Annotated in this window: 97 protein-coding genes, 1 tRNA gene and 1 pseudogene (2 of these 99 cut by a window edge); 47 read left to right on the top strand and 52 right to left on the bottom strand. The window is 69.3% G+C overall.

Going from position 1 to position 114480, the window contains the following annotated elements:
- The 4 genes and pseudogenes from ACO073_RS17285 to ACO073_RS17300 form a co-directional block, all read left to right on the top strand.
- Positions 1 to 344, top strand: the 3' portion of a protein-coding gene (locus ACO073_RS17285) for a LysR family transcriptional regulator (protein WP_421998921.1). Its footprint begins 541 nt before the window's first position; the window shows 344 of its 885 coding nt (coding positions 542–885); its start codon lies off the left edge, out of view; its stop codon occupies positions 342 to 344.
- A gap of 114 nt (positions 345 to 458) precedes the next feature.
- Positions 459 to 665, top strand: coding sequence for a hypothetical protein (locus tag ACO073_RS17290; RefSeq protein WP_421998922.1), 207 nt, complete (start codon positions 459 to 461; stop codon positions 663 to 665).
- 635 nt (positions 666 to 1300) lie between these two features.
- A complete protein-coding gene (locus tag ACO073_RS17295; RefSeq protein ID WP_421998923.1) occupies positions 1301 to 2689 on the top strand; it encodes a hypothetical protein in 1389 nt (462 codons plus the stop codon).
- Positions 2690 to 2751: 62 nt separating this feature from the next.
- Positions 2752 to 3081: pseudogene (locus ACO073_RS17300) on the top strand (transposase); the annotation flags it as partial.
- Here the strand turns inward: ACO073_RS17300 and ACO073_RS17305 are convergent.
- Positions 3073 to 3165 (bottom strand) — tRNA-Ser (locus tag ACO073_RS17305). The pseudogene ACO073_RS17300 and the gene ACO073_RS17305 overlap by 9 nt on opposite strands.
- A 148-nt stretch (positions 3166 to 3313) precedes the next feature.
- On the opposite strand from ACO073_RS17305, the gene argE reads away from it, so the two are divergent.
- On the top strand, positions 3314 to 4480 hold the full coding sequence (gene argE / locus ACO073_RS17310) for an acetylornithine deacetylase (RefSeq protein ID WP_421998924.1): 1167 nt from the start codon (positions 3314 to 3316) through the stop codon (positions 4478 to 4480).
- Positions 4481 to 4528: 48 nt separating this feature from the next.
- Positions 4529 to 5821 (top strand): hemolysin family protein, encoded by a 1293-nt coding sequence (locus tag ACO073_RS17315; protein ID WP_421998925.1) that lies wholly within the window; start codon positions 4529 to 4531, stop codon positions 5819 to 5821.
- A 12-nt stretch (positions 5822 to 5833) separates the two neighbouring features.
- Here the strand turns inward: ACO073_RS17315 and ACO073_RS17320 are convergent, their stop codons facing one another.
- From ACO073_RS17320 to ACO073_RS17340, 5 genes are all read right to left on the bottom strand, one after another.
- A complete protein-coding gene (locus ACO073_RS17320; protein WP_421998926.1) occupies positions 5834 to 6352 on the bottom strand; it encodes a Dps family protein in 519 nt (172 codons plus the stop codon).
- Between the two features lie 421 nt (positions 6353 to 6773).
- On the bottom strand, positions 6774 to 7187 hold the full coding sequence (locus ACO073_RS17325; RefSeq protein ID WP_421998927.1) for a DUF3574 domain-containing protein: 414 nt from the start codon (positions 7185 to 7187) through the stop codon (positions 6774 to 6776).
- Positions 7184 to 7810, bottom strand: coding sequence for a glutathione binding-like protein (locus tag ACO073_RS17330; protein ID WP_421998928.1), 627 nt, complete (start codon positions 7808 to 7810; stop codon positions 7184 to 7186). Before ACO073_RS17330 ends, ACO073_RS17325 begins: the two co-directional genes overlap by 4 nt.
- A gap of 35 nt (positions 7811 to 7845) precedes the next feature.
- The gene (locus ACO073_RS17335) at positions 7846 to 8529 is read right to left on the bottom strand and encodes a DUF2076 domain-containing protein (protein ID WP_421998929.1); all 684 of its coding nucleotides are present in this window, start codon (positions 8527 to 8529) and stop codon (positions 7846 to 7848) included.
- 294 nt (positions 8530 to 8823) lie between these two features.
- Positions 8824 to 9540, bottom strand: a complete 717-nt coding sequence (locus ACO073_RS17340; RefSeq protein ID WP_421998930.1) for a glutathione S-transferase N-terminal domain-containing protein — start codon at positions 9538 to 9540, stop codon at positions 8824 to 8826.
- Between the two features lie 132 nt (positions 9541 to 9672).
- Between ACO073_RS17340 and ACO073_RS17345 the strand changes: the two genes are divergently transcribed.
- Complete coding sequence (locus ACO073_RS17345) at positions 9673 to 10197, top strand: DUF1993 domain-containing protein (protein WP_421998931.1); 525 nt, start codon at positions 9673 to 9675, stop codon at positions 10195 to 10197.
- A gap of 4 nt (positions 10198 to 10201) precedes the next feature.
- Positions 10202 to 10909 (top strand): aspartate/glutamate racemase family protein, encoded by a 708-nt coding sequence (locus tag ACO073_RS17350; protein WP_421998932.1) that lies wholly within the window; start codon positions 10202 to 10204, stop codon positions 10907 to 10909.
- Positions 10910 to 10999: 90 nt separating this feature from the next.
- Here the strand turns inward: ACO073_RS17350 and lon are convergent, their stop codons facing one another.
- The 4 genes from lon to ACO073_RS17370 all read right to left on the bottom strand — a co-directional run bounded on the left by lon (position 11000) and on the right by ACO073_RS17370 (position 16658).
- On the bottom strand, positions 11000 to 13399 hold the full coding sequence (gene lon / locus ACO073_RS17355; protein ID WP_421998933.1) for an endopeptidase La: 2400 nt from the start codon (positions 13397 to 13399) through the stop codon (positions 11000 to 11002).
- The gene (locus ACO073_RS17360; protein WP_421998934.1) at positions 13396 to 13821 is read right to left on the bottom strand and encodes an Hsp20/alpha crystallin family protein; all 426 of its coding nucleotides are present in this window, start codon (positions 13819 to 13821) and stop codon (positions 13396 to 13398) included. Before ACO073_RS17360 ends, lon begins: the two co-directional genes overlap by 4 nt.
- A 75-nt stretch (positions 13822 to 13896) precedes the next feature.
- A complete protein-coding gene (locus ACO073_RS17365; RefSeq protein ID WP_421998935.1) occupies positions 13897 to 15192 on the bottom strand; it encodes a serine hydrolase domain-containing protein in 1296 nt (431 codons plus the stop codon).
- 407 nt (positions 15193 to 15599) lie between these two features.
- Positions 15600 to 16658 (bottom strand): HupE/UreJ family protein, encoded by a 1059-nt coding sequence (locus ACO073_RS17370; RefSeq protein ID WP_422002164.1) that lies wholly within the window; start codon positions 16656 to 16658, stop codon positions 15600 to 15602.
- A 209-nt stretch (positions 16659 to 16867) separates the two neighbouring features.
- Here ACO073_RS17370 and ACO073_RS17375 point away from each other — a divergent pair, with 209 nt between their 5' ends.
- The 3 genes from ACO073_RS17375 to ACO073_RS17385 are packed head-to-tail and all read left to right on the top strand — an operon-like array spanning position 16868 to position 20160.
- Positions 16868 to 18403 carry an ABC transporter substrate-binding protein gene (locus ACO073_RS17375; protein WP_421998936.1) on the top strand — a complete coding sequence of 512 codons (1536 nt, stop codon included), beginning with the start codon at positions 16868 to 16870 and terminating at the stop codon, positions 18401 to 18403.
- A 7-nt stretch (positions 18404 to 18410) separates the two neighbouring features.
- Positions 18411 to 19385: an ABC transporter permease gene (locus ACO073_RS17380; protein ID WP_421998937.1), complete on the top strand. Its 975-nt coding sequence runs from the start codon at positions 18411 to 18413 to the stop codon at positions 19383 to 19385.
- Complete coding sequence (locus ACO073_RS17385) at positions 19375 to 20160, top strand: ABC transporter permease (RefSeq protein WP_421998938.1); 786 nt, start codon at positions 19375 to 19377, stop codon at positions 20158 to 20160. The genes ACO073_RS17380 and ACO073_RS17385 overlap by 11 nt, the downstream gene beginning before the upstream one ends.
- A gap of 114 nt (positions 20161 to 20274) precedes the next feature.
- Here ACO073_RS17385 and ACO073_RS17390 read toward each other — a convergent pair whose 3' ends face one another.
- Entirely contained in the window at positions 20275 to 21351 is a 1077-nt protein-coding gene (locus tag ACO073_RS17390) for a cyclase family protein (protein WP_421998939.1), read from the bottom strand.
- A gap of 162 nt (positions 21352 to 21513) precedes the next feature.
- Here ACO073_RS17390 and ACO073_RS17395 point away from each other — a divergent pair, with 162 nt between their 5' ends.
- Positions 21514 to 22536 carry a CobW family GTP-binding protein gene (locus tag ACO073_RS17395; RefSeq protein WP_421998940.1) on the top strand — a complete coding sequence of 341 codons (1023 nt, stop codon included), beginning with the start codon at positions 21514 to 21516 and terminating at the stop codon, positions 22534 to 22536.
- A gap of 103 nt (positions 22537 to 22639) precedes the next feature.
- Positions 22640 to 23392, top strand: coding sequence for a hypothetical protein (locus tag ACO073_RS17400; protein ID WP_421998941.1), 753 nt, complete (start codon positions 22640 to 22642; stop codon positions 23390 to 23392).
- A gap of 164 nt (positions 23393 to 23556) precedes the next feature.
- On the opposite strand, the gene ACO073_RS17405 is transcribed toward ACO073_RS17400, so the two are convergent.
- Complete coding sequence (locus ACO073_RS17405) at positions 23557 to 24609, bottom strand: AraC family transcriptional regulator (protein WP_421998942.1); 1053 nt, start codon at positions 24607 to 24609, stop codon at positions 23557 to 23559.
- 113 nt (positions 24610 to 24722) lie between these two features.
- Between ACO073_RS17405 and ACO073_RS17410 the strand changes: the two genes are divergently transcribed.
- Positions 24723 to 25802, top strand: a complete 1080-nt coding sequence (locus tag ACO073_RS17410; RefSeq protein ID WP_422002166.1) for an acyl-CoA dehydrogenase family protein — start codon at positions 24723 to 24725, stop codon at positions 25800 to 25802.
- Between the two features lie 23 nt (positions 25803 to 25825).
- Here the strand turns inward: ACO073_RS17410 and ACO073_RS17415 are convergent, their stop codons facing one another.
- A complete protein-coding gene (locus ACO073_RS17415) occupies positions 25826 to 26593 on the bottom strand; it encodes an N-acyl homoserine lactonase family protein (RefSeq protein WP_421998943.1) in 768 nt (255 codons plus the stop codon).
- Positions 26594 to 26640: 47 nt separating this feature from the next.
- Between ACO073_RS17415 and ACO073_RS17420 the strand changes: the two genes are divergently transcribed.
- Complete coding sequence (locus ACO073_RS17420; protein ID WP_421998944.1) at positions 26641 to 27840, top strand: hypothetical protein; 1200 nt, start codon at positions 26641 to 26643, stop codon at positions 27838 to 27840.
- 118 nt (positions 27841 to 27958) lie between these two features.
- On the top strand, positions 27959 to 29878 hold the full coding sequence (locus ACO073_RS17425) for a glycoside hydrolase family 15 protein (RefSeq protein WP_421998945.1): 1920 nt from the start codon (positions 27959 to 27961) through the stop codon (positions 29876 to 29878).
- Here ACO073_RS17425 and gatB read toward each other — a convergent pair.
- Positions 29844 to 31292, bottom strand: a complete 1449-nt coding sequence (gene gatB, locus ACO073_RS17430) for an Asp-tRNA(Asn)/Glu-tRNA(Gln) amidotransferase subunit GatB (RefSeq protein ID WP_421998946.1) — start codon at positions 31290 to 31292, stop codon at positions 29844 to 29846. The genes ACO073_RS17425 and gatB overlap by 35 nt on opposite strands.
- A gap of 139 nt (positions 31293 to 31431) precedes the next feature.
- Between gatB and ACO073_RS17435 the strand changes: the two genes are divergently transcribed.
- Positions 31432 to 32415 carry a Bug family tripartite tricarboxylate transporter substrate binding protein gene (locus tag ACO073_RS17435; RefSeq protein ID WP_421998947.1) on the top strand — a complete coding sequence of 328 codons (984 nt, stop codon included), beginning with the start codon at positions 31432 to 31434 and terminating at the stop codon, positions 32413 to 32415.
- Between the two features lie 73 nt (positions 32416 to 32488).
- Here ACO073_RS17435 and ACO073_RS17440 read toward each other — a convergent pair whose 3' ends face one another.
- The 5 genes from ACO073_RS17440 to ACO073_RS17460 form a co-directional block, all read right to left on the bottom strand.
- Positions 32489 to 34210: an N-acyl-D-amino-acid deacylase family protein gene (locus ACO073_RS17440; protein ID WP_421998948.1), complete on the bottom strand. Its 1722-nt coding sequence runs from the start codon at positions 34208 to 34210 to the stop codon at positions 32489 to 32491.
- A 38-nt stretch (positions 34211 to 34248) separates the two neighbouring features.
- Positions 34249 to 34407, bottom strand: coding sequence for a hypothetical protein (locus ACO073_RS17445; protein ID WP_421998949.1), 159 nt, complete (start codon positions 34405 to 34407; stop codon positions 34249 to 34251).
- Between the two features lie 9 nt (positions 34408 to 34416).
- Complete coding sequence (gene gatA, locus ACO073_RS17450; protein ID WP_421998950.1) at positions 34417 to 35889, bottom strand: Asp-tRNA(Asn)/Glu-tRNA(Gln) amidotransferase subunit GatA; 1473 nt, start codon at positions 35887 to 35889, stop codon at positions 34417 to 34419.
- Between the two features lie 3 nt (positions 35890 to 35892).
- Positions 35893 to 36210, bottom strand: a complete 318-nt coding sequence (gene gatC / locus ACO073_RS17455; RefSeq protein ID WP_421998951.1) for an Asp-tRNA(Asn)/Glu-tRNA(Gln) amidotransferase subunit GatC — start codon at positions 36208 to 36210, stop codon at positions 35893 to 35895.
- A gap of 122 nt (positions 36211 to 36332) precedes the next feature.
- Positions 36333 to 38846, bottom strand: coding sequence for a cation:proton antiporter (locus tag ACO073_RS17460; RefSeq protein ID WP_421998952.1), 2514 nt, complete (start codon positions 38844 to 38846; stop codon positions 36333 to 36335).
- A gap of 78 nt (positions 38847 to 38924) precedes the next feature.
- Between ACO073_RS17460 and ACO073_RS17465 the strand changes: the two genes are divergently transcribed.
- Together ACO073_RS17465 and ruvX are read left to right on the top strand one after the other, a co-directional pair.
- Positions 38925 to 39689 carry an alpha/beta hydrolase gene (locus ACO073_RS17465; protein ID WP_421998953.1) on the top strand — a complete coding sequence of 255 codons (765 nt, stop codon included), beginning with the start codon at positions 38925 to 38927 and terminating at the stop codon, positions 39687 to 39689.
- Position 39690: 1 nt separating this feature from the next.
- Positions 39691 to 40173: a Holliday junction resolvase RuvX gene (gene ruvX / locus ACO073_RS17470; RefSeq protein WP_421998954.1), complete on the top strand. Its 483-nt coding sequence runs from the start codon at positions 39691 to 39693 to the stop codon at positions 40171 to 40173.
- Positions 40174 to 40291: 118 nt separating this feature from the next.
- On the opposite strand, the gene ACO073_RS17475 is transcribed toward ruvX, so the two are convergent.
- From ACO073_RS17475 to ACO073_RS17490, 4 genes are read right to left on the bottom strand one after another with little or no spacing between them, the layout of a single operon-like run.
- Positions 40292 to 41455, bottom strand: a complete 1164-nt coding sequence (locus ACO073_RS17475; RefSeq protein WP_421998955.1) for a cytochrome-c peroxidase — start codon at positions 41453 to 41455, stop codon at positions 40292 to 40294.
- Positions 41452 to 41853, bottom strand: a complete 402-nt coding sequence (locus tag ACO073_RS17480; protein WP_421998956.1) for a hypothetical protein — start codon at positions 41851 to 41853, stop codon at positions 41452 to 41454. The genes ACO073_RS17475 and ACO073_RS17480 overlap by 4 nt, the downstream gene beginning before the upstream one ends.
- On the bottom strand, positions 41850 to 42662 hold the full coding sequence (locus ACO073_RS17485; protein WP_421998957.1) for an amidohydrolase family protein: 813 nt from the start codon (positions 42660 to 42662) through the stop codon (positions 41850 to 41852). The genes ACO073_RS17480 and ACO073_RS17485 overlap by 4 nt, the downstream gene beginning before the upstream one ends.
- Before the next feature lie 10 nt (positions 42663 to 42672).
- A complete protein-coding gene (locus ACO073_RS17490) occupies positions 42673 to 43305 on the bottom strand; it encodes a TIGR02466 family protein (RefSeq protein ID WP_421998958.1) in 633 nt (210 codons plus the stop codon).
- Between the two features lie 43 nt (positions 43306 to 43348).
- Between ACO073_RS17490 and ACO073_RS17495 the strand changes: the two genes are divergently transcribed.
- Positions 43349 to 44230 carry a phytanoyl-CoA dioxygenase family protein gene (locus tag ACO073_RS17495; RefSeq protein ID WP_421998959.1) on the top strand — a complete coding sequence of 294 codons (882 nt, stop codon included), beginning with the start codon at positions 43349 to 43351 and terminating at the stop codon, positions 44228 to 44230.
- Here ACO073_RS17495 and ACO073_RS17500 read toward each other — a convergent pair.
- Positions 44209 to 44673, bottom strand: a complete 465-nt coding sequence (locus ACO073_RS17500) for a hypothetical protein (RefSeq protein ID WP_421998960.1) — start codon at positions 44671 to 44673, stop codon at positions 44209 to 44211. The genes ACO073_RS17495 and ACO073_RS17500 overlap by 22 nt on opposite strands.
- Positions 44674 to 44839: 166 nt before the next feature.
- The gene (locus ACO073_RS17505) at positions 44840 to 45925 is read right to left on the bottom strand and encodes a citrate synthase/methylcitrate synthase (RefSeq protein WP_421998961.1); all 1086 of its coding nucleotides are present in this window, start codon (positions 45923 to 45925) and stop codon (positions 44840 to 44842) included.
- Positions 45926 to 46006: 81 nt separating this feature from the next.
- On the opposite strand from ACO073_RS17505, the gene ACO073_RS17510 reads away from it, so the two are divergent.
- The 17 genes from ACO073_RS17510 (at position 46007) to ACO073_RS17590 (ending at position 65845) form a co-directional block, all read left to right on the top strand.
- Complete coding sequence (locus ACO073_RS17510; protein ID WP_421998962.1) at positions 46007 to 47212, top strand: citrate/2-methylcitrate synthase; 1206 nt, start codon at positions 46007 to 46009, stop codon at positions 47210 to 47212.
- Between the two features lies 1 nt (position 47213).
- Complete coding sequence (locus tag ACO073_RS17515; protein ID WP_421998963.1) at positions 47214 to 47594, top strand: GFA family protein; 381 nt, start codon at positions 47214 to 47216, stop codon at positions 47592 to 47594.
- The gene (locus tag ACO073_RS17520) at positions 47591 to 48163 is read left to right on the top strand and encodes a cysteine hydrolase family protein (RefSeq protein ID WP_421998964.1); all 573 of its coding nucleotides are present in this window, start codon (positions 47591 to 47593) and stop codon (positions 48161 to 48163) included. The genes ACO073_RS17515 and ACO073_RS17520 overlap by 4 nt, the downstream gene beginning before the upstream one ends.
- A gap of 12 nt (positions 48164 to 48175) precedes the next feature.
- Positions 48176 to 49144, top strand: coding sequence for an aspartate carbamoyltransferase catalytic subunit (locus ACO073_RS17525; protein WP_421998965.1), 969 nt, complete (start codon positions 48176 to 48178; stop codon positions 49142 to 49144).
- Between the two features lie 49 nt (positions 49145 to 49193).
- Complete coding sequence (pyrC, locus tag ACO073_RS17530; protein WP_421998966.1) at positions 49194 to 50543, top strand: dihydroorotase; 1350 nt, start codon at positions 49194 to 49196, stop codon at positions 50541 to 50543.
- 77 nt (positions 50544 to 50620) lie between these two features.
- On the top strand, positions 50621 to 51415 hold the full coding sequence (locus ACO073_RS17535) for a hypothetical protein (protein ID WP_421998967.1): 795 nt from the start codon (positions 50621 to 50623) through the stop codon (positions 51413 to 51415).
- Between the two features lie 7 nt (positions 51416 to 51422).
- Positions 51423 to 52040 (top strand): glycerol-3-phosphate 1-O-acyltransferase PlsY, encoded by a 618-nt coding sequence (gene plsY, locus ACO073_RS17540; RefSeq protein WP_421998968.1) that lies wholly within the window; start codon positions 51423 to 51425, stop codon positions 52038 to 52040.
- Positions 52041 to 52246: 206 nt separating this feature from the next.
- A complete protein-coding gene (locus tag ACO073_RS17545; protein WP_421998969.1) occupies positions 52247 to 53437 on the top strand; it encodes an MFS transporter in 1191 nt (396 codons plus the stop codon).
- A gap of 70 nt (positions 53438 to 53507) precedes the next feature.
- Complete coding sequence (gene dprA / locus ACO073_RS17550) at positions 53508 to 54563, top strand: DNA-processing protein DprA (protein WP_421998970.1); 1056 nt, start codon at positions 53508 to 53510, stop codon at positions 54561 to 54563.
- Positions 54564 to 54614: 51 nt separating this feature from the next.
- On the top strand, positions 54615 to 57326 hold the full coding sequence (topA, locus tag ACO073_RS17555; RefSeq protein ID WP_421998971.1) for a type I DNA topoisomerase: 2712 nt from the start codon (positions 54615 to 54617) through the stop codon (positions 57324 to 57326).
- Entirely contained in the window at positions 57319 to 59580 is a 2262-nt protein-coding gene (rnr, locus tag ACO073_RS17560) for a ribonuclease R (RefSeq protein ID WP_421998972.1), read from the top strand. The genes topA and rnr overlap by 8 nt, the downstream gene beginning before the upstream one ends.
- Before the next feature lie 22 nt (positions 59581 to 59602).
- Entirely contained in the window at positions 59603 to 60007 is a 405-nt protein-coding gene (locus ACO073_RS17565; protein ID WP_421998973.1) for a DUF983 domain-containing protein, read from the top strand.
- 191 nt (positions 60008 to 60198) lie between these two features.
- Entirely contained in the window at positions 60199 to 61641 is a 1443-nt protein-coding gene (locus tag ACO073_RS17570) for a S41 family peptidase (RefSeq protein WP_421998974.1), read from the top strand.
- Between the two features lie 97 nt (positions 61642 to 61738).
- Positions 61739 to 61906: a 50S ribosomal protein L33 gene (gene rpmG / locus ACO073_RS17575; protein ID WP_421998975.1), complete on the top strand. Its 168-nt coding sequence runs from the start codon at positions 61739 to 61741 to the stop codon at positions 61904 to 61906.
- Between the two features lie 155 nt (positions 61907 to 62061).
- On the top strand, positions 62062 to 63561 hold the full coding sequence (locus tag ACO073_RS17580) for an aldehyde dehydrogenase (RefSeq protein WP_421998976.1): 1500 nt from the start codon (positions 62062 to 62064) through the stop codon (positions 63559 to 63561).
- Positions 63562 to 63750: 189 nt separating this feature from the next.
- Positions 63751 to 64554, top strand: a complete 804-nt coding sequence (locus ACO073_RS17585; protein WP_421998977.1) for a transglutaminase-like domain-containing protein — start codon at positions 63751 to 63753, stop codon at positions 64552 to 64554.
- 61 nt (positions 64555 to 64615) lie between these two features.
- On the top strand, positions 64616 to 65845 hold the full coding sequence (locus ACO073_RS17590; protein WP_421998978.1) for a tetratricopeptide repeat protein: 1230 nt from the start codon (positions 64616 to 64618) through the stop codon (positions 65843 to 65845).
- A 16-nt stretch (positions 65846 to 65861) separates the two neighbouring features.
- Here ACO073_RS17590 and ACO073_RS17595 read toward each other — a convergent pair whose 3' ends face one another.
- Positions 65862 to 66413 (bottom strand): cysteine hydrolase family protein, encoded by a 552-nt coding sequence (locus ACO073_RS17595; RefSeq protein ID WP_421998979.1) that lies wholly within the window; start codon positions 66411 to 66413, stop codon positions 65862 to 65864.
- A 7-nt stretch (positions 66414 to 66420) separates the two neighbouring features.
- The gene (locus ACO073_RS17600; RefSeq protein ID WP_421998980.1) at positions 66421 to 67689 is read right to left on the bottom strand and encodes an alkaline phosphatase family protein; all 1269 of its coding nucleotides are present in this window, start codon (positions 67687 to 67689) and stop codon (positions 66421 to 66423) included.
- Between the two features lie 66 nt (positions 67690 to 67755).
- On the opposite strand from ACO073_RS17600, the gene ACO073_RS17605 reads away from it, so the two are divergent.
- Complete coding sequence (locus ACO073_RS17605) at positions 67756 to 68865, top strand: LLM class flavin-dependent oxidoreductase (RefSeq protein WP_421998981.1); 1110 nt, start codon at positions 67756 to 67758, stop codon at positions 68863 to 68865.
- An 18-nt stretch (positions 68866 to 68883) separates the two neighbouring features.
- On the opposite strand, the gene ACO073_RS17610 is transcribed toward ACO073_RS17605, so the two are convergent.
- On the bottom strand, positions 68884 to 69615 hold the full coding sequence (locus ACO073_RS17610) for a tellurite resistance TerB family protein (RefSeq protein ID WP_421998982.1): 732 nt from the start codon (positions 69613 to 69615) through the stop codon (positions 68884 to 68886).
- A gap of 63 nt (positions 69616 to 69678) precedes the next feature.
- Positions 69679 to 70854, bottom strand: a complete 1176-nt coding sequence (locus ACO073_RS17615) for an MFS transporter (protein ID WP_421998983.1) — start codon at positions 70852 to 70854, stop codon at positions 69679 to 69681.
- Positions 70855 to 70983: 129 nt separating this feature from the next.
- On the opposite strand from ACO073_RS17615, the gene ACO073_RS17620 reads away from it, so the two are divergent.
- Together ACO073_RS17620 and ACO073_RS17625 are read left to right on the top strand one after the other, a co-directional pair.
- Positions 70984 to 72009, top strand: coding sequence for a patatin-like phospholipase family protein (locus ACO073_RS17620; RefSeq protein WP_421998984.1), 1026 nt, complete (start codon positions 70984 to 70986; stop codon positions 72007 to 72009).
- Between the two features lie 9 nt (positions 72010 to 72018).
- Entirely contained in the window at positions 72019 to 72921 is a 903-nt protein-coding gene (locus ACO073_RS17625; RefSeq protein WP_421998985.1) for an ROK family protein, read from the top strand.
- A gap of 6 nt (positions 72922 to 72927) precedes the next feature.
- Here the strand turns inward: ACO073_RS17625 and ACO073_RS17630 are convergent, their stop codons facing one another.
- The 3 genes from ACO073_RS17630 to ACO073_RS17640 are packed head-to-tail and all read right to left on the bottom strand — an operon-like array spanning position 72928 to position 76046.
- Positions 72928 to 74385, bottom strand: a complete 1458-nt coding sequence (locus ACO073_RS17630; RefSeq protein WP_421998986.1) for an AMP nucleosidase — start codon at positions 74383 to 74385, stop codon at positions 72928 to 72930.
- A 3-nt stretch (positions 74386 to 74388) separates the two neighbouring features.
- Positions 74389 to 75192 carry an EipB family protein gene (locus ACO073_RS17635; RefSeq protein WP_421998987.1) on the bottom strand — a complete coding sequence of 268 codons (804 nt, stop codon included), beginning with the start codon at positions 75190 to 75192 and terminating at the stop codon, positions 74389 to 74391.
- Positions 75186 to 76046: a cell envelope integrity EipB family protein gene (locus tag ACO073_RS17640; RefSeq protein WP_421998988.1), complete on the bottom strand. Its 861-nt coding sequence runs from the start codon at positions 76044 to 76046 to the stop codon at positions 75186 to 75188. Before ACO073_RS17640 ends, ACO073_RS17635 begins: the two co-directional genes overlap by 7 nt.
- Before the next feature lie 113 nt (positions 76047 to 76159).
- On the opposite strand from ACO073_RS17640, the gene ACO073_RS17645 reads away from it, so the two are divergent.
- Positions 76160 to 77137, top strand: a complete 978-nt coding sequence (locus ACO073_RS17645) for a 2-hydroxyacid dehydrogenase (protein WP_421998989.1) — start codon at positions 76160 to 76162, stop codon at positions 77135 to 77137.
- On the opposite strand, the gene ACO073_RS17650 is transcribed toward ACO073_RS17645, so the two are convergent.
- On the bottom strand, positions 77097 to 77681 hold the full coding sequence (locus tag ACO073_RS17650; RefSeq protein ID WP_421998990.1) for a hypothetical protein: 585 nt from the start codon (positions 77679 to 77681) through the stop codon (positions 77097 to 77099). The genes ACO073_RS17645 and ACO073_RS17650 overlap by 41 nt on opposite strands.
- 155 nt (positions 77682 to 77836) lie before the next feature.
- On the opposite strand from ACO073_RS17650, the gene ACO073_RS17655 reads away from it, so the two are divergent.
- Positions 77837 to 79186: a sulfotransferase domain-containing protein gene (locus tag ACO073_RS17655; protein ID WP_421998991.1), complete on the top strand. Its 1350-nt coding sequence runs from the start codon at positions 77837 to 77839 to the stop codon at positions 79184 to 79186.
- Between the two features lie 39 nt (positions 79187 to 79225).
- Here ACO073_RS17655 and ACO073_RS17660 read toward each other — a convergent pair whose 3' ends face one another.
- Together ACO073_RS17660 and ACO073_RS17665 are read right to left on the bottom strand one after the other, a co-directional pair.
- Positions 79226 to 80590, bottom strand: a complete 1365-nt coding sequence (locus ACO073_RS17660) for a nucleotide sugar dehydrogenase (RefSeq protein WP_421998992.1) — start codon at positions 80588 to 80590, stop codon at positions 79226 to 79228.
- 184 nt (positions 80591 to 80774) lie between these two features.
- Positions 80775 to 81728, bottom strand: a complete 954-nt coding sequence (locus tag ACO073_RS17665; RefSeq protein WP_422002168.1) for an OmpA family protein — start codon at positions 81726 to 81728, stop codon at positions 80775 to 80777.
- A gap of 548 nt (positions 81729 to 82276) precedes the next feature.
- Between ACO073_RS17665 and ACO073_RS17670 the strand changes: the two genes are divergently transcribed.
- The 4 genes from ACO073_RS17670 to ACO073_RS17685 are packed head-to-tail and all read left to right on the top strand — an operon-like array spanning position 82277 to position 92564.
- Positions 82277 to 89686 (top strand): SDR family NAD(P)-dependent oxidoreductase, encoded by a 7410-nt coding sequence (locus ACO073_RS17670; protein WP_421998993.1) that lies wholly within the window; start codon positions 82277 to 82279, stop codon positions 89684 to 89686.
- A complete protein-coding gene (locus tag ACO073_RS17675) occupies positions 89683 to 91041 on the top strand; it encodes an aminotransferase class I/II-fold pyridoxal phosphate-dependent enzyme (protein WP_421998994.1) in 1359 nt (452 codons plus the stop codon). Before ACO073_RS17670 ends, ACO073_RS17675 begins: the two co-directional genes overlap by 4 nt.
- 1 nt (position 91042) lies before the next feature.
- A complete protein-coding gene (locus ACO073_RS17680) occupies positions 91043 to 91876 on the top strand; it encodes an SDR family NAD(P)-dependent oxidoreductase (protein ID WP_421998995.1) in 834 nt (277 codons plus the stop codon).
- On the top strand, positions 91860 to 92564 hold the full coding sequence (locus tag ACO073_RS17685; RefSeq protein WP_421998996.1) for a CDP-alcohol phosphatidyltransferase family protein: 705 nt from the start codon (positions 91860 to 91862) through the stop codon (positions 92562 to 92564). Before ACO073_RS17680 ends, ACO073_RS17685 begins: the two co-directional genes overlap by 17 nt.
- Positions 92565 to 92586: 22 nt before the next feature.
- Here the strand turns inward: ACO073_RS17685 and ACO073_RS17690 are convergent, their stop codons facing one another.
- The 7 genes from ACO073_RS17690 to ACO073_RS17720 all read right to left on the bottom strand — a co-directional run bounded on the left by ACO073_RS17690 (position 92587) and on the right by ACO073_RS17720 (position 101501).
- Positions 92587 to 93231, bottom strand: coding sequence for a class I SAM-dependent methyltransferase (locus tag ACO073_RS17690; protein WP_421998997.1), 645 nt, complete (start codon positions 93229 to 93231; stop codon positions 92587 to 92589).
- A gap of 41 nt (positions 93232 to 93272) precedes the next feature.
- Entirely contained in the window at positions 93273 to 95546 is a 2274-nt protein-coding gene (locus ACO073_RS17695) for a GumC family protein (protein WP_421998998.1), read from the bottom strand.
- 267 nt (positions 95547 to 95813) lie between these two features.
- The gene (locus tag ACO073_RS17700; RefSeq protein WP_421998999.1) at positions 95814 to 96422 is read right to left on the bottom strand and encodes a polysaccharide biosynthesis/export family protein; all 609 of its coding nucleotides are present in this window, start codon (positions 96420 to 96422) and stop codon (positions 95814 to 95816) included.
- A complete protein-coding gene (locus ACO073_RS17705) occupies positions 96419 to 97768 on the bottom strand; it encodes an outer membrane beta-barrel protein (RefSeq protein WP_421999000.1) in 1350 nt (449 codons plus the stop codon). The genes ACO073_RS17700 and ACO073_RS17705 overlap by 4 nt, the downstream gene beginning before the upstream one ends.
- A 73-nt stretch (positions 97769 to 97841) precedes the next feature.
- Positions 97842 to 98810 carry a hypothetical protein gene (locus ACO073_RS17710; protein WP_421999001.1) on the bottom strand — a complete coding sequence of 323 codons (969 nt, stop codon included), beginning with the start codon at positions 98808 to 98810 and terminating at the stop codon, positions 97842 to 97844.
- Between the two features lie 358 nt (positions 98811 to 99168).
- Positions 99169 to 100332: a hypothetical protein gene (locus ACO073_RS17715; RefSeq protein WP_421999002.1), complete on the bottom strand. Its 1164-nt coding sequence runs from the start codon at positions 100330 to 100332 to the stop codon at positions 99169 to 99171.
- Positions 100332 to 101501 carry a glycosyltransferase gene (locus tag ACO073_RS17720; RefSeq protein ID WP_421999003.1) on the bottom strand — a complete coding sequence of 390 codons (1170 nt, stop codon included), beginning with the start codon at positions 101499 to 101501 and terminating at the stop codon, positions 100332 to 100334. The genes ACO073_RS17715 and ACO073_RS17720 overlap by 1 nt, the downstream gene beginning before the upstream one ends.
- A gap of 250 nt (positions 101502 to 101751) precedes the next feature.
- Between ACO073_RS17720 and ACO073_RS17725 the strand changes: the two genes are divergently transcribed.
- Entirely contained in the window at positions 101752 to 103038 is a 1287-nt protein-coding gene (locus tag ACO073_RS17725) for an ABC transporter ATP-binding protein (protein WP_421999004.1), read from the top strand.
- A 7-nt stretch (positions 103039 to 103045) separates the two neighbouring features.
- Here the strand turns inward: ACO073_RS17725 and ACO073_RS17730 are convergent, their stop codons facing one another.
- From ACO073_RS17730 to ACO073_RS17775, 10 genes are all read right to left on the bottom strand, one after another.
- On the bottom strand, positions 103046 to 104431 hold the full coding sequence (locus tag ACO073_RS17730) for a glycosyltransferase (RefSeq protein WP_421999005.1): 1386 nt from the start codon (positions 104429 to 104431) through the stop codon (positions 103046 to 103048).
- A complete protein-coding gene (locus ACO073_RS17735; RefSeq protein WP_421999006.1) occupies positions 104428 to 105351 on the bottom strand; it encodes a glycosyltransferase family 2 protein in 924 nt (307 codons plus the stop codon). The genes ACO073_RS17730 and ACO073_RS17735 overlap by 4 nt, the downstream gene beginning before the upstream one ends.
- Entirely contained in the window at positions 105348 to 106805 is a 1458-nt protein-coding gene (locus ACO073_RS17740) for a hypothetical protein (RefSeq protein ID WP_421999007.1), read from the bottom strand. Before ACO073_RS17740 ends, ACO073_RS17735 begins: the two co-directional genes overlap by 4 nt.
- Before the next feature lie 95 nt (positions 106806 to 106900).
- Entirely contained in the window at positions 106901 to 108187 is a 1287-nt protein-coding gene (locus ACO073_RS17745) for an SGNH/GDSL hydrolase family protein (RefSeq protein ID WP_421999008.1), read from the bottom strand.
- A 10-nt stretch (positions 108188 to 108197) separates the two neighbouring features.
- Positions 108198 to 109364, bottom strand: coding sequence for a glycosyltransferase family 4 protein (locus ACO073_RS17750; protein WP_421999009.1), 1167 nt, complete (start codon positions 109362 to 109364; stop codon positions 108198 to 108200).
- Between the two features lies 1 nt (position 109365).
- Positions 109366 to 110661: a hypothetical protein gene (locus tag ACO073_RS17755; RefSeq protein ID WP_421999010.1), complete on the bottom strand. Its 1296-nt coding sequence runs from the start codon at positions 110659 to 110661 to the stop codon at positions 109366 to 109368.
- The gene (locus tag ACO073_RS17760; RefSeq protein ID WP_421999011.1) at positions 110658 to 111707 is read right to left on the bottom strand and encodes a glycosyltransferase; all 1050 of its coding nucleotides are present in this window, start codon (positions 111705 to 111707) and stop codon (positions 110658 to 110660) included. Before ACO073_RS17760 ends, ACO073_RS17755 begins: the two co-directional genes overlap by 4 nt.
- Positions 111707 to 112423: a class I SAM-dependent methyltransferase gene (locus tag ACO073_RS17765; protein WP_421999012.1), complete on the bottom strand. Its 717-nt coding sequence runs from the start codon at positions 112421 to 112423 to the stop codon at positions 111707 to 111709. Before ACO073_RS17765 ends, ACO073_RS17760 begins: the two co-directional genes overlap by 1 nt.
- Positions 112420 to 113643: a hypothetical protein gene (locus tag ACO073_RS17770; RefSeq protein WP_421999013.1), complete on the bottom strand. Its 1224-nt coding sequence runs from the start codon at positions 113641 to 113643 to the stop codon at positions 112420 to 112422. The genes ACO073_RS17765 and ACO073_RS17770 overlap by 4 nt, the downstream gene beginning before the upstream one ends.
- 10 nt (positions 113644 to 113653) lie before the next feature.
- Positions 113654 to 114480, bottom strand: partial view of an ABC transporter permease gene (locus ACO073_RS17775; protein WP_421999014.1) — the 3' portion only. 19 nt of this gene lie beyond the right edge of the window; 827 of the gene's 846 nt are visible here — the last part of the coding sequence; its start codon lies off the right edge, out of view; its stop codon occupies positions 113654 to 113656.

Genomic DNA, 114480 nt, shown 5'->3' on the forward strand with positions numbered 1-114480 from the left:
AGCTGCCGCACCATCCGCTGATCGGCTTCGACAAGTCCGTGATCGGGCACCGGCTCTCGATCTGGCTGGACCGCGTTGCCCCCGGCGCCCGCTACGCCGCCTTGGGCAGCAGCGTGCTCGGGCTCGTGTCGGCCGCGAAGGCCGGAGTCGGCGTCGCGGCGCTTCCCGTCGCGCTGGGCGGTTCCGAGCCCGACCTGGTCCGCCTCTTCGGTCCCGTCCGCGATCTGACCCGCGCCTGGCGGCTGCTGGCGCACCGCGATGCCAGGCGCCAGCCCCGGGTGAAAGCCTTCTTCGATTTCGTCGCGTCCGAGCGGGCCGCCCTGAAGCCGATCCTCACGGGGTGACGGGCACACCGGACCGGAGACAATTGTATCAATTGCATGCGCGGGCCCGGAGCGACGTCCCGCCCGCCGCCGGCGCTGCTATGCTGGCCGCCCGACACGAGGGCGCCCCCGGCCATGCGCAGAGACGACCGACAGCTTGCCGAGATGGAGAAGACGCTCACGCAGTTGCGTGACGACCTCAACGCGCTGTCGACCCGCGTGAACGCCGACCCGCGCAACATCAGCCTGGTCATCCGGCGGGTGAACCTGATGGGCCGCATCATGGCGACGCAGAAGAGCGCGGAGCAGTTGCGGGAGCGGACGAAATCCAGACCGGCATAAGCATTACCATGATTCTCTCCCTGCTGCGCGTCATTGCCGTCGGCAGTCTCGCCGTCAGCGCAGAAGCGGAGAAGGCTGGGCAACGGCACGTCTGCTGAATCTAGACTAGACAGCTTCTGCAACGTCACCCCGCGCAGAGTGGACGCGCGTCATCCACGATAGCTTCGATAACGCCATCGATGTTCCGGGCGCCAGGTCACGCCAACGTCGCAATTGGCTGGAGACAAGTCTGACCCTGACCATGTCCTTAGAGCGAGCGTGACCTATTCGTGACTTAACCTACGTTGTATCTATGTATGTATTGCAACCTTACCGATTGGCCCATACTTAGAAAGCTTAAGAAGATTTGGCGACAAAGAATCGTATCCGTGTCGTTGCTGCAATCTTAACGATACTCGCGTCAGGACTTTCTAGTTCGCATTCTGCAACTGATAGGCGCGAAGGTCATCGACCATGGCCGTTGTGTCACGTTCCGGATGGCCGAGGTCGCGGTGACCTGCCGGATGTTCGCCGAAGTCCTGCCGTTGATCGCTCGGGTTCGAGCACCGCCCGCGCCGGCATAAGGGTTGAGTTCACAGTCCAGAAGCGTCCCCGAGGAAGGGTGCGATTCCTATTGGCGGCTAGGGGGAATTTCGATGACTACCCAGACAGCCAAGCTCGTCTATGTCATACAGAACGGACCGCTCAAGAATACCATACAGTCAGTCGATATTCAGGTTGAACTGCCGTCGAGCGACGGTGTGGAACGTGGATTGGACGGCTTGATTGAGGGCGCCGGGGTTCTCGGCAATGCAATTGCGCTCGGGCTCTACATCAAGAGTGTGCGTGGATCGCGGGAAGCTTTCGCCGAGGTCGGCCACCGCCTGGCTGCTCTGGAAATGCCCGATGTGGTTGGTCCTATTGGAGATGTGGGCGAGCAAGAGGTTGCCCCAGTAGAGGTCCAGTTCGATGAATTAGCAGTAGACCTCGGCGGTGCCGAGGCCGCAGTTGAAGCGGGCGCTATTGATGCCGCTGCGGCGGCCAGCTTGGTCCCGGCGATCGGCTGGGCGGTTTCTGCCGGATTGTTCACCGTGATCGCTATCGCCAATTTGGCTGCCTACATCCACCGGAACACCGCCAAGGGGCACCTTGCCTCAGTGGTCTTCATTAACGCGGTGCCGAACACGAACCTCAAGATTACATCGGCGTCCTGGGACGACAGCCTGGAAATTCAGGGAGGCGAGAGCGCAGAGGCCATAATGACGGAGCATGCGCACTCCACCATGGAAGAGGCTGGCGCGCTTGCCTACACGTGGCGAGCCTCTGGGTTGGGACAGGCCGGTGGCAAGTTAGGGATCGAGATGACGTACGACATGAGTTCGGACTCATTCGCCGGCGACCTCGAGTGGTGGATCCACCCGGGCGCCAACCCAGACCACGAATGCACTCTCAAGCCAACGCCAACAACCCAGGGTGGTAACTTGATCTCAGTCCAGTGTTACAAGCAGCCGGTAGTCCACGGGGATCAAAATCACTATGTGTTGCTCTACACTATATTTCCGACTCCGGAAGGCGCACGAAGAGTGGCGCGGACCATCGATCCGAGCAGGCCGCTGGTCTGGGACTCGATGTGGTCTACAACCACAGGCTATTACTCCATCGGTCTATACGGAGACGGGCCAGGCTATGCTGAAGGGCAGGGTGCATTTCGAACTGGGGACGTCGCCAGCATTCTCCGCGACCTGACCTTGGGGTATGCGTTTGGCACAGGGAACCCCGAGGTCCAGATTCGGCTCTGTAGCGACGACGGTGGAAAGCCCGGTGCGGCGATTGAGTCCTGGACGACCGTAGCCTCGGCGGCGGCCCCACTTGTCGTGGTCTCGCGCGCGCATCCGAGACTGGAGCCGAATTCACTCTACTGGGTCACGGCCGATCCGGACCGCCAATCGACTCACTGGTGGGAAGGTTGCGATTGGGTGGAGCGACCAAAAGGGGCGGAAAACCGCGGCACCGTGCGCCTGCGTGTCTGTAGCGACCCGGTGTGACGTTACCTCCGGCGCTCAGTCCAGGTTGAAGTTGAGTCTGGCCCTTTTGAGGGAACCAGACGATGAAGCGCAAGAGGTTCAGCGAAGACCAAATTATCGGCGTGCTGAAGGAGCACGACTCCGGGGTGAAAAGCGGCGATCTGTGTCGCAAGCGCGGGGTCAGCAAGGCGACGTTCTACAACTTGAGGAGCAAATGCGGCGGCCCGGATGTAACGGAATCCAAGCGCGTACGGCGCTCGACGGGGAGAATACCTAGCTGAAGCGGCTGCTGGCGGACACTATGCTGGACAACGCGGCGCTGAAGGACCTGCTGACAAGAAATGGTGGCGCCCGCGGCCGAGCGGGACACCGTGGCTCATCTGCGGGGTAAGCACCGGAGAGAATGGCGGAGAGGAAGGGATTCGAACCCTCGATAGGGATTATCTCCCTATAACGGTTTAGCAAACCGCCGCCTTCGACCGCTCGGCCACCTCTCCGCAGCCCGTTAAGACCCCGGCGATCGATATCCACGACGGATGCGGGGCGGTTCTAGCGGCGGGGCCGCCCCAAGTCAAACGGCGGTTGGATTTCCTCAAGGATTTCAGGCCCTTGGCCTCCAACCCTCAACCGTGCGACGGTGCCGGGATGCGTACTTCCCCCTCCTCCCTCGACATGCTGCAGCGCCTGGTGGCCTTCGACACCACCTCGCGCAATTCCAACCTCGAGTTGATCCACTATATCCGCGACTACCTGGCCGACCTCGGCGTCGCCAGCACCCTGGTGCCGAACGACGAGGGCACCAAGGCCAACCTGTTCGCCACGATCGGCCCCGAGCGCGAGGGCGGCATCGTGCTGTCGGGCCACACCGACGTGGTGCCGGTCGACGGCCAGCCCTGGGAGACCGATCCCTGGACCCTGACCGAGAAGCCCGACGGCAACCTCTACGGCCGCGGCACCTGCGACATGAAGGGGTTCGTCGCCGCCTGCCTCGCCCATGTGCCGGCCTTCCAGCGCGCCAAGCTCACGGTGCCGATGCACCTCGCCTTCTCCTACGACGAGGAGATCGGCTGCCTCGGCGCCCATTCGCTGGCCGAGCGGCTGGTCGGCGCCGTGCCGCGGCCGCAGGCGGTGATCGTGGGCGAGCCCACCATGATGGGCGTGGTCAACGCCCAGAACGCCGGCGGCGGCATCATCGCCACCTTCACCGGCGTCGAGGCCCATTCGTCGATGACCCATCTCGGCGTCAGCGCCGTGCATTTCGCCGGCACCTTCATCCACTGGCTGAACGAGCTGCAGGTCGAGCTGGCCCAGCGCAAGCGCACCGACATCGACACGGTGCCCGGGCACACGACCATCAACGTCGGCATCGTGACCGGCGGCACGGCGGCCAACATCCTGGCCCGCGAATGCACGCTGAACTGGGGCTACCGCACCCTGCCCGGCGACGATCCCTGGGAGGTCCAGCGCCGCGCCGAGGCCTATATCGCCGAGCTGCTGCTGCCGAAGATGAAGGCCCGGCATCCCGACGCCTCCATCACGCTGAAGCGCCGCTCCTTCGTGCCCGGCCTGCTGCCGCAGGAGAACGAGGAGGCGGCCAAGCTCGCGCTGCAATGGACCGGCGGCAACCGCACCTATGCGGTGCCCTACGGCACAGAGGCCGGGATCTTCCGCGGCCACGGCATCCCGACGGTGATCTGCGGCCCGGGCGACATCTCCCAGGCCCACCAGCCCAACGAGTTCGTCGCCAGGTCCCAGATGGACGCCTGCGACGCCTTCCTGGGCAGGATGATCGGCTGGGCGGAGCGGCAGTAGCGGGCGGGCCCGGTCCGCCACACGGCCCCACTTGCAGACGGAGCGACCATGCTCGTCGTCGAACTCGCGATCGTGGCGATCCTGATCGTCCTCAACGGCTTCCTGGCCATGTCGGAGCTCGCCCTGGTCTCCGCCAAGCGGCCCCTGCTCGAAAGGATGGAGCGCTCGGGATCGCGCGGCGCGGCGGTCGCGCTCGACCTGACACGCGAGCCCGGCCGCATGCTGTCGGCGGTCCAGATCGGCATCACCCTGGTCGGGATCGTCGCCGGCGCCTTCAGCGGCGCCACCATCGCCGGCCGCCTGGATACCTGGCTGGAAAGCCACGGCATGCCCACGCGCGTCGCCGAGCCGGCGGCCTTCGCCGCGGTGATCGTCACGATCACCTACCTGTCGGTGGTGCTGGGCGAGCTGGTGCCCAAGCAGTTCGGCCTGCGTAACGCGGAGCGCGTGGCGGTGATCGTGGCCCGGCCGATGAAGATCCTGGCGACCATCGCCGCCCCCGTTGTCGACCTGCTCGACGGGTCGTCGCGCCTGGGCCTGCGGCTGCTCGGCCAGTCGCGGCACCAGGACGCTCCGGTGACCGACGAGGAGATCCACTCGCTGATCGCCGAGGCCCAGCGGACCGGCGTCGTCGAGCCCGAGGAGCATTCCATGATCACCCGCGTCATGCGGCTCGGCGACCGCTCCGTCCGCGCCGTCATGACGCCGCGGCAGGACGTCGAGACGATCGACCGGCACGCTCCCGAGACGGAAGTGCGCGACGCCCTGCGCACCGCCGGGCACGGCCGGCTCCTGGTCGTCGACGGCACCATCGACAATGTCGAGGGCGTGCTGCCGGTGCGGCCGGCGCTGAACGCCCTGCTCGACGGCAAGATCGCCGGCCTGTGGTCGCTCGTCGAGGAGGTGCCGGTCGTCAGCGACCGGCTGCCGGCGATCGACGTCGTCGAGCGCCTCCGCCGGTCGCCCCTGTCCATGGTGGTGGTGATGGACGAGCATGGCAGCCTGGAGGGCGTCGTCACCGAAGGCGACATCCTGAAGACCATCGTCGCCGACATCGAGGAGGATGACGGCCCGCGCATCGTCCAGCGCGACGACGGATCGCTGCTGATCGACGGCGCCCTGCCGATCGACGAGCTGGGCGAGCGTCTGGCCATGGCGCTGCCGCCCGCCTACGGCTACCACACGGTCGCGGGTTTCGTGCTCCAGCGCATGCAACGCCTGCCCGGCATCGGCGAGGCCTTCCAGTACGGCGCCTGGCGCTTCGAGATCGTCGACGTGGACGGGCGACGGATCGACAAGATTCTGGCGACGCCGCAACCGCCACTGCACCGCAGCGTCTAGAGCGGCTTGCCGTCAGCCCTCGGTGCGGCGGCCCGTCTCGAACAGGAACCACACGCGCTTCTCGCTCTCGTCGACCCAGTTCTCGATCAGGCTGGCGGTGGCGATGTCGCCCGCCTCGTCGCAGACCTCGTGGAGGATGCGCATGTGCTTCACGAGCTGCTGGTTGTCCTCGCGCAGCTCGGCCAGCATGTCGAGCGGCGTCACGTAGTCGGCGTCGTTGTCGAGCACGCGCTGCAGCTTCTTGATCTGGCCCACCGACTTGATGGTCGAGCAGCCGAGCTTGCGCACGCGCTCGGCGATCACGTCGGTCATGGCGTCGATCTCGGTCGCCTGCTCGTCGAGCATCAGGTGGTAGTCGCGGAAATGCGGTCCCGAGACGTGCCAGTGGAAGTTCTTGGTCTTGAAGTACAGCGCGACGACGTCGGCCAGCAGGATGTTGAGCCCGCCCGCCACCTCCCTGGCGGCGTTCGCGCCGAGATCGGTCGGCGTGGCGAGGTTGGCGGTGCGGCGGGATTTGGCGTCCTTGGCCATGGTCGTGAACTCCTGGTGGCTGAATGCGAGGCCAATCTAGCCCGCCCCGCGGGGCGCTGAACAGTTGCCTGTAGGTATGATCGGCTGACCGAAAGTATGGTCCGGCCGGGATGCAGGCCCCTTTGTCATCCCGAGCGTAGCGAGGGACCTTTCCTGCAACCCAAAGGCCCCTCGCTGCGCTCGGGGTGACAGTCTCATCGCCTGATGAAGTGCCCCGGTGTCATCCCGAGCGCAGCGAGGGACCTTTCCCGAGGCTTCAAGGCCCCTCGCTTCGCTCGGGGTGACAGTAATGTCTTGCCGGAAGCAGTCGTCGCTCGATGCAGCCCTCGCTGTCATCCCGAGCGCAGCGAGGGACCTTTCCCGAGGCTTCAAAGGCCCCTCGCTTCGCTCGGGGTGACAGCGGGTGCGTCGTCCGCAGCCCCTACGCCCCGGCGCAGACCGCCTTCTCGACGCGGAACACCGCTTCCTGGCCGAAGCGCTGGCGGTAGGCGGCAGCGATCTCGTCGAGCCGGGCGCGCTGGCCGGCCGCGTCGAACACGACGAGGACCAGCAGCTTCGAGCGCTCGCGCACGATCGGGCCGCCGGCCTGCGGCCGGTGCTGGCCCTGGACGTCGAGCACGCTCAGCCCGTCGGGGAAGCGCGGCGTCACCACCTCGGCCAGGAAGGCGGCCCACTCGCTCTCCGTCACCTCGCGCCCGTCGGCCCGGTCGCGGCCGAAGTAGAGATCGTAGGCGATAGCCGGACGAAGCGGCGGCGTGCAGGCCGGCGGCGCCGGCTGGGCGCAGCCGGCCAGAAGCAGAGCCGCCGCGCCGGCCGCGATCCCGCGTGCCCTCAATTGAGGTACGGGACGGACATGCCCTTGGTCACGGCCGGACGCGCGTTCACGATGTCGTACCAGCGCTTGACGTTGGGGAAGTCGGCGAGGTTCACCGTGTGCCACTCGTGGCGCGCCGCCCACGGGAAGATCGCCATGTCGGCGATCGTGTACTCCTCGCCGGCGGCGAAGGCATTGCCCGCGAGCTGCTTGTCGAGCACGCCGTAGAGGCGCTTGGCCTCGTCGACGTAGCGCTTGATGCCGTACTCGATCTTGGTCGGCGCGGCGCGCAGGAAGTGATGGGCCTGACCGAACATCGGGCCGACGCCGCCCATCTGCCACATCAGCCATTCCAGCGTCTTGTACTTCTTCGCCGGGTCCTTGGGCAGGAACTGGCCGGTCTTCTCGGCCAGGTAGATCAGGATCGCGCCCGATTCGAACAGGCTGATCGGCTTGCCGCCCGGCCCGTCGGGATCGAGGATCGCCGGGATGCGGTTGTTCGGGCTGATCTTCAGGAATTCCGGCTTGAACTGCTCACCCTTCGAGATGTCGACCTTGTGCACGCTGTAGGGCAGCCCGCATTCCTCCAGCATGATGGACACCTTGCGCCCGTTGGGCGTGCCCCAGGTATGCAGTTCGATCATTCGTTCTTCTCCCCTTTTCACAAGTCGCGGCGGCGTCATGCCCAGTCGTCGGAACCGCCGCCGTCGCCGCTGTCGTAGTCGGCGCTGTCGTAACCCGACGCATCGTCGCGGAAGTCCGCCGGCAGCGGATTGTCGTCTGCCATGGCCTGCTGTTGATAGTCCCCTCCCGAGGCATCGCTGCCCTGGCCGTCGCCCTGCGAATCGGGCAGCAGCGGCGCCGGCTGCGCCGAGGCCTGCTGCCACGGGCCCGCGCCGCCGCCCATCAGGCCGCGGATGCCCTCGAACAGCAGCGCGCCGCCCGCGACGCCCGCGGCCGTCGCCATGGCGCTGCGCAGGAAGCCGCCGCCGGCCGGCCCGCCGGATACCGCCGCCTGCAAGGGCGAGCGCGTCGTCGGGAAGGGTTGCGGCGCCGCTGCCGGCGCGGGCGCGGCAGCCGAGGGCGCCGAGCCCCACGGGCCGATCTTCGGCGCGCTGGAGAGGAAGCCGCCGCCCGGCGCGGGGGCCGCCGCCTTCGCCTCGAGCTCGGCGATGCGCTCCTGCGCGGCCTTCAGCGCCTGTTCCTGGACCAGCACGGTCTGCACCAGCAGGTAGGCGGTCGACGGCTGGCGCGCGGCGAGGTCGCGGATCAGCGCGTCCGCCTCGGGATCGCGCGGCTGGGCGTCGAATGGCTGGAGACGGCCGAACAGGCCGGTGATGAGCTCGCGTTCCTGCGCTTGCATGACTGTCCCTCCTGCCCTCCGCGGGAGGGCTGGGGGAACGTGGTTGTCCCGCCCGCGAGCGTCAAGCCCGCCCGGGCGATCACCGCATTCTTCATGCAGTCGTCATCGATGGGGCGGACGTTGCGCACGACGCCAGTCGATCCTCTCCTCCCCAGCGACGCTGGGGAGGTGGCCCGCAGGGCCGGAGGGGTCATGGGCGACGTCGCCTCCGCTTCCGACCCCTCCGCCTGCTGCGCAGGCACCTCCCCACGCGGAGCGTGGGGAGGAAGGAAATGCACGACGCGAGTCGATCTTCTACCGCACCACCGATGCCGTCTGCCCGAACAGGATCTTGCGCTGCTCGTCGGTGCTGATGCCCGGCGTCTTGCGCAGCTCGGCGCCGACCGCTTTGCCCTTCACCACCGCGGGTCGCTGGCCCACCGTCTCCTCGAACCAGGTCTTGAGATTCGGGAAATCCTCCAGCTTCTGGCCGAAGTTCTTGAAGCCGACGACCCAGGGCCAGATTGCCATGTCGGCGATGGAATAGTCGCCCGCGACGTACTTGCGGTCGGCGAGCCGCTTGTTCAGCACGCCGAACAGGCGGTTGACCTCGTTGCTGTAGCGCGCCTGGCCGTAGGTGAGCTGCTCGACCGGGTTAAACTGCGGCGCGTACATGTTGAAGTGATTGGCCTGCCCCGCCATCGGCCCCAGCCCGCCCATCTGCCAGTTCAGCCACTGCAGGACCTCGTACTTCCCGCGCAGGTCCTTGGGCAGGAACTTGCCGGCCTTCTCGGCCAGGTACTGAAGGATGGCCCCCGATTCGAACACCGAGACCGGCGCGCCGCCGCCCGGCGGCTCGTGGTCGACGATGGCGGGCATGCGGTTGTTGGGGCTGATCTTCAGGAACTCGGGCTTGAACTGGGCGCCCGTGCCGATGTCCACCGGGACCAGCGTGTAGGGCAGCCCGCACTCCTCGAGCATGATGGTGATCTTGAAGCCGTTGGGCGTCGGCCAGTAGTGGAGGTCGATCATGGGCGTCTCCTCGAACGAAGGGGGCGGGAGATTAGGCCATTCCGCGCCGCCCGGGCGCGCGGAAGCCTCATGGGCCTATGAGGAAATGACCGTTTCCGGTAAGCAGGGCCACCTACCCGGAGGACACGCACGATGGCCATCTCGCTTTTCGATCTCAGCGTCGCGAACTACCTGCAGACCCTGGGAGCCGTGGAAGGCTTTCTCGCCAAGGGGCTCGCCCATTTCCAGGAGGCCAAGGCCGATCCCGATGCCGTCCTCGGCGAGCGGCTTCATGCCGACATGCTGCCGTTCAAGTTCCAGGTCTGGGCGACGGCCCACCACTCGCTGGGCGCGATCAATGGCGTCAAGGAAGGCGTGTTCGGGCCGCCGGCGCCGATCCCCGCGACCATCGACTATGCCGGCCTGCAGAAGACGGTGACCGAGGCGCGCGAGGCGCTGCAGAAGGTGAAGCCCGAGGAGGTCGACGCGGTGCAGGGCAAGGACATGACCTTCCAGCTCCCGACCATGAAGATCCCGTTCACGGCCGAGAACTTCCTCCTGTCCTTCTCGCTGCCGAACTTCTACTTCCACGCCACCACGGCCTACGACATCCTGCGCAACAAGGGCGTGCCGCTGGGCAAGCGCGACTTCATGGGCCGGCTCCGGCTGAAGAAGTAGCGACATGGCCGGGCATATCGGCATCGTCGCCTGCTCGGCCGAGGGCGCCGCCCTCTGCTACCGCACGATCTGCGTCGAGGGCGCGGCGCTGCTGGGCCCGCATGCCCATCCCGAAGTATCGATGCACACCCACTCGCTCGCCGACTACATGGCGGCGATCTACCGCGGCGACTGGGCGGCGGTGGGCGAGATCATGCTCGACTCGGCGGGCAAGCTCGCCCGCATCGGCGCCGATTTCGTGATCTGCCCGGACAACACGATCCACCAGGCGCTGCCGCACGTGCAGGCGCGGTCGCCGCTGCCCTGGCTGCACATCGCCGAGGTCGCGGCCGGCCACGCCGCCGAACGCGGGTTCCACCGCATCGGCCTCACCGGCACGAAGTGGCTGGTCGAGAGCGACGTCTATCCCGACAAGCTCGCCGCCCGCGGCCTCGCCTTCGAGCGGCCGACGGCGGCCGAGCGCGAGGAATGCAACCGCATCATCATGGACGAGCTGGTGCAGAGCCGCTTCGAGCCGCCGTCCGTCGCCTACTTCCAGCAGGTGATCGGCGGGCTGAAGGAGCGCGGCTGCGACGCCGTCGTGCTGGGTTGCACCGAGATCCCGCTGATCATCGGCGATGGCAACTCGCCCCTGCCGACCCTCGATTCCACCCGCCTCCTCGCCCGCGCCGCGCTCCGTCGCGCCGTCGGCGACGAGGCGCTGGCCGCGTAGCGCTTCTCGACAAGAAGATGAGCGAGCCGGAGGCTCGCGGTCCAGAAGATCATGAGTCAGTCTCTTCCGGACCGCGAGCCTCCGGCTCGCTCAGGATGATGCTTGCTGGTGCAATCCCGCCGACACGGCGTCGTCGACCTTCTCCAGCCAGACGAACTCCAGGCGCTTGCGGACTTCCTCGGGGATGTCGTCGAAGTCGCGGCGGTTGCGGGCCGGCAGCATGACGCGCTTGATGCCGGCGGCGTCGGCGGCCACGACCTTCTCCTTGATGCCGCCCACCGGCAGGACCAGGCCGCGCAGGCTGATCTCGCCGGTCATGGCCGTGTCGCTGCGGATGACGCGGCCGGTGAACAGCGAAGTCAGCGCCATGAACATGGCCACGCCCGCGCTCGGCCCGTCCTTGGGCGTGGCGCCGGCCGGCACGTGGACGTGGATGTCGCTCTTGTCGAACAGCGCGGCCTCGATGCCGAGCGTCGCCGCCATGCTCTTCACCAGGCTGAGCGCGGCCTGCACGCTCTCGCGCATCACCTCACCCAGCTGCCCGGTCAGCACCAGCTTGCCGTTGCCCGGTGTGCGCGTGGCCTCGATGAACAGGATGTCGCCGCCGACCGGCGTCCAGGCGAGGCCGGTCGCCACGCCCGGCACGCTGGAGCGCATGGCGACTTCGTTCTCGAAGCGCACCGGCCCCAGGATCGTCTCGATCTCGTCGGCGCCCACGGTCCTCTGGCCGCTCCGGCCTTCGGCGAACTCCACGGCGACGTGGCGCAGCACGCGGCCGATCTCGCGCTCGAGGTTGCGGACGCCGGCCTCGCGCGTATAGCTCTCGATGATGCGGCGGAGCGCGGCATCCTCGATCGTCACCTGCTCGGCCGTGAGCCCGTTGGCCTCGAGCTGGCGGCGCACCAGGTAGCGCCGGGCGATCTCCAGCTTCTCGCCGGCCGTGTAGCCGGAGAGCGAGATGATCTCCATGCGGTCGCGCAGCGGCCCCTGGATCGTCTCCAGCATGTTGGCCGTGGTGATGAACACGACGCGGCTGAGGTCGAACGGCACGTCGAGATAGTTGTCGCGGAAGGTCCCGTTCTGCTCGGGATCGAGGACCTCGAGCAGCGCCGCCGACGGGTCGCCGTGGATGCCCGAGCCCATCTTGTCGATCTCGTCCAGCATCATGACGCAGTCGCGCGCGCCGACCTTGCGGATCGCCTGGATGATGTTGCCCGGCATGGCGCCGATATAGGTCCGGCGATGGCCGCGGATCTCGGCCTCGTCGTGGACGCCGCCCAGGCTGACGCGGGTGAACTTGCGGCCCATGGCGCGGGCGATCGACTGGCCGAGCGAGGTCTTGCCGACGCCCGGCGGGCCGACCAGGCAGAGGATCGGCGCCTTGCCCTCCGGCGCCAGCTTGCGCACGGCCAGGAACTCGACGATCCGCTTCTTGATCTTCTCCAGGCCGAAATGGTCGGCATCGAGCACGCGGCGCGCCTCGGCGATGTCGATGTCCTTGGGCTCCGGCGGCGCCCAGGGCAGCTCGATCAGCGTGTCGAGGTAGGTGCGGATCATGCTGTACTCGCCCGCCGCCTCCGGCGTGCGCTGCAGCCGCCGCAGCTCCTTGCGGGCCACCTGCTCGACCTCGGGCGGCATCTTCGCCTCGCCGATCGCCTTCTCGAGATCGGCCAGCTCCTGCTTGTTGGAGCCCTCGTCGCCCAGTTCCTTCTGGATCGCCGCCATCTGCTCGCGCAGCAGCGCCTCGCGCTGCCGGCCCTCGAGCGACGCCTTGGTCTTGCTGCCGATCTCGGCCGACAGGCGCAGCACCTCCAGCCGGTGGGCCAGCAGGCCGGACACCTTGTCCAGCCGCGGCACCAGCTCGATCGTCTCCAGCGCCCCCTGCTTCTCGGCCGGGGCGGCGTCGAGATAGGTCATCGCGAGGTCGGCCAGCAGGCCCGGCGAGGTCGTCGCCTCGACGGTCTGGCGCAGTTCCGGCGGCACGCGCGGCAGCAGCTCCAGCACCTCGCCGACCTGCTGCCGCAGCACCAGGAAGCGCGCCTCGACCTCGGACCCGCTCGGCTCCGGCTCGGCCACGTGCAGGCCGCGCGCCAGCAGGAAGGGATGGCCCTCGACGAAGTCGGTGATGCGGTAGCGCTGCACGCCCTGGCAGATCAGGTGGTGGCCGCCCTCGGGGCTGGTCATGTAGCGCACGATGTTGGCGACCGTGCCGACCCGGTAGAGGTCCTCGGGCCCGACCTCGTCCTTCTCCGGGTCGCGCTGCAGGACGAGCAGGATCTGGCGCTGCTCGCGCACCGCCTGCTGGGCCGCGGCGATGCTCGACGGCCGGCCGACGGTGATCGGGAAGACGATCTCCGGGTACAGCACGGTGTTGCGCACCGGCACGACGATCATCGCGTCGGGCGGCAGCGTGACGGAGGGCTGGCCACCGTTCCCGGGCGCGGGGGTGCCGGGGGCGGGCGTGCCGGTGTTGACGTCCGGCGGGCTCATGTCTGGTTCCTCTGACGGTTGGCCTTGGCGAGGCGGATCACCAGGCAGCCGTTGGTGACGCCGGTGCGCGGCGTCTCGTAGACGCCGGGCGGCAGCGGGACGCGCCGCTCGAAGCGGCCCTGCGGCAGCTCGAGGCGATGGATCACGGCGGTGCGCAGCTCCTGCGGCAGCACGCGCTCGCCCGCCATCAGGAGGGCGCCGTCGCGGATCGCGAGCTCGACCTTCTCCGGATCGACGCCGGGCAGCGCGACCAGGATCAGGACGGCGTCCGGCGTCTCCAGCACGTCGGTGGGCGGCTCCCAGTTGGCGCCGCGACGCGAGGCGTGCGGCGGCTGGAAGACTTCACGGTGGAGGCGTTCGGCGCGCGCCAGCATCTGCAGCGCTTCCGACCACATCCAGTTGCGGGGATCCTGGTTGGCCATTTCCACCCATATAGGAAGGGTTTCAAGAAACGCATCCCCTGCCCGGCCGGTTTCCGGCCGCGCGCGGTGACGGCGTCAGTTCCCGATGAGCGCCTGGTAGACGAGATCGCGCATCAGGTAGCGGTAGCGCAGCCGGGCGGCCGGCGACTGCATCATGAACACGACGTACATCCGCTCGGCCGGATCGTGCCAGAAATACGTGCCGTAGGCGCCGCCCCAGTAGTAGTCGTGCGGCGAGCCGGGCAGCGGATTGCGGCCCTGCACGGTGCGAATGGCAAAGCCCAGGCCGAAGCCCTGCCCCATGCGGGCGCTGGGCTCCAGCGCCTCGAAGCGTGCCATGTCGGCGCCCATCTTCACGTCGGGCGGCAGCGCGTCGGCCGTCATCAGGTCGATGGTCTTGCGCGAGATCAGCCGCACGCCGTCGAGCTGGCCGCCGTTGGCGAACATCTGCAGGAAGCGGGCATAGTCGGCGGCCGTCGAGACCATGCCGCCGCCGCCCGACCGCCAGGTGAACTTCTCGGTGACGTCGGGGATCGCCGGCACCTCGTTCTTCGGCCCTTCCTTCATCGGATGGGCGCCGCGCGCCTTCTTGTCGGTTGCGGCCTCGAAGCCGGTGTCGCCCATCTTCAGCGGCTTGGTGATGCGCTCTTCGACGAACTTGTCGAGCGGCATTCCCGACGCGACTTCGACGACGCGGCCCAGCACGTCGGTCGACATCGAATATTCCCAGGTCGTGCCCGGCTGGTAGAGCAGCGCCAGCTTGGCCAGCCGGTCGGCCATCTCGGCGTTGGTGCGGCCGCGGTCGGCGACCTTCATGTCGAGATAGGACTGCTTCACCTGGTTGGTGCCGGCGCGGCCGTAGGTGAGGCCGGACGTGTGGCGCATCAGGTCCTGGACCGTCATCGGCCGGACCTGCGGCTCCAGCACGATCTCGACGGTGCCGTCGTCCTTCTTTTTCTCGACCGCGACCTTGGTGTCGGCAAAGGCCGGGATGTAGCGCGACACCGGGTCGGCCAGCGTGAGCTTGCCCTCCTCGACCAGGATCATGGCCGCGACGCTCACGATCGGCTTGGTCATCGAGGCGATCCGGAAGATCGTGTCGTTGGTCATCGGCACCTTGGCGTCCTTGTCGCGCCAGCCGACCGATTCGAACAGGGCCAGCTTGCCGTTGCGGGCGATCAGCACCACCGCCCCCGGCAGCTCGTTGTTCTTGACCCCTTCTTCGAGACGGTCGGTCAGCCGCTTGAGGCGGGTCGAGACGAAGCCCACCTCCTCCGGCGACTGGGCCCGGGGAATGCCCTGGGCCATCGCCGCGGATGCGGTCGACGCGACGAGAGCCGCCATGGCGGCCAGACGAACCAGCGAGATCATGTTTCCTCCCGAACCGCCTGCATCAAAGCAAATGCCCGGCGCAGTGGCGAGCCTGTCGGCGAAGACCCCCGTTGCGCCACGCACATGCCGCACGACGCATGAGCGAGCCCGGAGGCTCGCGGTCCAGGAGACTCATGACTCTTCCGGACCGCGAGCCTCCGGCTCGCTCTTGTCTTCGTGCCCCCTCACGCGACGACCCGTTCGACCCGCCACACCGACCCTCCCCCACTGGAGATTTGTCTCTTCGCTGGGAGCGCGCCACTCCATCCAGTGGCGCTCATTGTCGGCGTTGCAAGAGCGCATGAGCGGCGCTGGAGTGCCGCGCCCCCAGCCATGACCTTCTTGCTGCCGGGGGCGCGCCACTCCAGTGGCGCGTCTATGGGAGCGCCCGCCCCCCGGCAAGACCATCACGCGACGACGCGTTCGACCAGCCACACGGCGCCCATCACGGCGACGACGGCGGACAGGGCCTGCGGCAGGCGGGCCAGCCGGCCGGGACGCGAGGCCCAGGCGAGAGGCGGCAGGACGACGGCGACGAAGGCGAGCTGTCCCAGCTCGACGCCGATGTTGAAGCCCAGCAGCGCCTGCACCATCGCCGCGCGCGACAGGTCGAGGTCGGTCAGCGCCGAGGCAAAGCCCAGCCCGTGGACCAGGCCGAACAGCGCGGCGACCAGCCAGCGGCGGCCGACAGTCTGCGGCGCGAAGAGGTTCTCCAGCGCCACCCAGACGATCGAGGCGGCGATCAGCGGCTCGACGATGGCCGACGGCACCTCGACCAGCCCCAGCGCCGCCAGGCTGAGCGTGACGCTGTGCGCCAGGGTGAAGGCGGTGACGATCTTCACCGTCTGCCAGACCGAGCGCACCACCGCGAGCAGCGCCAGCAGGAACAGCAGATGGTCGATGCCGCCCACGATGTGCTCGACGCCCAGGGCGACGAAGCCCGGGAAGCCGGAGGGCGCAGCGTCGGCCCCCGCGAGATCCACCGTGGCCCGCCGGCGATCCTCGACGAAGACGAATTCGTGCGACGGCCGGCCCGCGACGCGCAGGCTGAGGACGGTCTGGAAATGCGCACCCAGCACTTCCGGCCAGTCGTCGACGATCACCAGCGGACCGCTGGCCTTCGGGCACGACAGGGCCATGTCGAGCACCACCTTGCCGTCGCCGGTCCCCGCGCCGCGCACCGCTATGGGCCCCGGCGCGCAGGCCTCGCCGCCGATCGAGAAGCGGGCATAGGCGCGCAGGAAGCCCGCCACCGTCCCGGTGGCCTGCCGATCGCCGCCGGCGGCCCGCCACAGGATCTCGCCGCCCAGCGGATCGACCTCGGACGTCACCACGGTCAGCCGGTAGGCCAGCCGGCCGCCCTCGACGTCGAGCGTGGCCAGACCGGTGCTGGAGACGTGGGACCAGGCGGCTCCGACCGGAACGAGGCCGGCGAGCAACAGGAACCCCAGGCCCCAGGCGATCATCCGGCTCACCCGACATCTCCTGCCGCAAACAAGGACACGCGCCCGGCCCGGCGCGGGCGGGGCATGGGGGTCATGATAGCAGGGTGCCCGCGACGCCGGCGCGTAAGCATTTTTTCTCGAATCATCCTACACATTGCTTTCATCGCCCTTCCCCGCCCCCTAGAATCCCCGACCGTTCCTGGGGCTCGTCCATGCATCGCTTTCCGCTCATGTTGTTCCCGCTGCTGCTTGCGCTTTCCGCGCCCATCGCTACGGCGCAACAGCCGCTCACCGTGGTTTCCGCCGTGTCGGCCGATCCCGGTCACCTCAATCCCGCCATCACGACCGGCTCGCCGACGCACGCCGTGGCGGATTCCCTGTTCAACGGGCTGCTCGCGCTCGACGAGAAGGGCGATCCGCGGCCCGACCTCGCGGTTCGATGGTCCCTGTCGGAAGACGGGCAGAGGGCGCGCTTCGAGCTCAGCAAGGACGCGAAGTGGCATGACGGCCGGCCGGTCACCGCCGACGACGTCAAGTTCACGTTCGAAGAAGTCCTCGTCCGGCATCACGCCCGCACGCGCGCCAGCCTCGGCCCGGTCCTCGAAGGGATCGACGTGATCGACCCGGCGACCGTCGAATTTCGCCTCAAGCGGCCCTACCCGGCCCTGCTGCAGCAGCTCGACGTGACCGAGGCGCCGATCCTGCCGCGCCACGTCTATGGCACCGGCGAGATCGAGCGGAATGCCGCGAACCTCCGGCCGGTGGGCTCCGGTCCGTTCCGCTTCGAGAGCTACGCCAAGGACGATCGCGTCGTCCTCGCGCGCAACACGGCCTACTTCAAGCCCGGCCTGCCGCACATCGATCGCCTCGTCTTCCGCGTGATCCCCGACACCGCCACCCAGGCGCAGGCCCTGGCGGCGGGCGAGGTCGACTTCGTGGGCCGCGTCGCGCCATCGGAGATCGCCCGCCTGCAGCGCTCGGGAAAGGCCACGCTCACGGACGTGAAGTTCGGGCCGGGCGGCGGCAACTGCATCATGACACTGGGCTTCAACCTCGACCGGCCGGCCCTGCAAGTCCGCGAGGTCCGCGAAGCCTTCGCCGCGGCGATCGACCGGCGCCCGTTCGTCGAGCGCATCCTGCTCGACCATGGCCGCGTCGCCGATGCGCCGATCTCGAGCGGCATTGCCTGGGCGCATGCCGCCGGTCTGTTCCCGGCATCGCTCTACGACCCCGGCCGCGCCAAGGCGCTGCTCGACGGTGCCGGCCTCCGGCCCGACGCCGAGGGCGTGCGACTGACGGTCGAGCTGGTGCAGTTCGCGACCTTCGGCCGCTACGCCGACCTGCTGCGCGACCAGCTGGGCGCCGTCGGCATCCGCGTGCGGCCCCGTCTGCTCGATCCGGCGGCGATGGTCGATGCCGTGTTCAAGCAGCGCAACTTCGACCTCACCCTCGTCTCCTACTGCAACGGCGCCGACCCCGAGATCGGCGTGCGGCGCATGTACGTGTCGAGCAACATCGGCAACATCCCGTTCTCGAACGCCGCTGCCTATCGCGACAAGGAGGTCGACGCGCTGTTCGCCGCGGCCGGCGGCACGGCCGATCGCGAGCGCCGCGCCGAGGCCTATCGCGCCATACAGCGCATCGTCGTGCGCGACCTGCCCTACCTCTGGCTGGTCGAGACCGACTTCACGGCGGCGTGGGCATCCGGTCTCGCCGGCTTTGCCCCGTGGAGCGGGCAATTCGCCGAGCGGGCGAAGCGACCCTAGGAGCGGCATGACCCGCTACGTTCTGCGGCGCCTCCTGCAGGTGCCGCTCGGGCTGCTGATCGTGGGATCCCTGGCCTTCGTGCTGATCCACCTGGCGCCGGGCGGGCCCGTGACGGCCTTGAGCGGCGAGTACGCGACCGCCGAGTTGCGCCAGGAGATCGAGGCCCGCTACGGTCTCGACCGGCCGCTGGACGAGCGCTACCTCGTCTGGCTCCGGGCGGCGTCCAGCGGCGACCTGGGGCGCTCGTATCTCTACAAGGCGCCGGTGACGACGATCATCGTGGAGCGCCTGCCCGCGACCCTGGCCCTGGTTCTGCCGGCCGCCCTCCTGTCGGTGCTGCTGGGCGCCGCGATAGGCCTCTGGTCGACGCCGCCTCCCGGACATCGACGGCGCTTCCTCGGTCCTCTCCTGGTGCTGCTCGGGCACCTGCTGCCGACCTTCTGGGTGGCGCAGGGCCTGGTGCTGCTTTTCGCGCTCACCCTGGGATGGCTGCCGGTGCAGGGGCTCGATGATCCGAGAGCATCGACGCCCGCGCTCGTCGACCGGGTGCGCCACCTCGTCCTTCCCGTGACCGCGCTCACCCTCCATCAGCTCGCCATGACGGCCCTGATCCTGCGAGCGGCCCTCGGGCGCGAGGTCGGTCGCCCCTACATGACGACGGCCCAGGCCAAGGGGCTCGACTTCGCGCAGGCCCGGCGCCGGCACGCGCTGGTCAATGCTCTGCAACCGGTGCTCGCCGTGCTGGGCGGGCGCATCGGTTCCATGTTCGTCGGCGCCGTCGCCATCGAGACGGTCTTCGCCCTTCCGGGCCTGGGCCGCCTGATCGTGTCGGCCGCCGTGAATCGAGATCATCCGCTGGTACTCGGCATCGCCCTGTCGGTATGTGCCGTCGCCATGCTCGGCAACCTGGTGACCGACCTCGTCATGAACCGGATCGACCCGCGCATGGCGATCCACCGGGCCGACCCCCATGCGGCCTGACGACCAGGCCCTCGCTGGCGGGCGGCGTACCCGGCGGCTGGGGCTCGGCCTGCTGGCGCCGCCGCTGCTGCTCGCGCTGGCGGCCCCGTTGCTTGGCAAGGGTTCCGTCGGCCCCATGCTGGCGCCGCCGAGCCTCGGACATCCGATGGGCACCGACGATCTCGGACAGGACATGCTCTTCCTGCTGGCCCAGGGAGCCGAGGTGTCGTTCGTCATCGGCGGGCTGGCGACGGCCATCGCGCTCGCGATCGGGACGGTTCTCGGCCTCTCTGCCGCCTTCGCGGGCCGCCTGGCGGACGACATCGTGATGCGCGCCGCCGAGCTCACTGTCACGGTGCCCCCGCTCCTGCTCGCCATCGTCATGGCGGGGCTCGTGGGCAGCGGAACGCTCCTGACGGCGGCGGCACTCGGGTTCGGCGCCTGGCCCATCGTGGGAAGGGTGGCGCGTGCCGCCGCCCTCGGCCTGCGCGGCCAACCCCATCTCCTCGCCGCACGCGCGCTCGGTCTCTCGCGACGGCAAATCGCCGTGGACCATGTGCTGCCCGCGATCCTCCCGGTCGTCCTCGCCCTCTCGGGCGTGCTCTTCAGCGGCGCCGTCCTGGCCGAGGCTACGCTGTCCTTCGTCGGCCTCGCCGACACCAGCGTCCCGGGCTGGGGCCATCTCATGGCGCACGCCGGTCCCTACCTGCGCGATGCCTGGTGGCTGTGGCTTTTCCCCGGCCTGTTGCTGGTCATGGTGACCGGCGGTGTCGCCCTGCTGGCCGACCTCCGATGACCGTCGGGAAGCGCACGAGCGGCGTCGAGCCGCCGTGGCTCCTTGGCGCGGCCGGTCATGTCGATGCCGGGGAAGCGAGAGGAGCCCGGCCGGTTGCAACCGGGCTCCCCGGATTCAGGTCACGGCGAGCGGCGTGCCGTTCGACCCCGTGGCGCCCTTGATCGGAGCGGGCCCGAAGATATAGGCGAACTGATACTTGCGGTCCGCGATCAGCCCCGTGAAATCGAGGTTCTCGTGGTTGTAGATCCCGTTCTTGCAGATCAGTTCGCCGTGCACCGCGAAGGCGAGGTCCTTGTTCGGGTTGGGAACGACCTCGGTCGCCCACTGGTCGCCGCCCGTCACGGCAATCCCCTTGTCGATGCACCATTTCGCGACTTCGAGGCCGATGCCGGGCTCGCCACTGTTGAACTTGTCGTTGTTCTTCATCCAGAGCTTGCCCCAGCCGGTGTTGAAGAACACCGCATCGCCTTCCTTGATGTCGGCCTCCTGCATGTTCTGCTTCTGGAGGGCCGAGCGCAGGTCGGCGACGGTGATCTCCTGGCCCGCCTCCATCGGGGCGCCCTTGACCGCCTCGACGTCGAACAGGTGGCCGCGGGTGAAGAACGGCTTGCAGTGCTCCATGCCGAGCTTCTTCATGCCGTAGGCGCTGGCCATCTCGAGCTCGGTGATGCCGTTGTAGTACCGCATCTCGTTCATGTCGCCGTCCTTGCCCATCTGGATGCCGATGTGCGCGAGGCCGTCGAACTGGGTGCCGGTCTGGCCGATTTCGGTGGCCAGGTACTCGTCGTGATAGATGAGCTTGTTGGCGCCGAAGGGGCCGCCGGTCGGCGTGCCGGGAATGCGCAGGGTGAAGGCGCGCTCGCCGAACTTCGGCATGGCCGTCTCGTAGACCCTGCCCAGCCGGTAGACCTTGCCGTCCTTGATCAGCTTCACTGCGTCGAGGACCTTGGCCGGGGTCATGTAGTTCGACGCGCCGGCCTGGTCGTCCTTGCCCCACTTGGGATGGGGCCACCAGGGCTTGTCCGACAGGGCCGGCGCCTGCGCGACCTGCTGCGCGTGGGCAACGCCCGCCGCCAGCGCTCCCGCCGCTACGGCGCCGCCGACCAGGCCGGCCGTGAGGAAAGTGCGACGCTCCTCATCGACCTGCGATGACTTGAGCTCCTGCTTCTCGTCAAGGTAACGCGAGTCCATGGACGCTCCCTCCTTGCTTGTTTGTTGTTGACCCGGCCAGCCTCCTGTCGTCCCCTCGGGTCGTCAAGGTCGCCAGCAACGTTACGTTGTACCGGTCACAACTCTGACATCGACATTGCAATGAACCTGTTCGATCAGGACAAGTCCTCTGCGCGCATACCTGTGAGCTTGATCACGGGCTTCCTCGGCAGCGGCAAGACCACGCTTCTCAACCGGGTGCTGGGCGACCCGCGCATGGCGCGCAGCCTGGTGCTGGTCAACGAGTTCGGCGAGGTCGGACTGGATCACCTGTTCGTCGAATCCGTCAGCGGCGACATGATCCTGCTTCAGTCGGGATGCGTCTGCTGCACCATCCAGGGCGACCTCGACAGGACGCTGCGCGCCATCGCGCGACGACGGCAGAAGGACCAGACCCCGCCCTTCGACCGCGTACTGCTCGAGACGACGGGCCTCGCCGACCCGGCGCCCATCCTTCAGCTGCTGCTGAACCACCCGATGATCAGCCACGACTATCGCCTGGACGGCGTGGTGGCCACGGTCGATGCGCTGAACGGCGCCCGCCAGCTCGACGAGCACGAGGAAGCGGTGAAGCAGGCCGCCGTGGCCGATCGCCTGCTGGTGAGCAAGACCGACCTCGCCGACATCGATACCAGCGCCCGCCTGCAGGCACGGCTGGGCCGCCTCAATCCCGGGGCGCTGCTCTACGAGATCGTGCAGGGCGACATCGACCCGGCCCTCCTTTTCGATTCAGGACCGTTCGATCCGGCCGGCAAGAGCGAGCGGGTGCGGGACTGGCTGAACGCCGAAGCGCATGATCACCATCGTGGCCATGGCCATCACGAGGGCGGCGGGCACGGCGATCGCCCTACCGACCGCTCGCGACACGACGCCCATATCGGTTCGTTCTGCCTCACCTTCGACGAGCCGCTCGACTGGGATGGGTTCAATCGGTGGCTGATGGCGGTGCGGGCGTCGTGGGGCGACCGGCTGCTGCGCGTGAAGGGCATCCTGAACGTCGCCGGCGAGAGCCAGCCGCTGGTCATCCACGGCGTCCACCGCACCTTCCATCCGCCGACCCTGCTGGCGCGCTGGCCCGACGACGACCGCCGCTCCCGCCTCGTCTTCATCACCCGCGACCTCGACCGCGACTCGGTCGAGGCGAGCTGGCGCGAGATGCAGGGCTGACGGGACGAGCCATCCTGCCGAGGTCGTCGCCGCGCCGACGGATGCTTCTGGCATCCCATGAGCGGGCCTTGAGCGCGGGGCGCCGGTCCCTGTATGACCGGGCATGAAGATCTCCGCCCGCGACATCGACCATCTCACCCTGACCCCGAGCGATCCGGAAGCCGTCGCCGGCCGACTGGCCCAGCTCGGCTTCACGCTGACGCCGGAGGGCGTCGAGCCGCGCTGCGTCTGCTTCCAGCCCGATCGCGACGACATCCCCACCTATGTCGAGCTGCTGGGGGACGAACCGGCGCCGCCCGCCCTCGCCGTCAACGTGGCCGAGCTCGACGGCGAGCCGACCAGCCATGCGTGGGAAACCGACGAGGGCTTCACGATCGAGGCCAGCGTCGTGACCGGCGCCCTGGAAGGTCCCGTGCCCTGGCGGCCCGTGAAGCACGAGACGGCCGAGGCCTTCATGGAGCCGGAATGGATCGTCCATCCCAACGGCGCGCTGGGCCTGACGGCGGTCCATGTCGTGGCCGCCGAGCCGAAGGAGACGGCCGACGCGCTGAAGGCCGCCTGGGGTGCGACCGTCGAGGAGATCTTCGACGGCTGCCTGCTGGTCCGCACCGGCGCGGTCGAGCTGCTGGTCTGGTCGACGCTGGCCTGGCAGCTCGAATACAAGGCGATCGAGGTGATGGCGCCCGATGAGCTGCCGGCGATCGTCGGCATCACCGTCGCCGTCGAGCGCGCCCGGCCGCTGCAGGCCCTGCTGCGCGCCAACAACGTGCCGTTCGGCCTTGCCGAGGGCGACCGCGTGCTGGTCGCCGCCGAACAGGGTGCCGGGGTGATGATCGAGTTCCTGCCGCAGACGTGACGGTGACGGCAGTGCCGTCACCCGAATCGGCGGAATTCTCGGGTCTCTACGGTGCGAAAAAACTCGGTCGTGCGGACAAGGCGGTGTGCCCACGGTTGTCCGGATGAATGACTTGAGTTATAGTGGCGGTGCCCGCCCGCGCGGACCGCTCTATCGACCGTTGATCAGCTCTCGGCGCCGGAAAACGGCGAGCGGCCGAACTGCAGGGGCATCAGCGACGGGCTGTCGCCGCCGCCCTCGCGCCAGCGGCCGGGCGTGAGCCCCGTCACGCGCTTGAAGGCGCGGTTGAAGGCGGCTTCCGATTCGTAGCCGCTGTCGATGGCGATGCGGGCGATCGCATCGCGCCCGTTGCGCAGCCGGTCGGCGGCGAGCTGGATGCGCCAGCTCGTCAGGTAATCGATCGGCGGCTTCCCCAGCACGGCGTTGAAGCGCTCGCCCAGGACCGTGCGTGACGCTCCCGCCTCGCGCGCCAGGTCGTCGGTCGTCCAGCGTCGCGCCGGATCGGCCTGCAGGAGCTGCAGAGCCCGCCCGACCAGCGGATCGTTGAGCGCCGCCAGCAGGCCCCGGCTGCCCTCGGGCAGTCTCCCGGCGTAGCGGCGCAGCAACTCGATGAACAGGAGCTCCATCATGCGGCCGAGGATCACCTCGGCGCCGGGCGTCAGCGTGTCGACCTTGGCGACCAGCGAATCGATGGTGGCGGCGATGCCCGACCCCACCGCCTCGTCGTCGGCGCGGTCGACCAGCATCTCGGGCAACGAGTGGAACATCGGCGCGAACATCATCTCCGCCGATTCGATGAAGCCGCAGACGAAGCGCGTCTCGGTGCCGCCGCCGCCGTGGGTGAACGACCACACGCCCTCGCGGCTGTCCCGGTTGACGATGCTCGAGGCCGGGACCAGCTCGGCCTCGCCACGCCACAGCTTGTGCTCGGCGGCGAAGGGCAGCAGGACCAGGTCGCCGGCCTGCAGCTCGCGGCGGACCCCGCCCGCGATCTCGATCGTGCAGCCGCCCGTCGCGACATAGTGGAAGATGCTGACGTGGCGCAGGTGCGCCATCGGGATCGAGGAATCGTAGCGCTGGGGAGACAGGATCCCGAAGGGCTCGGTGAAGCTCGCCTTGAGGAAGATGGCCCCGGTCAGCCGCACCGCCCGCAGCATGTCGGCCAGCACGTCGCCCGGAGGCGGCCTATCGGCAAAGGACGGCGGTGTTCCGGTCATTGTCCATCCGTGTCTATCGAACGATACAGCCTCCCGCCAACTTGTGAAGGAGGACCTCGATGTCCGTTCAGCCCCTGCCCCGGTCCGCCGCCCCCGATTGGTCGGCCGATCTTGTGAAATTGGCCCCGCAGATCGCCCGGGAAGGCCGCGCCTGCGATGCCGAGAACCGCTATGTCGGCGCCAACATCGCGCTGCTGCGCGACCACGGCTTCCTCGGCCTCGCCGTCCCGGCGGAGCTGGGCGGCGGCGGCCTCAGCCGCATCGAGCTGGCCGCGATGCTGCGCGAGCTCGCCCGCCATTGCGGCGCCACCGCGCTGGTCCTGGCCATGCACACCCACACGGTCGCGGCGGCGGCCTGGCGCTGGCGGCACCAGAAGGCGCCGACCGACGGCTTGCTGAAGCGGGTGGCCGGCGAGCGCCTTCAGCTCCTGTCCTCCGGCGGCTCGGACTGGCTCCCGGGCTCCGGCACGGCCGAGAAGGCCGAGGGCGGCTACCGCGTCAGCGCCACCAAGGTCTTCGCCAGCGGCGCGCCCTCCGCCGATCTCTTCATGACCGGGGCCGTCGAGCAGACCGCCGAGGGGCCGACGGCGCTTCAGTTCGGCATCCCGATGACGGCACCCGGCCTCTCGATCGTCGAGACCTGGGACACGCTCGGCATGCGCGGCACGGCCTCGCACAGCGTCAGGCTCGAGAACGTGTTCGTGCCCGAGGCCGCCATCGCCGCGCGCCGGCCGGCCGGCGTCTGGCATCCCTCGTTCCATCTCATCTCGATGATCGCCTTCCCGCTGATCTACGCCGTCTACACCGGCGTCGCCGAGGCGGCGCGCGACATCGCGGTGGCCGCCGCCGCCAGGCGGCCCGACCCGGACACGATCGAGGCCGTCGGCCGGCTCGACACCGAGCTCATGGCGGCGCGGATGGCGCACGACACGATGGTGGAGCAGATGGAGCTGGCGCAGCCCGGCCCCGACACGACGAACCGGGTGTTCCAGTATCGCGCGCTGGTGGCGCGGAGCGCGCTCGGCACCGTCGAGCTCGCGATGGTGGCGGCCGGCGGTGGCGGCTACTTCGGCAGCCTCGGCCTCGAGAAGCTGTTCCGCGACATCCAGGGCGCCCGCTTCCATCCCCTGCAGGCCGGACCGCAGCAGCGCCTGGCCGGCCGGCTGGCGCTCGGCCTGCCGATCGACGGCTGACCCCGACCCGGCGCCGGCGCCGGCTAGAAGGCCGGCACCGGTGCCTGGGGCACGTCCTTCCAGAAGTCGGGGTCGTGGCCGAAGACGAGCCGCGCCCCGCCCTTCTCCAGCCTCTCCAGACGGTCGAGCGAAGCGAGCATCGCCTCGCGGTCGTACACGAACCGCGGCAGGCGCCGCTCGCGCAGCGTGCGGCAGAAGTAGCAGGCGTCGCCGGTCAGCACGATCTCGCCGCTTTCGGTGCGCACCTTGAGCGATTGGTGTCCCGGCGTGTGTCCGTAGGTCGGCAGGCAGACGACGCTGCCGTCGCCGAACAGGTCGTGCTCGCCGTCGAGCTGCTTCACCGGATGGCCGTGGTCGAAGTCGGCGCGGAAGAAGCCGACCTTGGCCGCGGTCTCGGGATCCTGCGCGGCCTGCCATTCGCGCCGCTGCACGACCATCGTGGCGTTGGGCACCAGCTCGTTGCCGCCGGCATGATCGAAGTGCAGGTGCGAGTTCACGATGTAGTCGACCCTGCCGGGATCGCGGTCGATCGCTTCGAGCCTCGACTTCACGTCGTCGGATGGGCCGTAGTTCTCGAAGCCGAAGATGCGCGCGACGCGCTCGCCCATGCGGCCGGCGGCATCGGTGCGGCATTGCGGATGCATGCCGGTGTCGTACAGCACGCGTCCCTTCGCATGCTCGATGAGGAACGACGGGATCGGCAGGGTCACCGACCCGTCCTCGCCCTCGATCATGTCCTTCAGGCGTCCGACCAGCCGGCCGCAGGTCATCGCGTAGAGCTTCGCAGCCATCGCTTCCTCGCTTCCACCGTCCGAGCCTAGCACATATGATTCCCGCCATGCGTCTTGCGATCGGCCTCGTCCTTCTCGCCGCGCTCGCGGTTCCGGCCGCGGCGCAAACCGCCACCGGCGCGCTGTCGATCGAGCCGGCGGCACCTGCGCCGCGCGTCACGCTCGACGTCGCCCTGCCGCCGCCGCCGGCCCATCGCCTGTCGGGCTTCGGCCCGCCCGGCCGCCTCGCCGCCGGACCCGACGGCTCGCTCTATGTGCTCACCTCGAGCTTCCAGCCCTCGCCCTACGGCATCCTGCCGGCGCGCAGCGCGCGCATCGAGGTCCTGGCCTACGGGCCCGACGGCAGGCAGAAGTACCGCACGACGCTGCCGGTCCAGGCGGGCGTCGGCCCCAACGGCTTCAACGCCGAATCGCTCGGCATCGTCGCCTATCCGTCCGGTCGCGCCGCGGTGTTTCTGTCGAGCTCGAACCAGGGAACGGCGCTGCCGCAGAACGAGCGCGCGGTGACCTCGATCTTTCGCCTGGACGGCGGCGGCGCGGTCGAGAGCGTCACGACGGTATCGCCGCCGACCGAGGTGGCCGGCGGCTACTTCCTCACCAAGTTCTACCTGCCGACTGCCGACGAGGGTCTGCTGGTGGCGGGCGGCTTCGGGCCCAACCCGTTCAACTGGTGGATCGGCAAGTACGACGCGAAGGGCCGCCTCGACTGGCAAGCCGGACCGGGTCCCGCTTACCCCGAGGACGTCTACGGCCTCGCGCTGCTGCCCGACGGCAGCGTGTCGGCCATCATCCAGGAAGTGACGCAGGTCATGAGTCAGAGCCGCTGGTACGTCGCCCGCTTCGGCCCCGGCGGCGCACCGCTCGGCCGCGCCTCCTTCCCGACCCTCGGCACGTCCTTCGCGCGCCTGCCCGGCTACTGGGTATCGGCCGTCAGCGCATTCCAGACCGCGGGCAATCCGGCGCTGGTGCGCCTCGGAGACCAGGGCCGGGAACTCGGCCGCGTGCCGTGGCCCTACGACCAGACGCGGCGCATGATCGCCGACGGTCGCGGCATCACGGCGATCGCCTGCGCGGCCGCCGGGCCGCTCTGCTTCGTCGTCCACGCCAGTACCGAGGGCAAGCAGCTGTGGCGCAGCCCGGCCGTCAGCGCGAGCGACATCGTGCGCACCGCCGACGGCCAGGTCGCGGCGGTCGTGTGGTCGGGCGACGGACTTTCTGCCCGCCTGGTGCGCTATGCCGCGCCCTGAGCGGGTTCACCGCAACCCGGTCGCTGGTCCGGCCGTTGACTTGCGACGTACCTGATCGAACCGGCGCCGCCAGGCACGCCCCTCTCTCCTTCGCAACGAGACCGCAGAGACGCTCGACATGAAAGCGCCCATCGAAAGCTACGGACTGATCGGCGATTGCCAGACGGCGGCGCTGGTCGGACGCGACGGTTCCATCGACTGGCTGTGCTGGCCGCGTTTCGATTCCGAAGCCTGCTTCGCCGCCCTGCTCGGTCAACCGTCGAACGGCCGCTGGCTGATCGCTCCCTCCGAGGAACCGGCCGAGGTCTCCCGCTGCTACCGCGAGGATACGCTGGTGCTCGAGACGACGTTCACCACGGCGAGCGGCCGCGTCACCCTGATCGACTTCATGCAGTCGCGCGGCAGCACGTCGGATCTCGTCCGGCTGGTGCGTTGTGACGAGGGCGAGGTGGCGATGTGCATGGAGCTGGTGCTGCGCTTCGGCTACGGCGCCACGGTGCCGTGGGTGACCCGCCTCGAGGACGGCACGCTGCGCGCCATCGCCGGTCCTGACATGGTCGTGCTGCGCACGCCTGCGAACCTGTGGGGCGAGAACCTGCAGACCTTCGCCATGTTCAAGGTCGAGGCCGGCCACTGCGTTCCCTTCGTGATGAGCTACGGGCCCTCGCACCTGCCCCTGCCGCCGCCGGTCGACGGCGAGGACGCGCTCGAGGAATGCGTCAGGTTCTGGTGCGACTGGACCGGCGAGACGAAGACCGAGGGCGCGCATTCCGAGGCGATCCGGCGCTCGCTGATCACGCTGAAGGCGCTGACCTACGCCCCGAGCGGCGGCATCGTCGCGGCGCCGACGACGTCCCTGCCCGAACGGGTCGGCGGCGAGCGCAACTGGGACTACCGGTTCTGCTGGATCCGCGATTCCACCCTCACCCTGCTGGCGCTGATGAATGCCGGCGTCTACGACGAGGCGTCGGCGTGGCGCGACTGGCTGCAGCGCGCCGTCGCCGGCGATCCCGCCGACATGCAGATCATGTACGGACTGATGGGCGAGCGCCGCCTCGTCGAATGGGAGGCGGGCTGGCTGCCCGGCTATCTCGATTCCAGGCCGGTGCGCATCGGCAACGCCGCCTACCGGCAGTTCCAGCTCGACGTCTATGGCGAGCTGATGGACACGTTCGAGCAGGCCCGCAAGGGCTCCCTGGCGACCACGGAAAGCGGCTGGGACCTGCAGCTCGAACTGCTGAAGCACGTGGCCAACATCTGGCAGAATCCCGATTCAGGCCTGTGGGAATCGCGCGGCCCGCTGCGCCACTATACCTATTCCAAGGTCATGGCCTGGGTGGCGTTCGACCGCGCCATCAAGGCGGTCGAACGGCACGGCCTGCCGGGACCGATCGAGGACTGGCGCGCGCTGCGCGAGCGGATCCGCGACCAGGTCTGGGAGCACGGCTTCGACCCGGCGCGCAACACGTTCGTCTCGGCCTACGGCGAGACGACGCTCGATGCCAGCCTGCTGCTTCTGTCCGAGGTCGGCTTCGTCGAGGCCACCGACCCGCGCTTCGTCGGCACCGTCGAGGCGATCGAGAAGGACCTGATGGTCGACGGTTTCGTCCGCCGCTACGACACCGTGCAATCCGACGACGGGTTGAGCCACGGCGAGGGCGCCTTCCTCGCCTGCAGCTTCTGGCTGGCCGACGCCTACCAGTCGATCGGGCGCCACGACGATGCGGTACGCCTGTTCGATCACCTGCTGGCCATCCGCAACGACCTCGGACTGCTGGCCGAGGAATACGATCACGAGAACGGCCGCCAGCTCGGCAACTTCCCCCAGGCCTTCTCGCATGTCGGCCTGATCAACACCGCCTTCAACCTGACCCGCGCCACGCATCCGACGGAACAGCGAGCCCGCGTCAACGGGTCAGAAGTCCATGCGCCGGGCAAGCCAAGGGCGCCGCGCCGGCCGGGTCACGGCGCCGAGGAACGCGCCCACCCGGACGCCGCGAACGTCAGGAGTCCAGGGCCTTCCGCAGGAGCTCGTTGACGACCTTGGGATTGGCCTTGCCGCCGGTCGACTTCATGACTTGGCCGACGAACCAGCCGAACAGGGTCGGCTTGGCCCTGTAGGCCGCGACCTGGCCGGGATTGGCGTCGATCACCGCCTTGATGGCGGCCTCGATCGGGCCGGTGTCGGTGACCTGCTTCAGCCCCCGCTCCTCGACCAGCACGGCCGGATCCTTGCCCGTCTCCTCCATGGCGAGGAACAGGTCCTTGGCGATGCGGCCCGAGATCGTGCCGTCGGCGATGAGGTCGAGCAGCTTGCCGAGATTGGCGGCCGTCACCGGCGATTCGGTGATGGCCACGCCCCGGCGCTTCAGCATGCCGAAGAGATCACCGGTCACCCAGTTGGCGGCCTGCTTGGCGTCGCGCCCCTTGGCGACGGTCTCGAAGTATTCGGCCGTCTCCTTCTCGCCGATCAGCACGCCGGCGTCGTAGAGCGACAGGCCGAACTCCTTGATGTAGCGGTTCTTCCGTGCATCGGGCAGCTCGGGCAGCGTGCCGCGGATCCCGTCGACATACTCCTGGGTGATCACGAGCGGCAGCAGGTCCGGATCGGGGAAGTAGCGGTAGTCGTGCGCATCCTCCTTGGAGCGCATGGAGCGCGTGTCGCCGCGGCCCGCGTCGAACCGGCGGGTCTCCTGCTCGACCTTGCCGCCGCCTTCGATGATCTCGACCTGGCGCCGCGCCTCGTACTCGATCGCCTGCTTGACGAACCGGATCGAGTTCACGTTCTTGATCTCGCAGCGCGTGCCCAGCGCCTCGCCCGGCCGGCGGACCGAGACGTTGACGTCGCAACGCATCGAGCCTTCGTCCATGTTGCCGTCGCAGGTGCCGAGATAGCGCACGATCGAGCGCAGCTTGGCGAGATAGGCCGCCGCCTCGTCGGCCGAGCGCATGTCGGGCTTGCTGACGATCTCCATCAGCGCCACGCCCGACCGGTTGAGGTCGACATAGGTCTGGCTGGGATGCTGGTCGTGCAGGCTCTTGCCCGCGTCCTGCTCGAGATGCACGCGCTCGATGCCGACCTTGCGCGACTCGCCGTCGGGCAGGTCGATCTCGATCGTGCCCTCGCCCACGATCGGGTCCTTGTACTGCGAGATCTGGTAGCCCGCCGGCAGGTCGGGAAAGAAGTAGTTCTTGCGGTCGAACACCGAGCGCAGGTTGATCCTGGCATTGAGGCCGAGCCCGGTGCGGACCGCCTGCTCGACGCAATGCGCGTTGATGACCGGCAGCATGCCGGGCATGCCAGCGTCGACCAGGGAGACCTGGGTGTTGGGATCGGCGCCGAACGCGGTCGGGGCGCCCGAGAAGAGCTTGGCGTCGGAGATCACCTGGGCATGGACTTCCAGCCCCAGCACGATCTCCCATTCGCCGGTTTCACCTTTGATGAGCGACATGGCCGCTAGATAACCGGTCGGCGCCGCATTGGCAAAATGCCGGGCCCAGCGGAATGGCGAAAATGGCCGAACTAAGGGCTTGCGCGCCGCCGGGCCGGCCTTAGGCTCCGCCGCCGTCAAACAGTCACTGGGAGGTAAAATGCGTCATTTGCGTCGCCGCGCGGTCCTGGCCGGCAGCGCGGTCGCGGCTCTGGCCGCGCCGTCCATCGTCTCGGCCCAATCCGCGGGCGACTGGCCCAAGGGGCCCGTCAAGATCATCGTTCCCTTTCCGCCCGGCGGGTCCACCGACCCCGTGGCGCGCATCATCCAGGCCAAGATGATCGAGACCACGGGCTGGAACATCATCATCGACAACAAGCCCGGGGGAACCGGCGCGGTCGGCTCGGCGATCGCGGCCAAGTCGCCGCCCGACGGCCAGACCTGGATGCTGACCTTCGACAGCCACATCCTGAACCCGGCCTTCGCGGCCAACCTGCCGTACAAGGATTCCGACCTCTTCAACGTCATGCAGATCGGCCGCACGCCGCAGGTGATCGCGGCTCATCCCGACCGGCCCTACAAGACCTTCGCCGACGCCGTGGCCGACGCCAAGAAGCGACCGGGCAAGGTCAGCATGGGCGTGCTCGGCGCCAGCCAGGCGCTGGTGCTGATGACGCTGATCAAGAAGGAGAACGACGTCGACATCAACCTGATCCCCTACAAGGGCGGCGGGCCGCTGAACCAGGATCTGCTGGGCGGCATCACCGATATCGGCATCGGCAGCCTGACCTCGCTCAGCCCGCACATCCGCGTCAACAAGATGCGGCCGCTCGCGGTGACGGGCGAGAAGCGGACTCCGGCCCTGCCGGACACGCCGACGCTGGCCGAGCAGGGCATCAAGGCCTTCCCGTCCTATTCGTGGTGGGGCGTCTACGCGCCGACCGGCACGCCGCGGCCGATCGTCGACCGGATGCACGCCGAGATCTCGAAGGCCGTGCATTCGCCCGACGTCACCAAGAAGTTCATCGAGCAGTTCAACATGGAGATCCTGACGACCTCGCCCGAAGACTTCGCGGCCTACCAGAAGGCCGAGCAGGAGCGCTGGTTCAAGGTCATCAAGGACAACGACATCAAGGGCGACTGACGCCGCTCCTTGCCGGCAATCCAAAGGGGCCGCGCGCCTGCCCGGTGCGCGGCCCTTTCTCTGCCCAAGACGATCAGGCCGCCTGCGGGCCCCGCACCAGCCGGCCCGGCAGGGCGCCGGTCGCCTCGCCGTCGCGGTAGGTCACGGCACCGGACACGATCGTGGCGCGATAGCCGCGCGCCCGCTGCAGCAGGCGCTTGCCGCCCGCCGGCAGGTCCCAGGCCATCACCGGCGCCTCGACCCGGAGCCTGTCGAAGTCGATGACGTTGAGATCGGCCTTGCAGCCCGGCGCCACGATGCCGCGGTCGTGCAGGCCGACGGCACGGGCATTGTCGGACGTATGGCGCTTGACCAGCCAGGACAGGTCGAGCCGGCCGGCAGCGCGGTCGCGTCCCCAGTGCGCCAGCAGATAGGTCGGATAGGAACCGTCCGAGATCAGGCCGACATGGGCCCCGCCATCGCCCAGGCCGATCAGCGTATGCGGGCTCTGCATCATCTCGCTGCAGCAATCGAGGTTGTAGGCGGCGAAGTTGGCGAACGGCGAGAAGATGAAGTTCTTCCCCTCGTTCTCGATCAGGTAGTCGTAGATGACCTCGCGCGGATCGCGCCCCTCGCGGCGGGCGCGGGCGCCCAGCGAGCTCTCCTGCGCCGGCTCGTAGTCGGGAGGGTCGCCCAGCGGGAACATGCGATCGTAGTCGGTGAGACGCGCCGCCATGTCGGACCGCAACGGCTCGTGCGCTTCCTTCAGGATCTGCGCCCGGAACGCGGAATCCCGCATGATCGCCAGCCGCTCGGCCACGCTCCTGTGCTGGATCTCCTTGTACGAGCGGCACATCGAGAACGGGGTCCGGCTCGCCTGCAGGCCCTGCAGCACGCCGATCGGCCGCGGCGCCACCTGCGCCTTGGCGGCGTGCCCCTTGACCGCGAGCTTCTCGACCAGGCCGAGCAGGCGGCGCCAGCCCTCGGGCCGGGAATGGGCCTGCGCCAGCGACACCGAGAACGGCCGGCCCGATGCCGTGAGCAGGCGATCGAGCATCTCGAACTCGCTCTCGGGATTGGGCGTGTTGAAATCGGAAATGAACTCGATGACGCCCCGGCCGGCGTCCTTCATGCCGAGCGCGATGCCCAGGAGCTCGGCCTCGGACGCGCGCAGCGAGGGCGTGGGATCGCCCTTCACGGTGCGATGGTTCAGCGTGCGCGAGGTCGAGAAGCCGAGCGCCCCCGCGCGCATCGCTTCGGCAGCCAGCGTGCGCATCTGCGCGATCTCTTCCGGCGTCGCCTCTTCCAGCCTGGCGGCGCGCTCGCCCATCACGAACACGCGCAACGCGCCATGCGGGAGCTGGGCGCCGATGTCCATGTCGCGCGGCCGCGCGTCCAGCGCGTCGAGATACTGGCCGAACGATTCCCAGGACCAGTCCAGCCCCTCGTCCAGGGCGGCGCCCGGAATGTCCTCGACGCCTTCCATCAGCTCGATCAGGCGCTGGCGATCCTCGACCTTCACCGGCGCGAATCCGACGCCGCAATTGCCCATCACCGCGGTCGTGACGCCATGCCAGCTCGAGGGCTGCAGGCGCGAGTCCCAGGTCGCCTGTCCGTCATAGTGGGTGTGGATGTCGACGAAGCCCGGCGTGACCAGCAGCCCCTTCGCGTCGATCTCCTCGGCCGCGCCGCCGGAGACCTTCCCGACAGCGGCGATCCTGCCGTCCTTCACGGCAATATCGGCTTCGTGGAGAGAGGCACCGGTACCATCGGCTACCGTGCCGCCTCGAACGACCAGATCGAAGTCCTTCGCCATGTTCGCTCCTCCCGTATGGGCGGGAGACTAGCGGATCGTCAGCGGCGGGAGAACGCCAGCCAGATGGGCTGCACTCGCCAGCCGAACCAATGGCCAACCGCGTCCATCAGCGAGGTGAGGCCGAACTCCGCCGCTCCGGTCGAAGCAGAGCCTTTGCCGTTGGCAAAGCCCCTCGCTTCGCTCGGGGTGACAGCCATGCGCGCCGGCTAGTAACCCGCGGCACGCCCGCTGAACGCCGCCGCCTTCTCCAGCGCCGCCGCTGCCTTCAGCATCGTCTCCTCGTCGAAGGCGCGGCCGATCAGCTGCAGGCCGAGCGGCAGCCCGTCCCGGTCGACGCCGGCCGGCACCGAGATGCCGGGCAGGCCTGCCATCGAGGCCGGGATGGTGAACATGTCGTTGAGGTACATGGTCACCGGATCGTCCATCTTCTCGCCGGCCGCGAAGGCCGCCGTCGGCGCGGTCGGCGTCAGCAGCACGTCGCATTTCTCGAACGCCTGCCTGAAGTCGCGGGCGATCAGGGCGCGGATCTGCTGGGCCTTCCTGTAATAAGCGTCGTAGTAGCCGGCCGACAGCACGTAGGTGCCGATCATGATGCGCCGGCGCACTTCCTTGCCGAAGCCGGCGCCGCGCGTGTTCTGGTACATCTCGATCAGGTCCTTGCCCGGAACCCTGAGCCCGAAGCGCACGCCGTCGTAGCGCGCCAGGTTGGACGAGCATTCGGCGGGGGCCACGATGTAGTAGGCCGGCAGGGCATACTTGGTGTGCGGCAGCGACACCTCGACCGGCGTCGCGCCGGCCGCCTTCAGCATCTCCACGCCCTTGTCCCACAGGGCCACGATCTCGGGCATGGTCCCGTCGACGCGATACTCCTTCGGGATGCCGACCCTGAGTCCCTTGATGTCGGGATTGCGGGCGGCCGCGGCGAAGTCGGGCACGGCCAGCGGCGCCGAGGTCGAATCCTTCGGATCGTGGCCGGCCATCGCCTGCAGCAGCAGCGCGCTGTCCTCGACCGTGCGGGCGAACGGGCCCGGCTGATCGAGCGAGCTCGCGAAGGCCACCACGCCCCAGCGCGAGCAGCGGCCGTAGGTCGGCTTCAGGCCGACGACGCCGCAGAACGCCGCCGGCTGGCGGATCGAGCCGCCGGTGTCGGTGCCGGTGCTGCCCGGCACCATGTAGGCGGCGACCGCCGCCGCAGAGCCGCCCGAGGAGCCGCCGGGAACCAGCTTGCGGTTGTCGCCCCTGCGCTTCCACGGGTTCTCGACGCCGCCGAAGTAGCTCGTCATGTTCGACGAGCCCATGGCGAACTCGTCGAGGTTGGTCTTGCCGACCATGACCGCGCCGGCCTTCCAGAGGTTGGCGGTCACCGTGCTCTCGTACGGCGGCACGAAGCCCTCGAGGATGTGCGAGGCCGCCGTCGTCTGCACGCCCTCGGTGCAGAACAGGTCCTTGATGGCGAGCGGGATGCCGTCCAGCAGACCTGCCTCGCCCCGGGCGCGCCGCGCGTCGGAGGCTTTCGCCATGTCGCGCGCGCGATCCGGCGTCTCGGTGATGAAGGCGTTGAGGGCGCGATGCTCCTCGAGCTTGCCGAGATGCGCCTCCGCGACCTCGGCGGCGCTCGCTTCCTTCTTGTCCATCGTCGCCTTGAGGCCGGCGAGCGTCAGGTCCGTCAGCGCAGCCATGGCCTACTCCACCACCTTGGGCACGGTGAAGAACCCGCCGGCATCGTGGTCGGACGGGTCGACGTAGACCGCGCCGCCCGGCGCGTTGGCCAGCACCTTCGCCGCGATCCCGCCGTCGGTGACCTTGTCCTCGCGCATCGGCAGCGTGACGTCGGACACCGACGAGAGCGGCTCGACGTCGTTGGTATCGACTTCGCTCAGTTGCTCGATCCAGGCGAGAATCCCCGACAGCTCGCCGGCCAGCGGCGCAAGCTCCTCCTCCGGGACTTTCAGACGGGCGAGGCGCGCGATCCGCGCCACGGTGTCCTTGTCGAGCGACATTCCTCTGCTCCGAACGCTTGAATGGCGCGGTTGGTAGCCGTTTTGCGCCCCCCTGTCATCCCGAGCGCCGCCCGCCCGACCGAAGCCGTCGAAACCCGCCGGCGGCGGCCGGACCACGCCCGTCAGGAGGCCGCGGCCTTGCCCTCGTTCTCGGCATTGCGCCGGGCGGCGACCGCCTCGATCTCGGCCCGCACGGCGGGGCGATCGTTGAGCAGCGCGCGGAAGTCGTTGCGCGACAGCTTCAGCAGGTGGCAGTAGCCGTTGGAGATCACGTCGGCGCTGCGCGGCCGGTCGCTCACCAGGCCCATCTCGCCGACGAAGTCCCCTTCCTTCAGGCCGACCTCGAAGGCCGGACCGCGTACCGTGACTTCGCCGGCGGCGATGAAGTACATGGAATCCGACGGGCCGCCGCGGCGGATGAACTTCTCGCCCGGAACCGCGACCACCGCCCTCAGCCGCTTGCCGACGCCGATGACGGCCTCGCGGTCGAGCGACACGAAGATCGGCACCTGCTCGATCATCTTGGCCAATTCGAGCCCGAGGTCGAGCGGCGGCCGCTTGCTGATGGCGCTGCGCCGATGGGCCAGCCGCCGGCGCAGATCGTCGAAGACCTCGCGGCTGATGATCCCCTCGCGAAGCCGTCGCGTGTATTCCATCGATTCGAAGCGGATGGACGCGCGCTCGTACTGGCGGGCCCGGATCGATTCGGCATAGCCGGGATACTGCAGCGACAGCGCCCGCAGCGCGCTGTCGACGACGTCTTCCCGCTTCTCGATCACCTCCGCGAGGACGGCTTCGGCATCGGCGCCCAGCAGATCGGCGATCGAGCGCTGGTTGAAGGCCGCGAGCTCGGTCAGCACGCTCTGGATCACCATCAGGATCTCGAAGCGGTCCGCCAGCCGCTGAGTCAGCGGGCCCTCGATCCCGAGACGCCGGTGAAGCCAGAGGGCGACGCGCAGGAGCGGATTGGGCCGCGAGATGTCGCGCAGCCATTCTCCGTATCCGGTCATGCCCTTGTCGCGCACGCGGTCGATCAGACGGTCGGCATCGGCCATCAGCACGGCCACCATGCGGCGCGACAGGATCTGTTGCTCGAACTGCTCGAGGTAGAGTTCGCGCTCACGCGTCCCCAGGGTCATCATGCCGACCCTCACCCGCTCCTCGAGACTGAGCGCCAGCTCCGCCGGCGGCGCCTCGATGTCGGCGGATCCCGCCGAGGCCGGATCGACCGTCAGCTCGTCGTTGGCCACGGTGCGCCGGCGCATGACCTCCTGCAGATGGGTCTGCACGTTGGCCCGCGACAGCGCCAGCACGCGGTCGCGCAGCGCGAGCTCCAGGCGCGACAGCTTGTCGAGGCCCAGCAGGTGCATCACCAGGCCCAGTGTCGTGGCGTTGACGAACAGGGTGAACAGGACGAACAGCGTCGCCGCCAGGGCGATGAAGTCGCGGGTGGAATCCGGCAGCCTTTCGTTGCCCGACGCCACCATGGCCAGCACGATCGTGACCGCGCCGCGGAGGCCGCCCCAGACGAGGATGACCTTGTATCGCTGGTCGACCGGCTGGACGAGCTTGCCCTTTTCCAGGAGCGGCAGCATGCCGAACACGACCAGGGCGCGCGCCGAGAAGGCGCCCACGGCCACGGCCACCACCGCGAACGCATAGAGCCAGGTGATCTTCAGCAGCACGTTGGCCGCCAGCATCGAGGCCAGCACGAAGATCAGGCAGTTGGCCCAGAACTCGAGCTGCGCCCACAGGCGACGCAGCGAGGTCCATTGATGGGGATGGAGATGGGTCGGCCCGTAGGCGGCGACGGTGAGCGCCGCCATCACCACCGAGACGACGCCGGAGACGTGGATGTAGCGGTCGGCCAGCACGAACGAGAGATAGGTGAGCGCGACCGTCACGGAAGCGATAGCCGCGTCGGATTCACCCAGCCTCGGCAGCATGAACATGGCGGCCCGGGCGAGGATGAAGCCCAGCAGCAGGCCGCCCAGGAACTCGCGCAGGAACTCCTGCACGGCATGGCCCGCCGATTCGGCGCCCTCCCCGCCCGGCATCGTGCGGCTGACGAGCATGCCCATGAACAGGCCGAAGGCGGCGATGGCGACCGCGTCGTTGAGGAGCGATTCGCCTTCCGCCAGGATCGACAGGCGCTTCGGTGCCCCGACGTCGCGGAAGATGCCGATGACGGCAGCCGGATCCGTGGTCGACACGATGGCGCCCAGCAGCAGGCAGACGACGAGGTCGACTCCGGTCGCCACGTGCACCACGCCGCCCACGAAGGCGATGCAGACGACGACCGCGACGATCGCCATCAGCAGGACGGCCGAGATCTCGTCCATCAGGCGCCGAACCTCGATGGTGAGGCCGGCGGTGAAGAGCAGCGGCGGCAGGAAAAGCGGCAGGAACATGTCGGCGCCGACCTCGAGATTGTCGAGGCCGACGAAGGCGTCGCCGAGCGCGCCGAACTGAACGCCGCTCGTCACCACCCACGAGCCGACGAAGCCCAGCGTCATGCCGGCGATGGCCAGCAACACCGTATGTGGCAGGCGGAAGCGCTCGGCCACCGGGACCAGCAGGCTGACCACCAGCAGCACCATGGCGATGGCCAGCAAGGCATAGAATGTTTCGGTCACCTGGCGGGTCTGCTCCGACTGGGATGCGCGTGCGGGGCCGTGTCGACCGATTGGCCCCCTCGCCTTATAACCTCGACCATGGCCCGGTTGGCAGTCTTCATTCACGGCATGTGGGCCACCCCTGACGTGTGGCACAACTGGCGCCCGTTCCTCGAAGAGCGCGGCTGGCGCACCCTGGCGCCGGCCTTGCGTCACCACGATGCGCCCACCCTCGACCCGCCGCCGGCTCTGGGGACGACGAGCCTGCTCGACTATGCGTCGGATCTCGAGGCCGAGCTGCGATCCCTGCCGGAGAAGCCGGTCGTCATCGGCCATTCGATGGGCGGGCTGCTCGCCCTGATGCTCTGTGCCCGCGGCCTCGCCACGGCCGGCGTCCTCCTGACACCGGCACCGCCCGCCGGCGTGCTGGCCTTGCGCCCGTCGAACGTGCTGGCGTTCGCTCGCATCGAGACGCGATGGGGCTGGTGGCGCAAGCCGCACCGCGCAACCCTGCGCGAGGCCCTGTCGCACACGTTCAACACGACCGACCCGCGCGAAGGCAGCGAGTGCCATGCCGGCTTCGTCCACGATTCGGGACGGGCCCTGCTTGAGCTCGGCCTCCCCTGGCTCGCGCGCCCGCGGGCGGCCGACATCGATCCCCGCCTGGTCACGGTGCCGCTGCTGTTCGTGGCCGCCGAGCAGGACCGGCTCGTGCCGCCCGACGTAGTGCAGCGCACGGCGCGGCGCTTCGGTCACGCGTCGGACTTCCTGCGCTACCCCGGCGGGCACTGGGTCCTCGGCCAGCCGGGCTGGGAGCGGATCGCCGGCGACACGGTCGCCTGGCTCGAGGGAAAGGCGACCTGAGATGCCGGTGCTCGACTTTCCGGGCTTCAGCGACGCAGTGCCGGCCGGCCGGCTGATGGCGCTCGACGTCGGCAGCAAGACCATCGGCATCGCGACCTCCGATGCGCTGCGCATGCTGGCGACGCCGGTCACCACCCTGCGCCGCAGCAAGCTCGCCGCCGATCTCGGCACCCTCGCCGAGCTTGCGGCGCGGCACCAGATCGCGGCGCTGGTGATCGGCCTCCCGCTCAACATGGACGGCAGCGAGGGACCGCGCTGCCAGTCGGTGCGTCAGTTCGCGGCCAACATCGAGCGCCACGCGCCGCCGTCGCTGTCGCGCCTGCCTGTCCTGTTCCAGGACGAAAGGCTCAGCACCGCCGCGGTGACGCGAGGCATGATCGAGGATTACGACATGAGCCGGGCCAAGCGGGCGGAACGGGTCGATGCCGCGGCGGCCGCGTGGATCCTCGAATCGGCGATCGCCCGCCTGCGCGAGGCTTCCTAGAGGGCCACGAGGAGCTTGAGAACTATCGGAGCACGGACCTCCAGGTCCGCATCACGACTCTTGAGCGGACCTGGAGGTCCGCGCTCCAAATCCGCGCTCGCGGCAAGACGGTGATTGATCAGGGGCAGAGTGGCGCCGGTGACGGTCTCGGCGGCGGGTCGGCCGACAGCGAGCGCAGGAAGGCGACGAGATCGTCGCGCTGGCCCGTCGACAGGTGGAGCGGCCGCACCAGCGGCAGGGCATCGCTGTGCAGGCGGTCGGGGCTTACTTCGGAATAGTGCTCGACGACGTCCGCCAGCCCGGCGAAGCGGCCATTGTGCATGAACGGACCCTCGCCGGCCTGGCGCAGCGCCGGCACCCGGAACTCGCCGAAGTTGCTGTGCTGGCGGCGGACGTGTCGCGTCCGCCGCGCGCTCGCGCCCGAGGCATCGTCGTTGTGCGGCCCCAGCAGGTTGAACCGGCTGTCCGCCAGCCGCGCGAGCCCGTCGAAGCGGCCCGCATCGACTTCCCCCGGCCCGGTGAAGAAGGGAACGCCGACGTCGCCGAACTCGCCGTTGGTGAAGCGCGGCCCGAAGTGGCAGGTGGCACAGCCGGCGCCCAGGAAGATCTTCAGACCTCGCCCGGCCGCGGCGGGATAGCGCGCCGCCCCTTCGGCGTCGCCAGCCAGCAAGGCGTCGCGGAACGAATCGAACGGCGTGCGCGGGCTGACCAGCGTCGCGATGAAGGCGGCCATCGCCTTGGCCGCGTCCACGAGGACCTTCTCGTCGTCGCCGCCCGGCGATTGGCCGAAGGCCCGCTGGTAGCCGCAGGCTAGCGCGGCGTCGGCACGCACCGTCGCGGCGACGCGCGCCGCGTCGACCGCCATCTCGCGCGGGTCAAGCAGCGGCCGGATCGACTGGGCCCACAGCGAATCGCCCGCTCCGTCCCAGCCGAACCAGTGCCCGAAACCCACGTTCCACAGCGACTGGGTCCGACGGTCGAGTTCGCCGATACCGACGGCGCGGACCCGGCCGTCGCTCCAGTTCCGCTCCGGCCGGTGGCAGGTGGCGCAGCTCATATCCCCGCCGGCCGAGAGCCTGGCGTCGTTGAACAGATGCTCGCCGAGGGCGATGGCGGCCGGATTGCCGGAGACGCGGTTGGAAGGATCGCGCGCCGGCGCCGGCGGCCACGGGCCGTGGCGCCCGATCGCGGCGATCTCCTCCGTCGACCAGGCCGGCGCCGGCTGGGGATGGGCGGGAGCTGCGACCGCCAGCAGCATCGCCGCCAGCGCCAGCCCCCTCACTTGACGATGACCTCGTGCGACAGCCGCTCGCTCTCCTCGCCGGCCCGGACATCGAAGGAGATCTCCCAGCGTCCCGGCATGTGGAAGATCATCCCGTCGACCCGGAAGCGGCCCTCGCCGAGCGACACGATGGTCGGGCGGTAGTTCATTCCGTGCTTGTGTTCCGGCATCACGGCGTCGACCGCGACCAGCTCGGCGGGGTTGTCGCGCTTGGTGCAGACATTGAACAGCAGCGAGAAAGGCTCGCCGACCTCGATGTGCAGCGGCTCCGGACGGAAGGCGACCATGTAGTGGTCGGAGAACACCACCAGCCCCGTGCCATGTCCGAGGTCGAGCGGACAGTCGGCGCGCGCCGGCAGGGCGGCAATCACGAAAGCGGCGACGAGGGCAAGCTTCATTGCCGGCCGCCGAACAGCCGCTCGCCGTTCTCGTGGGCGATCTTGCGCGCCACGTCGGGCGGCAGGTCGGCCAGCCAGCGCCGCGACCACCGCGCGTTCTCGATCACGTAGTGCCAGCGCTCGGGCGTGAAGGTGTCGGTGCCGAGCACGAACCGGTCGGGAAATTCGAGGAACGCCTCGCGCCATCCGGGCGCCACCTTGCCGTCGCTGGCATGGGCGGTGAGGAAGGCGAGATCGCACCACAGGGTCGGGTATTTCCGAAGCATCTCGCGGATCTTCTCCGGCCGTTCGAAGCCGGAATGCGCCCACAGCACGCGGGCGGCGGGATCCTGCTCGAAGTGCCGGACGACGGCGTCCGCGTCGGAGTGCGAATGGAGGTAGAGGCCGTGCTTGCGTGCGAGGGCCACGACCTGGCGCACGTTCGGCAGGTCGGCGTCGGCGCCGTAGACGTGGAACTCGCCGATCGCGACGTACTTGCGGCGCGCCAGCATGCCCTCGAGGAAAGGAATCACCGACGTGTCCCGCACCCACGTCGAGAGCTCGCCGCGCGAGCGATAGGGCCGCAGCTCGGGCACGATGACCCCGGGCGCCGCGTCGAGGAGCATCTGCGTGCCTTCGTTGTTGGAGCTGGAGACCATGGCCCGCCGGATTCCAGCCTTTTCCAGTATCTGCACGACCTGTGCCGGCGGCACGACCTGCCAGGCATCGTGGCTGTAGTGCAGATGGGCATCGAAGATCGGCAGTTCCTGATCGGCCGCGGCGGGCGCGGCGGCGGACAGGAGGACGAGAAGGAGAGAAAAGGTACGCATCGGCGCTCCGTCACCGGCGGACCCGCGCGGTCCAGCCGTAGTTGAAGCTAATCGAGATGCGCTCCCCGGAGAAGCGCGCCGGCGGCACCTCGTGCCGCAACCAGCTTTCGAACAGGACGAGGTCGCCGGGACGGGCCGGCAGGCTCACGAAGGGACGAAAGGCCTCGGGGGCGTCGGCGCGGCGCGGCGGGGCCGCCATGTGCAGCGCCAGCCGCGGATCCTCGAACTTCAGCGCGCCCGCGCCCTTCGGCACCTCGACATAGTAGGTGCCGCTGATGAACGAGATCGGGTGCAGGTGGAACGAATGCATGACCCCGGCCGGCATGACGTTGGCCCAGCAGTCGGTCATGCCGAGCGTGCGGCCGCGCAGGTCGTAGTGAAGGGCGCGGGCGAAGCTCCTGACCTGCGGGTCGATCAGGCGGCGGAGCCGCGCGAACAGCGACGACACGAGATGCATCCGGTCGAGCGAGCCGTAGGACGTGTAGCCGCCGGGATAGTTGTCGGCCGACCAGCGCCGGCCGGTGGCGTCGGAGGCAGCCAGCGACCGGCATTCGTCGGCCAGGTCCTGGTTCAATCGGGATTGACCCCGGGTTTCGAGCGGCTGCTTCAAGACCAGGGTCGGGAAAAGGGCGCGGATCGTCATGCGCGATTATCCGCAAAGCCGGCGGACCATGCTATGGTTCACGATGCTCAGCGATCAGCAGATCGAGGCCTATCGGCGCGACGGCTACCTGGTCATCCCGCGCCTCATCCAGGGCGAACAGCTCGCCGAGCTGCGCGCCCTCACCGACCGCATCGTCGGCGAGGCGCGCGGCGTCGCCGCCAACGACGAGCTCTACGATCTCGAGCCCAGCCACAGCGCCGCGCTGCCGCGCGTGCGCCGGCTCAAGCCCGCGATCTTCAGGCGCTACGCCTTCTTCCATGCCCTGGCGCGCGACCCCGCGATCACGACGCTCCTGTCGTCGCTGCTGGGACCGGCCATCCGCCTGCACGGCGGCAAGCTCAACATGAAGTCGGCCGGCTACGGCTCGCCGGTCGAATGGCACCAGGACTGGGCCTTCTATCCCCACACCAACGACGACGTGCTGGCGACCGGCATCTACCTGGACGACTGCGACGTCGACAACGGGCCGCTCATGGTCGTCCCCGGCAGCCATCGCGGCCCGACCTGGGATCATCATGCCGACGGCCGCTTCTGCGGCGCCCTGGATCCGGCGGCCTGCCCGCTCGACCTCGCGACGGCCGTGCCACTCACCGGACCCGCCGGGTCGATGACCATCCATCACGTGAGGCTGGTGCACGGCTCGGCGCTCAACCGTTCGAATCGGCAGCGCCGCCTGCTGCTGCACGAATACGCCGCGGCAGACGCCTGGCCGCTGATGGGCGTGGCCGACTTCGGCGAGTTCAACGACCGCATGGTGCTCGGCGAGCCGACGATCGAGCCTCGCGTGGTGCCGGCGCCGGTGCGCATGCCCCTGCCCGCCGCCGACCACCAGGGGTCGATCTACGAGAACCAGCGCGGCGCCGGGCGGCGCTTCTTCGAGACCTACGCCGAGGCGCGGCACTGAGCGGGCGGCGGCGACAGGACGATCCCGTCCCCCGCCGCCTCTTCCTCGCGGGCGGCGCCGCCCTCCTGCTGCCATCGACGGCGCGTGCCCGGTCCGGGCTGGATGATGCCTGGCCCGGCCGCTACGAGGGCGCGGCGCGGTTCTACGGATCGATACCGCTGGAGGACATCTTCCCGCCGCCCAAGATCCCCCATGCCGATCTCGACAGCCGCGCGCCGTTCGGCGTCCGGTTCGACATCGGCGCCACCGACCGGCGCGTCGCGGTCCGCCTGTGGATCGACAAGGGACCCCTGCAGACGGCCGAGGGCGGCGAGACGCTGCGCTTCGGACCGCTGGCCGACGGCGTCGCGAGACTGGAAGGCGACGACGAACCGTACGGGCCCCGCCAGGCGACACTCACGGTCGGGCGCGACGTCCTGGGCACCGAGGCGCTGTTCGCCCATGCCGACGGCAGCTTCTGGCGCCGCCACTTCACCGTGCGGTTCACGCCGGCGGGCGGCGACGTGATCCTCTGGGTCTTCGACGCCAGCGGCACCCGCGCCCGGAGCTGGCGCGGCAGTTCGGTGAAGCGACCCGCCTGAGCCCGGAGTCGACGCTCCGCGCAGCGCGCTACTGCGGCCGGGGACCGACGTAGTTCGACTGCGGCCGGATGATGCGGCCGCCCTTCTCCTGCTCGAAGATGTGGGCGCACCAGCCTGCCGTGCGGCCGACGGCGAACAGCGCGGTGAAGGCGCTGCGCGGGATCTCCAGCGCCTCGAGCAGCAAGGCGGTGTAGTACTCGACATTGGTGTCGAGGCGGCGACCCGGCTTGTGACGCCGCAGGGCCGCGATGGCGCCCTGCTCGACCGCAGAAGCATAGGACAGGCGCCCGGCCGTCGCCGGCAGGGTCGCGACCGCGGCCTTCAGCACGTCGGCGCGCGGATCGCGCACCTTGTAGATGCGATGGCCGAAGCCCATCAGCGTCGTGCCCTTGGCGAAGGCATCGTCGAACCACGCCTCGGCTCGCCCCGCGTCGCCGATCTCGTCCAGCATGTCGAGCACCGGTCCCGGGGCGCCGCCGTGCAGCGGTCCCTTGAGCGCGCAGAGCGCAGCCAGCACCGAGGAGATCAGGCCGGCCCGGGTCGAGGCGACCACGCGGGCGGTGAAGGTCGACGCGTTGAAGCCGTGATCCGCCACGGTCGCGAGGTAGGTGTCCAGCGCCGTCTCGAACACGGCGTCGGCCCGGCGGCCGCGCACCATGCGCAGGAAATCCTGCGCCGTCGTCAGCGACGGGTCGGGCGCGACCGCGGCGGCGCCCTTCTCGGCGTTGAGCAGGGCTGCCAGGAACACCGGCATGGCGCCGCAGGCCAGATGGTGGTGCGGCAGGGTCTCGCTGTCGGGCAGCAGGCCGATTCCCACCCGCAGGGCCTCGACCGGCGTCAGGCCGCGGCTGGCCGCCAGCAGCTTCGGGACATCGGCGAAGGCCCGCTGGCGGGCGGCCGCGAGCCCGGAGCGGACGGCGGCGGCGTCGCCCCCGCCTTCACCGAAGCCCTCCCACAGGAGGGCCGCCACGCCCTCGAAGCCGCGGGTCGCCGCCAGTTCCTCGATCGCATGGCCGCGCACGATCAGGCGGCCGGCCTCGCCGTCGACCTCGCTCATCGCCGTATCCGCCACGACGACTCCGTCGAGCCCGCTGTTCACCCGTGTCAGCAACATTCGTCCCTCCTCGCTTCTCTGCGGAGGGTTGGGCGTCACCGAATATATTGTCAATCTTGATTACATTGATCAATATACAGGATGGCCAACGAACTGCTGAACTCCCGCGAGGCCGCCCGCCGCCTCGGCGTGTCGGCCGCCACCCTCTACGCCTATGTCAGCCGCGGCCTGCTGCGGTCGGAAGCCGTCGAGGGCCGCCGCGAGCGCCGCTACCGAGCCGATGACGTGGCCCGCCTGAAGCGCCGGCGCGACATCGGCCGCAAGGCCGAATCGATCGCCAACCATGCGCTCGACTTCGGCACTCCCGTGCTCGAATCGGCCCTGACGCTGATCGAGGACGGCCGCCTGTTCTATCGCGGCCGGGACGCCAGCGACCTCGCCCGTACGGTCTCGCTCGAGGATGCGGCGCGCCTCCTGTGGGATTGCGACGACCGTCCCTTCGCCGAAAGCAACCTGCCGCCCCTGTCGGTCGCGCTGCGCCGTGCCTGGCTCGCGGCCGCCACCCTGGCACCCGTCGACCGCTGCCTCGTCCTGCTGCCGGCCGCGGCCGCCCTCGACCATCCGAGCTGGGTGGAGGACCGGTCGGCGATGCTCGAGACCGGCGTGCGCGTCCTGCGCCTGCTCGCCGCCGCAGTGACGGCCCGGCCGCTCTCCGCGCGGCCGGTGCACGAGCAGCTGGCCGCCGCCTGGCGGGTGAAGCCCGCCCACGCGCCGCTGCTACGCGCGGCCCTGGTCCTGTCGGCCGACCACGAGTTCAACGCCTCGGCCTTCGCGGCCCGCGTCGTCGCCTCGACCGGCGCCAACCTCTACGGCGCCACGATGGCCGGGTTGGCCGCCCTGAACGGGCCGCGCCACGGCGGTCTCACGCGGCGCGTCGCCGGCCTGTTCGACGATCTGAGGGAGACACGGGATCTCGACGCCGATCTGGCCCAGCGCGTGCGCGACCGCGTCTTCATCCCGGGCTTCGGCCATCAGCTCTATCCCGACGGCGACGTGCGGGCCGCCACCCTGCTCGCGCTGCTGCGCGAGACCGTGCCGGACTCGCCCGAGCTCGCCTTCGCCGAACGGCTCGCCGCCGCCGTCGAGCGCCTGATCGACCGCAAGCCGAACATCGACTTCACCACGGTGGTCGTGCAGCGGGTGCTCGGCCTTCCGCGCGATTCCGCCCTCGCGCTGTTCCTGCTCGGCCGCACCGTCGGCTGGATCGCCCATGCGCTGGAGCAATCGGCGCATGGCGCATTGATCCGGCCGCGCGCGCGCTATACAGGTCCCCGGCCTGGAGGGTGAAATGAGGCAAGGACGCTGTCTCTGCGGCGATGTCCGCTTCGTCGCCGAAGGCTCCGCGAAGTGGACGGCCTACTGCCATTGCGGGAGCTGCCGCCGGCACACCGGCGCACCCGTCGCTGCCTACGCCGGATTCGAAACGTCGAAGGTCCGGTTCACGGGGGCGCCGCTCGCCTTCTACGAGTCCTCGCCAGGCGTCCGTCGCGGCTTCTGCGCGCGTTGCGGCTCGACCCTGACCTACGAGGGCGACCGCTGGCCGGGCGAGATTCATCTCCATGTCGGCGCGTTCGACGATCCGGCCGACCTGGCGCCGACCGGCCAGGCCTTCGGCGAGGAGCGGATCTCGTGGCTCGATCTGCCGGCAGGCCAGGGAAGCGGGCCATGAAGCACGCCCTGATCGTCATCGACATGCAGCAGGGCTCGTTCGGCCCGGACAGCCCGCGGCACGACGCGGCGGGCCTGGTAGCCCGCCTCAACGACCTCGCCTCGGCGGTGCGCGACAGCGGCGGCGCCGTCGTCTTCATCCAGCACGACGGCCCGCCCGGCGACGCTCACGAACCCGGCCGCCCGGGCTGGCGCCTGCTGCCAGACCTCGATGTCCGGCGTGACGATGCCGTCATCCACAAGAGATCCTGCGATTCCTTTCTCGATACCGGGCTTGCCGCCCATCTGCACAAGGCCGGCATCGACGGCGTGATCGTTACCGGCTGTGCGACCGACTACTGCGTCGACACGACGGTGCGGAGCGCCCTGGCGCGCGGCCTGTCCACGACGGTCCCGTCGGACGGCCATACGACCGCCGACCGGCCCCACCTGCCGGCCGTCAAGATCATCGAGCACCACAACGCGATCTGGGCGGATTTCCTGGCGCCGCGCGGCCCGGCGCACGTTCTTCCCACCGACTCTGTTATCCACCAGATCGCCGCCTTGCGACCGCCGCACCGGCGTGCTTAACGTCGCGCTTTAGTGACAAGAAAACGCGTGGGCGTGCCGAGGTTGCCCCATCTGCTCGGCATCGAGGGACTTACGCCCGACGTTATTTCGGGCCTCCTCGACCTTTCCGAAACCTACATCGACCAGAACCGATCCATCGACAAAAGGCGAGACGTCCTGGCCGGCCGCAGCGTCATCAACCTGTTCTTCGAGAACTCGACCCGCACGCGCACCAGCTTCGAGGTCGCGGCCAAGCGGCTGGGCGCCGACGTGATCAACATGGACGTCGCCACCTCCTCCGTGCGCAAGGGCGAGACGCTGCTCGACACCGCCATGACGCTGAACGCCATGCGGCCGGATGCCATCGTGGTGCGGCACAGCGAATCCGGCGCCGTCAATCTCCTGTCGCAGAAGATCAACTGCGCCGTCATCAACGGCGGCGACGGGCAGCACGAGCACCCGACCCAGGCCCTGCTCGACGCCCTGACCATCCGCCGGCGCCGCGGCAGCCTGGAAGGCCTGCTGGTGGCGATCTGCGGCGACATCATGCACAGCCGGGTCGCGCGCTCGAACATCCACCTGCTGCAGATCATGGGCGCCCGCGTGCGGGTCGTCGGCCCACCGACCCTGATGCCGACCGACATCGACCGGATGGGCGTCGAGGTCCATTACAGCATGAAGACAGGGCTCAAGGACGTCGACATCGTCATGATGCTGCGCCTGCAGACCGAGCGCATGCAGGGATCGTTCGTGCCGTCGATCAGCGAGTATTTCCACTTCTTCGGGCTCGACCACGAGAAGCTGAAGTTCGCCAAGCCCGACGCCCTGATCATGCATCCCGGCCCGATGAACCGCGGCGTCGAGATCGATTCGGAAGTCGCCGACGACCTCGACCGCTCGGTCATCCACGAGCAGGTCGAGATGGGCGTCGCCGTGCGCATGGCCTGCCTCGACGCCCTGATCGGCGGCCGCCGCAACGCGCTGTCGGGAGCCGCGGCATGACCGGCGCGGCGATCCAGGCGACGGCGTCACCGGAGGCATATCCGTGGCCATGAGCGGCAGCATCGACCGGCTGGCACCGCCCCACAGCGGTTCCACCGCCTTCATCAATGCCCATATCGTCGATCCGACGGCCGACGCCGACTATCGCGGCGCCGTCCTGATCAGCGACGGCAAGATCGCCGACTTCGGGCCCAACCTGTTCGCCTCGGGCGCGCCCTACGGCATCCAGTCGGTCGACTGCCACGGCCTGTGCCTGGCGCCGGGCCTGGTCGACACGCGCGTGCATACCGGCGAGCCGGGCGAGGAGCACAAGGAGACGCTGGAGAGCGCCGGCGCTGCCGCCGCGGTGGGCGGCATCACCTCGCTGGTGCTGCTGCCGGACACCGAGCCGCCCTTCGACGATGCCTCGCTGATCGAGTTCGTCGCCCGCCGTGCCCGCCAGATCAAGCTCACGAACATGTACGCCTATGGCGCGCTGACGGTCGGCCTCGAAGGCAAGGAACTGGCGGAGATCGGCCTGCTGGCCGAGTCCGGTGCGCTCGCCTTCACCGACGCCGACCATGCGGTAGGCAATGCCCAGGTGCTGCGGCGGGCGCTCTACTATGCCAAGGCATTCGACGCGCTGATCGTGCACCTGCCGCAGGAACCGACCCTCTCGGGCGGGCACATGACGAGCGGCGAGACGGCGACACGTCTCGGCCTGGCCGGCGTGCCGCCGCTGGCCGAGGTCATGATGGTCGAGCGCGACATCCGCCTCGCCGAGATGACCGGCGGGCGCCTGCACCTGACCAAGATCTCGACCGCCGAGTCCGTGGCCGCCGTCGCCGCCGCCAAGGCGCGCGGCCTGCGCATCACCTGCGACACGGCCGCGCCCTACTTCGCGCTGAACGAGCTCGCGGTCGGCGATTACCGCACCTTCGGCAAGCTGGTGCCGCCGCTGCGCGCCGAGAGGGACCGGCTGGCCGTCGTCGCCGGCCTCAGGGACGGCACGATCGACGCCATCGTCTCCGACCACCGGCCGCAGGACCAGGACAGCAAGCGCGTGCCCTTCGCGCAGGCCGAGCCGGGCGGCATCGGGCTCGAGACCCTGCTGCCGATCTCCCTCGAGCTGGTGCACAATCGCGAGCTCACCCTGCCGCAGCTCTTCCAGCGCCTGGCCAGCACGCCGGCCCGCCTGTTCGGCCTTCCCGGCGGCCGGCTGGCCAAGGGCGCCCCCGCCGACCTGGTCGTCTTCGATCCCGACCTTGCCTGGCGGGTCGAGCGCACCGAGCTGTGGAGCAAGACCAAGAACACGCCGTTCGACGAGCGGCCGGTGCAGGGCCGGGTGATGGCCACCATCGTCGCCGGCCGCACCATCTATCGCGACCACGCCTTCGCGGCCACGGCCAACGCCGCCTGACGGCGCCGAAAAGCCGCCTTCAAACCGCCGTTTCCTCTGCTATGGTCGCCGGACCCCTCACATCAGGCCATGGCACGATGCTTCGACAGACCCTTCTTCTCGGCATCGCCGGCGTCGCGTTCGCCGGCACCAGCGCAGCGCAGCAGCGCGGGCGCGACGACCTGCTCGACGCCCTGACCCGCCACATCCAGATCTGCAGCGAGATCGCCGACACGCAGCAGCGCCTGTCCTGCTTCGACCGCCTGCAGACCCAGGTGGGCGGCGTGACGCCGCCGGCCGCGGCGGCGGCCCCCGCGGCGGCCGCTCCCGCCCCGGCGATCACGCCCACCCCGCTCCAGTCGACCCACCAGTCCCAGCCGACCCCGCTCATGCCGTCGTCGGGCGGCTCGGCGATCAGTTCCGAGCCGCTGAACCCGCAGCCGCTCGGCGTGCCGGGCGGCGGAGTCGCCACGCTGGGCGCAGGCGCGCCGGCGTCGCAGCCGCAGGACCCCAACGCCGCCTTCGATCCCCGCACCTCGAGCTATCGGCCGGGCGAATCCCTCGGCCCCAAGCCGCAGCCGCAGCTGCGGCGCACCGGGCCGCGCCCCATCCCCTATTCGTCGTCGCCGCGGCCGCTCGTGACGCTCGCCGCCAACAACCTCACCTATGGTGCCTCGCGCTACTGGCAGGTGACCGTGACGCTCACGTCGAACACCGGCAACCCGATCAGCACCCAGGCCGAGTGCACCTTCATGAACGCCGGCCGGGCGGTCACGACCGACTATCTCGGGCCGATCATGATCCAGCCGGGCGAGCAGATCTCGACCGAGCTCATCGGCCCGCCGACCACCTCTTACGTCGACGCGAGCAACTGCAAGCTCATGAGCCCGTGACGCCTTCATGATCTCGACCCTCGTCCTGCTGCTGGGTCCCTTCCTGCTGGGCTATCTGCTGGGCTCTATCCCGTTCGGCCTGCTGCTGACGCGCGCCGCGGGCCTCGGCGACATCCGCAAGGTCGGCTCCGGCAACATCGGCGCCACCAACGTGCTGCGCACCGGCCGCAAGAGCCTGGCCGCCGCGACGTTGCTGCTCGATGCGCTGAAGGGTGTGGCGGCGGTGCTCATCGCCGCCCAGATGGGCCAGCTCGCCGCCGTCGGCGCCGCCGCGGGCGCCGTGATCGGCCACATGTTCCCGGTCTGGCTGTCCTTCCGCGGCGGCAAGGGCGTGGCCACCACGCTCGGGATCATGTGGGGCCTGTCGTGGCCGGTCGGCGCCATCGCCTGCGCGACCTGGCTCGCGATCGCCGCGGCCTTCCGCTACTCCTCGCTCGCCGCCCTGGTCAGCGTCGCCGTCGCTGCCGTCTCGGCGTGGTTCCTGACCGATTCCCGCGCCGCCTTCCTTCTCACCCTGCTCGTGCCGCTCGTCTGGCTGCGCCATCACGAGAACATCGCGCGTCTCCTGCAGGGCGACGAGCCGCGGATCGGCCAGCGCGGCAAGGCCTCCGCGTCGGGCGCCTGAGGTCGTCGGGGCGCAGTCCGGAGCACCTGCCACGCCCTCTGCTCCGGGGACCTATGCATCGAGTTCCCTGTTGTCGCACCGGCCTTTCGGGCAGTCTCCCGCGGCCATGAAGAAGCCCGCCCGCGCGCGCCTGAGCCCCGATACGCCGCCACCCGCCCGTCGGCGGTCAGGCCGCTGACAGTACGCCGCGACAGCTGCCCGCCCGGATGACCGCTTCCAGCGCCGCGCCGACGAAGGGCCAGGCTGCCCTTCCGTGGGCCCTGATCGCAGCGGCATGCCTCGGTTCGTTCGCCGCCAGCTCGAGTGGCACGACGCGGGCCCCCTTCCTGCTGTCGATGTCGGACGACCTCGGCATCAGCATGCCGCTCGTCGCCAATCTCGTGACCCTGACGGCCACGGCCTGGGGCACCGTCTCGGCGCTGGCCGGATACCTGTCCGACCGCGTCGGTCGCCGCCCCGTGCTGGTCGGGGCGCTGTTCGCCCTCGCCCTCACCCTCGCCGCGCAGGCCGCGGCCGGCTCCTTCGGCTGGGTCGCCCTGTGGGCGGCGATGGGCGGCGGCTGCGCCGGCGCCTTCACCGGCGTGGTGTTCGCCGAGGTCTCCGGCCGGGTGCCCGACAGCCAGCGCGGCCGCGCGCTGGGCTGGGTGATGAGCGGCCAGTCGCTGACTCTGCTGGTCGGCATGCCGATGGCGGCGGCGGTCGGCGCCTTCGTGGGCTGGCGCGGCTGGCTACTCTGCGTCGGCGGCTTCGCGCTTCTGGCCAGCCTCTGCCTGTTCGCCACCGTCGGGCGCGGCACGGCGGGCCATATGCGCGCCGCAGCGCGGCCGCCGCTCCGGCGGGCCCTGTCGCGCCGGGTGCTGGGACTTCTCGGCACCGGCGTGGCCGAACGGATCTGCTACGGGCTCGCCGCCGTCTACTTCGCCACCTTCCTCGAATCGACCTATCACCTGTCGCTGATCGAGATCGCGCTCCCGCTGGCGGTGTTCGCCATCGGCAACGTCGCCGGCACGATCCTGGGCGGGCAGCTCGCGGACCGGCTGCGCGACCGGCTGCTGACCTTCGCGGTCGCCATGGCGCTGTCAGGCGTCGCCGCGCTGGCCCTCTTCCTCTGGCATCCGCGCCTCGAAGTCTCCGTCGCGCTGGGCTTCGTCTACGTGCTGCTTAACGCGCTCGGGCGACCGTCCTACATGGCGTCCCTTGCCGCGGTGCCGGACGACGTGCGCGGCACGGTGCTCGGCCTGAACGGCACCTCGGCCAGCGTCGGCTGGATCGGCGCCGCCGCGCTGGGCGCGACCATGATCGGATGGGTGGGCTTCGAGGGGTTCGGCCCCCTCGCCGCCCTGCTGGCGCTGGCCGCCGCGGCGGGAGCGCTGTGGAACCGCCGCCGCGCGTCCTGATCGGGAGATCGCGGCGATTTACAATCACCGGTAGATTTACCGATCGCGTATACAAGGGTATTGTCGACGCATGTTCGACGGCCCTCCCGCTTCCGAGCTCGATCCCGGTGAACGGCGGGCGCGGCTCCGGCTGGCGCGAAGCCCGCGCATAGGGCCGGTCACGTTTCGCGAGGCCGTCGACCATTTCGGCTCGGCCCGAGCCGCCTGCACCCGGCTGCCGACCGTCGGCGAGAAGACGATCGCCCGTGAGGAAGCCGCCCTCCACGGCGCCGGCGGACGGTTCCTGGTCGTGGGCGATCGGCTCTACCCGGCTTCCCTGGCGGCGCTGCCGGATGCACCTCCCGTCCTGTCGGCGATCGGCAACATGGCGCTGCTCGCCACCCCCGTCGTCGCCATCGTCGGCGCCCGCGAAGCGTCGCTCGCCGCCTGCCGGTTGGCGGGCGAGCTCGCCGCCGCGCTGGGCGCCTCGGGGTTGACCATCGCCTCGGGGCTCGCCCGCGGCATCGACGCCGCCGCCCACCGGTCGGCCCTGGAGACGGGAACGATCGCGGTGCTGGCCGGCGGCATCGACCAGGTCTATCCGCCCCGGAACGCCGACCTGCACGAGGCCATCCGCCGCCGCGGCCTGCTCCTGGCCGAAGCCCCCTGGGGCACCCGCCCCATCGCGCGCGCCTTTCCCCGGCGCAACCGCATCGTGAGCGGCCTGTCGCTGGGCGTCGTGGTCCTCGAGGCCGCCGCCGCCTCGGGGTCCCTGATCACGGCCCATCGCGCCGCCGAGCAGGGCCGCGACGTCTTCGTAGTCCCCGGCTCCCCGCTCGACCCGCGCTACGCCGGATCCAATGCCCTTATCCGCGACGGGGCCATTCTGGTGCGCGACGGCAACGATATTCTGAGCGTGCTCCAGCGGCCACGGACAGCCAGCCACCCTGTTGAAAAACCACGAAAAAATAACCCTACGCCGGAGGCGGCCGATGTCCTCTCCGCCCTCGGCCCCGTCCCCACTGCGGTTGACGAACTGGTACGCCGATGCCAAGTGTCCGCGGCCACCGTAGCGGAGATCCTCCTGGCGCTGGAGCTTGAGGGCCGCTTGGAAAGGCACCGGGGTAACCGTGTATCTCTGATCTAGATCAGTGATTTAGCTCCGGATCCTAAAGTCAAACTGGAGCATTATCCGGCGATGGACGTACTGGTCGTCGAGTCCCCGGCCAAGGCAAAGACCATTGGGAAGTATCTCGGCCCCGGCTACACCGTGCTGGCCTCCTATGGTCATGTCCGCGACCTGCCGGCCAAGGACGGATCGGTGCGCCCCGACGAGGACTTCGCCATGGACTGGGAGGTCGATTCCCAGTCGCAGAAGCGCCTCGACGCCATCGCCCAGGCGATCAGCAAGGGCGGCCGGCTCTTCCTCGCGACCGACCCGGATCGCGAGGGCGAGGCCATCTCCTGGCATGTCCGCGACGTACTCAAGCGCAAGAGGGCGCTGGACGGCGTCGACGTGAAGCGGGTCACCTTCAACGCCATCACCAAGCAGTCGGTGCTCGACGCGGTCGCCCATCCGCGCGACCTCGACCAGGACCTGATCGACGCCTACATGGCGCGCCGTGCCCTCGACTATCTCGTCGGGTTCACGCTGTCGCCCGTGCTGTGGCGCAAGCTGCCGGGCAGCCGTTCGGCCGGCCGCGTGCAGTCCGTGGCGCTGCGCCTGATCTGCGAGCGCGAGGCCGAGATCGAGGTCTTCAAGAGCCAGGAATACTGGACGGTCGACGTGCTGTTCGGCACGGCCAAGAAGCAGACGCTGAAGGCCCGCCTGACCCATCTCGACGGCCGCAAGCTCGACAAGTTCGATCTGCCGACGCGCGAGCGGGCCGAGCAGGCGAAGCAGCAGATCGAGCGGCGCGCCTACTCCGTGGCCTCGGTCGACCGGCGCCAGGTCCGGCGCAACCCGCCGCCGCCCTTCATCACCTCGACCCTGCAGCAGGAGGCCTCGCGCAAGCTCGGCCTCGGCGCCGCCACCGCCATGCGCATCGCCCAGAAGCTGTACGAGGGCGTCGACATCGGCGGCGAGACGGTCGGCCTCATCACCTACATGCGCACCGACGGCGTGCAGCTCGCCCCCGAGGCGATCGGCCAGACGCGGCGGCTCATCGAGAGCCGCTACGGCCAGAGCTACCTGCCCGCCAGCCCGCGCGTCTACACCTCCAAGGCCAAGAACGCCCAGGAGGCGCACGAGGCCATCCGCCCCACCGACCTCTTCCGCACGCCGCAGGACGTGGCCGCCTACCTCGACAGGGACCAGCTCGGCCTCTACGAGCTGATCTGGAAGCGCACCGTCGCCAGCCAGATGGAAAGCGCCGTGCTCGACCAGGTGACGGTGGACATCGCGAGCGGCGACAAGACCGTGCAACTGCGCGCCACCGGCTCGGTCGTGAAGTTCAACGGCTTCCTCACCCTGTACGAGGAAGGCAAGGACGAGACCTCCGAGGACGACGACGGCAACGCCCTCCTCCCCGACGTCGCGCCCGACGAGGCGCTGGAGCGGCGCGAGGTCCTGCCCGAGCAGCACTTCACCGAGCCGCCGCCGCGCTATTCCGAAGCGAGCCTGGTCAAGAAGCTCGAGGAACTCGGCATCGGCCGGCCCTCGACCTATGCCAGCATCATCGAGGTCCTGCAGCGGCGGAACTACGTCCGCCTCGATCGCAAGCGCTTCGTGCCGGAGGATCGCGGCCGCATCGTCACCGCCTTCCTGCAGACCTATTTCCCGCGCTACGTCGAATACAACTTCACCGCCCATCTCGAGGATGAGCTCGACGAGATTTCGGACGGCAAGATCGACTGGCGCCAGGTGCTGCGCGAATTCTGGCGGCAGTTCTCCGCGGCGGTCGGCGAAACCAAGGATTTGCGTGTCAGCGAGGTGCTGGACAAGCTCGACGCCGAGTTGGGTCCGCACTTCTTCCCGGCCAACGACAATGGCAAGAGCCCGCGCGACTGCCCGTCCTGCAGCAACGGCCGGCTCGGGCTCAAGCTCGGCAAGTTCGGCGCCTTCATCGGCTGCTCGAACTATCCGGAGTGCCGCTTCACGCGCAAGCTCGGGATCGTCGACGCCGAGGCCGACGCCTCCTCCGGCGCCAACCTCGACAAGCCGCGTGTGCTGGGCACCGATCCCGCCACGGGCAAGGAAGTGACCCTGCGCAACGGCCCCTACGGCCTCTACGTCCAGCTCGGCGAGCCCGAGGGCAAGGAGAAGCCCAAGCGGCAGTCGCTGCTGCGCGGCATGACGCCCGACGACGTGACCCTCGAGAAGGCGCTGGCGCTTCTGTCGCTTCCGCGCGAACTCGGCCCCCATCCCGAGGATGGCGAGCCCGTGCTGGCCGGCACCGGCCGGTTCGGGCCGTACGTCCGCCACGGCAGCAAGTACAAGACGATCCCCGCCGACGAGAGCGTTCTCGACATCGGCATGAACCGAGCCGTGGCGCTGCTGGCCGAGGCCAAGAGCGCCGGCCGCGGCCGGGCCGCCAAGCCGGTCCGCACGATCGGCAACCATCCGTCCGACGAGGCGCCGGTCGAACTCTACGAGGGCCGCTACGGTCCCTACGTGAAGCACGGCGGCGTCAACGCCACCGTCCCGCGCGACCTCAAGGTCGAGGAGCTCACCCTCGACCAGGCCGTCGCCCTTCTCGCCGAGCGCGCCGCCAAGGGCGGCGGCAAGAAGCCTGCACGGACGAAGAAGGCGGCGAAGGCCAAGAGTGATGCCAACGGCGCGGCTGGAGCCGCGTCGGCCAACGATACGAAAGCGAAACCAAAAACTGCCAAAAAGAAATCAGCGCCCAAGCCCAACGCACGGCGCAAGTCGAAGTCCGACACCCCGCCCCGCACCGGAACAGATGGCTAAGGGGCGGGTTCCCACCCGCGACGAACTGCTGACCTTCATCCGCGAGAGCGCTACGCCCGTCGGCAAGCGCGAGATCGCCCGCGCCTGGAACCTCAAGGGCGACCAGCGCATCGAGCTCAAGGCGCTGCTGCGCGAGCTGCGCGACTCGGGCGAGATCGAGGCCGACCGCGCCAAGACCTTCCGCGATCCCGCCGCGCTCAGCGACGTCGCGGTGCTGGAGATCGTGCGCGTCGACGGCGACGGCCACCTGATCGCGGTACCGCGCAAGCACGACGAGGAGAAGGACGGGCCGCCGCCGCGCATCGAGATCGCGCCGCAGGCCGTCCGCGGCGGTCCCGCGCCGGCCGTCGGCGACCGGGTCCTGGCCAACCTCAAGCGCCGCGGCAAGGACGCCTACGAGGCGCGCATCATCCGCCGCCTGGGCAGCGGACCGCGCCGCATCCTCGGCCTCTACGAGCAGCCGGCGGGCGGCGACGGGATGGGGCTGGTGAGCCCGACCGACCGCAAGGTCCGGCAGAGCTTCGAGGTCCGCCCGGCCGACCGCAACGGCGCCGAGCCCGGCGACATCGTCTGGGTCGAGGCGACCGGCGGCGCGCTGTCGCGCCGCGCCCGCGTCGTCGAGCGCATCGGCCCGATGAGCGACCCGCGCACCGTGAGCCTGATCGCCATCGCCGCCAACGACATCCCCGTCGAGTTCCCGCCGGCGGCGCTGGAGGAGGCCGAGCGCGCCCGCGCCGCGCCGCTCGGCCACCGGCTCGACCTGCGCGACACGCCGCTGGTCACGATCGACGGCGAGGATGCGCGCGACTTCGACGACGCGGTCTATGCCGAGCCCGATCCCGAGCATCCCGGCGGCTGGCGCCTGCTGGTCGCGATCGCCGATGTCGCCTGGTACGTGCGCCACGACAAGCCGCTCGACCGCGCCGCCTACCGGCGCGGCACCTCGGTCTACTTCCCCGACCGCGTCGTGCCCATGCTGCCCGAGGCACTCTCCAACCACTGGTGCTCGCTGGTGCCCGGCGAGGACCGGCCGGTGCTGGTCGCCGAAATGTGGATCGACGGCGCCGGGCACCTGAAGCGCCACCGCTTCCATCGCGCCATGATCCGCTCGGCGGCGCGGCTCACGTACAACCGCGTGCAGCGCGCCCAGGACGGCGCGCCGGACGCCGAGATCGCGCCCCTGATGGAGCGCGTCGTGCGGCCGCTCTACGGCGCCTTCCGTGTCCTGCTGGCGGCACGCGACAAGCGCGGCGCCCTCGACCTCGACCTGCCCGAGCGCCAGGTCAGGCTGGGCGAGGACGGCCGCATCGCCGAGATCGGCGTGCGCGAGCGGCTCGACAGCCATCGCCTGATCGAGGAGTTCATGGTGCTGGCCAACGTGGCGGCGGCGCAGGCGCTGGAGCAGCGCCACAGCCCTTGCCTCTATCGCGTCCACGACCAGCCGGACGCCGCCAAGATCGAGGGCCTGCGCGAGTTCCTGGGAACGCTCGGCGTCTCCCTCCCGGCCGGGCCGCGGCTGCGGCCCGCCGATCTCAACCGCGTCCTTCACCAGGTCGAAGGCAAGCCCGTCGCGCGGCTGGTCAACGAGACGATGCTGCGCAGCCAGAGCCAGGCGGTCTACAGCCCCGACAATCTCGGACATTTCGGGCTCGCCCTGGCGCGCTACGCGCATTTCACCTCGCCGATCCGGCGCTTTCCCGACCTGATCGTCCACCGCGCCCTGATCGCCGCCTTCGGCCTCGGCGAAGGCGGGCTGGCCGACGCCGACAAGGGCCGCTTCACGGAGTTCGGCGAGCACCTGTCGATGTGCGAGCGGCGCGCCGTTGCCGCCGAGCGCGGCGCGATGGACCGCTACGTCGCCGCCTTCATGTCCAGCCATGTCGGCGCCACCTTCCCCGGCCGCGTCACCAGCGTCACCCGCTTCGGCCTGTTCGCCGAGCTCGACGCCACCGGCGCCGACGGCCTGATCCCCGTGCGCTCGCTCGGGCAGGAATTCTTCCGGCACGACGAGGGCCGCCAGGTCCTGGTCGGCGAACGCACCGGCGAGACATTCGGGCTGGGCGACCGCCTGCGCTTGAAGCTGGTCGAGGCCGACATCGCCACCGGCGGGCTGCTGTTCGAGATCGTCGAGGTGATCGAGCGCGTCGAGCGGCATGCCTTGCCCCGTGCGACGCGCGGCATCCGACGCGAGCCGCGGCGTCCGGTCGCGCACCACCGGTCGGCTCGGGACAAAGGGTCGCGACGACGCCGCTAGGCCGAGGCCTCATCCTGTCCGGATGGGCGAACAACCTGTCTTGGTCGATACCTGGACGGCCATGCTGCGCGGCTGGCGCGGCCGGTGTCCGCGTTGCGGCGAAGGGAGCCTCTTCGGCGGGTTCCTCAAGATGCGCAGCCACTGCCCGGCCTGCGAGCTCGCACTCGAGCCCTACCGGGCGGACGACGCCCCGGCCTATTTCACTATTTTCGCGGTCGGTCACATCGTGGTCCCGCTGGTCCTGGTGGTCGAGCGCCTGGCCAAACAGCCGCCGCTCTGGATCCATGCCCTGCTGTGGCTGCCGCTGTCGGTGCTGCTCGCCCTCTATCTCCTTCCGCACGTGAAGGGCACGGTGATCGCGCTGCTGTGGGCGCTGCGCGTCGCCGCGCCCAAGCCGTCGACGGGCGGCCTCGATCCGTCGCCCTAAGGCGTGGCCGCCGGAGGCCGGCCTGTGTTATTGTGGAAAGTGCTGGGAATGGAGTGGTGTTGATCCCTTTTTTCCAAACGGTCCTTTCGCGCGCGGCGGCGTCCCTTCTTTCCGCCGCCCTGGTCGTTTCCTGCGCGACCTCCACCGAATCGCCTCAGGCCAGCGGCAGCAACCCCGCCACGGCCGCCGACGTGGGTGTCGAACGCGTCATCCTGCAGGCCTACCGCGCCATCGGCGACCGCCATCTCTTCCAGCCGAATTTCCGCACGCTGTCCGCTGAAACCTATCGCGGCTTCGCCATTAGCGACCCTTCCCTGGCGCTCGAGACGACCGAGGGCGCCTACACGATCAAGCGCGACGGCCAGACCGTGCTCAGCCGGCCGACGCCGGCGGATTCGGCCGACGGCAAGGCCTGGGGCGCCCTTCTGGCCGAGCTGATGGCGGGCTCGCTCGAGGCCTCGCCGGCCCTGCAGCAGACCGACCGCCAGCTGCTGATCCGCGAGGCCATGCGGGCCACGACCCGGCAGCTCGATCGCAACACCCGCTACGCCGACCCCGACGAGGCCCGCGACAACCGGTTCCAGCGCGACGGCGGCGGCGGCATCGGCATCACGGTCGAGCGCACCGAGGACAAGAAGATCATGATCCGCGCGGTCCAGGACGGATCGCCGGCGGACAAGGCCGGGGCAAAGGACGGCGACGAGATCCTGGCCATCGACGGCGAATCGATGATCGGCAAGACGCTGGGCGACGTCGTCGCCCATCTGCGCGGCGCGGTCGGAACGCCGGTCGTGGTCACCGTCGGCCGCGTCTCGCCGCCCGCGCAGCTTGCGCTGCCGATGAAGCGCGGCCGCATCATCCCGACGACGGTCACCTACGAACGCCGCGGCGACGTGGCGCTGATCCACCTCACCGGCTTCAACAGCGCCACCACCGACAATCTGAAGGCGGCGATGGAGCGGGCGAACGCCGAGATCGGCAAGGGGCTCGCGGGCGTCATCATCGACATGCGGTCGAACCGCGGCGGCCTGCTCGACCAGGCCCAGACCGTGTCGGAACTGTTCATCGGCAACGGCACCATCTTCTCGACCAACGGGCGCCATCCCGACAGCCGGCGCACCTACAAGAGCTCGAACGGCAGCAGCAGCACCGGCCTGCCCATCGTGGTCCTGATGAACGGCGGCTCGGCCTCCGCCGCCGAGATTGTCGCCGCCGCGCTGCAGGACCGCGGCCGGGCGGTGGTCGTCGGCTCCACCAGCTACGGCAAGGGCACCGTGCAGACCGTCGTTCGGCTGGCCAACGAGGGCGAGCTGATCCTCACCTGGTCCCGCCTGCAGGCGCCGTCCGGCTACACGTGGAACGAGCTCGGCGTGCTGCCCAACATCTGCACGTCGAAGGTCGGCGACATCGGCCATCTCGGGCCGACGGCGGTCGATTCCAGCCAGGCCACGCTGATGCGCTGGCATGCGCTGCGCAACCCGACGCACGAGGAAGTCGCGAACCTGCGGAAGATCTGCCCGCCCGGGGATTCCAGCCCCGAGCAGGATGTCGAGATCGCCACGCGGCTCCTGCGCGACCACGGGCTCTACGCCCATGCCGTCCAGGCCGCCACCCAGCAGGCCGCCCGCCCCTGACGCTTCCGGGGCGTCCCCAGCCCGCTTGACACGGCGGCTGTGCCGACTACTTTGCCGGCCTTCCAGAAATTCGCCCTGCGGGGCTTAGGGACAAATCATGGCCAAGCCGACCTCGATCCTGATCAAGATGGTGTCCAGCGCCGACACCGGCTTCTTCTACGTGAAGAAGAAGAACCCGCGCACCAAGACCGAGAAGCTCGAGCTCAAGAAGTACGATCCGGTCGCGCGCAAGCATGTCGTCTTCAAGGAATCGAAGATGAAGTGACCTCCCGCAAGGGACGTCATCCCGGGCGAAGCGCACGGGATCCGATCGAACCAGCCGCCCGTCCGGGCGGCTTTTTCGTGGGCAAGGACGCTCGGGATGACAGTCAATGTCGGAGCAACTAGGGTGCGCCCTCCCAAGAACGGAGGGAATTGACCATGAGCGCACAGCTTTCGCGCGACGACTGGAAAGGCCGCGTCGGCGGCCTGAGCTACCGCAACCAGGCTTTCATCGGCGGCAAGTTCACACCCTCCATCACCGGCAAGACCTTCGACTGCGTGAACCCGGCGACCGGCCAGGTCCTGACCAAGGTCGCAGCCTGCGAGCAGGCCGACGTCGACGCCGCCGTGAAGGCCGCGCGCGCCGCGTTCGAGAAGGGCACGTGGGCCAACATGCCGCCGGCCAACCGCAAGCGCATCATGCTGAAGCTCGCCGAGCTCATGATGAAGAACCGCGAGGAGCTGGCGCTGCTCGAGACGCTCGACATGGGCAAGCCCATCGCCTTCTCGACCACGGTCGACATCCCGGGTTCGGCCAACACCGTGCAGTGGTTCGGCGAGGCGATCGACAAGATCTACGACGAGGTCGCGCCGACGCCCGGCAACGTCGTCGCCATGATCACCCGCGAGGCGGCGGGCGTCGTGGCCTGCGTCGTGCCCTGGAACTTCCCGCTGCTGATGGCCTGCTGGAAGATCTCGCCGGCACTGGCGGCCGGCAACTCGGTGATCCTGAAGCCGGCCGAGCAGTCGCCGCTGACGGCGATCCGGCTGGCCGAGCTCGCGGCCGAGGCCGGCATCCCCGAAGGCGTGTTCAGCGTCCTGCCGGGCTTCGGCGAGACCGCCGGCCAGGCGCTCGGCCGCCACATGGATGTCGACGTGCTGGCCTTCACCGGCTCGACCGAGGTCGGCAAGTACTTCCTGAGGTACTCCGGCGAATCGAACATGAAGCAGGTCTGGCTCGAGTGCGGCGGCAAGTCGCCGAACATCGTGCTGGGCGACGCGCCCAACCTCGACATCGCCGCCCGCCGCACCGCCTTCGGCATCTGGTTCAACCAGGGCGAGGTCTGCACCGCCGGCAGCCGCCTGATCGTCGAGGACAAGATCAAGGACCAGTTCCTCGAGAAGGTCATGGCGATCGGCCAGAAGATGCAGCCGGGCGATCCGCTGGACCCCAAGACCCAGATGGGCGCCATGGTCGACGAGACCCAAACCAGGCGCGTCATGGGCTACATCGAGGCCGGGCAGAAGGAAGGCGCCACGCTCAAGATGGGCGGCAAGCAGGTCCATATCGACAATGCCGGCAGCTTCATCGAGCCGACCATCTTCGATTCGGTCGACAACAAGATGAAGATCGCCCAGGAGGAGATTTTCGGGCCGGTCCTGTCGGTGATCCCGGTCAAGGATCCCGAGCAGGCGCTCAGCGTCGCCAACGACACGATCTACGGCCTCGCCTCGGCGATCTTCACGTCCGACATCAACAAGGCGTTCAAGTTCGCCAAGGGGCTGCGCGCCGGCTCGGTCTGGGTGAACACCTACGACGGCGGCGACATCACGACGCCGTTCGGCGGCTACAAGCAGTCGGGCATCGGCCGCGACAAGTCGCTTCACGCCTTCGACAAGTTCACCCAGGTCAAGACGACCTGGATCCAGCTGGGCTGATCGCCCGCACCATCGTGCGCGCTACGAGGCAGGGCGGTGAGCCGCCCTGCCCCGACCCGCCGCCCTCGTGGCCGGCAAGGCAACCCACGGGCGCCGGCATCGTTGAAGAGCCTCCCGGCGCCACCCGTACAGGAGCGTCATTTCCGCCGCCTACCCTCCGCAGGAGGCGGCAAAGCACGGGAAGGTGCGATGAAGATCCGCGTCGGATACGAGCTCGTCTACGACTTCCCCCAGCCCACGCCCATGATCCTCGTGCTGGGGACTCATCCGTCGCGGGCGGCGGACGTGATCGTGCCGGACGATCCCACCACCGATCCTGCCGTGACGATCTCGCCCTATCGCGACGTCTACGGCAACCGCTGCAGCCGCCTGGTGGCGCCGGCGGGACGCATGCGCCTGTCGGGCGACGGGCTGGTGCGCGATTCGGGCCGGCTCGACGAGGTCGTCCCGTCGGCGCGCCAGCTTCCGGTCGAGGAGCTGCCGTCGGAGACGATCGTCTACCTGCTGGGCAGCCGCTACTGCGAGACCGACAGCCTTTCCGAGACCGCCTGGAAACTCTTCGGCTCGACGCCACCGGGATGGGCCCGCGTCCAGGCGATCTGCGACCATGTCCACGCCCATCTCACCTTCGGCTACGAGCACGCGCGTCCGACCAAGACGGCGCGCGAGGCCTTCGAGGAAGGCAACGGCGTCTGCCGCGACTATGCCCACCTGGCCATCGCCTTCTGCCGCTGCCTCAACATCCCGGCGCGGTACTGCACCGGATACCTCGGCGATATCGGCATCCCGCCGCCCGGGACGCCCATGGACTTCGCCGGCTGGTTCGAGGCCTATCTCGACGGCCGCTGGTACACGTTCGACCCGCGCAACCACGTGCCGCGCATCGGCCGCATCCTGATCGGCCGGGGCCGCGACGCCTCCGACGTGCCGATCACCCACACGTTCGGCCCCAACACGCTCGTCAGCTTCAAGGTCTGGACCGACGAGGCGTAGGCCCGGCCGCCCGGAGAGAGTGGTTGCCTGTCGCTCGGCCTTCTTCCTAGACTCCGGCCCCATGGTCCGTTCGCGAGCCCCGGTGCCCGAGGGCATCCAGCGCAGCATCGCCCACGGCCGCTTTGCCGAGGCGGCGGCCGGGCTGCGCGTCCTGGCGGGCCGGGAGCCCTCGATCCCCGTGCTGGTGGCCCTGGCGGACATGACGTTCCAGCTGGGAGAGCTCCAGGAGGCCAAGGAAACCGCGCTGAAGGCCGTCGAGGCCGATCCGCGCGAACACCCGGCGCGGGTGCTGCTCGCCCGTGTCCGGGCCGCACTGGAGGAAACGGAAGAAGCCCTGGCCGATTTCAGGGCCGCCCTCGAGCTGGCGAGGCCGCGGATGGCGCCTCCCGGCAACGGCCCCATCGCAGTACCGGCGCATCAGGCGCTGCATAACCTCGAACAGCTCATCTACCTCGAGCAGGTCGACCGTCTCCCGCCCGGCACCCTGCTGCCCGTCCCTCCCGGCGTCCGCGAGGTGGCGCAGCGCAAGCTCGGCGAGATGCTCACTGCCTCGACCGACGAGATCCCGACCATTCCCATGGGCGGCCAGTACGGGCGGACGGTGGCCGACCCGCCGCTGCGCCTGCACGACGAGCCGCTGCCCGCCCGCTGCCTCAACCCGCGCAACGACTGGAACGAGGTGCTCGCGGCCTTCGGCGGCGGCGGCAAGGGGATCATCTGCGTCGACGACCTGCTCACGCCCGAGGCGCTCGCCCAGCTCCAGCGCTTCTGCCTGCGCTCGACCGTGTGGCGGCGGCCCTACCCGCCCGGCTATATCGGCGCCAACCCCGAATCCGGCTTCTTCAGCCCGCTGCTGCTGCGCATCGCCGCCGAGCTGCGACAGGCGGTTCCCGACCTGCTGGGCGGCCATCACCTGAACTACTGGTGGTCGTTCGTGTGCCAACACCTCAAGCCCGGCACCGACATCCACGCCGACCAGTCCGACATCAGCCTCAACTTCTGGATCACGCCGGATTCCGCCAATCTCGACCCCGCCGGCGGCGGGCTCGACGTGTGGGATGTCGCGGCGCCCGACGACTGGACCTTCGACGACTACAACAGCGGCGGCCGCGACATCCGCGCCTTCCTCGAGCAACGCGGCGCCCATCAGAGCTCGATTGCCTACGGCGAAAACCGGGCGCTGCTGTTCCGGGGCTCGATCTTCCACCAGACCGCCAGCGTCCGGTTCGCTTCGGGCTTCGAGAATCGCCGGCGCAACGTGACCATGCTGTTCCGGCGCACCAACGGCTAACCAGCCGGGACGCGCCTCACGTCTTCGCGTTCAGCACGGCGTCGGTCGTGGTCACCGTCGCATACTCTCCGTCGAGCAGCGCCAGGGTGAGCTGGTGCACGTCCTCCGCGGGCCACAGGCGGCCGGTCAGGTCGCGCTTGTCGCACGACCAGCAGGCATCGCCCGGCAGCAGGACGGTGAAGCCGAGATTGGCCGCGTTGCGCACCGATGCCTCGACGGAGTTGGCGAGCAGCACGCCGCAGATCACCAGCCGCGGCCGTCCCATCGCCTCGAGCCGCATCGTCAGGTCGGTGCCGATGAAGGCGCTGTGCACCCGCTTCGCGACAACGGTCTCGCCCGGTCGCGGCGCGGTGGGCTCCAGGAAGTCGTTGCCTTCATGGCCGGGACGGAAGGGCGAGCCGGGGCGCGTGCCGTCGTGCTTCACGTGCACGATCGGCGCGCCGCCCATCCGCCACGCCGCCAGCAGCCGCCCGATATTCTCCTCTGCGCCAGGATTGTTGCGCGGGCCCCATTGAGGATGCCGCATCGCCTTCTGCTGGTCGATCAGGACGAGGACGTCGTCGGCCATCGCCGCCTCATCCACCGGCCAGCGGTGCGCCGTCGAAACCGTCGACGCCGAGGCCGAGGAACCGCGCGATGGTCGGCGCGATGTCGGTCAGGCTGGTAGCCCGCGGCGCATGGCCCGCCAGGCGCCCGCCGTCGTTCACCATGAGGAAGGGCTGCGTCTCGTCGGGCCCCCAGCCGCCGTGCTGGCCACTGCCGATCGGCACCGGCTTGCCGCCCTCTGCCGCCACCCAGCGGCGCCCCGGCACGCCGTAGGGATTGGCCTCGGCCCGACGGGCCATGTTGACCGCCGCCACCACGCCGTCGCGCGCGGCAAAGCCCCGCGTCGCCAGCGCATCGCCGACCACGACCTCGGCGGCCCACGGCTCGCGGCGCATGGCGTCGAGCACGCCAAGCAGCGCGTCGCGCCCGGCCGGCGTCGCATAGAGAACGGCCGCGGTCCCCTGGCCCGCCACCGCCACGTCGCCCTCAGCGACCTCTGCCGCCAGGCCGTGTTCGGCCAGCCAGTCCTCGATCGTCACGGCCTCGCCGATCGTCTCCTGCCCGTGATCCGAGCCGACCAGCAGAAGGATCTCCTCGCCCACCGCGCGCAGGCGCTCGACCCGGCGAACCACCTCCGCGACGCAGCGCTCGGCGCCAGCGAGCGCCTCGGCATGCGCCGGCGAGCCCAGCGGCACGCCGTGCAGCGTGTGGTCGGGATCGCACAGCCAGAGAAAGGCGACGGCGGGTTTGCCATCGTCCAGCACCTCATCGCAGAACCGCTGCGTCATCGCCCAGTCGCCCGCCGCGTCATGCGTCACCGCCAGCGCCTCCGGCGCGGCGATCGGCCGGCCGCCGGGCGCGAACGAGCCGCTGCGATGGTAGACGTGGCCGAAATTTTCCGGGTCGAGGAAGTACGCCGCGCCCGGCGAGACGTTGGAGAAGGCGACGAAGCCGCCCGCCTCCGCGACCCGCTCGGCGAGCGCCGGCACCCGGAGCGTGCCGCCGGTGGCGCGGCGCATGTGCGCGCGGAAGTCGGGCGCGCCGACATCGCGCACGACGATGCGCCCCTGCTCGACCAGGCCCATGCGATTGCCATGCAGGCCGTGGCGGGCCGGCAGGCAGCCGGTCGCCACCGAAGCCGCCGACACCCGCGTGACCGACGGGAAGACCGCGGCATGGTCGTCACACCACAGGCTCGTGCGCCGCAGCGATTCGAGCACCGGCGTGGTGTCCGGCCTCACCCAGTTCCGTCCCAGCCCGTCGCAGCAGACGAAGACCGCGCGGCGTGACCCAGCCATGCATCAAACTCCTTGCGCTTGCGGGAGGATGGTAGTCGACTTCCGCCAACAACTCAGGAGGAAACGATGCAACTCGGATATTTCACGATGCCGTCGCATCCGCCGGAAAGGCCCCTGAAGGACGGCCACGAATGGGACCTTCAGGTCATCCGCTGGCTCGACGAGCTGGGTTTCGCCGAGTGCTGGATCGGCGAGCATCACACCGCCCCCTGGGAACCGCATCCCTCGCCCGACCTGCTGGTCGCGCAGGCGCTGATGCAAACCAAGAACATCCGGCTGGGGCCGGGCGGCTTCCTCCTGCCCTATCACCATCCTGCCGAGCTCGCGAACCGCGTGGCCATGCTCGACCACATCTCGGGCGGCCGTCTCAATTTCGGCATCGCTGCCTCCGGCCTGCCGAGCGACTGGGCGATGTTCAACGTCGACGGCATGTCGGGCGTCAATCGCGACATGACGCGCGAGGCGCTGGACATCATCCTGAAGCTCTGGAGCTCGACCGAGCCCTTCGACTACAAGGGCAAGTTCTGGCACGTCACCAAGCCCGACACGATGTTCGGGTTCCTGAAGCCGCACATCAAGCCGCTGCAGGCGCCGCATCCGCCGATCGGCGTCGCCGGACTGTCCAAGGGATCCGACACGCTGAAGCTCGCCGGCGAGAAAGGCTACCTGCCGATGAGCCTCAACCTCAATCCGGCTTATGTCGGCAGCCACTGGGAAGCCGTCGAGATCGGGGCGGCCAAGGCAGGGCGCACGCCCGACCGCGGCCAATGGCGGATGGTGCGCGAGGTGTTCGTGGCCGACACCGATGCCGAGGCCATGAAGCTCTCGGTCGGCTCCTCCATGGGCCGCATGATGCGCGAGTACTTCCTGCCGCTGCTCGGCCAGTTCGGCTTCCTGGAGTATCTCAAGGTCGATCCGAACGCCGCCGATTCCGACGTCACGCCGGAATACTGTGCCAAGCACAACTGGATCGTCGGCTCGCCCGCGACGGTGGTCGAAAAGATCGAGAAGATCTACGACGAGGTCGGCGGCTTCGGCCAGCTGCTGGTGTTCGGCTTCGACTATGTCGACAACCCGCAGGCCTGGCGGCGCTCGCTCGAACTCCTGTCGAAGGAAGTGCTGCCGAAGGTGCAGCACCTCAAGCCGTCCAAGAAGACCAAGCTCGCTGCCGAGTAGCGAGAGCCTACAGGCGGCTCAGCCGACCGGCTGGGCCGCCTTGCCTGCGGCGGACGCTACAGTCTGCTGCAGATGCGCGACCAGCGCGTCATCCAGATTCAGGCGCGCAGCGAGCATCGCGAGGTAGCCCCGCTCGGCGGCGTTGTCGACGTCGATCGAAAGCAGCGATGCCGTGTAGATCTCGGCGGCCTCCTCCGGCGTCGCCGCCGCAGCAGCAACGGCATCGACGTCCAGCTTCGCACGCAGCTCGTCCATCACGAAGGCCTTGTCCTCCGAAGACAGGGGCAGCTTGTCCATCTCCGCGAAGATGCGCGCCTGCTCGTCGGCATCGACGTGACCGTCGGCCTTGGCAGCGGCTATCATGGCGCGAAGCAGGTTGCGCGCCAGCGACTGCTGGCCACTCTCGGTGGACGGATTGAACGGCGTGCCGCTGGGCGGCGGCAGCATCGGAAAGTTCTGCTGTTGTGGCATTTGCGCGGAGGTCTGCACGGGCGCCTTGCCCGACTGCCAGTCTCGATAGGCTTTGTAGGCCAGCGCGCCGACCGCGGCCATGCCCCCCATTTTCAGCGCCTCGCCACCGATCTTGCGACCAGTCTTGCTGCCCATGAGAATCGCCACCAAGCCGCCGGCCAGCGCACCTCCGCCTGCCCCCTTCAGAAAATCGGCGGGACCACCCTGGCCACCCTGGTTGGCTGTGCCTCCACCCTGACCGCCCATGAACTGATCCAGCAAACGCTTCGCGTCGAACATTCGGCCTCACCCTGATGTTTGCGACGATCCAGTTGGAGTGAGATTGTGGCAAAAGCGGGCTTGTCACGATGGTCGATTCGAGAGCATGGCCGCCGCGGCAAAGCCCATCGCGGCGACCAGCATGATGGCGGCCAGCCCCCAAAGGACCGGCGTGTAGCCGCCGAAGGCTGCCCAGGCGAGCGAGGCGACCACCGGACCGGCGGCGCGCATGACGTTCGTCGGCATGGTGAGTGCGCCCGACACGACGCCGTAGCCCTCCGGGCCGATGAATTCCGGCACCGCCATGCCGCGCAGGATGGTCACCAGCCCATTGGCGACCCCGTAGATGATGGCGAACAGGATCAGGCCATAGACCTCGTGGATGCCCATCGCCAGCATCGCCATGGAGATGGGAAAGGCGAAGTAGATGCCGGCACCGAGTTGGATGGTCGTGATGTGCCTCTGCCCGACCATCAGGAGGACCCGCCCGACCACCTGCATCGGACCGATCAGGGCGATGATGGCCATGATGACGCCGGTCGGGACGTGGCGGTCGTCGAGCAGCGGGATGAGGTGGAAGCTCATGGCCGAGAAGGCGAGACCGTAGCCCGCGAAGGCCACGACGAGGCCCCAGAAGGCCGGCACCCGGACGGCCGTCGCGAGCGGGTGGCGGCGCGGGCCGCTGTCCCGGGCCGGCTTGACCTCTGCGATCGGCACCGCCTCCTCGCGCGGACCGGGCACGAACGGCCAGTGCAGCAGCAGCCCGACACCGAGGTTGATGGCGGCCAGCACCATCAGCGCCGGACGCCAGCCGATATGCTCGATCAGGAACTGCGTGAAAGGGATGCCGAAGGTGCTGGCCAGGCCGCCGACGAAGGTCATGAGCAGGATGGCCTGCTTGTAGCGCGGACCGTAGACGCGGGTGATGACGGCGAAGGCCGGCTCGTAGAGCAGTACCGCCTGGCAGGCGCCGAGGCCGATCCAGATGGCGTAGAAGGCCGGCAGGCTGTCGGCCCGGGACCAGCCGAGCAGCAGGGCGGCGGCCGCCACGGAGCCGCCGGTCATCAGCTTGCGGCCATGGCCGCGGTCGATCCAGGCTCCCACGGGGATGGAGCAGAGACCCGCCACCAGCAGCCCGGCCGACAGGGCGCCGAACATGCCGCTGCGCGACCATCCGAGTTCCTCGGTCATCGGCACCACGAACAGCGGGAACGTGTAGTAGACCAGACCCCAGGAAATGAGCTGGCCCAGCGACAGCATCCACAGGATGGTCGATGGGCGCTTTCGCCATCTCGGCGCGACGCCGTCCCACGGCATAATACTCTGCCCTCGCCGCTCGATGTTGCCGGGCAGGGAAGGTAGCGCTGCAGGAGTTCGGAGGGTAGCCGCATGAGCGCCGTCAAGCGCGTCAATCTTGCCCTGCAGGGCGGCGGCGCCCATGGCGCCTTCACCTGGGGCGTGCTCGATGCCCTGATCGAGGACGGGCGGCTGGCCTTCGAGGCCGTGAGCGGCACCAGCGCCGGCGCCATCAATGCCGCCGTGATGCTGCAGGGCTGGGCCAGGAACGGCGGGCCGGGGGCCCGGGCCGCGCTGCGTGCCTTCTGGAATGAGCTCGGCACCCATTCGGTCGCCAGCCCGATCCAGCGCACGCCGCTCGACCGGCTGCAGGGCAACTGGAACCTCGACGATTCGCCCGGCGCGCTGTGGGCGGACCTCATCCAGCGCACCCTGTCTCCCTGGCAGCGCAACCCGCTGAGGTACGATCCGCTGCGCGCGCTGCTGGTGCGTCATTTCGACGAGAAGGCCGTGCGCGCCTGCCACGAGATCAAGGCCTTCATCGCCGCGACCAACGTCCAGTCGGGGAAGGTGCGCATCTTCACGCGCGAGGAACTCTCGATCGACGCCCTGCTCGCCTCGGCCTGCCTGCCCAACGTACACGACGCCGTCGTGATCGACGGCGTGCCCTACTGGGACGGCGGCTACCGCGGCAACCCGCCGATCTGGCCTTTCTTCTACGAGAGCGAGAGCCGCGACGTCGTGCTGGTCGAGGTCGATCCGCCGTCGCGCGAGGGCGTCCCGACCTCCAATGCCGAGGTGGCGGACCGCCTGAACGAGATCACCTTCGGCGGCGCCCTGATGGCCGAGATGCGCGCCATCGCCTTCGTCCATGCGCTGATCGACCAGGGCGGGCTGACCGAGCCCTTCGCCCGGCGCTACAGGCGAATCCTCGTCCATTCCATCGCCGATCCCGGCGCCCTCGCGGCGATGGGGGCGGTCAGCAAGTTCAACATCGAGCCCGCCTTCCTCGATCACCTGTTCGGGCTGGGTCGCCGCGCCGCGACCGCCTGGCTGGAGACGACGTTCGACAAGGTCGGCGTCGAGAGCAGCATCGACATCGCCGCGCGCTTTCTGTGAAGTGCGGCCATGCGGATCGGAATCGACCTCGGCGGCACGAAGATCGAAGGCCTCGTCCTCGGAGACGACGGCACGGAACGGGCGCGCCTGCGCGTGGCCACGCCGACCGCCGCCTACGAGGACACGATCGCGGCCATCGTCGAGCTGGTGGAGCGCCTCGAGCGCCTCGCCGGAGCGCACTGCCCGGTCGGCATCGCCCATCCCGGTGCGGTCTCGCCGGCCACCGGCCTCGTCAAGAACGCCAACTCGACCCGCCTGAACGGGCGGCCGCTGAAACAGGACCTCGAGCGCGGCCTCGCCCGCGAGGTGCGGCTCGCCAACGACGCGAACTGCTTCGCCGTGTCCGAGGCGACCGACGGCTCGGCGGCGGGTTGCGGGATCGTCTTCGGGGTCATCCTGGGGACCGGCGTCGGCGGCGGGGTGGTGGTCGACGGAAAGCCGCTGGAGGGCGCTCAGGCGGTCGCCGGCGAATGGGGCCACAATCCCCTGCCCTCGCCGCGCGACGACGAGCGACCCGGCCCCGACTGCTATTGCGGCCGCCGCGGCTGCATCGAGACCTGGCTGAGCGGGCCGCGCCTGCAGCAGCAGTTCGCCGACCGCACCGGCCGCACGCTGCGCGCCACGGAGATCGCCGACGCGGCGCTCGCCGGCGATCCGGCGGCAGCGGCGCAGATGGAGGTCTACGCCGACCGCCTGGCGCGGGCCCTCGCCGGCGTGGTCAACATCCTCGATCCCCACGCCATCGTGCTGGGGGGCGGCCTGTCGCGCATCGACGCGCTGTACCGGCGCGTCCCCGAACTGTGGCGCCGCTACGTCTTCTCCGAGCCGGACCACCTCGCCACCCGGCTGCTGCCGCCGCGGCACGGCGATTCGAGCGGCGTGCGCGGCGCGGCCTGGCTGTGGCCGGCCTGACGGCGATCAGCGGAACGGCGGCTCGTCGAAGCTGCGCAGCTTGCGCGAATGGAGCGTCTGCAGCTCGCCGCGCAGCAGGTCGAGCGTCCTGAGGCCGATGTTGAGGTGCTCGCCCACGGCGCGCTGGTAGAAGCGGGTCGCCGCGCCGGGCAGCTTGATCTCGCCGTGCAGCGGCTTGTCGGAGATGCAGAGCAGCACGCCGTAGGGCACGCGCAGCCTGTAGCCCTGGGTGGCGAGCGTCGCGCTCTCCATGTCGACCGCGATGGCGCGGGCGTGGTTGATGCGCTGGCGCTCGTGCGACCAGCGCAGCTCCCAGTTCCGGTCGTCGTAGCTCACGACCGTGCCGGTGCGCAGGCGCCGCTTCAGCGCCTCTCCCTTCTCGCCGGTCACCTGCTCGGCCGCCTGCTGCAGGGCGACCTGGACCTCGGCCAGCGCCGGCACCGGCACTTCCGGCGGCAACAGCTCGTCGAGGATGCGGTCGCGCCGCAGGTAGGCATGCGCCAGCACGTAGTCGCCGATCGTCTGGGACTGCCGCAGGCCGCCGCAATGGCCGATCATCAGCCAGCAATGGGGCCGCAGCACCGCCAGGTGATCGGTCGCCGTCTTGGTATTCGACGGGCCCACGCCGATGTTGATGATCGTGATGCCGCCGCTGCCGTCGCCGCGCACGAGGTTGTAGGCCGGCATCTGGAAGCGATGCCAGGGGGCCGCCTGCGCAGCGACCGTCGCCGCCTCGAGCCCCTCCCCGCGCCGCACGACGGCGCCACCGGGAAGGACCAGCTCGGTGAAATCCGACTGGGGCTGCGCGAGCTGCCCGGCCGCCCAGGTCACGAAGTGGTCGACGTAGCGCTGGTAATTGGTCGCCAGGATCCACGGCTGGATGGTGCGCCAGTCGGTCCCGGTATAGTGGGTCAGTCGCCGCAGCGAATAGTCGACACGCAGGGCGTCGAACAGGGCGAGCGGCCGCGTCCCGCCCTCGCGGGCGATCCAGGTGCCATCGGCGATCTCGTCGCCGACTTCCGCCAGCATGGGCGTCGGGAAATGGCGCGCCAGTTCCGTCACCGGAAGGTCGCCGTGGATGAACTCGTCGCCGGCCTCGGTGACGAAGGGATAGGGAATCTCCTGCTTGCCGACGTTCACCTCGAGCGTGGCGCCGAACTCCTCCCGCAGCGGTCGCAGCTGCTCCAGCAGGTACTGCCGGAAGAAGCCGGGCTGGGTCACCGTCGTGGCGTAGCGGCCGGGCGCCTGGAACTTGGCCCAGGCCCGGCGGGTGAAGTGGACGGCGCCGGTCGGCTGCCAGTCGACGCAGAGCTCGGGATAGCGGAACCGGGCGCGTTCCGCCGCGGTCGGCACGACCCCGTCGCTCGCATAGCGCGCCAGCGCCGCCCGCAGCGCGCCGCTGGCCGCGCCGTGCAACTCCTCGAGGCGGTCGACGGCCTGCTCGGGCGTGAGGCCCGACACCATGGGCTACTTGCACTCGGGTTTGGCGAGGGGCTCCAGGCGGGTGATGCGGTACTCGATGCCGCCGTCGCTCTCCTCATGGGTGCCGTAGAGCTCGATGCCGTTGTCGAGCGTCACGCTGCTCATCTCGAACGCGGGCTCGCCCTGTCCCTTGGCCTCGGCATCGAAGAAGCCGGCCCGGTAGTAGATTCGCCGACGGCCGTCGGCGAGCTCCTCGCCGCCCTCGGGGATCTTGAGATCGGCGAGCCGGCGCGGGACCCGGCCGATCACGACATTGACGGTTTGCGGCGGCTTGACCTTCTCGCCGAAGAAGAACCGGGCGTCGAAGCCCGAATCGCCGGCGTCGGCGCGCCGGATCGTCTCGCGCGCGATGGCCAGGGGAAACAGCGTTCCCGCCGGCAGCGCCACGCTCTGCCCCTCGGGCTCGGCGAACCGCGCCTCGCCCTTGCCGTCGTCGCCGATCACGGCCTCGCCCTTCACCACGCTGCTCTGGCGGCCGCTGCTGGTGCGATGCTCGAAGGACAGCTTGCGGCCGTTGCGGCTCTCGGTCATCTGCGACTGCTGCTCGGTCGCGACCGCCGCGCGCGGGCCGTCGACTTCGAGCCGCAGCCGCTGGTGAACCAGGTAGCTGCCGTCGCAGGTCAACTGCAATTCGTAGGCGTAGGTGCCGATTGTGCCGACGCCCGGCTTGCCCTGCTCGAGGGCCGTCACCGTGTAGGCCGCGCGGTGCGGCACCAGCTCCTGCGCCGCGGCCGCCAGCGGGATGGCGGACAGGGCGAGGGCGGGTATCAGCAGGCGGGCAGTCAGCATCGCGGCCTCGGCAGGGCTTGGAGTTGGACCAGGCGAGCTTCGACCGCGAAGTCGCCGTAGTCGAGCAGCATCGAGCGGGCGATGCCGTTGGCCAGGAGGTCCAGGGCCATCTCGTACTCGGGATTCGCCGTCCCCTGGTCGCCGGCCGCGAAGAAGGCAAGCCGCACGCTCCAGCTCTGCTGACCCCGTAGCAGGGCCACGTCGCCGCGCACCGGCGGCAGCGGCCCGCGCGGCGGCTTGCCGATCACGGCATTGACCTGGAAGGCGCCGTCGAGACGCGCGCCGTCGAAGACGCCGTAGGAGACCGACTTGTCGCCGGCCCGGGCATGCTGGATCAGCAGCATGAGATGGGTCGTCGGGAACAGGGTCCCGGCCGGAAGCTCGAAGCTCCGCGCCTCCGGAAGGGTGAAGGAGGCGCGCCCCTTGGCACCGGCCGCCTGCAGGTCGGCATGGCCGCGCAGTTCTTCCTCGACCTCGTCGTCCTGGATGTTGCGGACGCTGAAGCGCAGACCGAGACCATCCTTGGTCTCGTAGCTCGTGAAGCTCGAATCGGTGTCGAACTCGTCGCCTTCGTTGCGCAGGAACTTGAGCTTGATCCGCTGCTTGACCTCCCAGGCATCGCAGGAGTCGACCATCTCCAGGACCATGCGCCCGCTCACGTCGACGATTCCGCTATTGGGCCGCGTGACCGAGAGCTTCATGTCATAGGTCGCCCGATGCGGCACCAGCACGATATCCGGCTGCGACTGGGCGTCGGCTCCCCTTATCCACAGGCCGAGCAGCAGCAGCGTGCAGACAGCGGCGACGGGAGCCGCGATCTGGACGGGAGGACGGCGAAAACTACGGTTGGTCAACGGACACTGGCAGGGGGCTAGGCCTTGTAGCCGGGCAGGCAAGCGTAATATCCATGCCGGCCGATTGCCAGAATGATCGCCTGCGGCAGGGCTGCACAGGGAGGATACCGCATATGACCACCGGCAAACCGCGCGTCCTGGCGACCCGGCATTTTCCGGCCGACGTGGAAGCCCGTCTCGCGGCGAACTTCGACGCCCTCCTCAATCCCGACGACCGGATCTACGACGGACCGGCGCTAGTCAAGGCGGCGGCAGGCTTCGACGGGATCATGTGCGCCGCCGGCGACGCGCTCACCGCCGCGACGATCGCCGCCCTGCCCTCCTCGGTCCGCATCATCGCGACCTTCTCGGTCGGCTACGAGCATGTCGACGTCGCGGCGGCGGCGCGGCGTGGCATCGCCGTCAGCAACACGCCCGACGTTCTGACCGATGCCACGGCCGACATCACCCTGCTCTGCCTGCTCGGCGCCGCCCGCCGCGCCTACGAGGGCATGACCATGCTGCAGAACCATGGCTGGACCGGCTGGACGCCGACGCAGCTGATGGGCGTGCACGTGACGGGCAAGCGGCTGGGCATCCTGGGCATGGGCCGGATCGGCCAGGCGGTCGCCGACCGCGCCCGCGCCTTTCGCATGCAGATCCACTACTCCAACCGCACGCGCCTGCCCGCGGCCCTGGAAAAGGGCGCGGTCTTCCATCCCGACGCCGACGCGATGCTGCCCCATTGCGACTTCCTGTCGATCAACGCGCCCATGACGCCGGCCACGCGCAAGTGGGTCAACGCCGAGCGGATCGCCCGGCTCCCCCAGGGGGCCGTGGTGGTGAACACGGCGCGCGGCGGCGTGGTCGACGACGAGGCGCTGATCGCGGCCCTGAAGAGCGGCCGGCTGGCGGCGGCCGGGCTCGACGTCTTCGACGGCGAGCCGCGGATCCATGCCGGTTACTACGGGCTCCCCAACGCCTTCCTGCTGCCGCACATGGGATCGGCCACGGTCGAGACCCGGAACGCGATGGGCTTCAGGGCGCTCGACAATCTCGAGGCCTTCCTGCTCAGGAGCGAGAGCCCGCCCGACCTCGTGAAGACTTCCTGACCGACCGCTTCCCGGGCTTTACCGGCTTGGCAGCGGCGGTGGGTGCGGGCGGCGCGGCGGCAGCAGGCGGCGGGGCCGCGGCGGCGGGCTCCGTTGCCGCGGCCGCGTGCTGAACGGCACGGTCGCCGTCGGCCAGCGGCGCTCCGGTCTCCGGCACGGGAGGCGTCCCCTCCGACTGGTAGGCGGCGACATCCCAACTGGTCGCCGGGGCGTCGGCAGGCGCGCGCAGCGGCGGCCCGTAGCTCACCCCGTCCTCCGCCACCATCCGCTGCGGCTCGGCATAGTCCACCTTGTAGGGATCGTCGGTGCCGTCGCGCGGCCGGCAGACGGAGCGGTTGCGCACGACTCGCCACAGGGCGCAATCCTGCTTGGAGACCATCGATGCCAGGTGGTCGGCGGCGGTCTTGTCGCTGCTCGCCAAGAGCGCGCCGTCGGCCGCGTAACTCGCCCCGGTCACGGCCAGCGGCGCACCGCAGGCGCCCGTGAGCAGAGGAACGCCCACCACCAACAGCCTGATCGCAAGAAAGGGCGCGAACAAATTCATGTATTAAATGCAATGAATACAATAAGTACTTGATCTTACGTCATTAGCCAACGAGGTCAAGGTCGCGCGGGCGCGGCCCGATGCGCGGCCATGGAACAACCGGACCGTTGCCTTTAGGCTCGGGCGGCCCCCTGCCCGGTGTTGACCCGTCCCGCATGAAGCTGCCGATCGTCCTAGAACGACCCTTTCGCCACGAACGGGGACATTGCTGGCGGGTCAGGCTCGACGACGCCATCTCGTGGGCGACCGACACGGCCGAGCGGCCAAGGGTATGTCCGCTCGCCCTCTTCGAGGACGCCACCCCGTTGGGTCCGCCGCATGCCCTGCACGCTGCGGTCGCAACGTCGGGAACCGGCCGCTTCTCGGTCTGGCAGGACGGCTGGCTCTACTTCTCGGCATCGGACAACAGCGACCCCAATGCGAACGGTCGAACCTATCGCCTCGACCTCTCGGACGCCGCGGCGGCCAGGGCACCCGGCAGCGAGGCCGGCCTGCCGGCGGCGGTGGCGGCAGCGACACGATCGGTCGCCGCCCTGCCCGCGCAGTTCACGCCCGGACAGGCCTTCTCCGCGGTCCGGGCGGGGCTGGATGCCCTCTATCCGAGTCACATCCTCGATTTCGCGGCCCTCTCGGCCCCCCTCGCCGACGCCGATCTCGTGGCCACCCGCTATGCGGGCTACCTCGACGAGATCTCGCGCTCGGACATGGTCTTCCTGTCGATCATGTGCGCCGGCCGGACCTGGATCCGCTTCTTCCTGCAGACCTACCTCGAGCGGGCCACCGGGGAGGCACTCTCCCTCGTGCCCCGATCGATCCCCCGCACGTCCGTGTCGCCTTCGCTCTGCTTCACGCACGACTTCTTCGATCTCTTCGAGACGCTTCCGGCCGAACCGGCCATCGTCTTCGAGCCGCTCATCCGCCAGCGCCCGCTGATCCTGCTGACCCGCGACCTGCGGGATCTCAGCGTGTCCTGGTACCATTACCTGCGCATCTCCCAGCCCGAAGCGTTCGCGCGGCTGGTGCCGGACGGATCGCTCTCGGCCTTCGTCGATTCCCCCATCCTCGGGATCGAGCGCCTGGCGGCAGTGCACGAGCGCCAGCTGAACCTGTTCCGCAGCCATGCCGGTCCCAAGCTCCACCTCTCCTACGAGCGCCTCCATGCCGCGCCGCGCGCCGACTTCGCGCGCCTGCTCGCCTTCGTCCTGCCGGGCGGGATCGAGGGCGACCCGTTCGAGGGCGCGCTGGCGGCCTCGACGTTCGACGCGATGCAGGCTCTCGAGATCGAGATCAGCAAGGCGGGAGAGGCCCGACGGTACATGCGGCTGGGCGTCGACAACTGGTCGGGCGACAAGAACGACCTCAAGGTCCGATCGGGCAAGGTGGGCCGTTTCCGCGACCTGCTCCCGTCCCTCGACGATCCCGCCATCCTCGCCGCGCGCTATCCTGTCAGCAGGCGGGTCCTGGACGCCGGCGGACTTCTCGGCTCGTCGCGCACAATGCCGTAGACGCCGGTTCTTCGATGGCGTGACGGCAGGTGCGGTCCGCTACGCCTTGATGACGTGCTCGGCCGCGATGCCGTTGCGGGCACAGGCATTGCGCGTGTCGATGACCAGCCGCGACCAGGCCACGAGTTGGCGGTAGTCGATCGCATCGTGATCGGTGCAGATGATGACGGCGTCGAAGGCAGACAGTGACCCTTCCGAAAACTCGACCGACTGCCGGCCGGCGAGCTCCCGGTGCTCACGGGTGAGTGGAATCTCGGACACGATGGGGTCGTAGTAAGACACGTCGCTGCCCCGCTTCTCGAGCAGCTCGATGATCTTGAAGGCCGGACTCTCGCGGGTGTCGTCGACGTTCTTCTTGTAGGCGACGCCGACAACGAGGATGCGCGCCCCACGCGACGCCTTGCCTTGCCGCTGGTTCAGCGCCTCGATCGTCCGGTCGACGACGCGCTGCGGCATCGCGGTGTTGATCTCCCCGGCCAGCTCGACGAAGCGCGTGACGACGTCGAACTCGCGCGCCTTCCAGGTGAGATAGAACGGATCGATCGGGATGCAGTGACCGCCAAGGCCGGGGCCGGGGTAGAAGGGCATGTAGCCGAACGGCTTCGACTTGGCGGCCTCGATGACCTCCCAGACGTCGATGTCCATCGCCTCGAAGACGACCTTGAGCTCGTTGACCAGGGCGATGTTGACCGAGCGGAAGATGTTCTCCGTGAGCTTCACCGCCTCCGCCGCCTCGAGCGACGACACCGGGACCGTACGGCTGACGACCTCGTCGTAGAGCGCGGTGGCGAGCTGGAGCGCCTCCGGGCCATCGCCGCCCACGACCTTGGGAATCGCCGCCGTCGAGAACTGGGCGTTGCCGGGATCCTCGCGTTCCGGCGAGTAGGCGAGGAAGAAGTCGCGGCCGGAGCGCAGGCCACCCCGCTCGAGGATCGGGCGCATGACGTCGCGTGTGGTGCCCGGGTAGGTCGTCGATTCGAGGACCACCAGTTGGCCGGGCCTGAGATGGGGGGCGATCGCCTCGGTCGTCTCGACCACGTAGGTCAGGTCGGGCTCGCGATGGCGGGTCAGCGGCGTCGGCACGCAGACGATGATCGCGTCGGCTTCGGGCAGCCGGGCATAGTCGGCGGTGGCAGACAGGCGGCCCGCCGACCGCATCTCGGCGATCTCGTCGCTGCCGACATGTCCGATATAGGAGACCGCTGCATTGATCTGGTCGACCTTGGTCTCGTCGATGTCGAAGCCGACGACCGAGAAGCCCTTGCGCGCAATCGTGCAGGCGAGCGGCAGACCGACATAGCCGAGACCGATGATCGCGATGGTCGCCCGATGGCCGCGAAGGCGTTCGACGATCGACGAGACCGGTTCGGCCAGCCGGCCGTCATCCCCGTCCCGTGCGGCCATCCGCGCTCCGTCGTGCATTCCCGCCACTCTTCCACCCCGCGCCAGAATGCGACGCAGCCCCATATGAGGCCGCTTGTAGGAGGCCGCAAATTGGGTGTCAAACTGCGCGGAGGCGATCCCGGTGACGACCAAATGACAAGGGCGGCCTTTCGGCCGCCCTTGCGAATGCCCTACTTTGGAGGACCTAGTTGATGACGATCTCGACGCGGCGGTTCTGCGGCTCGCGGACACCGTCGCCGGTCGGGACCAGCAGGCCCTTCTCGCCCATGCCGATGACCGAGATCGCCTGCGCCGGCACGCCGTTGCGCACCAGGGCGTCCTTGACCGCGTTGGCGCGGCGCAGCGACAGCGCCATGTTGTAGGCCTCCGGGCCCGACGTGTCGGTGTGGCCCGTCGCCGTGATCCGCGCGCTGCCCTTGGTCTTGTAGGCGTCAGCCGCCTGCTTGATCGTCTGCAGCGCCTGCTGCGAAAGGTTCGACCGATCCCAGTCGAAGAACACCATGAAGGTCGTCGCCTGGACCGCCGGCGGCGGCGGCGGCGGAGCGGCCGGCGCGGCCGCGAACTTGATCAGCACGCCGGCACCGACACCGATATTCTGGTTCGGGCCGCTGACATTGCCGACACCCGGGACATTCACCGAGACCGCCGTCGTTCCGAGATAACGGCCCTCGAGCTGGATTCGGAACATCGGATTGATGTTGTATCCGACGCCGACGGCCGCCGAGTACGCGAACACCGTGGCACCCAGGGGGGTATTGCTGTCGACGAAGCCGACGCCTGCACCAGCACCCACATAGGGGGTGATCACGGACTTGGGCATGAAGTCGTAGTAGAGCGCCGCCAGGGTCGTGAGCTGGCCGACCTTGTTGGTGAGGGCCGTACCCGGAATGTTGACGTTCGTGGGCAGCCACGAATAGCCGACCTCGATCTGCGGACGGAAGCCAATGAAGTCGTAGCCGATCGCACCACCCAGTGTGAAACCCGTGCCGGAGGTGAGGCCGCCGCCTGAACTGTTCAGGCCGCCCAGGTTCCAGTTCGCTCCGGCGCCGAAGCCCATGTAGACGCCTTCCTGAGAACCGAAGTTCGGCGCGCCGTCTGCAGATTGAGCCATCGCAGAAAGCGGCATCCCCAAGGACATCGCCGCGAGTACCAAAGCGCCAGCCTTTTTCACCAGTCTATCCCCCCGGCTATGGTCAAGAGGGCCACATTATACACGCGAGCCGGCCGGACCGACCCCAACAGAATGCGGTGTCAATGAGATTTACGCCACCATGTTGCCACACGGCAACACTGCTTCAGACCACTTTTGTCCCTAGAATGCCTGCCTAGTGCGCATTTCCACCATGTGCCCGGCCCTTGCGATCTCGGTCCAACACTCTCCTCTTCGAGACCCAATGAAAATAAGAAGCACCCTCGCGGATTTCGGACCTTGGTCGACGGGAACGGTCGCGACTGCCCACAATCTCATAGCAGCGCGCGTGAAATTGGCTTGGCATCGCGTTCAGCCACCGTCATAGAAAAAAGAACGGCTGTTCCATCCAGCGTGCGTTCGACCACTTTTGCCGAGGCGAGTCGTCTTGTTTGATTGTTCGGAGGGGGTGCCTCTCACGAGGCAAACCGGGTTGGGGACCACGTCATCGCCATGACAGAAGCTTTCCGCCAGCAAGGGACGGCTGGGACTGCCCCATGAAGGCAAGGGGTGAGGTTGCCGTCGTCGGCTACGCCTGCCGCGTCCCGGGCGCGCCGCACAGCGACGCGCTCTGGCGCCTGCTGCGGACCAACCAATGCGCGGTCTCGCAAGTAACGCCCGAGCGTTTCCCGACCCAGCCCTACTTCCATCCCGGCGCCGACCAGCCCGGCCGCGCCTACACCTTCGCCGCCGGCCTGATCGAGGACGTGTGGGGGTTCGACGCCCTGGCCTTCGGCATGAGCCCGCGCGAGGCCGAGCAGGTCGACCCCCAGCACCGCCATCTCCTGGAAGTGTCGTACGACGCCCTGGCCCATGCCGGCATCCCTCCCTCGAGCCTCGCGGGCGGCGAGACCGGCGTCTTCATCGGAGCCTCCTCGGCCGACTACGCGGTGCGGTTCTTCGTCGATCCGTCGGTCGCCGACGTCCACATGATGACGGGCAACTCGCTCAGCATCATGGCCAACCGGATCTCCTACTCCCTCGATCTCCGCGGTCCGAGCATCGCGATCGACACGGCGTGCTCCTCCTCCATGGTGGCGCTCCACCTCGCCGCCGAGGCCATCCGCAACGGGACGATCGAGACGGCCATCGTGGGCGGAGTCAACCTGCTGCTGTCGCCGTTCCCCTATGTCGGCTTCTCGCGCGCCTCGATGCTGTCTCCCACCGGCCAATGCCGGCCGTTCGACGCGGGCGCCGATGGCTATGTCCGCGCAGAGGGCACCATCGTGGTCGTCCTGCGGTCGATGCAGGCCGCCCACCGCCACCGCGACCGCATCCATGGCGTGGTCGTCGCCTCCGGCATGAACCAGGACGGCCGCACGACGGGCTTGGCGCTGCCTTCCGCCCAATCGCAGCGCCGCCTCGTCGAGCGGGTCTATGACGATTTCAGCGTCGATCCCGCCGATCTTCTGTTCGTCGAGGCGCATGGCACCGGGACGCCGGTGGGCGACCCGATCGAGGCCGACGCGCTCGGCAAGGGACTGGGCCAGCGCCGCGCCCAGCCCCTGCCGATCGGCTCGGTGAAGTCCAACATCGGGCATCTCGAGCCGGTGTCGGGTCTCGCCGGGCTCCTCAAGTCGATCATGGCGCTGCGTCACGGCCTGGTGCCCGCGACGCTCCACCAGCAGTCGCCCAATCCGAACATCCCTTTCGACGAGCTCAACCTCAAGGTCGTGGACCGCAACTGGCGTCCCCCTGCCCGTCGAGGCGACGTCCTGGCGGGCATCAACTCCTTCGGTTTCGGCGGGACCAACGCGCACACGATCGTGCGCAGCGACGACGCGACGGAATCGCTGATCTACCTGAGGGGCGACATCGCTGCCCCGCCCCTGCTCCTGACCGCCCACAGCGCGGATGCGCTGCCGCCCCTCGCCGACGCCAGCGACCGGCAGTGGCCCGACAGCAGCCGGGAGGCGCCGGGGTTCATCGCGGCCCATGCCTATCAGCGGGACATGCTGCCCCATCGCGCCCTCGTGCGCGGCGGGACGGCCGACGAGATCCGCTACCACCTGCAGCGCTTCGCCGCCGGCCAGGCCGATCCCGCCGTCCTCACGGGCCAGGCACTCGGCCACGAGCTGCCCGTGACGTATCTGTTCTCCGGCAACGGCTCGCAATGGGCCGGCATGGGACGCCAGGCGTGGAACGCCAACGATTCCTTCCGCGCCGCCCTGCGCGAAGTCGACCAGCACTTCGCGAAGATCACGAAATGGTCGATCGTCGACGAGCTGTTCGCCGAGGACCTGCCCGAGAAGCTGCGCCGGGCCTCGTTCTCGCAACCGCTGCTGCTGGCCCTTCAGGTCGCCACCGTTCGGGCGCTCGAGGCGGGTGGCATCATCCCCGACGCCACGCTCGGACACAGCGTGGGCGAGATTTCCGCGGCCTGGGCTGCCGGCGCGCTCAGCCTCGAGCAGGCCATCGACATCGTGATCGCGCGCAGCCGCCATCAGGAGGCGACGCACGGCTCGGGCGGCATGGCGGCGCTCATGCTGAGCGAACGCGAGGCCCGCCGCTTCCTCGCGGCCGTCGACGCGCCGAGCGTCGACGTCGCCGCCGTCAACAGCTGGCGAAGCGTCACGATCTCCGGGCCCGGCGATGAGATCGACCGCGTCCTCGCCACGGCCGACCGCATGCGCGTCAGCGCACGACGCCTCGACATCGACTATCCCTTCCACAGCAGCCTGATCGACGCCGTGCGCGCCCCTCTTCTGCGCGAGCTCCACGGGCTGGCGCCGCTGGAGCTCCGGCGGACCATGGTGTCCTCGGTGACGGGCGGCCCCGTGACCCACGAGATGCTCGGAGCCGAGCACTGGTGGCACAATGTCCGCGACCCCGTGCGGTTCGACGCGGCCCTCTCCCACCTGATCGCCGAGGGACAGAGGATCTTCGTGGAGATCGGGCCCAAGCCCATTCTCGCGAGCTACGTGCGCGACATCCTTCGCGGTTCCGGCACGCGTGGAACGACCGTCGAGACGATGGGCGAGGCCGATGGCGACGCGGGGGATCCGATCGAGCAGGCCATCGCCCGGGTCCTGCTGGCCGGCGGCGCCGTCGACCTGCAGCGTTTCTTCGGTCCGCCACCGGCGACCGCCGTGGAACTGCCGCTCTATCCCTGGCAGCACACGCCCTACCTCGTCCACCAGACGCTCGAGGCGACGACCGCCCTGTCGTCGCCCGACCATTCCCTGCTCGGCCGCCGCGCGCGATTGGACTGTCTCGAATGGTTCTCGGTCGTCGATTCCGCCCTGTTCCCCTGGCTGCAGGACCACAAGTTCGCCGGGATCGCCGTGTTTCCCGCCACGGCCTATGTCGAGATCATGATGGCCGCGGCCCGCTCGGTGCACCCGGACGGCGCGCTTGAGATCCGCGACTTCGACATCCTGCGACCGCTGGCCTTCGACGGCCGGACGTCGTTCGAGACCCTGCTGCGGCTGTCGCCGGAGACCGGCATCGCCGAGCTGCTGGCGCGGCCCCGCGGGAGCGTGCCCGACTGGACTCTGCACGCGCGCGGCATCGTCGACCGCTCGCCCATTGCCAGCGCACGGCCCTTCGAGCCGGAGGTGACGGCGTCGACCGTCACGGTGCCGCGGCCGAAAGTGTACGAGAGCGCACGCGGACTGGGCTTCGACTACGGCCCGGCGTTCCAGCGGGTGCGCTATGTCGCTTTCCCGCATCCGAAGCGCGCGGTCGCGACGCTCGATCCGCCGACGGCGGGAACGGCCGACGGTCGCCACGTGATCGACCTGACGGCGCTCGATTCGGGCTTCCATGCGCTCTTCGCCTCCGAGGAAGCCGGCGTGGCCGACATGCCGATGAAGGCCTATCTGCCGGTTCGGTTCGACAGCGTCCGGGTGTTCGCGCCCGGGGCGGTGGCGACCGTGGCGTTCGCCCGGACCCTTCGCCAGTCGCCGACCTCCCTCCTGGTCGACATCGATCTCATCGATGCGAACGGCGACATCGTCGTCAGTGCCGAGAACGTGCGCCTGGTCGAGGCGCCTGCCGAGGCTGCACTGGGTCCCCAGTCACTTGCCTTCCGAACGACGGCCTGGCAGCTCGACCGCGCCGGGGAGGCGACGCCGCTTCGCGACGTTCCGGCCCCCGCGCCCGCAGCCAACGAAGAGTCGCCGGCCCTCAGCGAGGCGCTGCTCCTCCTGGAAGCCGGATGCCTGCGCTCGGTGTGGCAGTCCTTCTCCACGATGCAGGACGATCCCCCGACCACCGCGCCCGGCGACTCCGGTTCTGCCGAATGGCCGGCGTTCCTGCGATCTGCGCTTCGCTCGCACCTCGAATCGCGGGGCCTGGTGGTCGAGCGCGACGGCACGCGCCGCCTCGCCGAGGACTGCGAGCTGCCGGACATCGCATCGATCGTGGCCTCGCTCGCGCTGCGCCATCCCGAGATGCCGCTCGAGGCCGCCAGCCTGTCGCGGATCGACGAGATCGTCGGTCGTCTGCTGGCCGGAGACGACCAGGCGCCCGCCGAGCTCGCCACCGTCCATGCGCGCCATCTCGACACCGCCTCGCGCCAGTCCATCGTGCTGCGAAAGGCCGCTCTCGGCGACGTCGAGAGCATGATCGCGGCCGCCGGCGAGACCCGCCTGCTTCGCGTCCTGATGGTCGGCGCCGACCATGCGGAAGCCGCCGCGGACCTCGTCCGCCGCTTCCCCAATGTCGAGCTCATCCTCGCCGAGCTGGATGGCGACCGCCTGCAGCAGGCGCGCCTTGTCCTCGGCGACGACGTATCGCGTGTGCGCTGCATCCCGTGGACCGACGTGGAGACCATGCCGGGCTCGGTGATCGATCTCGCGTTCGCCGTCGACGGGCTGAGCGAGATGACCGCCGCCGGCGGCAGCCTGGCGCAGGTCGCCCGGGTGCTGCGTCCGGGCGCCGTTCTGCTGGCGGCAGAACCCGGTCCCAGCGTCTTCTGGGACATCCTGCGCGGGACCCGTCCTGGATGGTGGGCACGATCGGCAAGCGCGGACGATCCGGTGGGACCGCTCCTGACCGACCGCGAATGGAGCAATGAGTTCCAGACGGCCGGGTTCCTGGACGTGTCGACGATCCCGGTGCTGGGCGATTCCCGGATCGGCCTCATCGTCCGGGGCGTCGCCCCCCGCCACGCGGCCCAGTGGCCGAGCCCGCAAGAGCTGCGCTTCGCCTGGCATGGCGACGAGCCGGTGGCCGCCGCTCCCGGCCGCCTGCGCCAGCGCGTCGAGGCGATCGTAGAGGCGCCGACCGAAGCGGCCGTGACCGACGTCGCGTGGCTTGTCGACGCCTCCGAGGGAGACCTCGTTGCGGCCAACGGCCTGGCCCGGCACCTCGACGGCCTGGCCGGCCTCTGCCGGCGGCTGGCTGCCGACCCTTGCCGGATCTGGGTCGTCATCGACCTCGGTCTCGACGCGAGTGGCGCCGATCCCCTCGCCTCCCCGGTCTGGTGCGCCGTCGCGGCGGCGATGCGCGTGGCGCAGAACGAGTATGCCGGCCTCGAGATCCGCTGCCTCGGCGTCGCGGGGGCCGACGCTGCCGTGGCGCGCGCGGCGGAGGAGCTTCTGGCGCCCGACGAGGAGCGCGAGATCTTCATCGGCGGCGAGCGCCGCCTGGTGATCCGGGTGGAGCGCGGTGCCGGCGGAGCGAGGTCGGGCCAGCGTGCGACGAAGCAGACCTCGGTCGTCCTGACCAGCCGCAGCAGCACCACTCATGGCGGGCTGGCCTGGGCCGCCGCGCCGCGCCGCAAGCCCGGGCCGGACGAGGTGGAGATCGAGGTCGAGGCGACGGGCCTCAACTTCCGCGACGTGATGTGGAGCCTTCGCCTGCTGCCCGAGGAAGCGCTCGAGGACGGTTATGCGGGCGCGTCGCTCGGCATGGAGTGCGCCGGTATCGTCACCCGCGTCGGCAGCGAGGTTGCGGGCCTCGCGGCCGGCGACCGGGTCGTCGCCTTCGCGCCCCACGCCTTCGCCACGCGCGCCATCGCGCCGGCCTTCGCCGTCAGCCCCTTGCCGTCCGAGCTGAGCTTCGAAGCGGCCTGCTCGATACCGGTAGCCTTCCTGACGGCCTATTATTCGCTGGCCCATCTCGCCCAGCTTCGCGCCGGCGAGACCGTGCTGATCCATGGAGGCGCCGGCGCGGTGGGCCTGGCCGCCATCCAGATCGCCCACCAGCGCGGGGCCACCGTCTTCGCCACCGCCGGCAGCCCCGAGAAGCGGGCGTTCCTGCGCAACCTCGGCGTCGACTTCGTCTGCAATTCGCGCACCCTGTCGTTCGCCGACGAGATCGCCGAGCGCACCGCGGGCAAGGGCGTCGATGTCGTGCTGAACTCGCTCGCCGGGCCGGCCATGATCCGCTCGATGGACTGCCTGCGCCCCTTCGGCCGCTTCATCGAGCTCGGCAAGCGGGATTTCTACGCCAACACCCATGTCGGCCTGCGGCCGCTGCGCCGGAACCTTTCCTATTTCGGCGTCGACGTCGACCAGCTGCTCGGCGAGCACCGGGACGTGGCGTGCCGCCTGTTCGCGGAAGTGATCGAGCTGATGGCGAGCGGCGACCTCGCGCCCCTGCCCTACCGCTCGTTCGAGGCCGCCCACGTCACGGATGCCTTCCGGCTGATGCAGCGCGCGGGACATATCGGGAAGATCGTCGTGAAGTCGGGCGGCGCCGCCGCCGCCAAGCCGCAGGCCGGCGCCTTCCCGGTCGATCCGCAGGGCGTCCACATCGTCATCGGTGGCACGAGCGGATTTGGCCTGGCGACAGCCGCCTGGCTGGTCGGCCGGGGAGCACGCCACATCGTGCTGGCCAGCCGGTCTGCTACCCTCTCCGAGGCCGACGGTGCCAGGCTCGACCTGCTTCGCCGACAGGGCGCGGAGATCGCCATCGAGGCCGTCGACGTCACCATGGCCGGCGCGCTGCCGCCATTCCTGCACCGCGCCGCCGCCGGCCGGGCCATCAAGGGCATCGTTCACGCCGCCATGGTGCTGGACGACCGGCTGATCGAAGGCATGGACGCCGAAGCGATCGACTTCGTGCTGCGCCCCAAGGTGCAAGGGGCCCTCCACCTCGAAGCCGCCGTCCGGGGCCTCGATCTCGACTACCTGCTGCTCTACTCGTCCGCGACGACGCTGTTCGGCAATCCGGGCCAGTTCAACTACGTGGCTGCCAACGGATTCCTCGAAGGCCTGGCGCGGAGCCTGCAGCGTCGCGGCGTGCCGGCGCTGGCCGTGGCCTGGGGCGGGATCGAGGACGCCGGCTACCTCTCGCGCAACATCGCCACGGACGCCAACCTGAAGAAGCGCTTCGCGGCCAACCTGATCGCGGCGAAGACCGCCCTCGACGGCCTCGACTGGCTGTACGACGAAAAGGGCCGGCAGACCCTCGCCTGCTGCGCCATCGCGCGAATCGACTGGGCGACGGCGAAGCGCGAGCTCGCCGCCACCCGCAGCCCCATCTTCGGCGCCATCGCCGCGGGGACCAGCGCGCGCCAGTCGATGGACAGCGCGGCCGTCGTACAGCGCCTTCGCGCGCTGCCGCCGGACGAGGCGATCGACACGCTCGCAACCATGGTGGTCGAGGAGATCGCCCGGGTCCTGCGCCTGCCGCCCAAGGAAGTCGACCGCCATCGTCCCTTGGTGGAGATCGGCATGGATTCGCTGATGATGCTGGAGCTCCGGACCACGGTCGAGGAGTCGCTCGGGATCGAGCTGCCGATGATGTCCCTGTCCAGCGGCATCGCTCCGCTCGACGTCGCGCGCCGGATCGCGCCCCTGATCAGGGGCGAGGAAGCGCCGTCCGTCCCCGGCCCGCTCCTGACGCTGATGGCCAGCCATGCGGCCGCCGAGGCCGAGGCCACCGACCTCGCCGACCGGCAGGCCGCCGTCGCCACGGTGCTCGAGAAGGTCCGAGAGCTGGACCGGCCGCGATGAGCGCCTACAGCCGCAACGACGCCAAGGAGACGGCCGACAAGGTCCGCCATCTCCTGCGCGACGCAAATGCGGCCCAGCCCACGGCGCGGGCGGCGGGACCGGATGGGCCGAAGCGGCCCGGCACGGGTTTCGACACGCTGCCCGAATACGAGATCCTCAAGCTCAAGAAGGCCGTCGGCGACATCGCCGGCATCCCGACCCCGTTCTTCCGCCTCCACGAGGGACGCGCCGGCAGCACGACCATCATCGACGGCCGCACGGTCGTGAACTTCTCCTCCTACGACTATCTGGGGCTGAACGAGCACGAGGCCGTGGCGAACGCCGCCAAGGCCGCGATCGACGGTTTGGGAACGTCGGTGTCGGCAAGCCGCCTCTCCGGCGGCGAACGTCAGCTCCATCGCGACCTCGACGCGGCCCTGGCGCGCCTCCACGGCACCGAGGATGCGCTGGCCTTCGTCAGCGGCCATGCCACCAACGTGTCGGTCATCGGCACCCTGCTCGGCCCCGAGGATCTGATCGTCGGCGACGCGGTCGTCCACAACAGCATCCTCGAGGGCGCGCGCCTGTCCGGCGCCCGCCGCATCCTCACGCCGCACGGCGATCTCGAGGCGCTGGAGCGGACCCTCCGTCTCAACCGGGCGCGCCACCGGAGGGTGCTGCTGGTCGTCGAAGGCCTCTACGGCATGGACGGGGACGTCCCCGATCTCGCCGCCCTGGTCCGCCTCAAGCGCCGGTACGACGCCTGGCTCATGGTCGACGAGGCGCACTCGATCGGCGTGCTGGGCGCGACCGGACGGGGCATCGCCGAGGAGCAGGGCGTGGACCCCGCCGACGTCGACATATGGATGGGCACGCTCAGCAAGGCGCTGGCCGCCATGGGCGGCTACATCGCCGGCTGCCGCCCGCTGATCGAGATCCTCAAGGACAAGGCGCCCGGCTTCGTCTTCAGCGTCGGTTTGGCGCCCCCTGTGGCCGCGGCCGCCCTCGCCGCCCTCACGCTGATGCGCGAAGAGCCGTGGCGGGTCGCCAAACTGCGCGAGAACGGCCGCGCCTTCCTGCAGGGAGCCAGGGCGCGCGGGCTCGACACCGGCCCCAGCATCGGCGCGGCGGTCGTGCCGATCATGATCGGCAACTCGCCACACGCGGTGATCCTGTCGCAGCGGCTGCTGGCGCGCGGCTTCAACATCGTCCCCGCCTTCTTCCCGGGAGTGGCCGAGAACCAGGCGCGCCTGCGCTTCTTCCTCACCAGCCAGCACACGGCCGCGCAGATCGACAGCGCGCTCGACGCGGTTGCCGACGAACTGGAGAAGGTCCGAAACGGCCCACCGCTCGTCTCCCTGGTGACCAAGCGCTAGCATGACGCCGTCCGACGACCGGCTCGCGGACTACAGGACCATCGTCATCACGGGTGCCTCGAGCGGGATCGGCGCGGCGCTCGCCCGCCGTCTCGGCGGCCCGGGCCGAACGATCGCGCTGATCGCCCGCGACGCCGCCCGCCTTGAGGCGGTCAGAGCGGCGGGCGATGCCGCAGGCGCCGCCTGCACCGCGGCCGCCATCGACGTCCGCGATCGCACCCGCCTCGCCGACTTCCTGGACGGTTTCGACCGCGCGCACGGGATCGACCTGCTGATCGTCAACGCCGGCATCCTCGACGGCCGCCATGCCGAGCAGGCCACCGAGGACGGCGATACGGCCCGTCGGGTCATCGACATCAACCTGACAGCGGCGATCGACACCGTCCATGCGGTGCTGCCGGCCATGCAGCGGCGCCGGCGCGGCGCCATCGTGCTGGTGTCGTCCCTCGCTGGCTTCGTCCCTCTGGCCGACGCGCCTGCCTATTCCGCGGCCAAGGCGGGCATGGTCTCCTATGCCCTGGCGCTGCGCGACGGCGTCGAAGGTGACGGCGTGCGGGTCGTCGTCGCCTGCCCCGGCTTCGTCGCCACGCCGATGGCGGCACTGCACCTCGGGCCCCGGCCGGGAGAGATTTCGGCCGACGAGGCGGCGATGCGGATCCTCGATGGCCTCCGCCGCAACCGGGCCGTGATCGGGTTTCCGACCGCCGCCTTCTGGTGGTCGCGGATCAACCTCCTCGTTCCCGAGTTCCTCCGCCGCCGCGGCGCCGCCCGTACCCGTTTCCACGTGGCGTCCGACCCGACGGCCGCCCCCTCCGCCCATGACGCCGGACGATAGGCCAGAGGCCGCCCGCGAGAATGGCGGCTGGCTGGCCGGCCCCGAACGCCGGGCCCTGCTCTGGCTCGCCCCCCGCGTGCCGTCGTGGCTCACCCCGAACGGGCTGACCGCCATCGGCTTCGCCGCGGCGGTCCTGGCCTTCGTCGGCTACGTCCTGGCGGTCGACCACCCCGCCGCGCTCTGGCTCGTCAACCTCGCCCTGGTCGCGAACTGGTTCGGCGATTCGCTCGACGGACATGTCGCGCGGCTGCGCGGCATCGAGCGGCCGCGCTTCGGCTTCTTCCTCGACCAGTCGGTCGACGTGCTGTCGCAGCTCGTGTTCGCGCTTGGCCTGGCGGTCTCCGGCTACATCCGCCCCGAGATCGTCATGCTGGGACTGGCGACCTACCTCATGATGACGGCCCAGTCGCTGCTGCGGGCGCAGGTGAGCGGCGTCTTCCACCTCGCCACCCAGGGCATGGGCCTCACCGAGGTCCGCTGCCTGTTCCTCGTCGGCAACGGCCTGTTCTTCTCCGTGCCGCCGCAGCCGTTCTCGGTGGGCGGCATCACCCTCGCCTATCCCGACCTGTTCGGGATGCTCTGGATCCTCACCAACGCGGGACTGTTCATCTGGACGATGATCGCCGAGCTTCGGCAGCTGGCCCGGCAGGAGCCGCCGACCCGAAACCGTCCGCCGAGCGACGACTGAGGCGGGGCCGCCGTCGTTCGTCTCAAGGGTTGCGTGCCTCGACGACCAGGCTGTCGCCCCCGCGCTCGTGGAGGTCGAGCTTGCCGGGACGGCGAATGAGCGTCTGCCCCTCGGCCATCGCCTGCACGTCGACGAAGCCCGCCGCCTCGATCAGCGAGATCAGCGAGTCGCGGTCGTACATCCAGCGATGACCACGACCGCCGGACAGGAGCAGGCGCAGCCGGCCCGCGCCGCGCGGCCGATCGAGGTCGAACTGGAGATGGCGCAGGAAGGCATCGGCATCGCCCGACCGCAGATAGTTGAAGGCGGCGTCGCGAAGGTCGGGAAGCACCACGCGGAGAACGCCGCCGGGTATGAGGACTCGCCGGCACTCGGCGAGGAACGAGCGGGCCTCGCGGCGATCGAGGTGCTCGAGCATGTGCGAGGCGTAGATCGCCTCCACCGAGCCGGCGGCCTGCGGGATGCGGCGCGCCGCGTTGGCGGAGCGGATGCGGTGGTGGCGACAGAAGTCGACGAACTCGAGGCCGTAGGGGTCGATCAGGCCGAACCACGCCAGCAGGCGGGCGAGGACGGGTACACGCGCCAGACGGACGGCGAGAGAGTTGTCGTAGTTGATCCAGTCCGGCGTCGGCGATCGACCGCAGCCGATATTGAGCCGGAGGGTCACGCGCGAGGCGCCCCGCCTCGTGTCGTCAACCCGGAGTTCCCCTATCTCTTGGCGAGCTTGAGCGGCGTCCTCGCCGCGGTGTTCGCCGGGGCCTCCGGCCCCGCCCCGTAGTAGCCGCGGTAGCGCGAGTAGTAGTCGCCATGGTCGCCATAGCCGTAGCGCGCGTGCTTGGCGAGATTGACGCGGTTGATGACGACGCCGACATGGTTGGTGACGCCAAGCAGCGCCCCCAGCGCCGACTTCACCACCTCGCGCGGCGTCTTGGCCCACTGGACGATGAAGACCGTGTAGTCGGCGAGGCGCGAGATGATGCGGGCGTCGGACACGGCCATGACCGGCGGTCCGTCGAGAATGACCAGGTCGTAGCGCTCGGAGAAGGTCGCCAGTGCGGCCTTCATCGCGTGAGACTCGAGGATCTCGGGCGCGTTCGGCGTGTTGGGCCGCGCCAGGATGTAGTCCACGCCCGACAGGTCGTGCCGGCTGGTGCACTCCTCCAGGGTCTTGAGGCCCATCAGGTAGTCGTCGATGGTGCCGCCGCGATCCTTGAGGCCGAGCGCCGCCGACATGCGCGCCTGCCGCAAGTCGAGGTCGACGATCAGCACGCGCCGCGAGGCGTTCATCTTGGTCAGCAGGCCGCCCAGCGACGCGACGAACGTCGTCTTGCCTTCGCTCGGCGTCGACGACGTCACGGCGATGACGCGCGGCGGCCGGTCGAGGCTGCCGAGGCTGATGGCGGTGAAGACGGCACGAATCGCCTCGGCGGCCGGCGACGTCGTGTTGTCCAGCACATGGCCAACCACGTTCGAGCGGTTCGCGGGCGCGCCCTTGACCTCGGGAACCATGCCCAGCACGCCGACGCCCGTCGCCTCCTCGACCTGGGCGGCCGAGCGGAAGACGCGGTCGAGCTTCTCGGCGGCCACGGCGCCCGCCATCCCGAGCAGGCAGCCGATGACGAAGGCCGCCATCAGGCCGGTCTTGTAGTTCGGCGACGACGGCGCGCCCGACGGCCAGGCATAGGCGAGGATGCGCGCGTCGGCGCGCTGGATGTCCTGCTGCTCGCGCAGCTCCTTGAAGCGGGTCAGGAAGCTCTCATAGAGGGTGCGGTTGGACTGCGCCTCGCGCTCGAGCTGCTTCTGCTCGGCCTCGTACTGGCTTGCTGTGCCGGACACGACCGCCGCCTTGTCGACCAGTTCCTTGAGCTCGTCCTCCTCGGCCTTGGCCGCATCGAGCTCGGCGCGCACCGCGAGCGTGATCCGCTGCGTCTCGCTGATGAAGCGGGCGCGCACGGCCGCCAGCTCGTTGCGCGCCTGGATGATCTTGGGGTGCTTGTCGCCCAGCGTCGCCGACAGCTCGGCGAGCTTGCGGGTCAGGTCGACGTCCTGGATGCGCAGGGCCGCCAGGGTCGTGTTGCCCGCAACTTCGGCGATGTTGGCGATTTCGCCGGGGTTGAGGCTCGCCCGGCTCAGCGCCACCAGGCGCGCTTCGCGCTCGATGCGCTTGGTGCGGGCGGCGACGTACTTGCTGTTGAGGTCCTGCAGCGTCTGCGACGACATCGTGCCTTCGGGGCTGCCAGCCAGGCCCTTGTCGCGCCGATAGGCGGCGACCGCCTCCTCGGCGACCTGCAGGTTGCGGCGCAGCTCGGCCAGGCGCTGCTCCAGCCATTCGGTGGCGCGGCGGTTGGCCTCGTTCTTCGAATCGATCTGGTCGGCCAGGTAGGCCTCGGCAACCGCGTTGGCGATGCGCGCGGACATGGCGCCGTCGGGGCTCTCGACGGTGACCAGGATCACGAAAGTCCGGCCCAGCAGGGTCACGTTGAGATGCCCCGAGACATAGCCGATCGCGGCGCGGCGGCGGGGATCGCTCTCCTCGGCGGCGCGGCTGGTGCGGCTGGGCTGCGCCGCCGGCTGCTGCGGCGGCGCCAGCAGCGTCGAAATGCCGGTCGCCCACAGTTCGCGCAGCGGCGCGAAAGCACTGTCGATGAAGCCGGGCGGCTTGGTGCCGTTGAATTCCGGGTTGTTGGCCAGGCCGAGCTTGTCGACGACGCGGCCGATCAGGAACTCCGACTGGATGACCTCGAGCTCGCTCTGGATGGCCCCCATGTTGAACGGATCGACGCCCGACAGCGCCGCCTCGGTGCTGACCGGCTTGTAGGTTCGCGTGTCGAGCATGACGCGCGCCGAGGCTTTGTACATCGGCGTGGCCTGGGCAATGATCAGCGCCATGAGGGCGACCGCCACGAGGCCACAGCTCACGATCAGCGCCTTGCGCCGGTTGAGCAGGCGCAGCCACTCCCACAGCTCGTTGGGAGCTTCCATTGGCCGCACAGGCGCCAGCGCTACCGGCTCGGACGCCGGTACGATCCTGTTTATTGCCGAGTCATCCATGATGTGCTCGGCCCTCGGTAACGATCCCATCCCACTCTAACTCCGCGACTGCTTCCTCGCGACTGCACCCACATGAAATAGCGGGCCGGACCAGACGGCCGGCCTTTACGCCGTTGGACAACGTGAGCGGTCCCACACCGCTCTCCCCAAGTACGACAACGCTACGAGTTCGATACGCTCTGCACTCCTCCAGGGATTTCAGAACCAGCGCTCCGGCACGCGGATGATGTCGCCCGGCCCTACCGGGGTATCCTCCGTCACCGTTTCTTCCATGCCCAACGTCTGATTGAAGCGCTGGACTGTTATACGCGTTTTCGAGGCCCTGCGGGTAAATCCCCCGGCAATGGCCACCGCCTGTGCAACATTTATACCCGATACATACGGGAAGGACCCCGGCCGTGTCACTTCACCCAGAATGTAAAAAGGACGCCTGGCCACCAGATCGACGCTCAGCCGCGGCGAGCGGAGGAGCCCGTCGGCGCGATAGCGGTTGCGCAGCATGTCCTCGATCTCGGTAGGCGTCATGCCCACGACCTGAACGCGGGCGGCCATGCGGGGCGAAATCATGCCGGCCGAATCGATCTCGTATTCGCCGGAAAGCTCGGTATCCGACAGAACGACCACGCGGATCCGGTCTCCAGGAGCCACCCGATACTCCGCCATCCGGATGCTCTGGGTGATCTGGGACGGCTGCTGCAGTGTCTGGACCGACATCGGCGGGCTCGGATCGCAGGCAGCCAGCACGGCCACGGCGGCAAGCACCAGCAGCCGCAGGAACGCCGGGAAAGTGCGCGCGGCGGCCATCATCGCCTCGCCACCAGACGGATGGTGAACAGGTTCCGCGTGTACTGCGGTCCACCGGCCGCCACGTCCGTCGTCGAGCCCTGGGTGTACTCGTAGACGGGACCGATCGAGTACTCCGGGCGGAATTCGTAGAGTAGTCCGATCGAGCCCTTGAAGAAGAAGTCCGTGCGCGGATTGACGTCGGCGACGCCGAAGGCCGGCGTGTAGTCGGCGGTGTTGTAGGAGATGCCCCCGACAGCCTTCCACGGTCCGTGGATGTCGTAGGTGAAATCGACGCCGACCGTCGTGGAAATATAGTTCTGGTAGTTGGTCAGCGCCGATTCATTGATGCTGCGGAGGATCGCCGGCCGGATCGTGAGCGGCGCATAGCCGTTCCAGCTGCCGGTGAGACCGAAGGTCGTGGCCGTGGTGCTCGTGGCATCGGCCAGATAGGTCAGGCTCTGCCGGCCGATGAATCCCTCGAGCCCGGTCTTGGGCGTGAACTTGATGGTGGTGCCGACCTGCACATCCCAACCGGCGGAATCGCGCTCCTGCCCCGCGCTGTTGTCCGGGCTGACGTAGATCCTCTGGGTCAGGCCCGGGCTGATCCAGAACGACACGTCGTCGATCACCTCGTAGCCCACTCGCGCTCGCTCCTCGTACTCGGTCCGGTTGCGGCTGGTGCCGGGCAGGCCGAGCGAGGTGATGGTGCTGTAGTCGTAGTAGCGGTACCGCGTGGCCGCGGCGCTGATCTGATAGAAGAACCGATTGAACTTCTGGTAGAGGGTGAGCTGCACCGGAATCGTGTCGACGACCGTCGGCGCCTGGGCGAACGACACGTCCGGCGTACCAAGCGCTTCGGTCGTCCGCCGGAAACCGGCCAGACCCGACAGGTAGAAGTCGTATTGGATGTCCAGCCGCCCCTCGGCAAGGATGCCGTAGTTCTGGAAATTCTGTGTCGGCGCCGCCGGATAGAATCCGAAGGTTCCGTTCGCCAGCACGCGCAGCATGTGGTTCGACCAGTCCGACTTCAGCTCCAGGCTGGGGCGGATCGAGGTGTACAGCGACGCGCTGGTGGGCGGCGGCGTGGCGAAGACGTTGCTGTCGTAGCCGACGTCCAGCTCGAGGGCCGGGTAGAGGTTGAAGGCGCCGACCGTGATGCCGAGCTCGTCGCGGGTGGGGGCCAGGGACGAGATCGGCGACGTCGAGTTGATCGGGATGTCGACGGTCGGCGTCTGCTCGTCGAGAGTCTGCTTGGCGGGCGACGGAGTCTCGACCTGCGCCTGCGCCACGGTGACCGCGCAGGACAGCAGCACCCAGCCCAGGACCGGTGACCAGATGAGATGCGCGCGACTGGCACGAATGGTCATCGGACTACTGGGCCATCCCGGCAAGGCTCCAAGAACCGGCTGGGAAAACTCCCACCTCAAGGCCCGACCCTGACTACGACCGGCTGACGAAGTTGATGGGTGCCGAGGGATTTGTCGGAACCGGAGCCGGAGCGGGCGGGTTGAACGACCCAGTGGTGGGCGTGCTCGTCGGAGCGAAAGTCGGCGTGCTCACCGGTGCAGGGGACGGCGTTGGAGACGACGGCGGGTTGACGATCGTCGAAACAAGCGTGCTCAGGATGGAACTATCCGTATTGCCGGAGACGAGCGATCCGATGAGCTGGTTCATCGAGCCGACATTGCCGCTTTGCAAGGTCTGCACCTGAGCAGGCGTCAACGCCAGGCCTCCCGGCGTCGGTAGATTCTGCGCCGGCGGCAAGGCCAAGCCGGCCTGGTTGGCCGCCAGCGCACCGAGCCCGTCGGGAACACTCACGGGCCCCGTGCTCTGCAGCGGCAGAGCCGACGTCAAAGGTCCGGAAGCCTGGAGCGGCGCGCCCGCCTGCAACGGTCCGGCAGCCTGCAGCGGGCCGGCGCTCTGAAGCGGTCCGGCCGTCTGCAAAGGTCCGGCACCCTGAAGCGGCCCGGCCGTCTGAAGCGGGCCCGCGCCCTGCAGCGGACCGGCACCCTGGAGGGGGCCCGCGGTCTGGAGCGGGCCGGCGCCCTGGACCGGACCGTTGCCCTGAAGCGGGCCAGCGCCCTGCAACGGGCCGGAATTCTGGCCGGGTCCCGCGGCCTGCGTCGGTCCGGCGCCCTGGTCGGGGCCACCGCCCGGCCCTGCCGGCGGCGGCGTGACACCCTGGAGCGGCCCGGCGCTCTGCAGTGGGCCGACGCCCTGCAGGGGCGAGCCGCCCTGCACCGGGCCACCGCCCTGAAGCGGGCCCACACCCTGCAGCGGCCCCCCGCCCGGCTGCGATCCGCCAGGCTGGGCCTGGGCCAGCTGCTGACCGGCCTGAGCATTGCCTGGAGCCGCGTTCTGTGCCTGCGCCTGCGATACGGCGGCGACCAGCAATGCCGCGGCGGCCATAGACTGCGCCCGAAGTGCAACTTTAGTCATGAAACCCGACCTTGCTCCCTCGGCTGGTGCCGAAGCAGCCCCAATCTGGTGAAGTGAACCCGCTTGGCTCGCCCCGCTTCCGCCGGAGTCGATCCCACCCAAGACCCCAAGCAAGATATCGGATTGCCATCGGCCCGCCAAGGTCTAGCCCAGCTGGGTGCGCGAAAGACAATATCCCTCCCTTGCTTCGCTGCAGACTTACCCATGTTAACTGCATCGTCAACGCAGGAAATGGGGTTAAATTGTAACGTTTGTGCGGCAGATGGTTACGGCTCACGCCGTTGAGCGGATCACCTCGACCAGCGAGGCACGATTCTCGGCCAAATGCCTACGGGTCGCGCTTGGCCGCCGCCACCCCCGAATCCTCACGCCGATCCGCGAGTTCTTCCAGCGCGGCGGCAAAGCCCGCGACATCTCCGCACGGTACACGCCAATACACGCCTCCGGCCTCGCGGGAGATCAGGTCGACATCCGACTCGGCGCTCCCGACGAAGACGATGGGTCGCCCAGATTCCACACAGGCGTAGATCTTGGAGGGCATCACGTAGCCCACGAACGCATCCTTGAGCGTGACGAGATGGGCATCGGGGGATCGCAACAGGCCGGCCAGCTTCTCGAGCGGAACGGGCCGCGACGCATGGAAGGGGATTCCCTCCTCCGTGAGCCGGCGGGCCAGCTCGACCGCCCCCTGGCCGGTCGCGCTCAGCCACAGGCGCACGCGCCCCGAGCCGGCGCGATGATGCCGGGCATAGCCTTCCGCGACGGTGTCGAGCTCGTGCGCGACCCCGAAGTTTCCCGAGTAGAGCAGCACGCAATGGCCCTGGAGCTCGATGGGGAGCGGCTCTGGCGCCGGGTCGCCGGCGAAGGTGACGGGAGACCCGTCGCGCACCAGCGTGATGCGGTCGTCCGGAATTCCAGTCTCGGCAAGCCGCCGCCGCTGGTCGACGCCGAGCACCTCGAAGCCGTCGACGCGCCGTCGCCAGAAGTTGGTCAGCGCGAGCAGCATCGACAGCCCGCCGGATGGACGGTCGCGCGCCGCGATCAGGCACTCCGGATGGAAATCCGTGATGCGGTAGACCAGATGCGCCCGCCAGAGGAAGCGCAGCGGCGCCAGGAAGTGGATCAGGAACGGCGGCGAGCCCGTGAAGAGCACGCCGTTCGCCGCGCGGAGGCTGGCGTAGGCGGCGGCGACCAGCCGCAGGTTGGTCCGCAGGGTCCAGGCCAGCCGACCGGCCAGCGAGTCGCGTGGCACCGGGGGCGCCAGCAGGCGGATCTCCGTCAGCGTGCCCTTCCCCCGCACCTGCCGCATCGTCGAGGCGGCGGTCGACGACAGGCCGACCAGGGTCACGTCGTGGCCCTGCTCCGCCAGGGCGCGGGCCCGCAACTCCATGTATTGGCCGACCGCGCCGAAATCGGGCGGCAGCCAGTCGGCGATGATGACCAGGCGGCGCTCCCTCGCCGGGTCGAACGGGCTCTCGCTCAGCAGTTCCATCACGGCCGGCCGTCTCTCCCTGCCGTTGTCGCGCGGACCCGATCATAGAGTTCGCCCATGCGCCGGGCGACGCCGACCCAGCTGTAGTGCTCGATCACATGCGCCTGGCCGGCGCGCCCCATCAGCCGCGCCTTGTCGGGATCGGCCAGCAGCGCGTTCAGGCAGGCCGCGATCGATGGCGCCGCCGGATCGACGACGCATCCCGCCCCCACCTCGCGCACGATCTCCGCCATGCCGACAGTCGGCGTGGCCAGGACGGGCAGTCCGCGGCGCATGGCCTCGAAAGCCGCCAGCCCGAAATTCTCCGACAGCGAGGTCATCGCAAAGAGCCTCGACGCGGCAAACAGCGCCTCCTTGTCGGCGCCGTCGACATGGCGCGCCAGGATGGTGACGCGCTCGGCGACGCCGAGGTCGCGCGCCTGCTGCTCCAGGGCGGCGGCCTGGCCGCCGGCGTCGCCGCCCGCCACGATCACGCGCGCGTCGGGCGCCGCCGGCAGCGCCGCGATCAGCCGATCGAGGCCCTTCTCCCAGCTGATGCGGCCGAGCGCGAGGACCGGGGGCGGTCCGGCGATGGCGCGCGCGACGTCGGCCGACAGCGGCTCGCCGGTGAGGGCCGGCGGGTCGTCGACGCCGTGCGGGATGGTGACGACCGGCGGCAAGGCCCAACCGAAGCTCGCGAGATGGCTCGCCTCGACAGCCGACGTCGTGTGGATGGCGGCCGCGCGCTCGATGTTGCGGCGCTCGATCAGCGACAGCCAGGCCGACTTCACGAGCCGGCTCTTCGCCCGGATGAGCTCGGGGACGAGCATGCCGCGAGGAGAGACGACATAGGGCACGCCGCGGGCGCGGGCCGCGCGGGCGGCCGCCCAGATGGGCCACAGGAAGACCGCATGCAGGTGCACGACATCGAACGTGGAGACAGAGCGGTCGAGCGAGCGGCCCATCGGCGGCGACCAGTAGAGACGGCGCAGGACGCGGCTCGGGAAATAGGTGACCTTGACCCCCTCGACGTCGACCGGCTGGAGCAGCGGCACGTTGCTGTCCGATGGTCCGTCGACGCTGGTGGTGAAGACGGTGACGTCGTGACCGGCCCCCTGCAGTGCCCGGCACAGCGCATGGACGGAGCGGATCGGCCCGCCATAGCGAAGCGCGGGCAAGTACGTCGGCACGACGTGGAGAAGTCGCAATGGGTCGGCCCTGGATACGCCGCAGAGATTCGGCGTTCCCTCATACTAGGGCTGAACGGCGGGGAACAGGGCAAGAATGGCGCCCGAGCCGGCGATCGCCTGCAATAACATTTGTGCCATGCGGCCCTCATTGCCCCGCGTTTCCGGTTCCCTCACAATGGCGGCTACCCTCAAGCCCGGACTCCGTGATCACCGCGCACGCGGCACACGGCGTTCCCAAACGCGAGCCAGGATGTCAGACGTCGTCGTCAAAGCGATCGATCTCAGCAAGAAGTTCGTCATCGGCCACAAGACTCCGCGTGGCGACGCGTTGGCCGTCGAGGTCATCGCCCGCCGGGCCCGCAACCTCTTGAGGAAGAGCACCGACCTCGCCAAGGGAAGAGCGATTCTGGAAGCCGACGAGCTCGAAGAATTCTGGGCGCTTCGCGACGTGTCCTTCGAGGTCCGCAAGGGCGAGGTCGTCAGCATCATCGGGCACAATGGCGCCGGCAAGACGACGCTGCTCAAGATCCTGGCGAGGATCACCGAACCGTCGGCCGGACGGGTTCTGCTGCGTGGCCGGGTCGCCAGCCTCCTGGAGATCGGCACCGGCTTTCATCCCGAATTGTCGGGGCGGGAGAACATCTTCCTGAACGGCGCAATCCTCGGCATGAAACGCCATGAGGTGAGCGCCCGCTTCGACGATATCGTGGAATTCGCCGGCATCTCGAAGTTCCTCGACACGCCGGTCAAGCGCTACTCCGTCGGCATGTATGCGCGCCTCGCCTTCGCGGTGGCGGCCCATCTCGAAACCGAGATCCTGTTCGTCGACGAGGTCCTGGCGGTCGGCGACGCCGAGTTCCAGCAACGCTGCCTCGATCGGATGTCGAAGGTCGCGAGCGAGGGACGGACCGTGCTGTTCGTCAGCCACAATCTCGCGGCGGCGGCGGCGCTCACCCGGCGCGGCATCGTCCTCAACCAGGGGCAGGTCATCTTCGACGGCCCGATCGAGACCGCGCTGGCGAAGTACACGGCCTCGCTGACCAAGGGCAAGGGAACGCGCAACTGGGGCCGTGGCGACCATTCGACGATCCACTCGGCGACGCTCGTCGACGAGAACGGCCTGCCGGTCGATCAGTACGTGCCGGGCACGCCGTTCCGGGTCTGCGTCGATGTCGAGACCTCGACGATGCCGGGCCTGTCGCTCGAACTCAAGCTGCGCGACCAGAACAACATCCCGGTCGCCTTCTACAGCTCGAACATCTTCTCACAGGTGGCCCTGCCGACCACTCCCGGGCGCTACCTGATGTACGTCACGCTGCAGCCGCTGTTCCTCGCGTCCGGCGACTACAGCTTCGACGTCCTCACGAACTCGTTCACGATCGTCGTCGACCACGGAGTGCCCAACGCCATCTTCTTTTCCGTGCCCGCCTCGAACCCGAGCGGCATGGCCTACGACTTCAAGCAGAGCCTGGGCAACGGCACGATCGCCCTGCAGCTGGCCGCCCCCCTGCAGATCGAGGGGCCGCGGCCGGTCTAGGTCCGCTCTACGCGCGGGCCCCCGCCTGGGCGCCGGCCGCGGGGATGGTCGACAGGACCTCGCGGTAGAGAACGTCCATTTCCCGGGCGACGTCGTCGACGGTCCGCTTGGCGCGCGAGCCGTCCGCGAGCCTGGCCAGCTTCCGGCGATCCGACGCGGCCTCGACGATGGCGGCGGTCCATGCCGCAATGTCGTGCGAGGCCATCAGCCAGCCGTCGACGCCCGGACGGACGCGCTCGGCGATGCCGCCGATATCGGCTCCCATGATCGGCAATCCCAGCGCCTGGGCCTCGTGGACCACGATCGGACCCGTCTCCATCGATCGCGACGGCACGGCAAGAACGTGCAGGCTGCGCAGGAAGTCCGGCACCAGGTGGTGGTCGAGATGGCCGACCAGCTCGATCCGGGCATCGGCACCCGCCTGCCGCGCAAGGCGCCGGGCATAGCGCTCGTCGGTGCCGCTCCCGGCGATGCGCAGACGGACAGGCACGTCCTTGGGAACGCCGGCCATCGCACTGACCAGGACGTCGGGGCCCTTGTATTCCTCCAGCCGGCCGATGAAGCCGATGGTCACGCTCCCGTCGCGCCGGACATCGACGCGCGGCGCCCCCGTGAACACGTCGCTCGCGACCTGCCTCGACAGCACGATCTTGCCGCGATCGATGCCGTTGCGCGCGAGCGCGTCGCTCACCCAGTCGCTGGGCGCCACGATCCTCGCGGACAGGTCGTCCATGCGGTGAAGCTCGTCGGCCATCTGCACGACACGCTGCCTCAGGGACAAAGTCGACGCGACCTTGGGCCAGCGCGACAGCAGGCGATTGCGGCGCATGTCCCAATTCGGGAACTGCCCGATGGCCCAAGCGGCGGGCCCGGGCAATCCGCGGGCAAGCGCGTAGCACTCCGCGCAACGCCGGTCGTCGATCAGGCCGTCACAAGGCGTCCTTCCGTTCAGCATCATGGTGCCGCGCAGGCAGAGAACGGACGGGACATGGACCGTCACGACGCAGGGGATTCCGAGAGCCGCCGCCTGCTCCAGATGCGCGAGGCCCGCCCCCGTCGTCCAGGAATGGAGGTGGAACAGGTCGGGCCGGGCCTCGAGCACGAGGTGCTGGAACCGCGTGAGCGGCCGCGCCCCCGGGCTTCTCGACGGCACGAGCTCGTCGGTAAAGCTCAGCGGATAGCGCACGACGGGAACGCCCTGCCAAACGTAGGCGGCGGCCACGGGCGCCGATGCACAGACCGAGCTCGCAACACCGTACTTCCTGAGGCCCTCGGCCAGGTCCCGAACGTAGACTTCCGTTCCCCCTGTCGTGGCTGGAAAATAGAAACCTGCGCAGTGGAGAACCCTCAGTTCCTCGCCCGCGGCGCGCGCGGGCAATCCGACCGAATTCATCCGAGTCGCGGCCGAATCGACAGCAGGCGTTCGGTGGCGACCACGCCGATCGACCTGTAGGCCGCATCGACGCTGGACCGGACCGGCGGCCGGAATTCCGGGTGGATCCGCCGGATCCAGGCCACGACATCCCGCGCCTCGACGGGACTGGTCCTCGCCAGCGTGCGGACGTGCGGCCAGATCGTCCGCAAGGCTGCCTGCTTGCGCCGCTCCGTGAGATCACCCCTACTCTCGAGCATCGACAGTATCTTGCGGAAGAGCGAGATGAACGTCCAATTGGCAATATCGCGTGTCAGTCCCCCGGTCCGCTGAAGGCGCTCCTGCCCGTGGTGCCGATGGACGAAGCCGGGCTTGCGGTAGACGGCGAGGCTCGGTTCGCGCAGCGCCACTTCCAGGATGAACAGCCGGTCGTCCTTGAGGGCGAATTCCTGGCGGTGGGGAATGTCGCGGATGAACGCGCGGCGGAACAGAAAGGCCGAATAATGCGAGGCCCAGCACTCTCCGAGCTGCTGGGCGATGAAGTCGTCGCAGTCGACCCAGTCGTGGCCGACCGTTTCGCCGGTCGACTGCTCGTAGTCGCAATAGCCCGCCACCACGACGTCCGCCCCCGTCCGGCGCGCGAGGTCGAGCTGCTCGACATTGGCGTCGGGCGTCAGCCAGTCGTCAGAATCGAGGAACCTGACATACTCGCCCTGGGCGATCGCCATCGCCCTCTGGACCGCCCAGTCCTTTCCCCAGTTCTCGGTACGCACCGCAACGATTCCACGCTGTTGCCCGAGCCACTCCCAGGTCCCATCGGTGCTGCCGTCGTCGATCACGACGATCTCGACGGCGCAACCGTCCGTACGGCACGAATCGATGGTCTGAGGCAGCGACCACAGACGATTATAGGTCGGGATGATGACGGAAATGTCGGTCATGCGTTGCGAGCATGCTCCGGGACCTGGGCCCTGTGGTCGAGCCACCGCATGACGGGTGGAACGATGTACTTCACCATCAGCGCCCACACGATGAAGTACATGACCAGGGCGCCCAGCAGCTTGGGAATCGATATCTCCATGCCCGTACTGGCCGTCATGTAGGCCAGGCCCATGACGATTCCCTCGCGCAGCAGCCAGGGAAGGTTGCTCTGCATGAAGTACTTGGCGATGATCGCGAAGATGAAGCCGAGAACGGCAATGCCCGCCAGCATGCCGGGAAAGCCGAGATCGACGAAATTCTCGGCCATGTAGCCCACGCTGATCGACGTGCCGGTCCGGACCTGCTCCATGGGATCGGCGCGCGTGAGACGCATGAAGACTTCCGAATCGGACAGGGGCGGCTTGTCGGGGAACAGGAAGCGCGGCTGCAGCACGTGGGAGAGCGCATCCCGCCACTGGCGCATCTGGGTCGGCTCCGGACTCACCTCGGAGACGCCGATGACCTGGGCGAAGATGTCGATGTAGGCGAACCGAAGCAGGAGCATGTAGGCGGTATCGCCCCACTTCATGTCGCCGATGTTCAGCGCCTTGTCGCCGAGATAGGACATTCGCTCGCCCAGCGGGACCCTGATCGCCTGGGTCATCTCGTCGGAACCGGTCACATAGTCGCGATACTCGGCCTTCACGGAGGTCCAGAACAGGGCGAGCGTCAGCAGAACGGTAATCCAGACCACGCCGGCGATACTGGCCGTTACCGTCCAGCGAATCCGCGCCGCGAGGGCGGCGATGGCGATGAACACGAAGACGGCGCGGAAATCGGACAGGAAGCCGGTGAAGCCGACCAGGATCTCGAAGAAGACGGCCACGAGCAGGATCTTGACGCCCTTGCCGGTGGTGAACGTGTAACCGCACAAGAGGAAGAGCGCGACCGCCTTCACCTGGCTGGCGGCAACCAATGGCTGGTCGAGCCCCGGCACGAACCGGCCCATGAACGTGCACGCCGCCGAGGCCACGATGCTGCCGAGGTAGAGGTACAGGAGGTCCATCTGCCGCCAGCGCTCGTGGGCCTCCCACTGGCTCAGCGTCGGCAAGCGAATGCTTTGCAGCACCAGCCGGAAGACGACGGCGAAGGTGAGCAGCGAGAACAGCGAATACCAATAGGCGCGCATGACGTTGGGCGCGTACAGGCCGAGGCTCATCGACTCGCCGTCGACGAAGGACTGGAGGGCACGGGCGAAGACCTGCGCCCACTGCCACAGCAGGAAGAACACGATCCCCTTGGGCATCGTGAGCCGGTTGACGAGCGACAGAAGGATGACCGGCGCGCAGGCGCCGGCACCGTAGGAGACGGGGTCCGGCGTCAGCGGCGCGACAAGCAGGTTGATGCCGCCGAAGAACAGCATCCATTTCCGCAGCAGCCCGATGTCGAGATGCGTCTCCGGACGCCCCGTCATTGCCACGGAAGCCGTCATGGTGAGGTCACCGACACGCACATGCCTACCGACAGGTCCTTCCTTCGTCTTCCGTCCCGCTTCGGATCATCGACGGTCTACTTGTCACATGCCGCAGCCACGCTCGGCGCCAGGAGGGATGCGAACTTCGCCGACCCGGCCGGCGAGAAATGGCCCTCGTCGATGAAGTCCGACGGCTTGAACTCCCCGACCGGAATATCGACGTAGACATCGCCCAGCAAGCCTGCCTCGCGCTTCAGCTGCCCGTTGAGCCGCCGGATCAGGGGCCAGGTCGCTTCATCCGGGATGAAGGGACTCCATTCTTCGAGGGCAGCGGCCAGGTGGTCCACGTTCATCACCTGGCCGACCCAGAGAGTCTTGATGCCGCGCTGCCGGTTGATCGCCGAGATGGAATCGACGTTCCGGAGGAAGAGCGCCTCGAGACGGGGATCGGGCTGGCTGCTTCTCCTGCCCGACAGCGGTGCCGACCGTACGGTGTCGAAGGCGACCTGGACGAACCGCGACAGCAGCTTCAGCAAGGGAGAGATCGAAAGGGACGGCACATCCAGCCTGCGCCCCATGAAGGCATCGATCTGGTTGCTCATGTGGTTCGTGAATCCGCCGTCGAGCAACTCGTCGTGGGAAAGGGACAGGTCGTTCCAGCCGACATAGTACACGGCACAATGGGGCATGACCCCGAATGTGTCCGGGTAGAATGCCGTCTGGATCAGGTGTTCGGCGGTCGTGTATCCCGCCACGCCGTGGTTCACCACGGCATACCGGTTCGGTCCCAGGGCCTGCTCCAGACGATCGCCCCAGCTCTCCCCATCGGGCACCGAGAAATCCAGGGTCGTCGAGCCGCCGAACAGGGCGACGACCCGCTTCTTCTCGAGCTCCGCCTTGGTCCACTCGCGTCCCCTCTGGTGCTGCGAGTTGATGAAGACGGAGAACTTCTTCCTCTCGTCCTCCGGCGTCGGTTCGGGACGGACCTGCAGCAGGGGATGCCAGCCGTAGATCGGCCGCTCGTAGTTGTTGGGAAACAGCGTCGGCGACGGCGTGAGGCCGATCCGGTAGAGCAGCGCCGAACCGAACCCGAGGCCGATCTCGACCGCGGCCAGCGACAGCAGCACGGTCGCGCCCACGGTCCAGCGGGCCAGCACCAGCGCCGCTACGATGAGGCCGATCAGGTAGACGAAGTACCAGCTCCGCGGCGTCCCCCAGGACAGTCCGCGGGGGGCGCCCATCTCGAAGCCGGTCCGGGCGATCAGGGCCGCAGCGACGCCCAGAACGACGACCGCCAGCACGATCGCCGTCACGAGCACGAGCATGCGCTCGAAGCGGAACGGCCGAACGCACCCGAAATGCTCGAGAACCCAACGTTTCACCACACCTCCCTCAGGTGGACTTCTGTCCGGCCCGTGTCGCGGGTCCGAGGGTGGATGCCGCGACGACGATGCCCTCCGCCGCCTTGGCGGGCGAGTACAGGGTCATCTTGGCGGCAAGGTGGCGGCGCCGGCGGTCGGGGTCGATCGACAGCACCCGCTCGATGGCCGAGGCGAGGGCCGCGACGTCCCCGAGCGGAAAGGTCGCTCCGGTCGCACCCTCGTCGATCAGGTCCGGCCCGCAGCCCACGGCATCCGAAACGACGGCCGGCGTCCCGCACGCCATGGCTTCGTTCACGACGAGGCCCCATGTCTCGCGCCCGTCGGACGGCAGGACCAGCATGTCGGCGCCGGCATAGACCGCGGGAAGCCCGCTCTGGTTGACGAAGCCCAGGAAGCTCGCCGGCACCCGGGCCTCGGCCGCCATCTCGCGCAGCGCCGGCTCGAGCTCGCCCGACCCGGCAAACGCGACCTCGAGCGACGGCATCTGCAGCCGGGCGACGGCCTGCACGAGGTCGGCCGGTCGCTTTCGGGGCAGGAGCTTGCCGGCGAACAGGATGCGGCGGCGGGCCGGCCTTCCCTCTTCCCCGGCGCGCGCCGCGGCGGCGCCGGCCGCGAACGCGTCGTTGTCGACGCAGTGGGGCGAGAAGTACATGCGCCCGTCCGGCACCCCGTAGTGGCGCAGATACTGGCGGTGCCTCTCGCCCACATAGAGGTAGCCGTCGAAGCGGCGCAGCATGTGCGGGAAGAGCACCGACTTCGCCAGGCGCAGCGCGATCCGGCGCTCGGTGCGAAGCTGCGAGTCCCCGCGGACGAACACGGGCACGCCCAGCCTGCGGCAGGCGCGTTGCGCCTGCCAGTAGCTCCTGAGCGCCCAGCCCGGCACGACGAAGGCGTCGAAGCGTCCGGCGGCGATCTCCTCGGCGATCCCCGGCGTGTCGCAGCCGGCGTATTCGTCCGTGGACGGGTGGCGGGCGACGTTTGTCAGGAACCGGCTGTCGTAGCCCGACAGGATGTCGACATCCCAGTCGAACGCCACGTCGAATCCCGCGCGTGCCTGCTGCTCGGCCGTCTGCCGGTGCGCAAAGAAGACCGTGAGCTCGCAGCGCGTCGCGAGCTCACGGAAGATCGGCGCGTAGTACTGGATGGGATGACTGACCAGGAAGCCGATTCGAACCATCTCACGCGGTCCCCGCGGCAGCCCGCGCCATCGCGCGGTCGAGCGCCTCGGCGAGAGCGCGCGCCGAGCCGCGGGCCGTCAGTTCCTCGAAGCCGAGGGAACCGGCCTGAGCGCCGACGCGGCGACCGCCTTCGATGAACCGGCGCAGCGCGGCCGCGACGTCCTCCGCCGCCGGCAACGATGCCTCCGTCACGGTCAGGACGTCGCCCGCCCCGCTCGAGCGAATCATGTCCACTGCCGTGCTGTCACGATGCAGCATGGCGAAGACCGGTCGACCGGACAGCATCGCCTGGAAGACCTTCGAGGGCGTGTAGTGAGGCTCGGTCGACCCCAGCACCAGCACGGCATCGCTCCTGGTCAGGTGGGTCAGGGTGTCGACATAGCCGATCCGCTGCGGATGCTCGTCCACCATGTCCTCGACGCCGAGGTCGCGCGCCCGCGGCAGCACCCGGTGGCCCGCGGGATCGTCGGGCGCACGGCCCGTGCCGACGAAGTGCACCCTGAGGCGGGCCGCGAGCGCGGGCGCGGCGGCCTTGAGCGCCCGCAGTCCGGCAAGGAAGGCTTCGAGGACCGACACGCCCGCCGGCAGCAGGGCGCCGGCATAGATCATGTGGAAGCGATCGTCGGACGCAGGGAACAGGAAAGGCGCGCGGTCGAGGCTGCGCACCAGTTCGTAGTCTTCGGGCGCGCTTCCCATCGGCATGAAGGCGATCTCGGCGGTCCTCGCGACCTCGGGATTGCGCTCCAGCATGCCGGCGACATAGCCCGGCGCCATGCCCGTGATCAGCGCGGCACCGGTCACCGACCACGGTTCCAGCAGCGTCGCCAGACGATAGGAGGCCCAGGCGCGGCTGAACGGCACGTCGACGCCGGGCCAGCGGTTCACCCAGGGGTCCTGGTAGTCGATGCCGAACGGAATCCCGTAGCGCCGGTGGATCAGGCGTCCGACCGGTGCCAGGAAGTTGGAGGGAATGCTCACCAGGACGAAGTCGATCTCGTGCCCGGCCGCCAGCGTCGCAAGGACCCGGTAGCAGCCCCGGAAGGCGCGCACGCCGATGTCGCCGACCAGGCGCACCGGTCGCGTCGGCAGGGTCGGCGCATGGATGACCCGCAGCCCCGGCGCGACCAGGCCCTCGAGGTCGGGATCGGGACGTTCCTCGTAACGCGCCGGATCCCCCGTCACGACGATCGGCTCCCAGCCGAATTCCGGCAGGTAGCGCGACCACAGCCTGACCCGATGCGCCCCGACGAGGTTGCTCGGGGGAAAGTGGCCGCTCACCAGGGCGATCTTCCTCATCGCCTTCCGGCGAGCGCGCGGCGCGCCTGCTCGTAGAGATCGTAGTAGCGGGACACGACCACGGCCGGCGCGTACTCCTGCTCCGCCCGGCGGCGGCAGCTCGCGCGGTCGATCGTGCCCAGCCTGGCGACGGCGTCGCAGCCTTCCTCGATCGAGGTGATGAGGAAGCCGTCGACTCCCTGGCGCACGATCTCCGGCAGCGAGCCGCGGGGACAGGAGATGATCGGCGTGCCGCAGGCCAGCGCCTCGGCGAAGACGATGCCGAACGGCTCGTCCCATTGGATCGGCACGACCATGGCACGGGCCTCGCCCAGCACCTTGTTCTTCTGCACGTCGTCGACCGGCCCGACATACTCGATGCCGTCGCGCCCGATCCACGGCTCGATCAGCTCGCGCCAGTACCGCCCCTCCTCGCCCGTCTCGGCATGGTTCCCGGCGATCACCAGGCGATGGCCGGTGCGCCGCGCGATCTCGATCGCCCAGTGCGCCCCCTTGATGCTCTCGACCCGGCTGAGAAAGCAGAGCGGCGCGTCGGGCGCGACCGAGGGGCTGAACCGCAGCGAGTCGACCTCGAAGAAATTCGGGATGCCGCGCCAGTCGCCGCCGGCGCGCCGGCCGCAGGCGGCGATGTAGTCGCTGCAACCCGTGAAGCGCAGGACCTCCGGCGCGGCGAGCCTCACGGCCGTGCGTACCGTGCGCAACGTCGGATCGCGCTGGAACGTCATGACGATCGGGACCGAGCCCCGCAGCAGCGGCGTCAGATAGGCGAGGCGGGAGAAGCTGTGGATGACCTGCGGCTTGAACGCGCGCACGGCCCGCCACAGCGCCGCGGCATTGCGCAGCGTGTCGGATCGCGAGAGCGAGCTGGCGCCGGGCCAGGCGTAGAAGGAATCGGCCGGGCACTCCGAGCCCGGCTTGGCGACCAGCCCGACCTGGTGGCCGCGCTCCCGCAGGTTGCGAACCAGACCATCGACGATGCGTTCGATGCCCCCGTAGAGCCGCGGCGGCACCTCGATCTCGGGGTCGGCGGTGAGCAGGATCCGCATCAGCGTCGCGCCTCCATGTAGAGCGAGTAGGTCCGGTGCTGCTCGCGGTCGATCGGCCCGCCGGGGAAGTCCCCTTCGCGCCACCCGACGCGGCGGACGTCGCCGAAGCCCGCCTTCTCGAGCGTGAGGCGCAGGTACTCGGCGTCGAAGCCACCATAGTGCTCGCCGTCCTGGACGAACACGTGGTTGAGGGCCTCCGCCTTTGTCTTGAACAGCGATTCCGACAGGACTCCATCGCGGCCGCCCGCGCCGGCCCAGCCGTCGGCCAGATAGTCCTCGACGTACAGGCGGATGTCCGGGACGACGACGCGAAGGACGCCGCCCGGCTCCAGGCACCGACGGCACTCGGCGAGCAGGCGCGGCCGCTCCACGGTCGGTTCGAGGTGCTCGAGGTAGTGCTCGATGTGGATGCCCCGTGCCGAGCGGTCGGCCAGCGGGAGCCGTCGCCGGCAGTCGACCCGCAGGGTGACGCCGGGCGACGCGAAGAGGTCGAGGTTCACCCAGCCGTCCTGGCCGAACGGACCGCAGCCGATGTTGACGAGGAGGCCGGTGCGGTGCCGCAGGTCCCGCTGACGCGATCGTCGGCCCGGCAGGATCGCGTTGGCGACGCGCACCCAGCAGGCATTCGCCTCCGTGCGCAGGGTGCGGAACACCCAGGGATTGACCGGCAGTCGCGGGATCAGCCATCCGCCGAACTGCTGCTTCAGGGTGCTCATGCCGCGGCTCTCGCGTCGTCGAAGGCCTGCCCGACCGCGCGCAGCAGCGCGCCCTTCTCGACTTCCCAGTTGTAGCGCTCCCGCCCGAGGCGCCAGGCCGCCGCGGACGCCGCCTCGCGCGCTTCCGGCGCCGCCAGCTCCTCGAGGACCCGGGCCATCGTCGCCGGATCGTCGAGCGGCGCAAGTCGGGCCGCCTCTCCCAGCGCCGGCGCCAGCGCGCACTGCGCCGGCGTGGTGCTGAGCAGCACCGGCACCCCGGCCAGGAGGTAGGTGAAGATCTTGTTGGTCAGGCAGAGCCGGCGGTTCTCGCTGACGTCTGTCTCCAGCGACAGGCCGAGATCGTAGGACGCCGACAGCGTCACCATCTCGGCCGGCGGCGCCACCGGCAGCAGGGTGACGCGGCCCTCCACCCCCAGCTCGCGGGCAAGCTCGAGCAGCCGGTCGCCATGGCCCCAGCGGTTGCTGCCGCGAACGTCCAGCGTCACGGGGACCCGAGCCTGCGCCATGGCCCGGACGAACGACTGCAGGCCGCGATCGAGCCCGATCGTCTGCGAGAACCAGTAGGCGCGCAGCGGGCCGCCGCCGGCAGACGGCCGTCGTTCGGCCGCTGCCATGTTGAGCGGAAAGACGTTGAGCACGGTGGTCGCCGTCACCCCGTAGCGCGACGCATAGGCATCGGCGATCAGCGGCGCCGCCGCCGTCACATGCCGGCACGAAGGCAGCAGCACCTTCTCGATCGCCCGCACCATGGTCATCGCCTGCTGCGTCCCCTCGCCGGCATGGTAGTCCTCGGCGTCGAACCCGAGCATGGCGCCCCGCCGGCGCGCCGCGCCGGCGGCCGCGACCAGGCCGGCCATGTAATGGCCGATGTAGAGGTCCGCCGGCACGCCGACGGCCGCCCGACGGAGACCGACGACCGGCCCGCCATAGGCCTGCGCCGCGAGGGCGACAGGCACGCCGGCGCCCGCTGCCGCCAGCAGCGCCGCGAACCGGCCGGCCACGAACCGCGTCGGCCCGTCGAGCGGCGGCCGCGCCACCCGCACCACCGACCAGGGCACGCGTGCAGCGATATCGTCGTCGAAGGAACGCAGAGCGTCGGTGTAGTCGCACACCACGGCGGTGACCGTGTAGCCGGCCTCGTGCAGCGCATCCGCCTCCTTCAGGAGGCGCGGGTTGGACGCGAGATTGCCGGGACTGACGATGCAGATCGAGCGGGGCATCGGAAATGGGTCAGATGATGTCCGCGAACGACCGCTCGGTGCGGCGGAAGGTGTGGATGGCGAACACCAGCATGCCGACGATGACGACCAGGCTGATGAGGAAGCCCGGCCAGTAGATCGGGCTGTCGCCGCCGAGGATGCACCAGCGGAAGCCGTCGATGACCCCGACCATGGGATTGATGCTGTAGAGAAGCTGCCATTCCGGCGGCACGATCTGGCTGGAGAAGCCGACCGGCGACACGTACAGGCCGATCTGGGTGACGAACGGGATGATGAAGCGGAAGTCGCGGTATTTCACGATGATGCCGGCCGCCCACACCGCCGGACCGATGCCGGCCAGCAGCGCCATCAGCACGAACAGCGGCAGAAACACGATCTGCCAGCCCGGATAGGCGCCGTACCACAGGATCAGCCCGGCGAGGATCACCAGGCTGACGAAGAAGTCGATCAGCGCGACGACGACCGTCGACAGCGGCACGATCATCCGCGGGAAGTAGACCTTGCTGATGAGGTTGCCGTTGCTGACGACGCTCGACGACGCCTCGTTCAGGATCGACGCGAACAGCGTCCATGGCAGCAGGGCGGAGAACACCATGACGGCATAGGGCGCCGTCCCCTCGGTCGGCAGCTTGGCGAGCTTGCCGAACACCACCGTGAACACGACCATGGTCATGAACGGCCGCACGAAGGCCCAGACCAGGCCGATCACGGTCTGCTTGTAGCGCACCGCGACGTCGCGCCAGGCGAGGATGAAGAACAGCTCGCGGTAGCGCCAGATATCGAGCCAGTACTGGCGATCGGCGCGTCCGGCCTCCAGAACGAGGTAGTGGGAGGAAT

It is taken from the genome of Reyranella sp. (assembly GCF_965229815.1).
Lineage (GTDB): Bacteria > Pseudomonadota > Alphaproteobacteria > Reyranellales > Reyranellaceae > Reyranella.

Bases quoted from the DNA above. Each gene is read 5' to 3' on its own strand.
- ACO073_RS17290 (WP_421998922.1), top strand. From the start codon at position 459: ATGCGCAGAGACGACCGACAGCTTGCCGAGATGGAGAAGACGCTCACG.
- ACO073_RS17295 (WP_421998923.1), top strand. From the start codon at position 1,301: ATGACTACCCAGACAGCCAAGCTCGTCTATGTCATACAGAACGGACCG.
- argE (WP_421998924.1), top strand. From the start codon at position 3,314: ATGCGTACTTCCCCCTCCTCCCTCGACATGCTGCAGCGCCTGGTGGCC.
- ACO073_RS17315 (WP_421998925.1), top strand. From the start codon at position 4,529: ATGCTCGTCGTCGAACTCGCGATCGTGGCGATCCTGATCGTCCTCAAC.
- ACO073_RS17320 (WP_421998926.1), bottom strand. From the start codon at position 6,352: ATGGCCAAGGACGCCAAATCCCGCCGCACCGCCAACCTCGCCACGCCG.
- ACO073_RS17330 (WP_421998928.1), bottom strand. From the start codon at position 7,810: ATGATCGAACTGCATACCTGGGGCACGCCCAACGGGCGCAAGGTGTCC.
- ACO073_RS17335 (WP_421998929.1), bottom strand. From the start codon at position 8,529: ATGCAAGCGCAGGAACGCGAGCTCATCACCGGCCTGTTCGGCCGTCTC.
- ACO073_RS17340 (WP_421998930.1), bottom strand. From the start codon at position 9,540: ATGATCGACCTCCACTACTGGCCGACGCCCAACGGCTTCAAGATCACC.
- ACO073_RS17345 (WP_421998931.1), top strand. From the start codon at position 9,673: ATGGCCATCTCGCTTTTCGATCTCAGCGTCGCGAACTACCTGCAGACC.
- ACO073_RS17350 (WP_421998932.1), top strand. From the start codon at position 10,202: ATGGCCGGGCATATCGGCATCGTCGCCTGCTCGGCCGAGGGCGCCGCC.
- lon (WP_421998933.1), bottom strand. From the start codon at position 13,399: ATGAGCCCGCCGGACGTCAACACCGGCACGCCCGCCCCCGGCACCCCC.
- ACO073_RS17360 (WP_421998934.1), bottom strand. From the start codon at position 13,821: ATGGCCAACCAGGATCCCCGCAACTGGATGTGGTCGGAAGCGCTGCAG.
- ACO073_RS17365 (WP_421998935.1), bottom strand. From the start codon at position 15,192: ATGATCTCGCTGGTTCGTCTGGCCGCCATGGCGGCTCTCGTCGCGTCG.
- ACO073_RS17370 (WP_422002164.1), bottom strand. From the start codon at position 16,658: ATGATCGCCTGGGGCCTGGGGTTCCTGTTGCTCGCCGGCCTCGTTCCG.
- ACO073_RS17375 (WP_421998936.1), top strand. From the start codon at position 16,868: ATGTTGTTCCCGCTGCTGCTTGCGCTTTCCGCGCCCATCGCTACGGCG.
- ACO073_RS17380 (WP_421998937.1), top strand. From the start codon at position 18,411: ATGACCCGCTACGTTCTGCGGCGCCTCCTGCAGGTGCCGCTCGGGCTG.
- ACO073_RS17385 (WP_421998938.1), top strand. From the start codon at position 19,375: ATGCGGCCTGACGACCAGGCCCTCGCTGGCGGGCGGCGTACCCGGCGG.
- ACO073_RS17390 (WP_421998939.1), bottom strand. From the start codon at position 21,351: ATGGACTCGCGTTACCTTGACGAGAAGCAGGAGCTCAAGTCATCGCAG.
- ACO073_RS17400 (WP_421998941.1), top strand. From the start codon at position 22,640: ATGAAGATCTCCGCCCGCGACATCGACCATCTCACCCTGACCCCGAGC.
- ACO073_RS17405 (WP_421998942.1), bottom strand. From the start codon at position 24,609: ATGACCGGAACACCGCCGTCCTTTGCCGATAGGCCGCCTCCGGGCGAC.
- ACO073_RS17415 (WP_421998943.1), bottom strand. From the start codon at position 26,593: ATGGCTGCGAAGCTCTACGCGATGACCTGCGGCCGGCTGGTCGGACGC.
- ACO073_RS17420 (WP_421998944.1), top strand. From the start codon at position 26,641: ATGCGTCTTGCGATCGGCCTCGTCCTTCTCGCCGCGCTCGCGGTTCCG.
- ACO073_RS17425 (WP_421998945.1), top strand. From the start codon at position 27,959: ATGAAAGCGCCCATCGAAAGCTACGGACTGATCGGCGATTGCCAGACG.
- gatB (WP_421998946.1), bottom strand. From the start codon at position 31,292: ATGTCGCTCATCAAAGGTGAAACCGGCGAATGGGAGATCGTGCTGGGG.
- ACO073_RS17435 (WP_421998947.1), top strand. From the start codon at position 31,432: ATGCGTCATTTGCGTCGCCGCGCGGTCCTGGCCGGCAGCGCGGTCGCG.
- ACO073_RS17440 (WP_421998948.1), bottom strand. From the start codon at position 34,210: ATGGCGAAGGACTTCGATCTGGTCGTTCGAGGCGGCACGGTAGCCGAT.
- ACO073_RS17445 (WP_421998949.1), bottom strand. From the start codon at position 34,407: ATGGCTGTCACCCCGAGCGAAGCGAGGGGCTTTGCCAACGGCAAAGGC.
- gatA (WP_421998950.1), bottom strand. From the start codon at position 35,889: ATGGCTGCGCTGACGGACCTGACGCTCGCCGGCCTCAAGGCGACGATG.
- gatC (WP_421998951.1), bottom strand. From the start codon at position 36,210: ATGTCGCTCGACAAGGACACCGTGGCGCGGATCGCGCGCCTCGCCCGT.
- ACO073_RS17465 (WP_421998953.1), top strand. From the start codon at position 38,925: ATGGCCCGGTTGGCAGTCTTCATTCACGGCATGTGGGCCACCCCTGAC.
- ruvX (WP_421998954.1), top strand. From the start codon at position 39,691: ATGCCGGTGCTCGACTTTCCGGGCTTCAGCGACGCAGTGCCGGCCGGC.
- ACO073_RS17480 (WP_421998956.1), bottom strand. From the start codon at position 41,853: ATGAAGCTTGCCCTCGTCGCCGCTTTCGTGATTGCCGCCCTGCCGGCG.
- ACO073_RS17485 (WP_421998957.1), bottom strand. From the start codon at position 42,662: ATGCGTACCTTTTCTCTCCTTCTCGTCCTCCTGTCCGCCGCCGCGCCC.
- ACO073_RS17490 (WP_421998958.1), bottom strand. From the start codon at position 43,305: ATGACGATCCGCGCCCTTTTCCCGACCCTGGTCTTGAAGCAGCCGCTC.
- ACO073_RS17495 (WP_421998959.1), top strand. From the start codon at position 43,349: ATGCTCAGCGATCAGCAGATCGAGGCCTATCGGCGCGACGGCTACCTG.
- ACO073_RS17500 (WP_421998960.1), bottom strand. From the start codon at position 44,673: ATGGGCGAACAGCGCCTCGGTGCCCAGGACGTCGCGCCCGACCGTGAG.
- ACO073_RS17505 (WP_421998961.1), bottom strand. From the start codon at position 45,925: ATGTTGCTGACACGGGTGAACAGCGGGCTCGACGGAGTCGTCGTGGCG.
- ACO073_RS17510 (WP_421998962.1), top strand. From the start codon at position 46,007: ATGGCCAACGAACTGCTGAACTCCCGCGAGGCCGCCCGCCGCCTCGGC.
- ACO073_RS17515 (WP_421998963.1), top strand. From the start codon at position 47,214: ATGAGGCAAGGACGCTGTCTCTGCGGCGATGTCCGCTTCGTCGCCGAA.
- ACO073_RS17520 (WP_421998964.1), top strand. From the start codon at position 47,591: ATGAAGCACGCCCTGATCGTCATCGACATGCAGCAGGGCTCGTTCGGC.
- pyrC (WP_421998966.1), top strand. From the start codon at position 49,194: ATGAGCGGCAGCATCGACCGGCTGGCACCGCCCCACAGCGGTTCCACC.
- ACO073_RS17535 (WP_421998967.1), top strand. From the start codon at position 50,621: ATGCTTCGACAGACCCTTCTTCTCGGCATCGCCGGCGTCGCGTTCGCC.
- plsY (WP_421998968.1), top strand. From the start codon at position 51,423: ATGATCTCGACCCTCGTCCTGCTGCTGGGTCCCTTCCTGCTGGGCTAT.
- ACO073_RS17545 (WP_421998969.1), top strand. From the start codon at position 52,247: ATGACCGCTTCCAGCGCCGCGCCGACGAAGGGCCAGGCTGCCCTTCCG.
- dprA (WP_421998970.1), top strand. From the start codon at position 53,508: ATGTTCGACGGCCCTCCCGCTTCCGAGCTCGATCCCGGTGAACGGCGG.
- topA (WP_421998971.1), top strand. From the start codon at position 54,615: ATGGACGTACTGGTCGTCGAGTCCCCGGCCAAGGCAAAGACCATTGGG.
- rnr (WP_421998972.1), top strand. From the start codon at position 57,319: ATGGCTAAGGGGCGGGTTCCCACCCGCGACGAACTGCTGACCTTCATC.
- ACO073_RS17565 (WP_421998973.1), top strand. From the start codon at position 59,603: ATGGGCGAACAACCTGTCTTGGTCGATACCTGGACGGCCATGCTGCGC.
- rpmG (WP_421998975.1), top strand. From the start codon at position 61,739: ATGGCCAAGCCGACCTCGATCCTGATCAAGATGGTGTCCAGCGCCGAC.
- ACO073_RS17580 (WP_421998976.1), top strand. From the start codon at position 62,062: ATGAGCGCACAGCTTTCGCGCGACGACTGGAAAGGCCGCGTCGGCGGC.
- ACO073_RS17585 (WP_421998977.1), top strand. From the start codon at position 63,751: ATGAAGATCCGCGTCGGATACGAGCTCGTCTACGACTTCCCCCAGCCC.
- ACO073_RS17590 (WP_421998978.1), top strand. From the start codon at position 64,616: ATGGTCCGTTCGCGAGCCCCGGTGCCCGAGGGCATCCAGCGCAGCATC.
- ACO073_RS17595 (WP_421998979.1), bottom strand. From the start codon at position 66,413: ATGGCCGACGACGTCCTCGTCCTGATCGACCAGCAGAAGGCGATGCGG.
- ACO073_RS17600 (WP_421998980.1), bottom strand. From the start codon at position 67,689: ATGGCTGGGTCACGCCGCGCGGTCTTCGTCTGCTGCGACGGGCTGGGA.
- ACO073_RS17605 (WP_421998981.1), top strand. From the start codon at position 67,756: ATGCAACTCGGATATTTCACGATGCCGTCGCATCCGCCGGAAAGGCCC.
- ACO073_RS17610 (WP_421998982.1), bottom strand. From the start codon at position 69,615: ATGTTCGACGCGAAGCGTTTGCTGGATCAGTTCATGGGCGGTCAGGGT.
- ACO073_RS17615 (WP_421998983.1), bottom strand. From the start codon at position 70,854: ATGCTGTCGCTGGGCCAGCTCATTTCCTGGGGTCTGGTCTACTACACG.
- ACO073_RS17620 (WP_421998984.1), top strand. From the start codon at position 70,984: ATGAGCGCCGTCAAGCGCGTCAATCTTGCCCTGCAGGGCGGCGGCGCC.
- ACO073_RS17625 (WP_421998985.1), top strand. From the start codon at position 72,019: ATGCGGATCGGAATCGACCTCGGCGGCACGAAGATCGAAGGCCTCGTC.
- ACO073_RS17630 (WP_421998986.1), bottom strand. From the start codon at position 74,385: ATGGTGTCGGGCCTCACGCCCGAGCAGGCCGTCGACCGCCTCGAGGAG.
- ACO073_RS17635 (WP_421998987.1), bottom strand. From the start codon at position 75,192: ATGCTGACTGCCCGCCTGCTGATACCCGCCCTCGCCCTGTCCGCCATC.
- ACO073_RS17645 (WP_421998989.1), top strand. From the start codon at position 76,160: ATGACCACCGGCAAACCGCGCGTCCTGGCGACCCGGCATTTTCCGGCC.
- ACO073_RS17650 (WP_421998990.1), bottom strand. From the start codon at position 77,681: ATGAATTTGTTCGCGCCCTTTCTTGCGATCAGGCTGTTGGTGGTGGGC.
- ACO073_RS17655 (WP_421998991.1), top strand. From the start codon at position 77,837: ATGAAGCTGCCGATCGTCCTAGAACGACCCTTTCGCCACGAACGGGGA.
- ACO073_RS17660 (WP_421998992.1), bottom strand. From the start codon at position 80,590: ATGGCCGCACGGGACGGGGATGACGGCCGGCTGGCCGAACCGGTCTCG.
- ACO073_RS17665 (WP_422002168.1), bottom strand. From the start codon at position 81,728: ATGTCCTTGGGGATGCCGCTTTCTGCGATGGCTCAATCTGCAGACGGC.
- ACO073_RS17670 (WP_421998993.1), top strand. From the start codon at position 82,277: ATGAAGGCAAGGGGTGAGGTTGCCGTCGTCGGCTACGCCTGCCGCGTC.
- ACO073_RS17675 (WP_421998994.1), top strand. From the start codon at position 89,683: ATGAGCGCCTACAGCCGCAACGACGCCAAGGAGACGGCCGACAAGGTC.
- ACO073_RS17680 (WP_421998995.1), top strand. From the start codon at position 91,043: ATGACGCCGTCCGACGACCGGCTCGCGGACTACAGGACCATCGTCATC.
- ACO073_RS17685 (WP_421998996.1), top strand. From the start codon at position 91,860: ATGACGCCGGACGATAGGCCAGAGGCCGCCCGCGAGAATGGCGGCTGG.
- ACO073_RS17695 (WP_421998998.1), bottom strand. From the start codon at position 95,546: ATGGAAGCTCCCAACGAGCTGTGGGAGTGGCTGCGCCTGCTCAACCGG.
- ACO073_RS17700 (WP_421998999.1), bottom strand. From the start codon at position 96,422: ATGATGGCCGCCGCGCGCACTTTCCCGGCGTTCCTGCGGCTGCTGGTG.
- ACO073_RS17705 (WP_421999000.1), bottom strand. From the start codon at position 97,768: ATGACCATTCGTGCCAGTCGCGCGCATCTCATCTGGTCACCGGTCCTG.
- ACO073_RS17710 (WP_421999001.1), bottom strand. From the start codon at position 98,810: ATGGCCGCCGCGGCATTGCTGGTCGCCGCCGTATCGCAGGCGCAGGCA.
- ACO073_RS17715 (WP_421999002.1), bottom strand. From the start codon at position 100,332: ATGGAACTGCTGAGCGAGAGCCCGTTCGACCCGGCGAGGGAGCGCCGC.
- ACO073_RS17725 (WP_421999004.1), top strand. From the start codon at position 101,752: ATGTCAGACGTCGTCGTCAAAGCGATCGATCTCAGCAAGAAGTTCGTC.
- ACO073_RS17730 (WP_421999005.1), bottom strand. From the start codon at position 104,431: ATGAATTCGGTCGGATTGCCCGCGCGCGCCGCGGGCGAGGAACTGAGG.
- ACO073_RS17735 (WP_421999006.1), bottom strand. From the start codon at position 105,351: ATGACCGACATTTCCGTCATCATCCCGACCTATAATCGTCTGTGGTCG.
- ACO073_RS17740 (WP_421999007.1), bottom strand. From the start codon at position 106,805: ATGACGGGGCGTCCGGAGACGCATCTCGACATCGGGCTGCTGCGGAAA.
- ACO073_RS17750 (WP_421999009.1), bottom strand. From the start codon at position 109,364: ATGGTTCGAATCGGCTTCCTGGTCAGTCATCCCATCCAGTACTACGCG.
- ACO073_RS17755 (WP_421999010.1), bottom strand. From the start codon at position 110,661: ATGAGGAAGATCGCCCTGGTGAGCGGCCACTTTCCCCCGAGCAACCTC.
- ACO073_RS17760 (WP_421999011.1), bottom strand. From the start codon at position 111,707: ATGCGGATCCTGCTCACCGCCGACCCCGAGATCGAGGTGCCGCCGCGG.
- ACO073_RS17765 (WP_421999012.1), bottom strand. From the start codon at position 112,423: ATGAGCACCCTGAAGCAGCAGTTCGGCGGATGGCTGATCCCGCGACTG.
- ACO073_RS17770 (WP_421999013.1), bottom strand. From the start codon at position 113,643: ATGCCCCGCTCGATCTGCATCGTCAGTCCCGGCAATCTCGCGTCCAAC.